The organism is Dictyobacter alpinus, assembly GCF_003967575.1.
Lineage (GTDB): Bacteria > Chloroflexota > Ktedonobacteria > Ktedonobacterales > Ktedonobacteraceae > Dictyobacter > Dictyobacter alpinus.
This window is the reverse complement of record NZ_BIFT01000002.1, coordinates 2,882,973-2,998,315: the sequence shown is the minus strand read 5'-3', so window position 1 is coordinate 2,998,315 and position 115,343 is coordinate 2,882,973. Positions and strand designations below refer to the sequence as shown.

93 protein-coding genes (2 of these 93 cut by a window edge) are annotated in these 115,343 nt (G+C 49.6%); 46 read left to right on the top strand and 47 right to left on the bottom strand.

Translation table 11 applies throughout. The features are described from left to right. Positions 1-532, bottom strand: partial view of a carbohydrate ABC transporter permease gene (locus EL633_RS34515; protein ID WP_126631745.1) — the 5' portion only. It extends 428 nt beyond the left edge of the window; the window shows 532 of its 960 coding nt (coding positions 1-532); the start codon lies at positions 530-532; the stop codon falls past the left edge of the window. Positions 533-709: 177 nt separating this feature from the next. Beyond that, entirely contained in the window at positions 710-1,528 is an 819-nt protein-coding gene (locus tag EL633_RS34510; protein ID WP_126631744.1) for an AraC family transcriptional regulator, read from the bottom strand. Between the two features lie 569 nt (positions 1,529-2,097). Between EL633_RS34510 and EL633_RS34505 the strand changes: the two genes are divergently transcribed. From EL633_RS34505 to EL633_RS34490, 4 genes are read left to right on the top strand one after another with little or no spacing between them, the layout of a single operon-like run. Continuing rightward, entirely contained in the window at positions 2,098-2,898 is an 801-nt protein-coding gene (locus EL633_RS34505; RefSeq protein ID WP_126631743.1) for a sugar phosphate isomerase/epimerase family protein, read from the top strand. A gap of 24 nt (positions 2,899-2,922) precedes the next feature. Beyond that, positions 2,923-4,704: a hypothetical protein gene (locus EL633_RS34500; protein ID WP_126631742.1), complete on the top strand. Its 1,782-nt coding sequence runs from the start codon at positions 2,923-2,925 to the stop codon at positions 4,702-4,704. 37 nt (positions 4,705-4,741) lie between these two features. Then, positions 4,742-5,800: a Gfo/Idh/MocA family protein gene (locus tag EL633_RS34495; RefSeq protein ID WP_126631741.1), complete on the top strand. Its 1,059-nt coding sequence runs from the start codon at positions 4,742-4,744 to the stop codon at positions 5,798-5,800. Beyond that, positions 5,797-6,636: a sugar phosphate isomerase/epimerase family protein gene (locus tag EL633_RS34490; protein ID WP_126631740.1), complete on the top strand. Its 840-nt coding sequence runs from the start codon at positions 5,797-5,799 to the stop codon at positions 6,634-6,636. The genes EL633_RS34495 and EL633_RS34490 overlap by 4 nt, the downstream gene beginning before the upstream one ends. A 66-nt stretch (positions 6,637-6,702) precedes the next feature. On the opposite strand, the gene EL633_RS34485 is transcribed toward EL633_RS34490, so the two are convergent. Further along, the gene (locus EL633_RS34485) at positions 6,703-7,218 is read right to left on the bottom strand and encodes a GNAT family N-acetyltransferase (RefSeq protein ID WP_126631739.1); all 516 of its coding nucleotides are present in this window, start codon (positions 7,216-7,218) and stop codon (positions 6,703-6,705) included. Positions 7,219-7,433: 215 nt separating this feature from the next. On the opposite strand from EL633_RS34485, the gene EL633_RS34480 reads away from it, so the two are divergent. The 3 genes from EL633_RS34480 (at position 7,434) to EL633_RS34470 (ending at position 9,853) form a co-directional block, all read left to right on the top strand. Beyond that, complete coding sequence (locus EL633_RS34480) at positions 7,434-8,348, top strand: helix-turn-helix domain-containing protein (protein WP_126631738.1); 915 nt, start codon at positions 7,434-7,436, stop codon at positions 8,346-8,348. 151 nt (positions 8,349-8,499) lie between these two features. Further along, the gene (locus tag EL633_RS34475; RefSeq protein ID WP_126631737.1) at positions 8,500-9,243 is read left to right on the top strand and encodes an SDR family NAD(P)-dependent oxidoreductase; all 744 of its coding nucleotides are present in this window, start codon (positions 8,500-8,502) and stop codon (positions 9,241-9,243) included. 16 nt (positions 9,244-9,259) lie between these two features. Then, the gene (locus EL633_RS34470; RefSeq protein ID WP_126631736.1) at positions 9,260-9,853 is read left to right on the top strand and encodes a YdeI/OmpD-associated family protein; all 594 of its coding nucleotides are present in this window, start codon (positions 9,260-9,262) and stop codon (positions 9,851-9,853) included. Between the two features lie 36 nt (positions 9,854-9,889). Here EL633_RS34470 and EL633_RS34465 read toward each other — a convergent pair whose 3' ends face one another. Together EL633_RS34465 and fes are read right to left on the bottom strand one after the other, a co-directional pair. Beyond that, positions 9,890-10,687 (bottom strand): class I SAM-dependent methyltransferase, encoded by a 798-nt coding sequence (locus tag EL633_RS34465; protein ID WP_126631735.1) that lies wholly within the window; start codon positions 10,685-10,687, stop codon positions 9,890-9,892. 211 nt (positions 10,688-10,898) lie between these two features. Continuing rightward, positions 10,899-12,137 carry an enterochelin esterase gene (fes, locus tag EL633_RS34460; protein ID WP_126631734.1) on the bottom strand — a complete coding sequence of 413 codons (1,239 nt, stop codon included), beginning with the start codon at positions 12,135-12,137 and terminating at the stop codon, positions 10,899-10,901. Positions 12,138-13,114: 977 nt separating this feature from the next. Here fes and EL633_RS34455 point away from each other — a divergent pair. Together EL633_RS34455 and EL633_RS34450 are read left to right on the top strand one after the other, a co-directional pair. Further along, the gene (locus EL633_RS34455; RefSeq protein ID WP_126631733.1) at positions 13,115-14,311 is read left to right on the top strand and encodes an MFS transporter; all 1,197 of its coding nucleotides are present in this window, start codon (positions 13,115-13,117) and stop codon (positions 14,309-14,311) included. A 198-nt stretch (positions 14,312-14,509) separates the two neighbouring features. Next, positions 14,510-14,935, top strand: a complete 426-nt coding sequence (locus tag EL633_RS34450; RefSeq protein ID WP_126631732.1) for a hypothetical protein — start codon at positions 14,510-14,512, stop codon at positions 14,933-14,935. 76 nt (positions 14,936-15,011) lie between these two features. On the opposite strand, the gene EL633_RS34445 is transcribed toward EL633_RS34450, so the two are convergent. The 5 genes from EL633_RS34445 to EL633_RS34420 all read right to left on the bottom strand — a co-directional run bounded on the left by EL633_RS34445 (position 15,012) and on the right by EL633_RS34420 (position 20,622). Continuing rightward, positions 15,012-16,634: a solute symporter family protein gene (locus tag EL633_RS34445; protein WP_126631731.1), complete on the bottom strand. Its 1,623-nt coding sequence runs from the start codon at positions 16,632-16,634 to the stop codon at positions 15,012-15,014. Next, positions 16,631-17,023: a DUF485 domain-containing protein gene (locus EL633_RS34440; RefSeq protein ID WP_126631730.1), complete on the bottom strand. Its 393-nt coding sequence runs from the start codon at positions 17,021-17,023 to the stop codon at positions 16,631-16,633. Before EL633_RS34440 ends, EL633_RS34445 begins: the two co-directional genes overlap by 4 nt. 235 nt (positions 17,024-17,258) lie before the next feature. Then, positions 17,259-18,224 carry a hypothetical protein gene (locus EL633_RS37165; RefSeq protein ID WP_161982690.1) on the bottom strand — a complete coding sequence of 322 codons (966 nt, stop codon included), beginning with the start codon at positions 18,222-18,224 and terminating at the stop codon, positions 17,259-17,261. Between the two features lie 96 nt (positions 18,225-18,320). Beyond that, positions 18,321-19,283 (bottom strand): hypothetical protein, encoded by a 963-nt coding sequence (locus EL633_RS34425; RefSeq protein ID WP_126631727.1) that lies wholly within the window; start codon positions 19,281-19,283, stop codon positions 18,321-18,323. A 448-nt stretch (positions 19,284-19,731) separates the two neighbouring features. Then, positions 19,732-20,622, bottom strand: a complete 891-nt coding sequence (locus tag EL633_RS34420) for an LOG family protein (protein WP_126631726.1) — start codon at positions 20,620-20,622, stop codon at positions 19,732-19,734. Between the two features lie 461 nt (positions 20,623-21,083). On the opposite strand from EL633_RS34420, the gene EL633_RS34415 reads away from it, so the two are divergent. After that, positions 21,084-21,566, top strand: coding sequence for a heme-degrading domain-containing protein (locus EL633_RS34415; RefSeq protein WP_126631725.1), 483 nt, complete (start codon positions 21,084-21,086; stop codon positions 21,564-21,566). A 119-nt stretch (positions 21,567-21,685) separates the two neighbouring features. On the opposite strand, the gene EL633_RS34410 is transcribed toward EL633_RS34415, so the two are convergent. Next, a complete protein-coding gene (locus EL633_RS34410; RefSeq protein WP_126631724.1) occupies positions 21,686-22,009 on the bottom strand; it encodes a hypothetical protein in 324 nt (107 codons plus the stop codon). Between the two features lie 504 nt (positions 22,010-22,513). Between EL633_RS34410 and EL633_RS34405 the strand changes: the two genes are divergently transcribed. Both EL633_RS34405 and EL633_RS34400 read left to right on the top strand, forming a co-directional pair. After that, a complete protein-coding gene (locus EL633_RS34405) occupies positions 22,514-22,702 on the top strand; it encodes a hypothetical protein (protein WP_126631723.1) in 189 nt (62 codons plus the stop codon). Positions 22,703-22,912: 210 nt separating this feature from the next. Beyond that, the gene (locus EL633_RS34400) at positions 22,913-23,890 is read left to right on the top strand and encodes a threonine ammonia-lyase (protein WP_126631722.1); all 978 of its coding nucleotides are present in this window, start codon (positions 22,913-22,915) and stop codon (positions 23,888-23,890) included. A 45-nt stretch (positions 23,891-23,935) separates the two neighbouring features. Here the strand turns inward: EL633_RS34400 and EL633_RS34395 are convergent, their stop codons facing one another. Together EL633_RS34395 and EL633_RS34390 are read right to left on the bottom strand one after the other, a co-directional pair. Next, a complete protein-coding gene (locus EL633_RS34395) occupies positions 23,936-25,168 on the bottom strand; it encodes an ATP-grasp domain-containing protein (protein WP_246039320.1) in 1,233 nt (410 codons plus the stop codon). 230 nt (positions 25,169-25,398) lie between these two features. Continuing rightward, positions 25,399-25,839: a hypothetical protein gene (locus tag EL633_RS34390; RefSeq protein WP_126631720.1), complete on the bottom strand. Its 441-nt coding sequence runs from the start codon at positions 25,837-25,839 to the stop codon at positions 25,399-25,401. A gap of 298 nt (positions 25,840-26,137) precedes the next feature. Here EL633_RS34390 and EL633_RS34385 point away from each other — a divergent pair, with 298 nt between their 5' ends. The 5 genes from EL633_RS34385 (at position 26,138) to EL633_RS34365 (ending at position 36,358) form a co-directional block, all read left to right on the top strand. Beyond that, a complete protein-coding gene (locus EL633_RS34385; RefSeq protein WP_126631719.1) occupies positions 26,138-28,609 on the top strand; it encodes a serine/threonine-protein kinase in 2,472 nt (823 codons plus the stop codon). Between the two features lie 944 nt (positions 28,610-29,553). After that, entirely contained in the window at positions 29,554-32,133 is a 2,580-nt protein-coding gene (locus EL633_RS34380; protein WP_126631718.1) for a hypothetical protein, read from the top strand. Positions 32,134-32,142: 9 nt separating this feature from the next. After that, entirely contained in the window at positions 32,143-34,563 is a 2,421-nt protein-coding gene (locus EL633_RS34375; protein ID WP_126631717.1) for a serine/threonine protein kinase, read from the top strand. A gap of 157 nt (positions 34,564-34,720) precedes the next feature. Further along, positions 34,721-35,125 (top strand): hypothetical protein, encoded by a 405-nt coding sequence (locus EL633_RS34370; protein ID WP_126631716.1) that lies wholly within the window; start codon positions 34,721-34,723, stop codon positions 35,123-35,125. A 699-nt stretch (positions 35,126-35,824) separates the two neighbouring features. Next, positions 35,825-36,358 carry a DsbA family protein gene (locus EL633_RS34365; RefSeq protein WP_126631715.1) on the top strand — a complete coding sequence of 178 codons (534 nt, stop codon included), beginning with the start codon at positions 35,825-35,827 and terminating at the stop codon, positions 36,356-36,358. Between the two features lie 121 nt (positions 36,359-36,479). On the opposite strand, the gene EL633_RS34360 is transcribed toward EL633_RS34365, so the two are convergent. Beyond that, the gene (locus EL633_RS34360; protein WP_126631714.1) at positions 36,480-37,679 is read right to left on the bottom strand and encodes a hypothetical protein; all 1,200 of its coding nucleotides are present in this window, start codon (positions 37,677-37,679) and stop codon (positions 36,480-36,482) included. A gap of 389 nt (positions 37,680-38,068) precedes the next feature. Here EL633_RS34360 and EL633_RS34355 point away from each other — a divergent pair, with 389 nt between their 5' ends. Next, positions 38,069-38,350, top strand: a complete 282-nt coding sequence (locus tag EL633_RS34355; protein WP_126631713.1) for a hypothetical protein — start codon at positions 38,069-38,071, stop codon at positions 38,348-38,350. Between the two features lie 106 nt (positions 38,351-38,456). On the opposite strand, the gene EL633_RS34350 is transcribed toward EL633_RS34355, so the two are convergent. Beyond that, a complete protein-coding gene (locus EL633_RS34350; protein ID WP_126631712.1) occupies positions 38,457-39,203 on the bottom strand; it encodes a DUF2182 domain-containing protein in 747 nt (248 codons plus the stop codon). A 413-nt stretch (positions 39,204-39,616) separates the two neighbouring features. Here EL633_RS34350 and EL633_RS34345 point away from each other — a divergent pair, with 413 nt between their 5' ends. Continuing rightward, on the top strand, positions 39,617-40,786 hold the full coding sequence (locus EL633_RS34345; protein WP_126631711.1) for an AI-2E family transporter: 1,170 nt from the start codon (positions 39,617-39,619) through the stop codon (positions 40,784-40,786). A gap of 205 nt (positions 40,787-40,991) precedes the next feature. Here EL633_RS34345 and EL633_RS34340 read toward each other — a convergent pair whose 3' ends face one another. After that, a complete protein-coding gene (locus tag EL633_RS34340) occupies positions 40,992-42,374 on the bottom strand; it encodes a helix-turn-helix domain-containing protein (RefSeq protein WP_126631710.1) in 1,383 nt (460 codons plus the stop codon). A 348-nt stretch (positions 42,375-42,722) separates the two neighbouring features. On the opposite strand from EL633_RS34340, the gene EL633_RS34335 reads away from it, so the two are divergent. Then, complete coding sequence (locus EL633_RS34335) at positions 42,723-44,528, top strand: cellulase family glycosylhydrolase (protein WP_174845193.1); 1,806 nt, start codon at positions 42,723-42,725, stop codon at positions 44,526-44,528. Between the two features lie 92 nt (positions 44,529-44,620). On the opposite strand, the gene EL633_RS34330 is transcribed toward EL633_RS34335, so the two are convergent. Then, positions 44,621-45,466, bottom strand: a complete 846-nt coding sequence (locus tag EL633_RS34330) for an LLM class flavin-dependent oxidoreductase (RefSeq protein WP_126631709.1) — start codon at positions 45,464-45,466, stop codon at positions 44,621-44,623. 244 nt (positions 45,467-45,710) lie between these two features. On the opposite strand from EL633_RS34330, the gene EL633_RS34325 reads away from it, so the two are divergent. The 5 genes from EL633_RS34325 to EL633_RS34300 all read left to right on the top strand — a co-directional run bounded on the left by EL633_RS34325 (position 45,711) and on the right by EL633_RS34300 (position 50,780). Next, complete coding sequence (locus EL633_RS34325; RefSeq protein ID WP_161982689.1) at positions 45,711-46,130, top strand: protease inhibitor I42 family protein; 420 nt, start codon at positions 45,711-45,713, stop codon at positions 46,128-46,130. Between the two features lie 73 nt (positions 46,131-46,203). Then, complete coding sequence (locus EL633_RS34320; protein ID WP_126631707.1) at positions 46,204-46,749, top strand: hypothetical protein; 546 nt, start codon at positions 46,204-46,206, stop codon at positions 46,747-46,749. 316 nt (positions 46,750-47,065) lie between these two features. Then, positions 47,066-48,355, top strand: a complete 1,290-nt coding sequence (locus tag EL633_RS34315; protein WP_161982688.1) for a cation:proton antiporter domain-containing protein — start codon at positions 47,066-47,068, stop codon at positions 48,353-48,355. Between the two features lie 418 nt (positions 48,356-48,773). Continuing rightward, on the top strand, positions 48,774-49,949 hold the full coding sequence (locus EL633_RS37160) for a CHRD domain-containing protein (RefSeq protein WP_161982687.1): 1,176 nt from the start codon (positions 48,774-48,776) through the stop codon (positions 49,947-49,949). A gap of 297 nt (positions 49,950-50,246) precedes the next feature. Further along, complete coding sequence (locus EL633_RS34300; RefSeq protein WP_126631703.1) at positions 50,247-50,780, top strand: hypothetical protein; 534 nt, start codon at positions 50,247-50,249, stop codon at positions 50,778-50,780. 86 nt (positions 50,781-50,866) lie between these two features. On the opposite strand, the gene murB is transcribed toward EL633_RS34300, so the two are convergent. Beyond that, on the bottom strand, positions 50,867-51,904 hold the full coding sequence (gene murB, locus EL633_RS34295; RefSeq protein ID WP_126631702.1) for a UDP-N-acetylmuramate dehydrogenase: 1,038 nt from the start codon (positions 51,902-51,904) through the stop codon (positions 50,867-50,869). Between the two features lie 266 nt (positions 51,905-52,170). Here murB and EL633_RS34290 point away from each other — a divergent pair, with 266 nt between their 5' ends. Further along, complete coding sequence (locus EL633_RS34290; RefSeq protein WP_126631701.1) at positions 52,171-54,528, top strand: phosphoketolase family protein; 2,358 nt, start codon at positions 52,171-52,173, stop codon at positions 54,526-54,528. Positions 54,529-54,582: 54 nt separating this feature from the next. On the opposite strand, the gene EL633_RS34285 is transcribed toward EL633_RS34290, so the two are convergent. Both EL633_RS34285 and EL633_RS34280 read right to left on the bottom strand, forming a co-directional pair. Then, positions 54,583-55,323, bottom strand: a complete 741-nt coding sequence (locus tag EL633_RS34285) for a MerR family transcriptional regulator (protein ID WP_126631700.1) — start codon at positions 55,321-55,323, stop codon at positions 54,583-54,585. A 47-nt stretch (positions 55,324-55,370) separates the two neighbouring features. Next, positions 55,371-56,354, bottom strand: coding sequence for a homoserine kinase (locus EL633_RS34280; protein ID WP_126631699.1), 984 nt, complete (start codon positions 56,352-56,354; stop codon positions 55,371-55,373). A gap of 469 nt (positions 56,355-56,823) precedes the next feature. Here EL633_RS34280 and EL633_RS34275 point away from each other — a divergent pair, with 469 nt between their 5' ends. Then, complete coding sequence (locus EL633_RS34275) at positions 56,824-58,347, top strand: ATP-binding response regulator (RefSeq protein WP_126631698.1); 1,524 nt, start codon at positions 56,824-56,826, stop codon at positions 58,345-58,347. 50 nt (positions 58,348-58,397) lie between these two features. Here the strand turns inward: EL633_RS34275 and EL633_RS34270 are convergent, their stop codons facing one another. Beyond that, positions 58,398-59,606: a cytochrome P450 gene (locus EL633_RS34270; protein ID WP_126631697.1), complete on the bottom strand. Its 1,209-nt coding sequence runs from the start codon at positions 59,604-59,606 to the stop codon at positions 58,398-58,400. Positions 59,607-59,856: 250 nt separating this feature from the next. Beyond that, entirely contained in the window at positions 59,857-60,513 is a 657-nt protein-coding gene (locus EL633_RS34265; protein ID WP_126631696.1) for a TetR/AcrR family transcriptional regulator, read from the bottom strand. Between the two features lie 196 nt (positions 60,514-60,709). Here EL633_RS34265 and EL633_RS34260 point away from each other — a divergent pair, with 196 nt between their 5' ends. Further along, a complete protein-coding gene (locus tag EL633_RS34260; protein WP_161982686.1) occupies positions 60,710-62,224 on the top strand; it encodes an acyl-CoA synthetase in 1,515 nt (504 codons plus the stop codon). Between the two features lie 13 nt (positions 62,225-62,237). On the opposite strand, the gene EL633_RS34255 is transcribed toward EL633_RS34260, so the two are convergent. The 5 genes from EL633_RS34255 to EL633_RS34235 are packed head-to-tail and all read right to left on the bottom strand — an operon-like array spanning position 62,238 to position 66,594. After that, the gene (locus tag EL633_RS34255; RefSeq protein ID WP_126631694.1) at positions 62,238-63,008 is read right to left on the bottom strand and encodes a 3-hydroxybutyrate dehydrogenase; all 771 of its coding nucleotides are present in this window, start codon (positions 63,006-63,008) and stop codon (positions 62,238-62,240) included. Positions 63,009-63,039: 31 nt separating this feature from the next. Beyond that, complete coding sequence (locus EL633_RS34250) at positions 63,040-63,747, bottom strand: ABC transporter ATP-binding protein (protein ID WP_126631693.1); 708 nt, start codon at positions 63,745-63,747, stop codon at positions 63,040-63,042. Next, positions 63,734-64,561 carry an ABC transporter ATP-binding protein gene (locus EL633_RS34245; protein WP_126631692.1) on the bottom strand — a complete coding sequence of 276 codons (828 nt, stop codon included), beginning with the start codon at positions 64,559-64,561 and terminating at the stop codon, positions 63,734-63,736. The genes EL633_RS34250 and EL633_RS34245 overlap by 14 nt, the downstream gene beginning before the upstream one ends. Next, positions 64,554-65,660 carry a branched-chain amino acid ABC transporter permease gene (locus EL633_RS34240; RefSeq protein WP_126631691.1) on the bottom strand — a complete coding sequence of 369 codons (1,107 nt, stop codon included), beginning with the start codon at positions 65,658-65,660 and terminating at the stop codon, positions 64,554-64,556. Before EL633_RS34240 ends, EL633_RS34245 begins: the two co-directional genes overlap by 8 nt. A gap of 16 nt (positions 65,661-65,676) precedes the next feature. Next, positions 65,677-66,594, bottom strand: coding sequence for a branched-chain amino acid ABC transporter permease (locus tag EL633_RS34235; RefSeq protein ID WP_126631690.1), 918 nt, complete (start codon positions 66,592-66,594; stop codon positions 65,677-65,679). 219 nt (positions 66,595-66,813) lie between these two features. Between EL633_RS34235 and EL633_RS34230 the strand changes: the two genes are divergently transcribed. Next, positions 66,814-68,049 (top strand): ABC transporter substrate-binding protein, encoded by a 1,236-nt coding sequence (locus tag EL633_RS34230; protein WP_161982685.1) that lies wholly within the window; start codon positions 66,814-66,816, stop codon positions 68,047-68,049. A gap of 58 nt (positions 68,050-68,107) precedes the next feature. Continuing rightward, positions 68,108-68,971 carry an alpha/beta fold hydrolase gene (locus EL633_RS34225; protein WP_126631688.1) on the top strand — a complete coding sequence of 288 codons (864 nt, stop codon included), beginning with the start codon at positions 68,108-68,110 and terminating at the stop codon, positions 68,969-68,971. An 88-nt stretch (positions 68,972-69,059) separates the two neighbouring features. On the opposite strand, the gene EL633_RS34220 is transcribed toward EL633_RS34225, so the two are convergent. From EL633_RS34220 to EL633_RS34210, 3 genes are all read right to left on the bottom strand, one after another. Beyond that, on the bottom strand, positions 69,060-70,721 hold the full coding sequence (locus EL633_RS34220; protein WP_126631687.1) for an extracellular catalytic domain type 1 short-chain-length polyhydroxyalkanoate depolymerase: 1,662 nt from the start codon (positions 70,719-70,721) through the stop codon (positions 69,060-69,062). Between the two features lie 234 nt (positions 70,722-70,955). Beyond that, the gene (locus EL633_RS34215; protein WP_126631686.1) at positions 70,956-71,648 is read right to left on the bottom strand and encodes a response regulator transcription factor; all 693 of its coding nucleotides are present in this window, start codon (positions 71,646-71,648) and stop codon (positions 70,956-70,958) included. 24 nt (positions 71,649-71,672) lie between these two features. Further along, positions 71,673-73,940, bottom strand: coding sequence for a sensor histidine kinase (locus EL633_RS34210; protein WP_126631685.1), 2,268 nt, complete (start codon positions 73,938-73,940; stop codon positions 71,673-71,675). A gap of 273 nt (positions 73,941-74,213) precedes the next feature. On the opposite strand from EL633_RS34210, the gene EL633_RS34205 reads away from it, so the two are divergent. Both EL633_RS34205 and EL633_RS34200 read left to right on the top strand, forming a co-directional pair. Beyond that, positions 74,214-75,554, top strand: a complete 1,341-nt coding sequence (locus EL633_RS34205) for an MFS transporter (RefSeq protein WP_170216747.1) — start codon at positions 74,214-74,216, stop codon at positions 75,552-75,554. A 126-nt stretch (positions 75,555-75,680) separates the two neighbouring features. After that, complete coding sequence (locus EL633_RS34200) at positions 75,681-77,087, top strand: MFS transporter (RefSeq protein ID WP_126631683.1); 1,407 nt, start codon at positions 75,681-75,683, stop codon at positions 77,085-77,087. Positions 77,088-77,170: 83 nt separating this feature from the next. Here the strand turns inward: EL633_RS34200 and EL633_RS34195 are convergent, their stop codons facing one another. Beyond that, entirely contained in the window at positions 77,171-77,758 is a 588-nt protein-coding gene (locus tag EL633_RS34195) for a CGNR zinc finger domain-containing protein (protein ID WP_161982684.1), read from the bottom strand. Positions 77,759-77,938: 180 nt separating this feature from the next. Here EL633_RS34195 and EL633_RS34190 point away from each other — a divergent pair, with 180 nt between their 5' ends. The 3 genes from EL633_RS34190 to EL633_RS34180 all read left to right on the top strand — a co-directional run bounded on the left by EL633_RS34190 (position 77,939) and on the right by EL633_RS34180 (position 80,909). Further along, a complete protein-coding gene (locus tag EL633_RS34190) occupies positions 77,939-79,210 on the top strand; it encodes an MFS transporter (protein ID WP_126631681.1) in 1,272 nt (423 codons plus the stop codon). 57 nt (positions 79,211-79,267) lie between these two features. Further along, positions 79,268-79,897: a LysE family translocator gene (locus tag EL633_RS34185; RefSeq protein ID WP_126631680.1), complete on the top strand. Its 630-nt coding sequence runs from the start codon at positions 79,268-79,270 to the stop codon at positions 79,895-79,897. A gap of 151 nt (positions 79,898-80,048) precedes the next feature. After that, complete coding sequence (locus tag EL633_RS34180; RefSeq protein WP_126631679.1) at positions 80,049-80,909, top strand: sugar phosphate isomerase/epimerase family protein; 861 nt, start codon at positions 80,049-80,051, stop codon at positions 80,907-80,909. Between the two features lie 238 nt (positions 80,910-81,147). Here EL633_RS34180 and EL633_RS34175 read toward each other — a convergent pair whose 3' ends face one another. Both EL633_RS34175 and EL633_RS34170 read right to left on the bottom strand, forming a co-directional pair. After that, positions 81,148-81,975 (bottom strand): class I SAM-dependent methyltransferase, encoded by an 828-nt coding sequence (locus tag EL633_RS34175; RefSeq protein WP_126631678.1) that lies wholly within the window; start codon positions 81,973-81,975, stop codon positions 81,148-81,150. A gap of 126 nt (positions 81,976-82,101) precedes the next feature. Further along, positions 82,102-82,863 (bottom strand): bacteriorhodopsin, encoded by a 762-nt coding sequence (locus EL633_RS34170; RefSeq protein ID WP_126631677.1) that lies wholly within the window; start codon positions 82,861-82,863, stop codon positions 82,102-82,104. Between the two features lie 445 nt (positions 82,864-83,308). On the opposite strand from EL633_RS34170, the gene EL633_RS34165 reads away from it, so the two are divergent. Together EL633_RS34165 and EL633_RS34160 are read left to right on the top strand one after the other, a co-directional pair. Beyond that, positions 83,309-84,355, top strand: coding sequence for a LacI family DNA-binding transcriptional regulator (locus EL633_RS34165; RefSeq protein ID WP_126631676.1), 1,047 nt, complete (start codon positions 83,309-83,311; stop codon positions 84,353-84,355). A gap of 403 nt (positions 84,356-84,758) precedes the next feature. Next, entirely contained in the window at positions 84,759-86,048 is a 1,290-nt protein-coding gene (locus EL633_RS34160; RefSeq protein ID WP_126631675.1) for a glycoside hydrolase family 16 protein, read from the top strand. 100 nt (positions 86,049-86,148) lie between these two features. On the opposite strand, the gene EL633_RS34155 is transcribed toward EL633_RS34160, so the two are convergent. The 5 genes from EL633_RS34155 to EL633_RS34135 form a co-directional block, all read right to left on the bottom strand. Next, a complete protein-coding gene (locus EL633_RS34155; RefSeq protein WP_161982683.1) occupies positions 86,149-87,159 on the bottom strand; it encodes a WxL protein peptidoglycan domain-containing protein in 1,011 nt (336 codons plus the stop codon). A gap of 188 nt (positions 87,160-87,347) precedes the next feature. Next, positions 87,348-87,992 (bottom strand): hypothetical protein, encoded by a 645-nt coding sequence (locus tag EL633_RS34150; RefSeq protein WP_126631673.1) that lies wholly within the window; start codon positions 87,990-87,992, stop codon positions 87,348-87,350. Positions 87,993-88,232: 240 nt separating this feature from the next. Then, positions 88,233-90,518: an FG-GAP-like repeat-containing protein gene (locus tag EL633_RS34145; RefSeq protein WP_161982682.1), complete on the bottom strand. Its 2,286-nt coding sequence runs from the start codon at positions 90,516-90,518 to the stop codon at positions 88,233-88,235. Positions 90,519-90,890: 372 nt separating this feature from the next. Continuing rightward, a complete protein-coding gene (locus EL633_RS34140) occupies positions 90,891-91,916 on the bottom strand; it encodes a zinc-dependent alcohol dehydrogenase family protein (protein WP_126631671.1) in 1,026 nt (341 codons plus the stop codon). 325 nt (positions 91,917-92,241) lie between these two features. After that, entirely contained in the window at positions 92,242-93,276 is a 1,035-nt protein-coding gene (locus EL633_RS34135; RefSeq protein WP_161982681.1) for a LacI family DNA-binding transcriptional regulator, read from the bottom strand. Between the two features lie 893 nt (positions 93,277-94,169). Between EL633_RS34135 and EL633_RS34130 the strand changes: the two genes are divergently transcribed. The 3 genes from EL633_RS34130 to EL633_RS34120 all read left to right on the top strand — a co-directional run bounded on the left by EL633_RS34130 (position 94,170) and on the right by EL633_RS34120 (position 97,272). Beyond that, complete coding sequence (locus EL633_RS34130; protein ID WP_126631669.1) at positions 94,170-95,396, top strand: ABC transporter substrate-binding protein; 1,227 nt, start codon at positions 94,170-94,172, stop codon at positions 95,394-95,396. Next, entirely contained in the window at positions 95,396-96,364 is a 969-nt protein-coding gene (locus tag EL633_RS34125) for a carbohydrate ABC transporter permease (RefSeq protein ID WP_126631668.1), read from the top strand. Before EL633_RS34130 ends, EL633_RS34125 begins: the two co-directional genes overlap by 1 nt. Before the next feature lie 98 nt (positions 96,365-96,462). Next, positions 96,463-97,272, top strand: coding sequence for a carbohydrate ABC transporter permease (locus EL633_RS34120; protein WP_371865605.1), 810 nt, complete (start codon positions 96,463-96,465; stop codon positions 97,270-97,272). Positions 97,273-97,351: 79 nt separating this feature from the next. Here the strand turns inward: EL633_RS34120 and EL633_RS34115 are convergent, their stop codons facing one another. Next, on the bottom strand, positions 97,352-98,383 hold the full coding sequence (locus EL633_RS34115) for a LacI family DNA-binding transcriptional regulator (protein WP_161982680.1): 1,032 nt from the start codon (positions 98,381-98,383) through the stop codon (positions 97,352-97,354). Positions 98,384-98,772: 389 nt separating this feature from the next. On the opposite strand from EL633_RS34115, the gene EL633_RS34110 reads away from it, so the two are divergent. Next, positions 98,773-99,873, top strand: coding sequence for a cellulase family glycosylhydrolase (locus EL633_RS34110; RefSeq protein ID WP_218027639.1), 1,101 nt, complete (start codon positions 98,773-98,775; stop codon positions 99,871-99,873). Between the two features lie 117 nt (positions 99,874-99,990). Here the strand turns inward: EL633_RS34110 and EL633_RS34105 are convergent, their stop codons facing one another. The 3 genes from EL633_RS34105 to EL633_RS34095 form a co-directional block, all read right to left on the bottom strand. Further along, the gene (locus EL633_RS34105) at positions 99,991-101,496 is read right to left on the bottom strand and encodes an alpha-amylase family glycosyl hydrolase (protein WP_126631665.1); all 1,506 of its coding nucleotides are present in this window, start codon (positions 101,494-101,496) and stop codon (positions 99,991-99,993) included. A gap of 223 nt (positions 101,497-101,719) precedes the next feature. Beyond that, positions 101,720-104,329 carry a type I pullulanase gene (gene pulA / locus EL633_RS34100; protein ID WP_126631664.1) on the bottom strand — a complete coding sequence of 870 codons (2,610 nt, stop codon included), beginning with the start codon at positions 104,327-104,329 and terminating at the stop codon, positions 101,720-101,722. Positions 104,330-104,762: 433 nt separating this feature from the next. After that, positions 104,763-105,953, bottom strand: a complete 1,191-nt coding sequence (locus EL633_RS34095; protein WP_126631663.1) for a S53 family peptidase — start codon at positions 105,951-105,953, stop codon at positions 104,763-104,765. Positions 105,954-106,463: 510 nt separating this feature from the next. Here EL633_RS34095 and EL633_RS34090 point away from each other — a divergent pair. Further along, positions 106,464-107,891: a hypothetical protein gene (locus EL633_RS34090; protein WP_126625606.1), complete on the top strand. Its 1,428-nt coding sequence runs from the start codon at positions 106,464-106,466 to the stop codon at positions 107,889-107,891. Between the two features lie 201 nt (positions 107,892-108,092). Here the strand turns inward: EL633_RS34090 and EL633_RS34085 are convergent, their stop codons facing one another. The 4 genes from EL633_RS34085 to EL633_RS34070 all read right to left on the bottom strand — a co-directional run bounded on the left by EL633_RS34085 (position 108,093) and on the right by EL633_RS34070 (position 111,757). Next, positions 108,093-109,673: a Na+/H+ antiporter gene (locus tag EL633_RS34085; RefSeq protein WP_218027638.1), complete on the bottom strand. Its 1,581-nt coding sequence runs from the start codon at positions 109,671-109,673 to the stop codon at positions 108,093-108,095. Positions 109,674-109,901: 228 nt separating this feature from the next. Beyond that, positions 109,902-110,273: a PH domain-containing protein gene (locus tag EL633_RS34080; RefSeq protein WP_126631661.1), complete on the bottom strand. Its 372-nt coding sequence runs from the start codon at positions 110,271-110,273 to the stop codon at positions 109,902-109,904. An 87-nt stretch (positions 110,274-110,360) separates the two neighbouring features. Then, positions 110,361-111,191 (bottom strand): QcrA and Rieske domain-containing protein, encoded by an 831-nt coding sequence (locus EL633_RS34075; RefSeq protein WP_126631660.1) that lies wholly within the window; start codon positions 111,189-111,191, stop codon positions 110,361-110,363. 26 nt (positions 111,192-111,217) lie between these two features. Beyond that, on the bottom strand, positions 111,218-111,757 hold the full coding sequence (locus EL633_RS34070; RefSeq protein WP_126631659.1) for an RNA polymerase sigma factor: 540 nt from the start codon (positions 111,755-111,757) through the stop codon (positions 111,218-111,220). Between the two features lie 165 nt (positions 111,758-111,922). Here EL633_RS34070 and EL633_RS37380 point away from each other — a divergent pair, with 165 nt between their 5' ends. The 4 genes from EL633_RS37380 (at position 111,923) to EL633_RS34050 (ending at position 115,092) form a co-directional block, all read left to right on the top strand. Continuing rightward, positions 111,923-112,468 carry a COG4315 family predicted lipoprotein gene (locus EL633_RS37380; protein WP_218027637.1) on the top strand — a complete coding sequence of 182 codons (546 nt, stop codon included), beginning with the start codon at positions 111,923-111,925 and terminating at the stop codon, positions 112,466-112,468. A 157-nt stretch (positions 112,469-112,625) separates the two neighbouring features. Next, a complete protein-coding gene (locus EL633_RS34060) occupies positions 112,626-112,913 on the top strand; it encodes a hypothetical protein (protein ID WP_126631658.1) in 288 nt (95 codons plus the stop codon). A 129-nt stretch (positions 112,914-113,042) separates the two neighbouring features. Next, the gene (locus EL633_RS34055) at positions 113,043-113,969 is read left to right on the top strand and encodes a bifunctional helix-turn-helix transcriptional regulator/GNAT family N-acetyltransferase (RefSeq protein WP_126631657.1); all 927 of its coding nucleotides are present in this window, start codon (positions 113,043-113,045) and stop codon (positions 113,967-113,969) included. Between the two features lie 163 nt (positions 113,970-114,132). After that, positions 114,133-115,092 carry a glycerophosphodiester phosphodiesterase family protein gene (locus EL633_RS34050; protein ID WP_218027636.1) on the top strand — a complete coding sequence of 320 codons (960 nt, stop codon included), beginning with the start codon at positions 114,133-114,135 and terminating at the stop codon, positions 115,090-115,092. A gap of 65 nt (positions 115,093-115,157) precedes the next feature. Here EL633_RS34050 and EL633_RS34045 read toward each other — a convergent pair whose 3' ends face one another. Continuing rightward, a protein-coding gene (locus tag EL633_RS34045; protein WP_161982679.1) for a family 43 glycosylhydrolase crosses the window boundary here: on the bottom strand, positions 115,158-115,343 show its 3' end. 1,269 nt of this gene lie beyond the right edge of the window; 186 of the gene's 1,455 nt are visible here — the last part of the coding sequence; the start codon falls outside the window, past its right edge; it ends in the stop codon at positions 115,158-115,160.

The following is a 115,343-nucleotide window of genomic DNA, read 5'->3' as shown; positions in this document are numbered from 1 at the left end:
GAGTCCAATGTGGATCTCCCAGCCAATCGATGGCAGGCAGGTGTACCAGCCGCAACAAATTATCGAACAGGCCATGGTATTTATCGAACATCCAGTACCAGATCGCTGTTGTGGCGACCAGAGGCGTGATAAATGGTGTAAAAATCACCAGTCGCCAGAAAGCTTTAGCGCGAATACCAGACATCAAACACAGCGCCAGAAAAAGGGCCAGAAATAATTGCAAAGGCACTGAGATCACCACATATAATACGGTGGTCTGCAACGCATGCCAGAAAGTCGAGCTATGCAAAAGATAGTCGTAGTTGGCAAGCCCGATAAATGGTTGCACACCCTGGTTTAAAAAGCTCCACTTAAAGAGACTCATGTAAAAAACAAAGGCGGCAGGACCATAAGAAAATAACGCCAGCACAATAAAAGCTGGTAAGAGATATACATAGGCCTGCCCTGTTGAGGCCCAATGACGTAGGTGCCAGAACCACGAATGCTTGTTTTTCTGCGTTTTGAACTCCGGCACACTTACATTTTGCTTCAAAACTATTGCTCCATCCTATAAATGGTACGTCCCCAGTGTAGTCAGCTCAGGTTAAGGCGGTATGATTATACTGCAAATTTATTGTTAAATATAGATCATATCATTGCACACAAATTATGCAAGTCGAGCTGAATATACACACATATGGTTACATAAATGAATGTATGAGCTGCTGGATCATACTTCAATCTGCCAGGAGCGGTGACGTACTTCCAATGGAGTATAGCCGATCGTCTGGCGGATACGCCGCGAAAAGTGGAAGCGGGATTGAAAACCACAGCGTTCAGCGATCATACCAACCGAGAGCCCAGTCTGCTCCAGCAATTTGATTCCCATAGCGATACGCTGTTCCCAGACATAGGCCATCGGGGTGGTCTGTAATTGTAGCTGGAACAAACGGATCAAGTGGGCAGGACTGATAGAAACCGCCTCGGCGATCTGCGTCAGTGTCAGTGGCTCACTGATATGCTCGTAGATATACTGCAATGCCTGCTCAACCGCACTATGCGCAAGCCCGATATCCTGCGTGGCCAGTTGCTCGCCCTCACCAATATATCGCCAGCAGATCTGCATTCCCAGTCCCTTCAGGATCTCATTGGTGGTCGGAAACGTACTTTTCTTGAGCGCCAGCGCGTCATGCATATGTTGCTGCATGGCTGGCGATAATGGAAGCGGCCAGGCTACCTGCCGCAAACGTGCGATCAACTCAGGATCCAACTCGGTAAAATCCAGATGCACCCAGCTATGCACTGTCTCGCAATCCTCGGCAAAGACAAAATACTCATGATGGCCAGGATACAGCACAAAGGCACTATTCGCTGGAATTACATGCACCTGCTGATCAATCCGCAGCGTAATCTGGCCAGCATACACAAACACAAACTGCAGCCATGGCTGAATACGCGGACCCAATGTGCTACCAGGCGGATACACCACATCACCTACCGTCACCTCAAGCGGCCAGTATGACATTCCTTGTTCTCGTTGTTGCGCCATTACACACCTTCCTTCCAGACATATAATAGCAAAAGAGCTGAAAATGACCACCACTTCACAATCGCTTCAACCAACAATACAATACAAACTCTATCTACCATATCCTTCTGCCAGACCATGCAATATAGGCATAGACACCGAGAAGAGCGAAAGATAGCAGTCACCAGGCACCCCCATCCTGGCAAAAAAGTAAACGATTACTTCCACAGAAAATATAGATTAATTGTACATATGTGTATGGTTAAAAATCACAATCCTGCAATTTTCACACGACCCTACTTCTCCTCCTAAGGTATTCCTAGATCAGCCACGCAGGCCAGTTAACACTCATATTCTGTCTAGTTTACTACAAAGGATGCCTGGATATAGTAGAGCTGCCGATTATTGAATATAAGGCATCGCTCGGCTGCTCATTCTTTGCTTTGCCCGCTAGCAAACAATCATGTGTGATATGCTATTTTTATGGCGCAAAGTGAATGAACACTCTGCTTACTTGCTTTCTATATGACAGGAGCGAACGTCCGGGTGTTTGGTAATGCGTTCGTTGTTAGTAGAAGAAGAGGATTACGATGAAGTTTGGTATCTGCACATCTTTTAAGAACATTCCATTGCTCCGCGATAACGCCTATGACTATCTAGAAGAAAGCGTCCAGCGCTTTCTGCTGCCTGAGCATTCTCAGGAGGAGTTTGAGGAGCGGTTACATTCAGCACACCAGTTTTCTTTCCCCATCGAGGCAGCGAATTCGTTGCTACCATCTAATATGACACTCGTGGAATCGCCGAGCCAGAAAGTCGATCGAGCCCGCCTGGAAAAATATATGCGCACGGCTTTGCAGCGCGCGGAACAGGCTGGTATCCGTATCTTTGTCTTTGGCAGTGGGCCTGCACGGGCCTGTCCTGCTGATATAGATAAGGCTGCGGCGAGCCTCCAACTGGCAGATCATCTGGCGACCTGGAGTAGCTGGGCACGTCAACATGGTGTTCAGATTGTGCTTGAGCCACTACGCTATGAGGAGACAAACATCTTTAATACGGTGGCGGATGGCGGGGCAATGGTTTCAGGCATCGAGCAATCAGGCGCACGCCTGCTGTCCGACCTCTATCATATGGCTTGCAATGGCGAGGATGCGGATTCGCTCTTGCCCTATGCCTCACTGCTAACACATGTGCATGTAGCGGAAAAGCAGGAGCGGGCGGCGCCGGGCCGCTTTGGCGAGGATTTCCGACCTTACCTGGCGGCGCTCCATCAAATCAGTTATGACCAGCGTATCTCGATCGAGTGCAACTGGACTGATCTGGCAACTGAGGCGGGTCCTGCCCTGGCTACGTTGCGTACCCAGTGGACTGAGAGTAGTAAACAGGCTGTATAAAAAGATGAGAAGGGATTTTTGATCATGACAGATGGGCAGACCACGATGCAGCGTGCGGCTGCGCTTGAGCGTCTGGCTGCAGAGGATGCGGTTGGCTTTTTACGTCGACGCACAGGCAGGATGGCGGAACTGGGGAGCGAGAATGACTCATTAAAATTGGATTGGGTGGAGGGGGTCGCGCGTTTACTGGCGGATCCCACTGGCCTGGAGGCTGTGGAGGCCGAGGCACGAGCGCTCTGGGATCAAGGGATTCGCCATATCATCTGGGCCGGCATGGGGGGCTCGATTATTACGGTGCGTGTCCTCAAGGAATTTGGCTTCTGTAGCGCGAATCCGGCCACCGGCATCAGCATTTATCCACTGGATAGCACTGATCCGGCCGCTTTAAACACGATTGTGCGGCAGATTGCCGAGGCTAAAGGACTGACGCTGACCAATGGAACGGCGCTCTCTTCCTCACAGATCAAGACACTATTTCAGGATACGATGATGATTGGTGTGGCAATGGGCATGACCTCAGAAGAACCAATCACCCATCTGGCCTGGTTTACGCAATTATTGGAACAGGCAGGCCTCTCTCCGGCCGAACACCTGCTGGTAATGACGCTCCCCGATTCTTATCTGGATCGTTTTGCACGTGAGCAACATGCTCCAAGCCGACCGCTGCAGCTGGATGGTGGCAATGGTACGGGTGGACGCATGAGTGCGCCCGCGACGCGCGTCTTTCTGCTACCGGCGGCCCTTTACCTGATCCGCCACACAGATAGTCCTGGCCAGCTGCGCCATGTCCTGAGCCAGGCCTGGCAGTCTTACGACCTGGCTCAGGCTGAGAGCCAGCCAGCACAACATCCTTTTGTCCAGTTAGCGGCAGCTCTCTCAGCGGCCAGCAGCGGCGGAGCCTGTCGCCTGCTCTTTGACGCACCGGACCAGTGGGATACGCTGGTGATCTGGATTGAGCAGTTGATGGAGGAGAGTCTGGGCAAGGGCAATAAGGGCGTAGTTATTTTCCGTAATCAGGATCTGAATTCACAGGCACCTAATTTCAGTACCGAGGGCCTGCTGCGCGTTCACCTTGCCACAGATATGACGAATGAAGCTGCCCAGGGTCTGCCAACCTTCACGCTGTATCAACCCTATCTGGCGGCCAGTGCTCCAGTTGAGCGTCTGACGGCCATCGCCACCTCATTCCTGGGCTGGCAATTGACGATGGCGCTCTATGGCTATCTCCATGACATTACCTTCTCGGGCCAGCCAGCGGTTGAGAATTATAAAACTGGTGCCCGCAAGTTGCGCGAACTATCAGATCCTTTACAGGCACTCCAGGATTGGCCGGCGGTCTTTAAAGATGAGGGGTTGACGCTCTATGCGCCGGCAGAAGTTTCACCGCAGGAGAATATTGTGTCGGCGTTGACGAGTACGCTACGCCTGCGCCATCCAGCATATCTGGATTTCACGATCAATGGGGAGGCTCCGCAAGAACTCAAGGCGGCGGTGGCGCAACGCCTCTATCCACTGGCCAACGATCGCCTGGGTATCCCACTCAAGTTGCGCTCCGCTCCAGCTGATTATCATTCAACCGAGCAGAGCGAGATGGATGGTCCACCCGCTCTGGTCAGTCTGCGTATCCTGCTACGTGAGCACGAGCCGATCCTGGCTGGCACGTACACCGATACATTCCTGCGCGCCCAGGCGGTCAGTACCTGGCAAGCACTAATCGGGCAGGGCCGGGCTTGCTTCCTGCTCATCATCGATGGGACGCCCGCTCAGGCCAGCGAACGTCTGACTCGTTATCTGGATTCTTTATAAAAAAGCGAAAAAAACATACATCAAGGAGGTATATATAATGGAAAAACTACGCTTTGGCATCGTGGGTTGCGGCGTAATCGGACCTACCCATGCAGAGGCCATCAGGAGTCTGGATTCAGCTGAACTGGTGGCGGTAGCCGATATCGTACCAGAGAAGGCCCAGAAACTGGCCGACAAATTCCATGTCAAATCCTATAATAGTCTACAAGAGATGCTGGCAGCCGAGCAGCTGGATGTGGTTGATGTCTGCACTCCCAGTGGAATGCACGGTGAACATGCCTGCCAGATTATGCGCGCCGGCAGCAACGTGATTATTGAGAAGCCGATGGAGATCCGTCATGATCGCATCGAGGAGATCCTGCGTGTCCAGAAGGAGACAGGCAAGAAGCTAGCGGTCATCAGCCAGCATCGCTTCGATGAGGCCTCACTGCAGGTACATAAGCTCATCGAAGAGAAGCAGTTGGGACGCCTGGTGCTGGGTAACGCGGTCGTGCCCTGGTGGCGCTCACAGAAATACTATGATAGCGGTGCCTGGCGTGGTACCTGGGAACTGGATGGTGGTGGTATCCTGATGAATCAGTCGATCCACTCGATCGATATTCTGCAATGGCTCATGGGACCAGTTAAGAGCATCCATGCCTATACCGATACCCTGGTCCATACAATGGAGACCGAGGATGTGGCGGTAGCAGTCCTGCGCTTCGCCAATGGTGCCCTGGGCACGATCGCAGCAACCACAGGAGCTTATCCCGGCGTGACCACACGCATTGAGGTCTGCGGCGACAAAGGCTCGGCCGTCATCGAAGATGATCGCCTGGGCTATTTGCATCTGGCCAGCCAGGACGGCGAGGAGGTCGGACCTTATGGTGGTGGTGCCAAAAAATCAGAGGTCGTCAAACCTGAAAAGGCCGCCACGGCCAGTGATCCCGCCGCGCTACAGGCCAGCACCCACGCCGCCCAGATCGAGAATATGATCCAGGCGATTCAGCAAAACGGCACGCCACTGGTAGATGGCAACGCCGCCCGCCATCCCGTCGAAATTATCCTTGGCATCTATGAATCTGCCCGCACCGGGAAGGAGATAACACTTTTATGATTCGTCTTTCAGCATTCGCCGACGAAATCTCACCAGATCTGAATGAGCAGATTGCGGTCCTCAAAAGCGAGAATATCCACGCCATCGATCTGCGTGCAGTTGACCATATCAACGTGCTTGATCTCTCTGACCAGCAGGTTCAGAACATCAAGCGGACCCTTACGGAGGCTGGCATCGCCGTGGCCGCCATCGGATCTCCTATCGGGAAAGTGCCAATAGATAGCTCCTTCGAGGATCATCTGGTACGCTTCGACCGCTCGGTGGCTGTAGCCAAAGCCCTGGATACACGCTACATCCGCATCTTTTCGTTCTATCCACCTGCCCAGGCCGGGACCGGGGATAGCGATCCAGCCACGTATCGCGACCAGGTCATCAGCAATCTGCAAGAGATGACCCGTCGCGCCCGGGCCGCCGGTGTTCGGCTCATCCATGAAAACGAGAAAGCCATCTATGGCGACACCATCGCACGCAACGTAGACCTGCTCAAAACCATCAACGACGAGTACTTCCGCTCCGTCTTTGATCCCGCCAACTACCTGCAATGCGACCAGACACCCTATCCCGACGCCTACGAGGCCACCCTGCCCTGGCTTGAATACGTCCACGTCAAAGACGTACGTGCCGACGGTTCTATGGCCGTCGCCGGCGAAGGTGAATCCGACTGGCCCGCCATCTTGCAGCGCCTGCGCAGCGATGGCTACAACGGCTACATCGCCCTTGAACCCCATCTCGCTAACTCCGGCCAATATCAAGGCTTCAGCGGACCAGAGCTATTCCGCCGCGCCTCCCAGGCCCTCCAGACCATCCTCCGTAACATGGACTGGTCCTACGCCTGAATCCCCTGGGGGCAACGGCTCTGAGTCGCTGCCCCATCCTCTCTATCTTCCACGAACCCAAACCATTTAGCTTAATTGAATCCAATAGCGACACACCGGGGCAGGCCAGCGCTCGATCTGAATGATATTCTCCAGCACGCCTCCATTCGCTTCAATAATAGCCCTGGAACTAGCATTATCCTCATCGCAAGTCAAAAGCACACGCTCCAGGCCGCGAGCTTTCGCCTTCGCCAACCCATAGCTAAGGATCAGCTTTCCATAGCCTTGCTGCCTGGATGATGGGCGAATAACATAGCCAATATGCCCACCTTTTTGCAAAAGGTCCTCGTCTAAGGTATGGCGCAAAACAAGCATGCCAAGATAGGCATTTCCATCTATCAACCAGAACTCTGAAAAAGGGATGTGTCCGGGCTCAATCCTGGCAATATCTGCCTGATCACGTAGCCGCTGCACAAAACTGGCGAAATGGATAGCTAGCTCTTCCCGGGAAAGATGCTGCTGCCGACCCTCCGCTTGCAACTCTCCCAGAGCTTCAAGATAGCTATCTTTGTACTCTTCTAAAGGTAAGGTTAACGAAGCCATTCATGCATTACCTTTCCTGATAGATATTATGTAATCAGATAATTCGAGTGCTTTAGGTTTGCGAGGATTAAGTGTAACATAGATGCGACATGTATATTCATGGCGTCCTTATTTCACTAAAAAGCATCTTAATAGAGACATTGTCAAAGAAGAGAGCTCTCGCGTACCGTCATATAATCATAGAAACATGCAAAGGTTAAGGGAACATACCAGCGATGCAGCGCCGAAAACACATTCTCCATTTTGATGATATTAATCACAGTCATGAGGTCATGGGCTTTACTGGACGCACTGATCTGCCTGATTTTCATGTCTATACGCTTGAGGAGACCTATCCTTCGACACGGAAGGTGATGCCACCCTACACGTTCCGTTTTTACTGTCTGATGCTCCTTGAGGAGAACTCACATGATGCGGTAATCGATCTGAATACCAATCATCTAAACGGACCAGCTAACGCCATGTTTTTTCAGCCACCCGGACATGTGTCCGCCTGGATACGCGGCGAGGAGCAGCGAGGCTTTCTGCTCTATTTCCAACCTGAATTCCTGAGTCATCATCACATCCCACTGATGGAAGAGTTCCCGTTCTTTCGTCCAACTGAGATCAATATGCTGCCACTTACCAACGAGGAAAAAGTGGCACTCCGCGATCATTTTGTACGCCTGGAGCGTACCTTCAAGAACCAGCACCACCCCTATCGTGTAGCGATGTTACAAGCACTGCTCCTGGCGCTCCTGTTCGATTGTAAAGGTCTATACGAAGGCTATCAGGAACGTCAAAAATATTTATCTATTCCTGCTTCACTTGCAACACAATTTCTACAAGCGCTTGAGCAACACTATCTCACGCTACGTACGGTTCAGGCCTATGCGGATCTTTTACATGTGACACCAAACCATCTCAGTCAGGCAGTCTCCAAAGAAATTGGGCGCAAGGCATATGCTTTGATTACGGATCGTGTCCTACTAGAAGCAAAGAAACTGCTGTACTATACTGATCTCAATGTTGGCGAGGTGGCGAATTACCTTGGTTTTGAAGAGCCAACGCACTTCACTCGGCTCTTCAAGCGCCAGTTTGCACTCACTCCACTGGAGTATCGTCAGCAAGCCTTCAAAAAACAGGTGTAGTCTCTATCATCGTAGAAATTGGTCATTTTTACCTGCCTGTAGGTTTTCTTTTCAGCGCTCAAACAATATATACTTTCCTGAGTGTAGGCAGAACACATTCAGAAATATACTTATCAATAACCTGCATGAGTAAGAAGAGAAGGAGAGATTGATGGACGCTAAGAAACGCACGAATTCACGGGTTGTACTGGTAACTGGTTCCAGCCATGGTATTGGCTTCGAGGTATGTCGCCAACTGGCAAAAGCTGGCATGACGGTGATTCTGACCGCACGTGACCAGGAGAAAGCTACCAGTGCCGCTCGGCAGCTGATCGTGGAGGGACTAGATGTCCACGCCCATGCGCTTGATGTGACCCAGGACGAGAGTATCCACGCGCTCGCGACTGTACTGGAACAGGAGTTTGGAGGGCTAGATGTACTCATTAATAATGCCGCTGCCTATGTCGATTGGTCGGAGAAGGCTACCACGGCTGATCTACAGGCCGCGCATACGATTCTTGAAACAAATCTCTTCGGAGCCTGGCGTACCACACAAATCTTGTTACCGCTTCTCCACCAGAGCCAGCATGCCCGCATCGTCAATGTATCCAGCGGAGCAGGCTCTCATGGCGACCAACAATTTGGCTTGACCACCAATCGAGGATCGGTTGCAAGCTATGGTATATCTAAGGCTGCACTCAACGCGCTCACCTCGAAGTTTGCCGCGGAACTTGAAGGCACAGGTATCCTCGTCAATGCCGTCTGCCCCGGCCTGACCGCAACGGCGCCCGGTATGGAAGCAATGGGTGCTGGTCCAGTTGAGAAAGGTGCCTCTAGCGTCCTATGGGCCGCAACCCTGCCCGACAATGGACCAACTGGTGGCTTTTTTCGCTATGGAGAACCTTTGTCCTGGTAACAATGGAGTATGAATTATGACTGACTCTACTGCGGGCCAACGCGAGCAATATTATGCTCAGGACCGCCATCAATGGCGCCGCTGGCTCGAAGAACATCATGCTACATCACCTGGCATATGGCTCATCGCTTACAAACAACAAACGGCCCGGCCTTCTGTCTCCTACTCCGATGCGGTTGAGGAGGCGCTCTGCTTTGGCTGGGTTGATAGCCGCCCAAATGTTCTGGATGAGGAGCGCTACATACGGCTCTTCTCACCCAGAAATCCCAAAAGTTCGTGGTCCCGCCTGAATAAACAACGCGTTGAAAAGCTCATCGCACAAGGCTTAATGGCTGCAGCCGGCTTTAAAGCTATCGAGGAAGCAAAACGCAATGGCGCATGGAACAGCTATGACGCCATTGAAGATCTGACACTTCCAGCCGATCTGGATAACGCCTTGCGTGCCAATCCAACGGCGCATCAGTACTTTCACGCCTTCAGTCCTTCAGTCAAAAAAAGCATTTTATGGTGGATTGAAAGCGCGAAACGCACCGAGACAAGGAAGAAGCGTATCGAAGAAACGACACGCCTGGCAGCAATGAATATAAAAGCTAATCAGTATCGCCAATAACACTAAAAATGGACTTTTCTAAGAATAACAATCGTTCTATTTCACAAAGCCTGGACCCGGTTGACCCCAGACCATGCTACTGACAATCGAGAGCGTCAGGAATCCATCCTGTGTATAAGGGCCAATGATCTCCCTGACGCCCTCATCAAAGCGGTCTGCGGCCACGTCACCCATGCGCTCACGCGATAAGCCGTTGCGAGAATGATAGGATTTGAGATAAGCCTCAATATCTTGAATATAAGAAACTGGCGCAGAGACAAAACTTCCCTGGGCTTCAAAGAGCTCTCGCCGCTCCAGTTCGTCAATCAAATTGTAGCGCTTGAATTCTTTGTTGGTCGAGAACTCGTTGATAAGGGCAAATAATTCTGTGTCCCATGGATTTTTCTCAAAACCGCGACCGGCAATGACCAGATAACCATTCGGCGTGAGCAGGCGTTCAAATAGCGGGCAGACGATATCCCATTCCATCCAATGCAGGCTCTCGCCAGCTGTAATTAAGGCATATGCTGGCTGTAATGCTATCTCTTCGACGCGTCCATACAGCCAGCGCAGACCAGGATGATCGCCATTTGGTAGCGACCGGCCCTTCTCAAGCATGGCCGGCGAAAAATCTACCGCATCCACGCGCTCAACTCCGTGCACCAGACGCCGTGCCAGATCACCCGTTCCACAACCAACGTCAAGGACAACACGTGGCTCATCAATGACAAGATTGATCAGTGTCTCAATCAACGTATCCGCATAGGGAGCGCGATGGTGATATACATCCACAATACTGCGATCCTGAAACTGCTCCGCATATTTCAATCCAAGGTGACTCGGTTTCGGCTCCATAGCAAGCTTACTCCTTTTCCTTAACAACAATCTTATTTCTCATAATCTACGCACATTACTCACAATAAGTTTCTTTATATCTCAAACAGAACCAGGATAGTATATTGGAAGGATCAGCACTAGATGTGGTAGACACGCAATCTATGCTGATCCTTCAGGGCAATTGCAGCTGCCCCTCAATTCTCCTCACTTCTCGACAAGCAAACAGGTATCAGTCACCCAGAAGTGCTAACAGTCCGTCGGCCAGGGTTCCACGATTAGAAACAGGATGGTGATAGCCGTTAAACTCATAATAGTGAACTTGATAGCCTTTCAGCCTGAGCACATCCCGAAAATGTCGATTGCAACCAACCATGTAGATCCAGCCAGAATCTTCCTTCAAGCCTACCTCTAGATAGAAATGCAAGGACAGAGTCGGACTGGCGATAAATTGCTGGATCAGCCACTCTTGCTGAATATCTTCATCTGGCTCTTTGTCCCACCAGAACGAGCCGGACTGTGAGAGCACATTGCCAAAAAATTCAGGCGCATGCAAGCCGACAAAAGCAGCAGCCAGGCCACCATAACTATTTCCACCGACAATCGTGCGGGCAGGATCATTGGTGACGTGATAGTGCTCATGCAGCCAGGGCATGAGTTCCTGGCGCAAAAAATCTATCAGTGGTGGATGGCAGGTAAGCTCACGATTGCGGGTCGCTTGATCGGGACTATCGATCAGGACAGCGACCATTGGTGGAATCTTGCCAGCATAGGTCAGATTATCCAATATCGTTGGAGTAGGAATCAGGTCGATGTAGCTCCATCCATCAAACAAAACCAATAGCCGATATGGCTCGCCACTCTCAACATAACCATCGGGAGTATAGACCCAGACGCGCCGCTGATTGTTGAGGATGCGGCTACTCAGACGATGCAAATTAAGCTGGCCCGTAGGTACCTCGGGCCGAGGCACAATCCAGGACTGAACCGGGGCGGCCGGAAGTTCCAGAATGGAAAAGATAACCTCTTTATCATTCGGTATTTCTTCATCCTTGTGGGCCACAAACTGGCGCGGATTCAAGGGATCTGGAATGAAACGCGTACCAATTTCATGGTTATCAATCTCTGCATCTACAGAATCGTTAGTTGAAAGGGTATAGACGCCCCGTAAATCAGCTTGGACGCGGTATGTTCTATACCAGAGATCTGTCTCTAATAAACGTGCCATGCGGTTATCCGCGGGATATTCCAGCCCTGCTGGTCCTCCCCAGATCACCACGTTATGTGTCTCTTGCCTGGCATGCCAGAGAAAGGTTACCAGATAATATCCCTCTTCGAGCTCTTCCATCAAGGGCGCACCATGTGCCTCGATCTCTTGCCAGAATGTGTCCAGCGCAGTGTTATCGCCTGCAATCAATGCCTCTTCCAATGCCACAATACGGGGACTGCGTAACGCCTTTTGACTACTCATACCAAAGACCTTTCCTGGAGAAGCATGCTTCAGGAACAAAGACAAACCAACGGGTAGCATTCATCGCTGCTACTCCTGGCTTCTAGCTTCTCCGTGATTAGCAATTATCTTTGCTCAATACATCAATCAATATCTCGGAAAGTGGTGAAAACGCCAGAAATATACAGCAAGCGAGCAGCGTATACGTTCTAGTGCAGTATGGCAGACAACTTCGAGGGCACAGGTCGAGGAAGAAAACGAGCGTAGAAGAAACAACTGACCCATAGACTGAAGCCGCTAACACTCTACCATCGTGTGCTGGACAAAGCAAAGAGACCATCACCACAATGGTAACGGCATATGCCTGCTCGTCAGTCACATTTCCTGGCGCGTGTTAGCGATAATCGGGCATATATCTCTCCATAACTAAAATTTATCTTTGCAATCTCTTGTCATCATACCTTAAAAATACAAATCAGTCAATTGCTTCTAAAAGCACTTCACCTATATTATCGCATAACAAGATGACAAAAATGGCGCACAAGCTTCATGTTGTAGTCATACAACCTGACTACGCAGCTCGCTCCTTGAGCAGAATATACTTGACAAAATACCCACCACTTGATAAAGTCTTTTTCTAGAAAGATCAGTCACTGCCATCTAAAGAAAGTATATATATTGCAAATTGTTGGAGCTATACTGAACGCAACCACATTTCCCGTATAAGCGATCACGCCATGCTTATGCGGGAGATGTCAGGCTATCAATCCACAACTCACCTATCATAGTATTAAGATAGGTTATATTTCATTGCCTCCTTCCTCTCTCTTCATCTCCACGGCGTGTATCGCCGGGCATCTCACGTTCAAGAGATAGTCGTGCGATGGAGATTGTACTGTACGTTTCCTCCACTTTTTCACTACCTCATTCAATTCATACAAGGATGCCCGCCCCTTTCTCTATAACTACAATCTCTCTTTGAAAGTGAAGGTTTCAAAATGACATTACATTCTCAATCAGAAGCAGAGAAATGGCGCTTACATCTGGCCCGCATGGCGGTGAATATATACTTTTTTGTCAATGGCGTGTTGACTGCAACCTTTTCAACGCGCTTACCCACATTACAAATGAAGTTAGCTTTACCCCCAGGTCAACTAGGACTCGCATTATTAGGATGTACCATTGGTGGATTGTTGGCAATAAGTATAGCGGGGCATGTGTCTTCACGTTTTGGTAGCAAGGTGATTACAATTATTGCTGCACTTGCAATGTGTGTCTCGCTTTCACTGATCACACTCGCTCCAACACTACCACTCTTTCTCCTGGCACTGATCTTCTTTGGAGTCGCTAGTGGTGCCATGGATGTGACCATGAATTTCCAGGGAACTGATGTTGAGCAAGCATATGGCCGCAGCATCATGAATTCGTTCCACGCTTACTTCAGCGTAGGAAGTTTAACCGGCGCGTCGCTTGGCAGTCTTCTAGCCGCTTTTGATGTACAACCAGAGACGCATTTTTTCGCTATCGCTATCGCAGGTGGGGCTGCTCTTGTATGGAGCACACGCTTCCTTCTCGCTTCACAACAGAAACAAGTTGCGGACAAGCAACCTGTCCTGAAAGCGCTCTCTGCTCAAATTTCTCCCACATTAATATTATTGGGGATCATTGCCTTCTGCTCTTTACTTAGCGTAGGAGCTTTATTTGATTGGAGTGCAGTGTATATTTCGAGCAATTTACATACAGGGACTGGGCTAGCAGCAGCAGGCTTTACGACGTTTTTAGCCTGTATGGCTCTTGGTCGCAGCGTTGGTGATAGGATGGCAGAGCGCTTTGGCGCCCCCAGACTTGTGCGTATTGCCTGCGCCCTGGCAGCAAGTGGGCTTACGCTAGCCCTGGCTTTTCCCTGGGCGCCGGCTGTGTTTTTTGGACTGGGTCTGGTAGGTATTGGCCTCTCTATTCCATTTCCTCTCGTTTTAAGTGCGGCTGCGCATCATGCCGGACCTGATAAAGACGTCGCGCTGGCGACGGTTACCACATGGGGATATGCGGGCATGATTGTTGGTCCACCGATGATTGGTTTTCTCGCCGAGCAAGCGGGAATGCGTCTCGCGTTGGTACCAGTTGTGCTCCTCTGCCTTATTGCCGCACTTTGTGCTCCTGCAACGCATAAAACTGCGCTACAAACAAAATATTAAGGGTAATTCGTGCCATATTGTTCAGACTATGGGGTATAATCTGAGGAGATGGCAATCTCCCATTTGGAGGGATCGCCATGAGAGTGATCCCTCTATACCACTTTTCTCGCAGCACAAACAGTACACCTTAGAAGCGATTATATCTGTATGCTTCGGCGATTCTCCAGGGTGTCGCCTCTCTTGAAGGAGAGCATTTCTATGTCACAGATGCAAGAGCCAGAACGACAATCTTATAAAGAATGGTCCTCGGAATCAGTCGGATACGGTGCCTATCAAGGTAAAGAACAGGCCGAGTGGCCACAATCTCAATATGACAGCCAGCAAAAACTACGACCCGATAACGATGCGACGCTCAGTACAACTAACTATGTTATGGCTATTCTGAGTGTAGTAGCCTCTTCGCTGATCATGGCACTCTCAATTGCTCTTGTCGCATTAACCGCGAATGTATTCGGGAGAACAGTCGGATCTGGCATGACCGCCGGGTTACCCGAGGGCGTCTTTGGCTTGATTATCGCCAGTTTCGTCGTCGCGCTGGTATTGCTCGTCTTCTCAATTGCTGGTTACGTTTTCTCTGTCGTTCAGATCTCAATTATACAAAAAAAGCTAAGGAAAAAAAACTAAAGAGGAAATCCGCCGTTCTATGAAAGCAAGCAAGTGTGATGCCCAATGTATCGAACATCACACTCACAATATAGCTTTAGACTTCGGCGTCGATACCGAGGTTGGCACGGACATTAGTTTCACTAAAGGCTTCAATGGCAGCTTCGTCACGTGTGACCAGGGAGACGATGATGGCGACGGCGAAACTGAGGGGAATGGCTACCAGCCCGGGATTTTCCAGCGGGAAGAGGGCTTTAGCCTGGATCAGGTGCGCAGCCGTGGCGGCGGTTCCCGGCGGGTCAACTGCCATGATGGCCGGACTGACGATGATCAAAATCACGGATGCGATGAGTCCCGTCAGCATACTTGCAATCATACCAGCGGTATTGAAGCGCCGCCAGAAGATCGAGAGCACGATCGATGGAACGTTAGCACTGGCTGCTACGGCAAAGGCAAGTCCGACCAGAAAGGCTACATTGCTATAACGCAGGGCAATCGCCAGGATGATTGCGATCACACCAATAACGCCTGCGGTAATCTTGGCGACCAGCACCTGCTCACGCTCATCCTCACGTCCACGTTTGACGACATTGAGCCAGATGTCATGGGCAAAGGCCGATGAGCCAGCAATAGTCAGTCCGGCCACAACCGCCAGAATCGTTGCAAAGGCGACGGCAGCAATAAAGGCCAGGAAGATGGTTCCGCCGACAGCCTCGGCCAGCAGTGGTGCAGCCAGATTCTGATTGGCGATATGTGCTTTACCAACCAGGGTAGCAGCCCCAAAGCCCAGGAAGGTGGTCAGGATATAGAAGACACCAATGATCGCGGTAGCCCAGACCACTGAGGAGCGGGCCGCGCGGGCCGTTGGCACCGTGTAGAAGCGCATCAGAATATGCGGCAGTCCGGCAGTCCCCAGTACCAGCGCCAGCCCAAGCGAGATCAGGTCTAACTGTCCATAGGTGCCATGATAGCGCAGGCCCGGTGTCAGATAGCTCTGAGAAACCAGGGTACCAGTGCTACACGCGCCATCTTTAAGCGTCCCGCCTCCGGTACAGTATTTGCCGACCACGCCATGAATGGCGTCAAAGAAGTTTCCTAGCGAGAACCCATAATGGCTCATCACCAGGATCGAGAGGATCAGGGTACCACCCATCAGCAGGACCGCTTTGATGATCTGCACCCAGGTGGTCGCGAGCATGCCACCAAAAATGACATAAAAGATCATCAGCAAGCCAACAATGATAATAGCCAGATTATAGTCCAGACTTGGCACCAGTAAGCTCACCAGTGAACCGGCCCCGACCATCTGTGCAATCATATAGATCAGCGTGACAATCAAGGTAGAGATCGCAGCCACGGTCCGCACTGAGCGCTGACGCAACCTGAAAGAAAGCACATCAGCCATGGTAAAACGACCGATATTGCGCAATGGTTCGGCTACTAGAAAGAGCACAGTCAGGTAGGCGACAAGAAAGCCGACCGAGTACATAAAGCCATCATAACCAAAGAAGGCAATCAGTCCAGCAATACCCAGGAATGAGGCGGCCGACATATAATCGCCTGCCACGGCCAGACCATTCTGGGCAGCGCTAATCTTACGGCCAGCGGCGTAGAAGTCCTTGGTAGTACGTGTACGACGTGAGGCCCAGAGGGTGATTCCCAGCGTAATCAAGACGATCACGCCAAACATCAGTAGCGTTTGCAGCTCTTTTGTACTCATCCTTTATTCTCCCCCCGTACACGCGCAACGATGCGCTCTACCAGCCGATCAAACGCACCGGCACGCCAGACATAAATCCCCATTAAGATCCAGGTCATGAAAAATTGCGAGAGCGCAAACAGATAAGCCACATTGATATTGCCAAACACGCTGGCATTGGCGATATCCGGAAAATATCCAACGATAATCAGGAAAACAAAATAGTAGAGCAGGAAAAAAATGGTCGCAGGGATAATCAGATTGCGCTTGGCACGCACGAGTTCGCGGAACTCACCATCGCGCTCGATGGCCTGCCAGTCACGGAGAGTAGTTTGCTGATCTTCAACAACTCCAGCGTTGCGAACCGGACCAGACTTCCCCTCATCTTGAGGAGAGATGGCATCAGCCATAGCAGTTGACCTCCAGTGAGTAGAAACAGACGCACTAAAAAAGAAAAGAACCAGAGGCGCGAGGAAAAAGCGTATCTACATACAAATTGCTACAACGCAGCAAAAATAATGTGACACAATAAATAAGTTACCATATCCCCTTACAGAAAACAAGGCCTGTTATAGCTTTCAAGCCAGATAACGCCCACCTGGAAACCTAGAAGCAGATTTAAACAGGCCGCAACATTCTAAAGACTCAAGATGTTCTAGTAGCTTCCCGCCTGGCCTTTTTATTTGTAACTATGTTGCTACATACAATCACAGCCACCAGCACAATAAATGGAATCACATTGAACTTATCCGCAATATCTTTCGCCAGCATGTAACGGGTCACAAGAAGATAATGGGTCACATAATAGCATAAACAGAGGAGGCTGGCGATAAAATAGGCGCTCGATACATGCAGATACCAGGGACGCCAGGATCTTCGCTGCTCGTGTGCTTGATCCTGACTATTCATAATCGCCGCCACACTCCAGCACAACCAGCCAAAGCTAAAGCCTAACATCAAAAAGTCATAGGGTACAGACCTCGTCAAGGTATCTACCACTAAGATAGTCACGCATGCCAACCACACCAACAACCCGCTCACGGCCACAGCCACGCGCAGCCAGTTGCGCCCCTTCTCCTTATGTGGCTCGGGCAGATCTTCCCCCTCAGCCCGCAAACGTTCCCGCTGCGCTTTCCTCTCCTCTTCCTCTCTCTGCACCTCTTTCAGTGCATCGACACCAGCCTTATTCATAGCCTGAGTATAGTGATAGCCAGCCGGTGCAATGCCAAGCACAAACACCACGAAGATAATAATAATAAGCGTTAGTTCAACCGTATCTGAAACCTTATGAGGATTAAGCACAGCATACAGCAATAAGAAAGGTACCACCACACATGCGATTCCTGCGACAATGCCAGCCTGCTTATAAAATATCGGCTTCCGCCCTTCTCGGCGCGCCTGCCGCAAATCAGCAATGCCCCCATAAAGCAAGACCAATCCAAATGCCACAAAAAACGTGCTGCTAATAATATTAATAACATAATCCGGTAAAGCAAGAGGAATATTAAAAAATCCAGCAAATAAATATAAGAAAATCCCTATAAAGATCACAACAATTATCAAGCGTAAAGGTGCAGGTAATTTATTCACAGTTTCCCAAAAATAATTCATCAACAAGGTCCTCCATGCCATATGTATTGTGTTATTGCCATAATACGCCTGACCCGCATCAGGACTATATTTCAAAGTGCACACCACAGCATAAATTTACGCTGTGGTACCTGCTACTTTTTCTTTTCGCTTCGTTAATACACTGTTACTCACAAAGATAGCGACAAAAAGTACAAATGGAATGATATTGAGTTTATCTGCTGTATCTTTCGCCAGCATATATTGAGCAACGAGGAGATAGTGCGCCGCGAAATAAGCCAGAAAGAGCACGCCAGTGAGCATATAGATTACCGATGCGTGCACATACCAGGGTCCCCAGGACCGTTGCTCTTTACGCGCCTTCTCCCGGCTAATCATAATTAAAAACAGGCTCCAGCCAAACCAGGCTCCGCTCATAGCAAGCATAAAAATTTCATAGGGTAAAGTCTTTGTAATCATATTAACAATCATACCTATCATCCCACCAAAAAACAGCACCACTATCAACAGGAGCAATGCTAATAGCACGCGACCACGCGCCTTATTCACCTCGGGCTCGGGAACAGCTTTCCCCTCGGCTTGTAAACTTTCGCGCTCAAGCTTCTGTTGCTCCTGTTCCTGCTGCACTTTTTCCAGAGCCTCTTTGCCCGCTCGATTCGTATCCTGAACTTGATGATAAAAAGCTGGCGCAAGGCCAACAATGATAACAGCGGCACAGGCGATAGTCACAATCCAACCAACTGTTTCTGGAATACCAGATGGAGCCCAAAAATCATATACCAGCAAGCAGGCCGCCACGATACATGCAATTCCCGCGTACAAGGCCGCACGCTTATAAAATGCCGGCTTGCGCTTTTCCTCACGCGCCTGCCTCATCTCAACAACCCCACCATAGATAAAAGCAATGCCCATACTAAGCATCACACCAGCAATAGCAATCATCATTACATACATCTGACCTGGAAAAGAGACATTAAACCAGCTCAGCAAAATACAGGCAGTAAAGACAAGATAAAATGTGGTGTATAAGACCCAAACAGGCCTGGGAAGCAGCTTCAATGCTTCCCCAAGATAATCCATAAAAAGACCTCCATGCCATAGCGTAATATATTCAATACTATATTCATTTATTAGTACGCACCATAAGCTCTACATGACTCATATCAACTATTATTATCTATTTAAATCCATATACGGTTTTATCGCTGACACATCTTACATGATTCACCCCTAAATGTTTTTATTCCCAAAAAATACATTTATAAATTAGAGTCATTTTCACACCTTTAATACCCCAATATTTTTAACCCCAACATTTTTTATATGTGGTATGAAATCGTGTGCATTGCACACGATTTCATACCACATATAAAAAATGTTGGGCGCTTTAGCGCCCGCTTGTGGCTAGTCAAATGTTCATTCAATAATACTATTCAGGAATACTCACATCGGGCACTAGCCCAAAAAAACAGGCCGCCTACTCTATGAGTAGACGGCCTGGTAAACATCCGTTGGAATTCTGCAGCTTTTAGCGAATCGAGGTTTCGCGGTGGCGATTGATTCTTTCGAGTCGGATATTATTCTGGTAAGTATCACAGACCAGATCACAAATCTCCTGAGGATCATCGGAGACGCGCAGCAGGTCCAGATCTTTCGCGGAGATATTTCCTTCGTCTAGCATGGTACTGCGGATCCAGTCCAGCAGCCCCCCCCAATAGGCAGATCCATAGAGGATAATGGGGAAGTTGCTCACTTTTTGGGTCTGGATGAGCGTCAGGGCTTCAAACAGTTCATCCATAGTACCAAAACCACCAGGAAAGATAATGAAGGCATTCGAATATTTGACGAACAGCGTTTTGCGCACAAAGAAGTAGCGGAAGTCCAGCGAGACATCCAGGTAAGGATTCGATTCCTGCTCAAAGGGAAGCTCAATATTACATCCAATTGAGAGATTGCCTCCCTCCTGGGCACCCTTGTTCGCGGCTTCCATGATCCCTGGTCCACCGCCGGTAATGATGCCAAAACCTGCCTGTGCCAGTAAACGCGCAGTCTCGGTGGCCGCGGCATAACTCGGATCGTCGAGTTTCGTGCGCGCAGAACCAAAAATGGCGATCGATGGAGGAATATGCGCCAGCACATCAAATCCATTGACGAACTCGCTCATAATACGGAACACCCGCCAGGGATCAGTCATGGTGTAATCAAAGTTCAGCGCACGCTCAAAGGCATGATCTTCTTCCTGCCTGAGTTCATCGGGTATAGGCTCATTGGGACTGACCAGGGGCTGCGTCGGACGACTTAAGAGCCGCTCATCATCAGTCACCGCTCCCTTGTTGCGCAAGGCATTATAACGATCAGTCGCTGTCTTATCTCGATGATTACTAGATCCATTCAAATTATTAGTGTTCCTACGTCTCATAATAAGCACTTTCTTATCTACTTATAGAAAGTGAGTATTCCTCACTATAACAAATCCAGTATAGCACGTAATAATGCCTACAACCATCTAGTTTGTTAAAAGATGGTAAATGTTTTGTAAACAATGGCGTCCGATAGATCAATGCATGGTGAAGTCAAAGGAGAAAAAAGCCGGCCTGTCCGTGACCATTGGGGGTTCTCTTCTTCATGCTAATCCAGATACTCCAGGCTCAAAAAAGCTTTTTATACACTGCATCTATACTACGCTTCATCCAGAACGAGTGTTGCACATCCATTTCTTTATTCGTCTAAATCTACTTCTAGCAGCAGAGCCACCAACCCGACCAATACTGGATCCGGCCAGTACTCCCCACTCGATATATACAATCTTATTTGTTTGTATGCTATACTCGAGTTGAAAGTAAAACATGACGTATTTCTTTACAAAATGAAAGTATATATATGAGCACCCATAAAGCTTTATTACAGGATCTTCTGCAACAAGAAGAAGAAATCCAGTTCTCGCATTTTTCTAATGAGCTGGCACTGGAAGTAGGATTAGCCCTATTAAAAGATGCGAAAACGCTCAGCAAACCAGTGGCCATCGATATTACACGTAACGGTCTACAACTCTTCCATTTTGCGATGGAAGGAACGGCAATCGATAATGGCGAGTGGATTCGCCGTAAGAATAATGTCGTTAATCGCTTTAGCCATAGCTCATTTTATATTGGTACTTCACTCAAAAATGCCGAAAAAACGCTTGAGGAGAAGTATCTCATCTCTTCACAGGAATATGCTGCCCACGGTGGGGCATTTCCGCTAATCATTCGTGGCATCGGGCCCGTGGGGACCGTGACCGTCTCAGGCCTTCCTCAACAGGAAGATCATGAACTGGTAGTTCGTGTCCTGCGCCAGTTTGTGGAGCGTGAGAAACAAGCATAGTTCCTGCTCAAATCCTATCAATACCGGCACCAGAAAAAGTGACGAACTGGCTCTGGTGTCGCTTTTTCTATATCGGCAGCATTAACAACAAACAGTAAAAGGGGAAGAAAACCACATCCCTACAACATAAACTCAACGGTGATACGTGGTAGACGGAGCTGTGCCTGAGTATGCGCCCACAAACGAATGGCCTGGGCCACAATCTCATTGTCACGAGGAGACTGTAATCCTTCACGCTGCGAAATTCGCCGCGTAATCAGTTGGATGCGCCAGACCCCATTCATACGTTTCAAAGTCGTAGGGGTCGCGACCCGCAATAAAGCAGATAAACGGGGCGATTGGCGATTAATAATCAACAAGATATCTGGCCAATGTTCAGTTACAATGGAAACGAATTGCTCAGAGAACTCGTCGTAATGTACACGTTCTTGTTTTTGCTCCACAGAGGCCTCCTCGTTTCTCATAAAAAACCTGACGTTTACACAGTATAACACATCAAAAAGTAGAAAGTAAGTAGGTCTATATGCGTACATTTCTCAACAATATAGCGCCCAAAATATAGTCCTCGTCAACAAATTTTTTTTCTACATACTGTGCAATGTCAGCAATCCACTTATCCTTCAAATCTTAGTAAGATTCTATCTCTACTATCTCCCAATACAACCGCATATAGGGCTATTTAATTAACGCCATCTGCAAATTTTATCCCTCACACCTCGCGCTTACAGCGCTCGCTTCTTGTTGAGGAGGAACATGGTGAGGAGTCCGCGGACGCCTCACCATGTTCCTCCTCAACAAGGGTGGATATGTGGAAACTTGCAGATGGCGTTAATTAGCCTCTTTCTTTGGCCCCTGCGGCGCCAGATTGAAATGAGTGGGGTGTTGCCAGTCGTACGGCCATGGCCGTACGACTGGCAACACCCCACTCATCAATAGGGGGAGGTTAAGTGTTTGATGATCATGGTCTACCCGAAAATGAATTAGCCAGGAACCGTATAAAGAATGTCATGCATTTTTTGCAGCAATATGCGCACCATGTGAAAGCCAGGCAACGTAGTTACGACCCTCAGCGGTCGTTTGCCACCCGCCGCAGCGTGGTGGCCCGGTATCCAGCCTGTTCGGCTCCCCCACCGTGATCACCTCGACCAGAGAGGGAGCCCCTGCGATATTGCCAGGTGGTTCCACACGGTACGCTCAGGGGAAGGCTCCTTTTTGGCAAAAAATACATGGCACGCCAGGTTCTCGGTTTACATTTATAATGAGCTCGGGTACTATAGTAGAATATTTTGATCGGGCTGTTGACGCTAAAAAAGTTAGCGCAATTTTTATGATGGGGGTATCTCACAATGCTTGCTTCTTATACTTCGGCTCCTGAACTGACGGCGGCTTACGTGGAACAGGTGTGGCAGACATTGCCAGCTTCTATACGACCAACATTATTATTGCCGGTTCCTCGCCTTTCGGAGGCACTGGACTGTGAGCTGACCATCGCCAGCGAGACGCTACAATATACGGGGAGCTTTAAGTTTAGGGCGGCCTATAATCTCCTGGCAAGCATTCCTCAGACACAGATTGTGACGGCGTCCTCGGGCAATTTTGGACAGGCCGTAGCGTATGCGAGCCGGCTACTGGGCAAGTCGTGCACGGTAGTGATGCCATCCACATCAGCACAGGTAAAAATTGCAGCAGTAAAGTCCTTCGGAGGAACGGTAGATCTGATCGATGTCCGAGAGGTGAGCCGAGCGGCACGCGTGGCGCAGCTGCTAGAGGAGTCAAAAGATGCGTTCTGGGCGCAGGCTTATGATGATTATCGTGTGGTGGCGGGCAACTCCACGCTGGGCCATGAGATTCTCACGGCGGACAACTTCGATTCGCTGGTGGTGCCTATCGGTGGGGGTGGCTTGAGTTCAGGGGTGGTACTCGCCAGAGACTATATGAATTCAAATACGGAGATCATTGGAGCTGAACCGTTGCCGGGCAATGATGCTGCTCGCTCGTTGCGCAGTGGTGCACTAGTGAAGAATGATCAGGAGCCCGCGACGGTGGCCGATGGCGCGCGCACCATCAGTCTGGGCCAGGTGAACTGGGAGATCTTACATGCAGGGCTGGCAGATATTATTGAGGTGCCAGACGAGCAGACGTTGGAGGCGCTACGCCAGTTTTTCCTGTATTGCAACTTAAAGGTCGAGCCAACCGGTGCGCTGGCGCTGGGAGCTATCCTGACTCAGCCAGAGCGCTTTAAGGGCAAGCGCGTCTGCTGTATTGTTAGCGGCGGCAATGTTGATCCAGTTGTCTACGCCCAGGCTCTCACGGCCACCCATTAAACGCATCTGGCAGGGACGCCTGGCTGCAAACGTCCCTGCCATAGTCTAGCTAGCTCCTTTAAGGTTGAGAATGGGGATCTCGCGTCGGATCTCGAAGCGCAGGCATTGGTGGGCCTGACGAATGGCGGCTTCGACCTCAGCCGGGGTACCTCCACGGGCAAAGATAAAGCCAAGGTAGCTGGCCCCTTCTGGCAATGGTACAAGCTGGTTGTTAAGTTTGGCTGTGATCTCGACCCCGGTAATCAAAGGAACGGCCTCCGCAGCCTCGATACCATGGACGCCTTTGAGGATGCCAGCGCCAGGAATGGGAATCATCATGACGCCTGCGGCCTGCTGCTCTCGTTCCAGCATCTCGACTTTTTCTCCGACCGCGTGCCGTAGGATCAGTTCTTCAAGACACATGCCAGAACCGAATTCCAGAATGGTTGAACATAAGCCACCGATTGAGCGGCCTGCGATCTCCAGCATCCAGGGACCCTGCTCGTTGACGCGCAGCTCGGCGTGCACAGGGCCGGTACGCAATCCCAGCGCGGCCGAGGCAGTGGCGACACATTCCGCAATCGCTTGCTGAGTCTGCTCTGGCAGGCGTGAGGGCGTGACGTAAATAGTTTCTTCAAAGAATGGACCATCCAGTGGATCTGGCTTATCAAATAAGGTGAGAACCTTGAGCTTGCCGGCCGTCAATAGCCCTTCTAACGCCACCTCAACACCTGGAATAAAGTCCTCAACCAATATAGTCGTATCGTGCTCGGAGGCGCCTTCGCTGATCAGCAAACGCTTCAAGCGCTCAAAAGCGACGCGAAACTCCGCTGGATTATCCGCTCGGATCACCCCACGACTACCAGAAAGACGACGTGGCTTGACGACACAGGGATAGCTGATCTGGGTGGCGATCCAGTCTGGCTCATCGTGAAGCCAGAAGCTACGGAAAATGGGACATGGGGCACCACCGGCGGACATCAGCTGGCGCATCATCAATTTGTCCCGCGCCGCTTCACTGGCCTGTGGCGAATTATTGACCAGTCCCAGTGCCAGGTTAGCATAGGCAGCCAGCTCAGTCGCGCTATCATCCACCGACAAAATCGCCACAAACGGCTGCTCACGCGCATACGCGACAATCGCCTCAACCGAAGCCGCCACCTGCGCAAAATCCAATCCCAGCGGTACATGCCAGTAGTCGGCCAGTTGCTCCGGCAAATCTAATCCTACCACCGCCTCCAAACCTAAAGAGCGGGCCGCCTGCACAAAAGCGCTCGCCCGATACGTAGCTGGAGACATTAATAAAAGAATTCTTTTTCCAGTATCACTATATTTTTCATCCATAGTTATAAAACCAGATTCTTTCCTGCTCCCCATATGTCATCATCAATTATCTATAGAATAACACCAATGGATATTCGATCTCTAGCGCCAGTTCATTTCCAACCCAAATAACCCACCTCAACCCGGCGAGCATGGGACTTCAACCCTTGAGATCATTGCATAAGCAAAAGAAAGGCGCAATAAGCTTAAAAGCCAAATCCGCGATCCCTATTTGATGATTCGTGACCTGAAAGCTTCAAGATACGCGACACGACCGCCCGAGCCCGATAGCGTGTGGTGCGCCGATCCTCCGGAAAACAAACGAAATCCGGCAATTCTGGCGGCAAAGGCTCCCATCCCGGATAGCGAGGATCATCTGTCTCATCATCCACCGTTAACAACCCGTAACGATCTGCCCGCTCAATAAAAGACGCGCACCGACCCGGCCCAGGCTCATCGGAAGTGATATCAACCTCAAATTCTCTCTCATTATCCCCACGCCGCATCCGGAGCTGTCTTCCTATACGATGCAGATCAATTGGAAGAAAAGCTGAATATCCGCCCGTCAACTGCAACATATACCCCCGAAACCCCCGCTCACCTCCCAGCTCGCCTTCATCCTGGAACTCATCTTCAAAATAAGACATGTCCACACACTGCCTTTCAAAAAAATACTTCCTATATATATAGTAATACCCCCCCACGTCAACCTTTCAACTATCATAACAATTCATACCCACCCCATCATCCCAAACCCACCCCATTTTCACCATCAGAAGGCTAACATAACCATCGTTGATTCTGGGGACGTTGTTCGCATGGATGGGTGCGGACATGCTTGCTTTTCTCCTATGAGGATGAAATAATTGCTTATATCGTATATAGTTATGCCATACCTGTTGTTACCGCCTGTGTTTCTCTTGATAATTTTGATTGGGGTGTTCTATGAAGCTGTGGCGCTATGGGGTTCCGCTGGAGCAGTTGGGGGGGCGCTATCGCCTGGAGGGGATGCTGGGGAGCGGAGGTATGGCGGATGTGTGTCTGGCCTGGGATGAACGCGATGCATGTGAGGTGGCGGTTAAGGTGATTAAGGATAATGAGCTGGATCAGCGTACCGTGGATCGCTTCTTGAAGGAGGCGTCTCAGGTGGCTCGCTGGCGGCATCCACATATTTTGCGCATCTTTGGCGCTACACGCTTTGAGTTGGTGGATCGCTCACTTGGATCGATGATTCCATATATTGTGATGGAGTTTGCTCAGAATGGGGATCTGCATAAGCGTTTGCAGCCCGGCACTCCGTTTGCGTTTGCTCAGACGCTGGTGGTCTTTGAGCAATTGTGCGCTGCGGTCTCCTATGCGCACTCTCAGGGCATGATCCATCGGGATTTGAAGCCGCTGAACATTCTTTTTCGGGCGCTGGCGGATGGCTCGGAACAGATGGTGTTGAGCGATTTTGGACTGGCGGTCGAAAAGGATGCGACCCATTTTACCTTTGCGTCCGGCGGGACGCTGCCCTATATGGCTCCAGAGCAGTTACGGGGACGGGTAGAGCAGGCCAGCGATATCTTTGCGCTGGGAGTAATCCTCTATCAACTCTGTACGGGCCGCCTGCCCTTCCGGCGTTCGCTGGCGAGTATCAGCCGCCGCGATCCTTTGCCACCTCCGCGCTTACCCAGTCAGGTCTTTCGCTTGTTACCTCCAGATCTGGATGGGGTTATTCTACGGGCACTGGCCGAGGATCCGCGCCAGCGCTATACAGATGCCCTGGATTTCTGGGATGCGGTACAGGAGGTGGTGTCGGCCAGTACAATCCATGCGATTACCCGCCATCAGTCACAGTACTCATCGTCGTCGGGGGCCAGATCTATCCAGGATCCGTTCATCAGCGACTCTGCTGCTGATGATGACATTGCTCATCTACCGTTCCGCCAGCCATCCTATGGCCCTACCGCCAGACAGGCGCCCGATGCGCTGGCTTCCCGGCCCTCTCTACCAGCATCCGATGACTTCGAGGAGCTGGAGAGCGAGCCCAATACTGCGCGCATCCGCTCTAACAACACTGAATCACAATCACGGTCCGTGCGCCGCTCGACAGATCTACAGACCCGCATCCCGCCGCGCACCTCACGTGGACCTATTTCATCACCCGATCCTATCTCTACCACCGGACCAACCGCGATCCCCACACGACCAGCGCCACAGCCACGCCGCCAGCGTCCCTGGCGCATCGGGATCGCCCTGATCGCACTACTCCTGCTAGGATTGATCTCTTTCCTGCTCGCACCGATGATCATGAATGGTGTCCACACAATTACAGGTGCCCAGACCGGCCCCACCATTACCCTTGTCCCTAACACATCCATTATCACCGAAAATTACACTATCCAGGGCGTCGCCAGTAATCCCGATCCCCAAAAATTCCAAATCACCACCCACACAGTCACCGCTAGCAAATCCCAAACTCAACCAGCCATCGCCACAGGCCACACCCAAACACAAGGCGTCGTAGCCAAAGGCACACTGACATTTTTCAATGGATCTTTTGCTCCATTCACTGTTAATGCTAATATTACTATCCCAGGACCCAATGGAACTGAATTCTTAACAGATCACACATTTACAATACCAGCAGCAAGTTCTGTTACAGGAAAACAAGGTGCTCAGGATGTGCCTGCTCATGCCACAAAACAAGGAGCAATTGGCAACATTACAACGTTAGGTATTAATCAGGCTTGTTGTACAGATCAAAACTTTGTGACGGTAAGAAATAAGGCTCCATTCACAGGCGGGCAGGATACTCAAGATTATAAGTTTTTGCAGCAGGCTGATGTAGATGGGGTTGTCAATCAGGTGAAACCGGAGCTTACGACGCAGGCGCAGGCGGCCTTGAAAGCGAATGTGCCTGCAGGCGAGCAACTTGATGTAAATAGTGTGCAATGTAGCCCGCAGGCAAAGCCAGATCAGGCAGTGGGGGATCAGGGCAAGAATATAACCAGTGCCCAGGTATCTGTGACGCTCAGTTGTAGTGGTACGTCCTATCATAAGGATGAGTTACAGCAGCTGGTGATGCAGCAGATGCTGGCCAAGGCCCACCAGAATCCTGGGGATGATTATCAACTTCAAGGGGAGGTTACCACTACACTCATGCCCAATCCAGCTAATTCTATCACGGCTGGCTTATTACTGGTCCAGGGTCATGGCACATGGGTCTATCAGGTGAAGGCAGAACAAAAACAGCAGTTGCTACGTCAGGTGGCTGGAAAATCTATCGACGCAGCAAAAAATATCATAAAGCAGCAAAAAGGCATCGTCAACGTGTTTATTAAGTCAGGGGATAATGCGGCCGCTACACTACCTACCGATCCAACCGCAATCACCATTCAGGTACAAAGCAGCCCCGGAACAAGCCAGGGCTAATCCGTTGATCCTGTATGCTTGACTAATCAACCCTATTCTTGAGATAACTAAGCTAATAGTCTGACTCACTTCATGTGATAGCGATCGAACCGTGCGTCAAGGAGACGGCAACCCGCAAGGAGATTGCCCTACATCTGTCGTTTTTCTTGTTCTTTTATTTGAAAAGGGAATAAAATACTTTTGCTATAAATCTACGATAAAGTGACCTGGAAATGAGTAGCCTCTGCCAGGGTTCCTGATCGTGAGCATGTTGGGCCTGAAAGGTCGCTATGTGAGATGTATTGAGCAGTGGTTCAACCCACTTCACTTGCTAACAAAGCGGGCATACCAGAAGTGGCTCGACCCACTTCACTTACTAGCAAAGCGGGCATACAAGGGCGGCCAGTCCCTTAAATGGTGGTAAAAGCGGGGATGCAAGGGGCGGCCAGCCCCTTGCATGATGGTAAAAGCGGGGATGCAAGGGGCGGCCAATCCCTTGCATGATGGTAAAAGCGGGGATGCAAGGGGCGGCCAATCCCTTGCATGATGGTAAAAGCGGGGATGCAAGGGGCGGCCAGCCCCTTGACTGGGGGCTCGGGGGCTGTGCCCCCGTTTCCCCCTCCCCCCTCCCGCCCGCGTAGCGGGCGAAGAGCCCATCATAGGAGCAGACAGTAGACCAGAAGCCAGAATTATCCGATACACGTTAGCTAAACGTATACCAAACAAATATATATGAATACACGGCGAGGACCAACAAAATTTCTTTTGAAAAAACCCCCTCGTAACGTGGCCAGCCACCACCAGTGGCAAAAAAAATATCACGCAGCTCTAACCTTTATTATTTGTGAGAATACTGTAATTTTGCAGAAGCAAACATATTCTTCTCTTTCCGATTTGATCAGTATAGTGTAAAATGAACGCCATAGGCGAGAAACGCAAATTTTATGGCATAGAGGGATTGAATTATGAGACAGGGTAATGGCACGGACTTGCTGGGAACGAATGACCCTCGGAGTGCAACTATTGGTGTCATCTATGTTTCTCCCAACGACGATCGCAAGAGTGTACTCACCGCAATCTTGACCCAGGAAAAAATGAATCGCCAACAAATTGTCATTGTTTTGCCTAATCCAAATAAAGCATTTCAACGTCCGCTGGATTTTGATGATCTGAAAAGTTTACGTCAAACGGTGCAGGGCGAGATGATATTTATAGCTCCTGATGGTCCTGGTCCAGCTGAGTTTGCGCGCCAGCGTCGCTTTTCTGTGTATCCGACATTGGAGGCCTATACACAGGCTTTCCGAGCCAGTGAGGCTCCTTCCCCCACGGCGGCTCCTGTAGTGGAACCTCCAGCGGAGAAGCGGAGCCGTTTCTTTGGACGACGTGGTAAATCAGCTGCCGCTGGTGCCGCGGCAGGCGCGGCTGCTGGTACGGCCGCTGGAAATTTGCCACTTGATAATGAGCCGGACTCAACGACGAAGTTTGTGGATGAGGATGCTCAGTCAGTTCCACCCGCACCAATTGCTAAAACGCCGGTTACGAATGTACCAAAGGCGCCATCAACTCCGCGCGTGCCTGCGACACCACGGCGCAGTACGCTGGATGACGATGATGATCTGGGACCTACGGGAGGCTCAAATATTGCTGGTGCAGCCGCAGCCGGAGCCGCTGGCGGTATCGCCGCCGATCGCTTGCGCCGCGCCAGCCGGCCCGCACCTCCAGCAGGTAATCTCGATGATGAAGACATGACGGCGCTGGCTCCCCAGGATCCCGCGACCCGCAACCCTGCTCCTTCTGTGCCTCTGGATCCTAATGCGACCCAGCAAGGACCGGGTGGACCAGGCATTATCGATCTACAGCCGGTGAATCCACGTGCACCCGGGCAGGCCCCCAGTGCGCCACTGAATAATCGTCCGGTGCAACAGAATACAGGCAAACAGAATGTTCCCCCACCGGTGGTGACTCCCAATGAGCTTGAGGATCCCGATCTACCACCACCAACCCATGGCGCCAAGCGTCGTCGCACTGGCAGTATGGCGACAGGCGCGGCAGGCGCGGGCGCTGCTCTGGCCGCAGCTGGAGCAGGCCGCACAGCAGGACCTAATGCGTCCGCTGGCAGCGCCAATGCAGCCTCTGCCACACCCATCCAACGTCCGCCCGCAGGAGGAACTCCTCCGCGCCCTGTAAACCCACGCGATCGTGAACGCAGGCCAGGGCGCCTCGTTGCTATGCTCTTAGTGCTGCTGCTGGCACTCCTTGTACTTGCTACCTGCATCTTTGCCTCAGTATCACCCGACAGCTTCCAGAGGACGGTCGGCGCACCACTTTCGGGCATAATTCCCAAGGGAGCACCAACGACCACCGCTACCGTCACCGTGACACCTGACAGCAAGGTTATTACCGACAATTACGTTATGCAGGCAGTGGACGCCAATCCCAATCCCAACCAACTCCAGATCAAGCTGCATAACCTCAAAGCTAATCCAGCAGCCCAGAACCGTCAGGTCAACGGCACCGGTCATACTGCCACTGATCCCGCCACGGCAACTGGTACGTTAACATTCGTTAATGGTTCTTCACAGGCTGTAACGATTAATGCTACAGCTATCAACGGACCAAATGGCGTATCCTATATCCCTGATCGCCAGGTAACTATTCCTGCAAGTAATCTTCCTGCTATAGTTGGTCAGCGCACAGTTACAGCGCATGCGACAACAGCAGGCAGTAAGGGAAATCTAGGAGCAGGCGCATTTAAAAAACCATGTTGTCTGGCTGGTGATTTTATCACTGTGTCCAATGGCACTTTCAGCGGGGGTGTTGATCCGCAGAATTATACTTTTGTGCAGCAGGGAGATGTAGATGCAGTAGTAAATCCACTGTTGACGACTCTTTCACAACAGGCGCAGACGGATTTTAATAAGCAGTTGGCAGCCAATGAGCGTCTGGTAGGGAACCCGACCTGTACCAAGAATGTGGATGTCAATCAAAACAATATTGGCGATCAAGGCCACAATATCGCTTCTGTGCCGGTAACGGTCACTGCGACCTGTACGGGCATCGCGTATGATCAGACGGGGGCGCTGAAGGTGGCACAGGATCGTTTGCAGAAGAAGGCGACGACCGATCCAGGGGCTGGTTATGCACTGGTTGGGAATATCAGCTCACAGGTGGTCAACGTCAATAAGCAGGGTCAGAACATTACCTTGCTGGTAAACGCTAAGGGCACCTGGGCCTTCCAGGTTGGAGATACACAGAAATCGGAGCTGGCCCGTAATCTGGCGGGTAAGAAATTGGCGGATGCACAGGCATTTCTGAAGGCACAAAAAGGCTTCAAGGATGCCACAATCAAGCTAAGCGATAATAGCAAGACCATGCCAACCGATCCAAATCAGATCAAGATTGACGTATTGTCGGTTCCTGGCTCACCCAGTACTCCAACGACGAATCCAGGGGGCACAACTCCCCCTGTGACCGGGCCGGACACGACACCAGTAGCACCTGAAGGGCGGGGGTCCATCAGCTCTACTGGACCATTGAAAGGATAAACGCGCGTAATGCTGTCGCTAGAGGGCAAACAGCTCGGTAACTACGATATCATCCGGCGCATTCGCATCGGTGGCATGGGAGCCGTCTATGAGGGGCGTCAGCGCACGGCTTTTGATCGCCGTGTCGCTATTAAGGTGATCCTGGGCGATTATGCCGCCGATCCAGATATGCGGCGGCGTTTCGCGCGCGAGGCGAAGACGGTTGCTCGCCTGCAACATCCACATATTTTGCCACTGATCGAGTTTGGTGATGAGCAGGGCATCCTCTATCTGGTGATGCCCTTTATCGAAGGAGGTACGCTCACCAGCTATCTGCGCCATAATCTGCCAGGACTTGGCGAGGTCTCGGCGATGTATCAGCAGATGCTGGATGCGGTGGAGTATGCCCATGACCATGGCTTGATCCATCGCGATATTAAATCCTCCAATGTACTGTTGGAGCTACGACGTAATATGCCTCCCTATGCCTATCTGGCTGATTTTGGCCTGGTGCGCGCGGTCCGTGCCAGCGATGCCAGTCAGGTCGGCAAGCCAATTCCATTGGAGCAGGTTCCGGGTACTCCTCACTATATGGCCCCTGAACAGACATTGGGCATTGTGACACCTTTAACCGATATTTATGCCCTCGGTGTCTTGCTCTATCAAATGCTGACCGGAAACCTGCCCTATAATGATCCCGATGAGGTGCGTGTCATCGAGATGCATCTGCACGATCCGATTCCGTCGCCCTGTGAGGATGATGCATCGGTCCCTCTTGAGCTAGGAGAGGTCGTCAGGACGGCCATGGCGAAGGATCCCGCAGATCGCTATCCGAATGTGGCTGCGCTGCGTGTGGCCTTCCTGCATGCCCTCCAGGGCTCATCCTCCGATTTGCCAGTAACCGAGGATGTCAAGCCAACGCGTGCCACACTCCAACTGAGTCCGGAGGAGCGTTCAGCAATAGATGCGCCGCCAGAAAGTCCGCGTCATAAAAACGCGCTTAACTTGCGGCGTCCACCGGTGGATCCACCGCGCCCAATCATTATGCATCAACGTCCACGCACCAGCGAGTTGCCCCCACAGGTAGCGGTACGCGATAAACGTGAACGTAGCGAGCAGCCAGAATATATAGAGCGCACCGAACGTACTGAACGGCCAGAGAAACCTGAGCGCCTCTATGCCGCTGAGAACGTCCGTCAACGCCCACGTATCACCGAGGAACCAGTTATATCCACCAGCCGGCCACACACGATCCCACATCAACGGAAGCGTTTCATCTGGGTCCTGGCCCTGGTCGCCCTGGTGCTACTCGCGATGCTGCTCGTCCCACGCGTATTGGGGGCCAGCCTCTTTCCACCCACAGTGCCCCTGTTAGGAGGTACACAGACCGCTACGATCCGCATCACCCCTAAATCCAGTACACTCGAAAATTCCTTTTTGCTTACCGCCTCGCCACAGGTTAAAACGACCGACCTGAATGCCCGCACCATACCTGATCGCCTGCTCAGCTCATCACAGGAGATCAAAACCGTCATTACCACTACCGGCATCAACAAAACCAACGGCCAGCGGGCCAGCGGACTGATCCGCTTTGTCAATACCACCAAAAATCCGATCCCGGTCTCCAAAAATCTCATCCTGACCAGCGGGAACGGCGTCCAGGTGCAACTCGTCCAGGACAGCACGGTGCCACCCAAACAGGATAATACTCCCGGTCGTATTGACCTGCCAGCGGTTGCCTTGCAGACTGGTCAGGCCGGCAATATCGCCGCCAACGCCATCAGCGGCACCTGCTGCAAACCGACGCTCTTCACCAGCAATCCGGCCCCCTTCGTCGGTGGGACAGATGATGCCACCACGCACTTCTTCTCCCAATCCGACCTGGATGCCACGAAGGCCGAACTGTTTGGCAAACTCAAGCAGCAACTCCAGGGTCAGCTACTGCAGCAGGTCAAAAACAACGAAATCATGGCTGGTGTTCCAGACTATAAGATAGTCAACACCGATACCGATAATCAAGTCAACGCGACCGTGGACAAAGTACAGCTCACCATCAAAGTGATGGGACAGGTCGCGGTCTATCAGAAAAGTGTGGCCCAGGCGGCTGCCCTCTCCTTGCTCAATACCTATGCCAGGAAAAAAATTGGTACTGGTTATCAACTCCAGGGACAGGCTACGGTCAGCGATCCCATCGATGCCACCGCCGGGAAAGATGGCCTCGCCTACCTCACCCTCAAAGCCCAGGGCATCTGGTCCTATAACTTTAGTGACGACCAGATCAAAAAGCTACGGGCACCCATCAAAGGCGCCAGCGCCGATGTCGCCAGAACCTACCTGATTACCCAACCCGGCGTAGAGAGCGTGGATATTCGCCTGCCATTCGGCACCGATCATATCCCAACCACCCTCGACGACATCACCATCATCCTCAGCCCTCGCAACGGACAATAAATGCACAGGATTCTGTCGAAGCGACCGAACAACATACCGCTGTGAGGGCGATCATGATCGTCAACAGAGACATTAACGTGTGCCGAGGAGACGACCCACGGTCGCAAGGGGCAGTGAAAACAATTATCATATTTTAAAACTACAAGGAAGAGATAATATGAAACATTTTTTCACGACTACTATATGGGCGAGATTATCTAAAAAGAGATTTTTCATCATACTTTTTACCGTGTTCTTATTAACGTTACTCCTTTTTGCTATTTCAGTTCATCTAAGTCAGCGTGCCTTACACGTCCCTTATTTTATCGAAGTATTTTTTTCTTTTACGGTAGCTCTCTTATTTTTTTCTGCCAAACATCAATCAAAAGGAAAAAACTTTCTTAAAAGTGATATTTCAGCGGGAATAGCCACCTTATCAATGGGTTCTATTATCTTAATTGACATATTAGAAGCTTTTTCTACATCTTCTTATTATTACTCTATTACAGATTTATTAATAATATTATTTGTCTTAGCACTCGCATGCTTAACTCTATTTAGATCACGTCAAATTAGTGGGTGACTATTCAAGTAGCTTGGAAAGTAGGTGATGGTCATGGATACGCTCACGCCTCTTGAGCACGTCTCCCAGCGTAACGGCACGCCCTTGCGGCTGCCCCAGTTCACGTATGAAAAGTGCCTCAAACACGTGGTCATGATGCCGAGCGCCTGAGGAAACGGAGCCAACCTCGTACGTGTACCTGCTCGTACGTGAATTGGGGCAGGGACAAGCCCTGCCGTTACGTTGAGAGACATGCTCACTATTCGCCAGCCTCTCAATCAGGAGGCGCCAAGTTGAATCTATTAGCCATTGCAACCCATTTCGCCCTGAAGGACGGTAAGCCAATTGATTTACGGTTTCCTACGATAAAGTGACATGGAAATGGCTATTGTAGGGCAATGTCCCTTGCGGCCGTGAGCCGTCTCCTCGGCTCATGTTATGGTCCCTGATCATGGTCATATTGGGCATGAAATATCGCAACACAGGATGTCTTGGGCACGGGGTGTCGCACATGATGTTAAACAACCATTTGCAAATTCACTCATATTTCTGCATATACTATAGGGGAGAAACATTGCCTCCTGGTTGCGATGATAAGGCGTGGAGTTGATGTTATGATCTTGCTTTTATGCTACGTAAGGTCTCATAAAAGCTTCTTACTCATGTAAAGTGTTGAGTTATCAAAAGTGTCCAATAGCTTTTTATGAAAGAAATAAGACGATGACAAAACATGTCCACCTGACAGTACCCGTTAGCGAGCAGGATCACAGCCAGGGACCTGTAACGGCCCCGGTGACACTTGTTCAGTATGGCGATTACGAGTGCCCTTATACACGGCAGTCAAACACGATCGTGCGGGAGATTCAACAACAACTCGGAGATCGCTTGCGGTTCGTTTTTCGGAACTTTCCTCTCCTCCAGATTCATCCTCATGCCCTTCAGGCTGCGGAAGCGGCGGAAGCGGCGGCGGCACAGGACAAGTTCTGGGAAATGCATGATTACATTTTTCATCATCAGCATACGCTAGAGGATGCTGATCTGGCCCGCTTTGCTGATGCTGTTGGCCTGTCGCAGGAGCAATATCAACAGGATATGCACGAACATCGCTATCGGGACCGCATTCGGGATGATGAAGAGAATGGCATACGCAGTGGAGTAGAGGGAACACCAACCTTCTTTATCAACGGAGTACGCTATGATGGCTCCTGGGAGCAAGAAGCACTTCTGGCTGCACTCACGCAGGTATCCGCGTAACTTCGTGGCTTATCCACACTTTCTTCCTTCACAATACATCTCTATTTGAGGAAAGCATTGCATCTACTCATCGCATTGAATCGACCCTCTGGATAATCCAGAGGGTCGCCGCTGCAAGCAGCTATGAGCAACTTGTGCTGATGACCAGGGTGCTGGCTGTATCTTTGGTATAGGATGTACCAGAACCGATGAGTCGGGCGGTACCGGGTATACGGATAATGGTATTCAGGCTACTACCATCAGCCTGACTATTTGGACTTGCCACAATACTCCATTGCTTACCATCCCAGTGCTCAAGGAGAGGCACTTCCTTGGATTGATCATTGATCTGAGAACCAGCACCCCAAACGTTGGTTGGAGAGAGGGCGATGACGCTTTGTAATCCGCCATCACTAACCAGGCCAACGTCTGGCAGCATACTCCATTGCTTACCATCCCAGTGTTCGAGCAACGGCCGGCTATCTCCACTTTTAGGATCAATGCTCGTTCCAACGGCCCAGATGTCATTAGGGGCGCTGGCAGAGATGCCGGTCAACGCATTTACGTGTCCTGCTACGTTAGGACTATCTATCAGGCGCCATTGCTTACCATCCCAGTGCTCAATCAGGGGGGTGGCACTCTGGTTGTTGATATTGACGCTACCAACCGCCCAGGCATCATTGGGAGACAGACTGGTGACATTTTGGAGATGGTTAGCACCCTGGACAACGTTGGGACTGGCCACAAGGCTCCACTGCTTACCATCCCAGTGTTCGAGCAAGGCACTACTTTTACTTTGTTTAGCATTAGCTTCGCCGACCGCCCAGACATCATTGGCGCGACTGGCGGCAACCCCATAAAGGAAATTGTTAGCATTAGCTCCAGACACATTAGGACTGGCCACGCTACGCCACTGCTTACCATCCCAGTGTTCTGTCAGGGTACTGGTCGGCGCATTTTTGTCTGCATTAATACCAACCGCCCAGGCATCCTGCGGTGAGTTAGTAGTGACCGCAAACAGCACTGAAATCGCTTTGGTGGCTGGGACACTCATGCCGCTCCATTTACTACCATCCCAATGCTCAAGCAAAGGCGCGACATGCGGATCTTTCGTAGTGCCGTTCTGTTGACCAACCATCCATACATCATTGCCTGCGCTGGCTGCGAGCCCCAGGCTACTATTGACCATCCCAGGATTTGGGCTGGACATAAGTTGCCAGCTCTGACAACTGCTATTTTTGATTGTGTCCGCATGTATCTGCGTCGCAGGCGCGGCAAAACTTCCTGCACAGGCAAGGCATAATGCACTAACTGCGATACGTGTTCCAATCGAAAATGACATGGTTCTCTCCCATACAAACGACAAAGGTTACATAGGGGGATCGCTTGTTGCCCATAGCGAGCAAGCTACGTATTCATCTCTGCCGTAACGAAGCTTGCAGCCTTCTACGGTTATCTGTGATGCTTGCGAAAATCATTTCTCACCATAAACAAGCCATAAAAGACATGCAAGCACAATGCTATATTATACTCTTATTACGCATAATATATTCTTTAGAATAATATAAAATGCTCGAAGTGTCAAAACATACATATATATACACAAATACAAACAGCATTGTATTTGTGTGTTAAACTTCAAAAAATATATTTATATCAGGCTTCAAGTATAATGTAAGTAGAAAAAAGCATCTTGCTCATTCTACTCAACACAGAAGGGAAGGCCTACACATGAAACGCCTGAAAAAAGTTCAGTCATCACCGATGGAACAAGTGGCAAAGTTCAGCGAGCTTTCAGATGAGCAGCTAATGCGGGTCAGCGGTGGCCTGAACCCACAGCCCCTGCCACCTGGTTTGCGCACGATCAACAGGTACCAGAGCCAAAATCAAACAAACACGAACAATATTAGCCGCCTCGGCGATGGCATCACCAACGAACGCCGCATCATCATTGTCAATGGTGTTGGTAACAATCGAGACCGCGATCAAGATCAAGATCAAGATCAAGATTAAATCTACCTGCGACCGATCTATTCGGTGGCTACAGACGTGGGCCGACACGGCGGCCCACGTGGTGCCTCCTATCATCAAGCACAAACGATCTGGTAAATCGCCAACACTACAAGACCAGCCAGAGGATGGCAGCGATAAAGCAACTAACTCCGATCAGACGTGGGAGGAGCTTGCTGGCACAGTTTGCATGCTCAATCCACATCAAGGCGGATAAACTGGCCAGCGCTAAAAAGCTGCGCATGCCGATACCAAACATAACTAACATCAAGGCTCCGTTGCCAGCCATATCCCACAGTCCATAACGCCAACCATGCTCCAACGGGGATCCACCATCATCAACCGCCACGATATGGAAACGCTCCAGACAGCGCAGTTTCCAGGAACTCCACTGAAAAACGCCAGCCACCACCAGGAGTGTTGCACCGATCCATACACTGTGCAGGTAGAGCCATTGCCAGTGGCGCACCACATTATGCAACAAACCATCACCACTGAAGGCGCCAAGCGCAAAAAGGGTCCAGGCGGCCGAAAAGCCAAGGATGAACTGTAGTTGGACTGGCCAGCTCTGTCCTCTGACTGGAACCAACCACCACAGTTGCACGCAAAGTCCGGGCAACATCATTGCCAGTACCATCACCTGCCAGCTCAATATAAACAATAACAGTGCCAGTTGCCAGGACAAGTGTCTGGATGCCAGCAAATAATCATGGTCCAACCAGGCGTCCTGACGTGTAAAGAAAGCCACCGCCAGCACCGACCAGCTCAAAAAAAGTAAACACCAGGGAAGGATAAAAGCAGACCAGCGGGCCTCGCGTATGCCACCTTGAATAGACACATACTGCGGATAATTCATACCATACCCCCTCTCTTCATCTCGTCTCTCTACAGCGCCAACGCTACAATGACAAGTACAAAGCACGATAACATGGAGGGGTTGATGCTATTGACACAGCATACAAGATAAATATAGAAGCATATGAAAAGTATAAACTGATTTAACATGCGAAGTCTATAGCAAATTATCAAGAATATACAGGTGATCCCATAAGCACTCCATGCCGATACACTTCATCCTGTATCCTCGATGGCTAAGGTGGTTATCACAAGAAAGGATTGGCACATTGGTAGCAGGGCACAACTATTTTCGTATGCCTTCCGTAAAAAGAGGAGACAACTATTTTATTATGCAACTTATCTGCAAAAAAAGCATGGGATTATTAACGTAATAACTGTTCATGTACTACTACAAAAGAAGGATACTTCTACATGTCGCTAGATACACAACAACCAGCTGTGACAGCGCCTCAGCGTACGAAACGGGAGCTCTGGTTGGATCGACTACTCATTTCTCTGACAATTCTAGCCTGGATCGCACTGACTGGTGTCTTCTTCTGGCTGGTGAGTCAGATTTCTCAGGCGGTTATTCTCCTGGCAATTGCGGCCCTGATCGCCTATGCCATTTATCCATTGGTAGAGGTTCTCCGTCGCTATATTCCTAAGCCGATCGCGATTACACTGGTCTATCTGGTCGTCTTTGGTGCCCTGGTGACCTTGCTCTATTTTGTGGGGTTAACGCTGGTACATCAGCTGACCTCACTGATTCACTATATCCAGCAGCAGGTTAATCAAGATGGCAATGATCAATTAAAGCCTGTTGTCGATGCGCTGGGACAATTTGGGATTACCCGTGACCAGATCAACTCGGGGGCGCGTGGCCTGGCCACACAGCTTCAGGGCCTTCTGACCAATATTGTGCCAGTGATCAGTAATCTGTTTAGTGTGTTGCTCAACACGGTCCTGATTACACTTCTCAGTGTCTACTTCCTGTTGAGTGGCCCACGGGCCACCAAATGGTTGCGTACCCAGTTGCCTCGCCGTTATAGCCAGACCGTCAACACGGTCCTGGATATCACCGGCAACGTCGTTGGTGGCTACATTCGCGGTACTTTCCTGCTTGCTACTGTCATCAGTACCCTGACCGGCATTGGACTCTTCTTTATCGGAGTCCCATATGCTTTGCTGCTGGCAATTCTAGCCTTTGTGATGGAGTTTATTCCGGTGATCGGTATCTATATCACTGGCGTGGCCATCTTTGTGCTGGCCATCACCAAAAGCGTGCCCATCGCCATCATTGCGGTAGCCTTTATGCTCGTAATGCAATTACTAGAAAACAACGTCTTCGCACCCCGTATCCTTGGTGGCTCCGTTGGACTGAATCCCATTCTGACAATATTCGCCGTGTTTGCTGGCTCAGAACGCTTCGGCATCGCAGGTGCCTTCTTTGCCGCACCAGTAGTCGGACTTATTCAGGCACTACTCCAAGCCTACTGGAAATACTGGCGCACCCGCCATCCGGAAGAATTTACTGAAGAGGATAGCGACAAAACCAACAAAATATCACTCCCAGAAAAAGCTTCTACCATCCAGAAAGGGTAGCCATAGTATCACCCAAGGGTGTTCGCACCTACAGATGCAAACACACTCTCTCATCAATCACAAATGCAAACACCCTTTTTTACTATAGATGGGAATTGGTGTGTTTAAACACACCAATTCCCATCTATAGTAAAAAAGCAAGGGTACTTCAGTACCCGAGTGAGCGGGAGCACAACTCCCCTCACCAGAGCAAAGTAAACAATGCTTAAAGAGCCATCGGATGTTGCCGCGCTCGAGTAAGCAACGCTTTAGCGCGTGGTTCATGGGGAAACGTTTTAATTAAAGTATGTTGATATTCCTGGAAACGCTGATTAAGCATACTGGAATCAACTTCTTCAAGGAGCGTCATAATCCTTTCGGCGGTATTCAAGCTGGCTTCAAGTTCGCGTTTACGCGCATAGGCCTCGGCGAGTGGAACCAGCGTGAGGGCACGCCGAATAATCCATTGAGGAGCTTGCTGTTCCAGAGATTGCTCTAAATGATTAATGGCGCGTGAATAGTGCTTGAGAGTAAGCATACAACTACCAGCCATCTGGTGCCACTTGGCCTGATCAAATTCTTCGTGTGGTCCCAGCTTCTCCAGAAAACGAGCGGAAGCGTCCAACTTTTCTTCAGCACGATGGGCGTCCTGCAAGAGTGCGGCATTATAGGCCCAGTCAGCCAGTAAATGGGCGCGTAAACGCACAAATTCCTCTCCAAACTCATTGACGACCAGGCGCAGCGCGGCCTCAATATGGGCGATAGCACTATCGTAGTTTCCACGTACATTGGCGATAATAGCCTGCCAGTTCAGGTTCTGCGCCATATTCCAGATATCCGCTCCCTCCAGAGCGGCAATATGCGCTTTGGTATACGCTTGCTGGGCGGCCGTATAGGATCCTTGTAAATAAGCAGCTGCCCCGATCAGATTATAAATAGCGGCATACAAACCGTAACGGACCTCAGGAAAAATAAGCTCGTGGGTCTGCTGTACTAAATAGAGTTGGGCCTGGGCTGAAACAAATACTTCGGTTGGACGCATAGTATGAAAGCGTTGCCAGCCTTCGGCGACGCTCTGTTGGAGCGTCTGACACAACAGGGTACGCTCATCCATCGAAACATGGTCGCTGGCATTAGGAATAATATCGTCGATCCTCATGATCTTTTGCCGTACGGTTGATGGGAGTCCCTGGGTGCCACGCAATACTACGCGTAACGAATTGAGGACCTCTTCAATGCTCCATCCAGTCTCGAAGAGGGTTGAGAGCTCGGTCGCATGCAAGGCCAACCAGACACCAGCATGCTGTTCTGGTCCCTGTTCGCGCTGCTGCGACTTCTCCTGGGGTGATGAGAGATTTTGCGCCACCCGCTCAAACGGTACCAACACTTCGGTTGGTTCAGGCTCCACCGGCATTTCATCCCGAATCAAGCCAAGCTCCTGGGCGTTCTTGCCAAAATAGAGACAGAGACGACGACGTGACTCGGCATTAATCGGATAGCTATGCTCGGCCCTCCATATGGTGGATGAGCCAACTCTGGCTTCTTCAGCCAGCTGCTTGATTGTTAGGTTGCGCAGACAACGCGCGATGCGTAAGAGATGTGTCCCCATGCATTCCTCCCACAATGGATCGTGAACCATCAACAAAGACGATCGATTAGCTGTGTAATTTCAAGCTACTATGCCTGAAAAAGAGTACATAGTGGGTGCGATTTCAGGAAAAAAATATACCATGAATAGTATACACTTTCATGTGCAGACTATCATATCACCTCTAGCAATACATGGCTATTATATATCTTAACACGCTACTGGATGAATAAAAAATGACAAAGTAGTCTTCAGTTTTTATTCAGTCCTACAGGACGCATTGACCGCTACACTCCCCATCCTGTATTTATACAGTAGTACTCTATCATTCTACCGATGGTGGTACGGGAAATCCTGGAAGGAGTTACTATGCACGCAACAGCAATTAAACGCTGGAAAATCTGGCATCATGGTCGTGCTTTTGTAATGATTGGAGCATTGGCGTTGTTGATCAGTGGAAGTTTGTTCCAATTGCAGGCCCAACAGGCAAAGGCTGCGGGCGCCGGCTACTGGCATACCAGTGGCGCACAGATTCTAGATGCAAACAACCAGCCGGTGAAGATTGCCGGTATCAACTGGTTTGGTTTTGAGACCTCCAACTATGTTGCCCACGGTCTCTGGTCACGTGGTTACAAAGATATGTTGGATCAGATCAGTAGCCTTGGCTACAACACGATTCGCTTACCGTACTCTAATCAGCTATTTGATGCTGGCAGTACACCCAACGGAATCGACTATAGCAAGAATGCCGATTTACAGGGACTGAGCGGTATCCAGATCATGGACAAGATCATTAATTATGCTGGTCAGAAGGGCCTGCGCATCATCCTGGATCGCCATCGTCCCGATTCCGGTGCGCAATCAGCACTCTGGTATACCTCAGCCTATCCTGAATCGCGCTGGATCTCGGATTGGAAGATGCTGGCGCAGCGCTATAAGGGCAATCCAACCGTAATTGGCGCGGATCTGCATAATGAACCACATGCGCCTGCTTGCTGGGGCTGTGGAGACCCGAACACGGACTGGCAACAGGCGGCACAGCGTGCCGGTAATGCGATTCTGGGTGTAAATCCAGATTGGCTGATCTTTGTAGAAGGCGTAGACTGCTATGGCACCAATGGCGCGGCCAACGGCGATTGCTACTGGTGGGGCGGTAACCTGGAGGGGGTAGCACAGAAGCCGGTTCAGCTGAATGTAGCCAACCGTCTGGTCTATTCCGCCCACGATTATCCAGCCAGCGTCTTTAACCAGACCTGGTTTAGCGATCCTAATTATCCCAATAACCTGGCCGGCATCTGGGACAAGCACTGGGGCTATATCGCCAAACAAAATATCGCACCAGTCTGGCTCGGTGAGTTTGGTACCAAACTGGCAACCACCTCGGACCAGCAATGGCTCTCAACGCTCACGAACTATCTCGGCAAAGGTGTTAACGGCTTCAACTGGACCTTCTGGTGCTGGAATCCCGATTCTGGCGATACTGGTGGGATCTTGAATGATGATTGGAACACGGTCAATCAGACTAAACAGGCCTATCTGACCCCCATCGAGTTCGCGCTCAATGGCACCAATCCACCACCACCGACTCCGACTCCGACCCAGCCGGGTACGACACCCACACCAACACCGACAAATCCAACACCCACACCAACTCCAACTGGCCCAACGCCTACGCCTACGCCAGTTAACCCGACACCAACTCCAACGCCTGTACCGGGTGTCTCGTTAAAAGTGAATTATCAGGTTGGTGATCCAGGTGGCGCTACCAATAGTGAGATCCGACCACAAATACAGGTCATTAACACAGGTCAGCAAGCCGTCAATCTGAGCGATGTCACGATCCGCTACTGGTATACCATCGATGGCAACCAGAGCCAGACCTACACCAGTGATTATGCCCAGATCGGCAGTAGTAATGTCAAAGGCAAGTTTGTTCCTGTCAGTGGTCGCACCAACGCCGACTACTACCTGGAAGTCAGCTTCACATCCGGAGCCGGCAGCCTGGCAGCAGGAGCCAACAGCGGAGACATTCAGAACCGTTTCAACAAAAACGACTGGTCCAACTACAACGAGAATAATGACTATTCGTATAACGGCAGTCAGACCAGCTTCTCGCCATCCACTAAAATTACCGCCTATTATCGCGGCCAACTCGTCTGGGGTACCGAACCCTAGACTCAACACACGCAATCGTCACCGGAACAGCATTGTTCCGGTGACACACCATACGCGTCCGCAGAAACCCTATTTGCATTTCCGTTCTGATTTTAAATGGCTGCAGGTGGTCCTTGCTTAATACGTGCAAGCACCTCTTGAGGACTGTTGGAAGTCCAGCGAGACTCCATCCACCAGGTGATACCTGCATCTTGCCAGGGTTGTACCATCGCCGCCGCACGCTCAGGATCATCCCCAGGCGTTTCACCTTCCCAGATAATGTCAAACGGGGTAGAATGCTGGCGGTTTGCCTCAACATAACTTTTGATGGCCCGAATATCATCCGGGGTCATCGGATTGTCACCACCACCCATTTTCTGGGGGATAATGCCATCCCAGTTCAGTACGCGTTGCATAGATTTCTGACGCGGCCACGCTCCAACAACCCAGACAGGGATACGGGGTCGTTGTATAGTTGCAGGGAGAAGTTTCATGGACTGTACATGATACTGCTCTCCATCGTGCGCGAACAGTTCGCTGCTCCAGGCTCCGTTCAGGATATCCAGGCACTCATCCATAAGCTGCGCGCGACCTCGGGCACTCATCTCCTCTCCTACTTTGTAGAAACCTGCATCATCGGTAGCCGCTCCCAGGCCAACCGGCAACACAAAGCGACCATGCGAAAGATGGTCCAGGGTCATCGTTTCGCGCGCCAGTTTCCAGGGACGTCGCCGTGAGATCGCGGCCAGCATCGGACCCAGTGTCACGCGCTCAGTACGCATTGCCATCAAGGCCAATACAATCCAGGTATCATAGTTGGGTCCGGCTGGATAGCCAGCAGTATCAATTGAGATACTATCAGGAATAAACACGCCGTCCCAGCCCGCTGCCTCCGCCTCTACCGCCATCTCAGGTGCAGTCCAGATATCAGTACCAGGAAGAATGAAACCATAACGCATAGCTAAATTTCTCCTTGTCTCTATTTCATCATTCCTCTACATAGTATGTTAGTCCTCATGACATCCTCCGTCATATTACAGTCCTGAACACGCTTAATAACCATACCATCGCATCGATTATTTTTTACTCCCAATATACTGATTGTAGACGCCAGTGAGTTGACTACTTAATAGAAAGGTTGCGCAAAACAATAGTATGCAAAGCATAAAAGAGTTCCAATGGAACAAACAACGATGGCCCCTCATGCGAAAATTACTCATCTCGATCTTTCTGGGCTGCTTATTTGTCTTTCTTTGTGCGTTTCGTACGTCGAATCCCACGCTACTTCTAACGGAAGCAGATAATGGGAAGACCAAAATAGTCTATCAAAATACGCTGGTCATCCTTCACCTCCCCGCGAATGCCAGTACAGGTTATTCCTGGACTGTTACCACGCCCGCAAATTTTGTTCTCCCTCTACAAAGCAAACATTACATTGCTCCAACTCCCCAACCAAATCACCCACCTATGGTTGGTGTTCCTGGCATCATGGAGTTTACCTTTCAAGCTATGGTCCCTGGCAAGGTTCAATTAAAACTGATCTATCGACGCCCCTGGGAAAAAGTAAAACCAGCCGTCGCAGCTCAGTTTATGGTCACGATTCGTGTGAAAGGCAGGCCATAGTCATAGTGCTCACCTTCCGCGCAAACAAAACATGCATTCCAACCTGAAACTATAGCGAAATGGGGAGCACTTCATGCCATCTGAAGAAAGCAGGCCAGCTATTGCCAGCAATGATATCTATCGAGATATCGGGCGGGAGATCGCTACCAGGCTGCAATTACGAACTCAGATACTCTTTGGTTTCGTGACTGTATCCAGTACCTTGATTGCGACATCTCTGGCACAACCCGCCTTTAATTACCTTGATATTAGTGTGGGTTTCCTTGCTTTCTTTACGGGTGCTTTGAGTGCTCACCATGAGATCATCATGGCTAATTTAAAGCTCTACCAGAAAATGTTGATAGAGGATGCAAATCCCAGATTAGCTTCCTCCTGGATGCATTTTCAAACAGAAAAATTAGTGCAAGGACAGCGCCTCAGTGATTGGACACAACTTTTCCTCTATCTCGTACTCGGCATAGCCGCTTTGAGCGCAACAAGTTTTCCATTAGCTGGTCTTAAACAGATCTTCTTCTGGATGAGTGCGACCTGCTTTGGCCTATCGCTGGTTTGTATCATCTATGGCTGGAAGAAACGCAAAAAAATAGACCTGCAACAGCCACAGCCAATCAGTATCTGACATCTTTCTAACTAACACCATGTGCACGTTTTCCACATGCCCACTCTTTTGAGGAGGAAAATGGCGAGGCGGTCGCGACCGCCTCGCCATTTTCCTCCTCAAAACAAGCGAGAGCCGTAGGCGCGAGGTGTAAGGGATAAAACTTGGACATGGCGTTAACTACCTTACGGCAAATAATTCATAGATAGAAATAAGCTAATCCAGAGTTTAGTATATAAGATCAGCTTCACCTTTTATGCCAACCATTCCACATCTCTTTGGAACGATAAACAGTAACCATCACAACTGATACCGGGACAATAATATGGAGGCGCTAATGCTCACTGGTCAGATCTTGCTCTTGCTTATTGTGATTTTGATCGTGGTTCAATTATTTGGATATATGAGTAGATTTATTGGTCAGCAATGGGTGATAGGCGAAATACTTGCCGGACTCGCCCTTGGACCTTCATTATTAGGAGCATTGTTTCCAGATGTACAAGCGTTGTTGTTTCCTGCCAGTGTGATGCCAACTTTGCAGACATTGGGGGATATCGGTCTGGTGCTCTATATGTTCTCTCTGGGCGCACGACTGGACACACAGCTAATGCTGAGTCAGGGCCGTAAGGCAATTATTACTTCTCTCAATGGTATTCTTCTTCCTCTGCTAATGGGTGCGATATTGGCTTTTTTCCTTTATCCAACCGGCCTGGCCGGCGCGAGCGCTAATCTCATTTCATTTATGTTGATGGTCGGCACTGCTATGGCGATTACGGCTTTTCCTGTCCTTGCACGTCTGCTAGCCGAAAGACATATGCTTACCACAAAGGTTGGCATACTTGCTCTGACTTGCGCTGCGGTAGGGGATGTGGCGGCCTGGTGCTTGCTTGCACTGATGATCGCTATTATTCAAGCCACAGGCCTGGCTGCGGTGGCAGTAACGGTGGGTCTTTCTATCATCTTTATCATGATCATGCTCGTAGTTGTGCGCCCGTTATTACGCTATGCTGCACAACACATCAGGTCAGAACAGGTGTTAATCGCAGGCAGTTTCATTCTCCTGATCGCGTCGGCCTATACCACAAATACAATTGGTATTCATCCAGTCTTTGGCGGTTTTCTGATGGGTATCATTCTTCCACGTCGAACGATCTTTACAGAACAGGTAACAAGTCTTGATCGCGTCAACACTGTTCTTTTCTTACCACTTTTCTTTGTTTCCAGTGGCCTGCGCACCCAGATAAGCTTGATTAGTGGACCTGGCCCCTGGCTCATCTGTCTCTTGATCTTTCTGGTTGCCTGCGCAGGAAAATTCCTTGGTGGCTCCCTTTCTGTCCGTAGCATGGGCGATAGCTGGAAAGATTCCGCGATCCTTGGTATCTTGATGAATACGCGTGGGCTCGTCGAATTGATTGTACTCAATATTGGCCTCGACCTCAAGGTACTGTCGCCCACGCTGTTTGCCATGCTTGTCTTAATGGCTATTGTAACCACGATGATGGCCTCTCCCTTATTATCACTCTTTGGCTATCGTCAGAACAGCCAGCAGGACAACAGCCCATCTCAGCCTGAACAACCTCTGCAAGCTGAAGGACAATCCAGCTTTTCAAAACAAAACATTCAATAGAAAATTCTGCGGGGTCGAGGATTCTGGACAGAGTAGATGGGCGTAAATGCCGTTGAGAAGCGCGCTTACGCCCATCTACTCTGTCCTTTTAAATGCAGAGACTTGCAAAAACCTGATGGTAAGAGGCGGAAAAACATCCTTATGATGCGATGGCTCTTATCCTCTATTCTTGTGGAAAAGTGGTGTAGACAGAACGAGATCGTCTGATCGGTGTGTCCATTATCTCGAAATGCCTGATGCTTGCCGAGCATATTGCTGATATTGCAGTTTTATAAACAATGCTGGCATAATATAACATGATCGTCATTTAGAAGGTGAGCAGTAATTCTGATGCTTATTCATCCCCTGCTCTTCCATAATCGTAATATAGGGCCTGCACAAGCATGGCGAACACCTTTATCACCAGAGGAGGAATAATGTGTTGAAACAAGCCCGGTTAAAGAGCACACTCATTCGCAGTATGTTCATCATTCTGACTTTTTGTATGCTCATCCTTACGACAGCATTTGTGTCATTTGGTGTCTATGCCAGAGGAGCCACCGCTGCACGGCTTCCAGATCCGCCGACGACACCTGTAGCTACAGAGACTACATCTGCGACTGGGACCGCGACGGGTACTGGTACTGCGACGACAACAGTTACGGCACAAGCAGTTATGCAGCATACGCCAAACGGGGTTATTCGCATGACATACAATGCGAATGACAAGACCCTGACCTTGAATCCCAGTATGAGCGGTTTCAAACCAAACAGTACGCATCCTGTAAAAATTGAGCAGGCAAGCTGCCGCACCGCAGGGGTTGGCGGGGGCACGGCCACGGCCACAGGGGCGACACCAACTGAAAAGGCTACCGTATCGGGGACCACGGCACACGTATCGTCAACAAGTACGTCAACGCCGAATCAGTATTCAACGACCTTGACTGTTGACTCCACGGGACATCTCAAGAATAGCGCCACCATCTATAACGTAAGCGCTGCGCCATCTGCCCCCAACATGCGCGTCACTGTCTACAATGGTCCAGGACTCCAGACGGCTGAGGAAAAAGTAGCGATTGCTTGTGGCGCTATCAAACCATACACTCCTGCTGCTGCTACCGCCACGGCGACCAACACCGGTACCGCCACAGTGACCAACACTGGTACCGCTACAGCAGTCAGCACGGCCACCGAAACAGCGACCGCCACATCTACGGCTACTGCCGGTAGCGGCACCATGTTTTCAGCCGATATGGGTCCAACCGACAATCCCAACGAGCGTGCCAGCGGCACAGCCCAGCTAAGCCTGAGTGACGGCACACTAACAGTGGAGATGAATGTGCGTGGATTGGCTCCAAATTCCACCCATGATGCTCATCTGCATTCAGGTACCTGTAAGAATATTGGTAATGTTGTCTACGACCTTGGTACCCTGACCGCGACCTCCCAGGGCACGGCCAGCCTGACCAAAACGTTTAAAAATGTCACCTCAATCCCAGAAAATGATCTGGCGGCACAGGTACATTACGGCACAAATCTGAACGATCAAGCTCAGTACAATCCCATCATGTGTGGTAATGTACGCATAAACCAGAACCAATCAACCACCCCGTAACATCAGCCACCCGATTCAATCAAGTCGCTAGCGAGAAGTTACTTTCTCGCTAGCGACTACTAATTTCTCCCACTTCCCCTCAATGCATTCCCACCCATACCACAAAGGTCAAGCAATCTCTATGCAACACTCCAATAGCATTACACGTATATATTTAAAGATCATTCATCGCCGGCTACTAAATCACTAAAATAAGATATCAAATATATAGATATGAATATATCTTGATTAGTACTATAGGAATGAAGCTATTAGAAAAAAGTAGCACTACTTTTTCAGCAAAGGAGTATAAGACAGATGACATCCTCTCTCAGTTACCTGGTTGGACAACCATTGGTCTGGATGCCCACCGCGACATTCAAGTCTCGTTACTCTCTCGTAGCGCCGGACAATACCACCCTGGCAACATTAGACATGAGTGGCTGGAAATCAAAGGCACACATTGTTGTACCAGAAGGAACTCTTTTTATAGAGAGAGAAGGCTGGTCTGGCAGAAAAATAAATGTTCAAGCCAGTGAGCAGGGTCCTCTCCTTGCTACCTACCAACGCAAATGGACAGGCACCAGCGGCACGCTCACATTTCCGGATGGCTATGCATTCACATGGAAAGGTATCAATTTCTGGGGCAACGAGAAAGCCTGGACAGACTCCACTGGTACCAATCCCTATATCCACTTCTCCACCGGCAGCTTCTCACGTAAAACGACAGTTACCATCCATCCACAAGCCGCTGACCTACCCAACCTCTCTTTACTCGTGGCTCTCGGTCTCTACAACATCATCGTCGAAAGAAACGATGCGGCAGCAGCCAGCTCTGCAGCAACCGTCTAAATAAACTACCTGAGGAGGCGGTATAAAGCATAGCATCTATCTCTATGCCTCCTCCTCTTGCTTACCTCGACTGTACATGTGCTGTATTATGCATGTGGATAGGACCACTCACCAAGGAGTTCTATATTTAATGCGAGCGCCACTCCAGATTGTTCCAGAACGCGCTGGTACGCATCGATAATAAGGTCAGCAATATCCTGCGCACTAGCGCCCCCTAGATTCAGAATATAGTTCGCGTTCTGCGCTGAAATCTGCGCTTTGCCTTTTGTTTTTCCACCCAGGCCAGCTTTAGCGATCAGGGCCCGCGCCGTTGTGTTAGCGGGATCTTTAAAGATTGAACCAAGCTGCTGGTGAGATGGTTCGATCTGTCTGCGCTTTTGCAGATTGGTGTCAATCAGCGCGGTTAGGGCGGTAGGATGTTGTGGATGCAGATGGAGGGCCAGCGTCACGATCAGCTCGGCCGGAGTAATGAGTTGGCTAGGAGCGAGAACCAGGCGACCACTTTGATCGATCTGCGTCATCGGCTTTTCACGGAAACGGCTATGACGGTAACCAAGTTCCAGCTCATCATGTTCATAGCGCCGAAATAATGGTTGGGCATACTCACCCTCTTCAGCGATATTACAACCACGAGCATCCAGCACATCAATCCATAACAGAGCCTGTCCCAGGTCCTGATTGTGTGCGCCCGCATTACTGATGACGCCAGCGCCAAGCGTACCAGGAATACCAGCCCCAAATTCCATACCCCCCCAACCAAGTGGCACAAGTTTCTGCAGCAGGTCATTCCAGCGTACGCCTGCTTCCGCGGTAACAATGGCGGATCCATCGGCCTGCGCCTCAATCTGATAATCCTGGAGACGTACCTGAGCAACAATACCCCGGACACCGGCATCTGCATATAAGATATTTGTGCCAGCACCAACGGCCAGCAAGGGCCAGCGTTCCTGCGAACACAAACTGATCAGGTTCACCAGTTCTTTCTGGTTCTCAACGGTAATCCAAAGATCGGCCTCACCCCCAACCCCAAAGGAGCTATGCAGCGTAAGCGGCTCCCGCCGCTGAACGCGCGCCTGAAAATGGGGAGCAAGTAATTCATAGGCACGACCAGCATCGAATACCATAACGATGATTCCTTTCTACACCTCAGGAAACCTGAATATGTTCAGCATGATTATTTCTCTATAGTTTAAAGGAACAACATCACAAAATATACACAAATGAACCGCAACCATCACAGAACAATCACGAACCCGAGCGTACTGCTCTTCTTGCTATCTCTGCTGTGACCGCTTTGTGATAACAAACACAACAAGCGTAAGTAGATTGTGAGCGCCTCCCCATATACTCAGGACAGGTACATGAAGCGACAGCATATATGGAGGTATACATGGTTTACGCTGATCAGGGACGTCTCGCATTAATGCATAAGTATTGGAACGCGGCGAACTATTTGACGGTCGGTCAGATCTATCTACAGCATAACCCTCTTCTCAAAGAACCATTACAACCAGAACATATCAAGCCTCGGCTCCTCGGACATTGGGGAACATCGCCGGGACTTAGTCTTATATATGTTCATTTAAATCGTCTTATCCAAGAGTATGATGCCAATATCATTTATCTCGCAGGACCTGGACATGGCGGTCCGGCTCTGCTAGCGAATGTGTATCTGGAAGGTACCTACTCGGAGATTTATCCAAAAATAACGCCGGATGCCGTGGGGATACAGCGGCTATTCCGTCAGTTCTCTACACCTGGTGGTGTCCCCAGTCATGTCAGCGTCCCTACCCCTGGCTCTATCCATGAAGGTGGCGAGTTAGGCTATGTGCTCTCACATGCCTTTGGGGCGGCCTTTGATAATCCAGATCTGATTGTCGCCGCAGTCGTTGGCGATGGCGAAGCAGAGACTGCACCACTGGAAGGTGCCTGGAAAAGTACGCAATTCCTGAATCCACAACGTGATGGCGCGGTCCTGCCTATTCTGCACTTGAATGGCTATAAGATTTCAGGACCAACCGTACTCGGACGTTCTAGCGATGAGAGCATCGAAAAGTTGCTCTCAGGACATGGTTATGATGTCCACTTCGTCGAGGGCGATGATCCTATGCAGGTGCACCAGGATCTGGCGACAACACTGGATCTGTGTTACGCTAAAATCCGTTCCTATCAGGAAGAGGCCCGTACCCATGGTTTCACCCGCCAACCCGAGTGGCCCGCCATTGTCCTGCGTACACCAAAGGGCTGGACAGGTCCTAAAGAGGTTGATGGCATACCAATTGAGGGAACGTTCCGTTCTCACCAGGTTCCGGTCGCCAGTGTAAGAAGCAATCCTGAACATATGCGCATCTTTGAAAACTGGCTGCGCAGCTATCATCCGGAAGAACTATTTGACGCCGAGGGTAGTCTGGTTCCTGAACTTGCCGCGCTGGCCCCTAAGGGTGATCGGCGCATGGGCGCTAATCCACATGCCAATGGTGGCACAATATTGACCGAGTTGGATCTTCCAGCCTTTACAGATTACGCCATTGATGTCCAAAAACCTGCGACGGAATTGCATGAGTCCACACGCCAATTAGGAAAAATGCTGCGTGACATTTTCACGCGCAATGCCGCAGAACACAATTTCCGCCTCTTCTGTCCAGATGAGACCAATTCCAATCGCCTTGGTAATGTCTTTGAAGTTGAAAATCGCTGTTCGGTAGAACCTGTCATTTCAATCGATGATCATGTCTCTCCTGACGGCCGTGTGATGGAAGTACTGAGCGAACATCTTTGCCAGGGATGGCTTGAGGGCTATCTTCTCACCGGTCGCCATGGCCTGTTCGCTTCCTACGAAGCATTCGCCATGGTCTCTGCATCCATGAGTATCCAACATGCCAAGTGGTTGGAAGAGAGCATCAAACTTCCCTGGCGTAAACCGGTTGCCTCGCTCAATATTCTGCTCACCTCTACCTGCTGGCGCAATGATCATAATGGCTTCAGTCATCAAGGACCAGGCTTGATTGATACAATGCTCTCGAAAAAAGGCACCGTCTCACGCATCTATCTGCCGCCAGATGCCAACTGCCTGCTATCGGTCGCCGACCATTGTCTGCGTAGCCACGACTATGTGAATCTGATCGTGATTGATAAGCAGCCTCAGTTGCAATGGCTCAATAAAGAGGATGCCATCGATCATTGTACGCGTGGCCTCTCTACCTGGCAATGGGCCAGCAATGATGAATTCGTCGAGCCAGATGTGGTCATGGCCTGTGCCGGAGATATTCCAACGCTGGAAACAATCGCGGCGGCCTGGTGGCTACGCAAACATATTCCGGAACTGAAGGTACGTGTGGTAAATGTGGTGGACCTGATGACGCTCTATCCATCCCTGTTACATCCCCATGGACTGGATGAAGCAACGTTCATTAACCACTTCACACACGATAAGCCGGTAGTCTTTGCGTTCCATGGCTATCCAAGGGCCATCCACGAAGTAGTGCATGGACGTCCTAATGCGGAGCGTTTCCATGTGCGTGGCTTTAACGAAGAAGGGACAACCACCACTCCATTTGATATGGTTGTCCTCAACGGCATGAGCCGCTATCAACTCTGTATCGAAGCTATGCGCCGCGCGACCCGCGTACGAGGTTTGACCGCCCCACTGATCGCGGAATGCAATGATATCCTGACCCGCCACAAAAGCTATATCCAGGCCAATCTCGAAGACCTACCAGAAGTCCGCGATTGGACATGGACCAACTAAAAAGACGTATGGGAGCTACTTTCGTGACAAGGTAGCTCCCATTTTCAATAGTGCTCAGAGCAGTTGCGGATAAAAATCGCGCACATACTGCTGAAACAAGGCAATTGCTTCAAGACACGCCCAGCTGGTTCGCGCCAGTTCTTCACGCCGCTTCTCAACTGCCGCGATGGCTTTTTCAGGCCGTCCTGCCGCCAATTCTTCTAACACAGGCACAATAATATCAAAGTTATAACCTGCTTCTCTGAGTAGAACAACCAGACGCAACCGTCGCATCTGCTGCTCATCATAGAGACGATAGTGGCTGCTCTTATCGCGCAGTGGATGCAATAAGCCCTGCTGCTCCCAGAAATGTAAGGCCGAGACGCGCACACCCACTTCCCTGGCGGCATCTCCCACGCGCAATAGTTGTGTATGACGTACGTGCGTATGGCCTGCATCGCCTGATGAAGAGGATTGTGCCGCCAACATGCTCAGAGCGGTCAAAGTTTGCTCAACCTGCGAACGTTTATGAGCAAGTTCAGCATGGCGCTCATCAATCAGGGCCAGCGCCGCCGCAAGCTTATTCTGATGCAGTGCCTGCATAATTGCGCGTGTCCCTGGCCAACCATAGCCACCAATCAGTTTTCTGGCGGTCTTGAGCGCCAGCAGATGCCGCTGCGTATACAGACGATATCCCCCTGAACTACGCTCTGCCGGTGGTATAAAGCCAGCAGCTTCATAGTTGCGAACCTGCTGAACACTTATTTGTCCGGCTCGGGCCAGATCGATTGTACGCAAATAGTCATGGTTTGCCATATAACATCCTCTGCTATGAGTAGAGGCTTCCCGCAATTACTACTTTTTTAGCTACTATGACCAAAAATTTCTGTGTAAAAGGCATCTCGACCCGCAAGATTCAGTGCTGCGATTTTGCGTTTCTCGTAAAAATCTTTGACATCTCCACGCTCAAAATACCAGATACAATCGAATAGGATACTTAATTTATAGACATCGAACAAATATTTCTTTTCATTCTCATCCAATGGTCGATAGCGGTTATACTCTACGACTGTTTTTCGTGCCGCACTAAAATCAAGGATATGAGCATCCGGCTTAAAATTGAACCAGCTATGCCACTCGAAGGTCGTGATAAAAGGGTTCATCAGGTTTACAAGATCGTAGGCCAGAAACGTGTAATTTGCATCATCAAAATCGATCAATGCGTTGAATTTGCCGTCTTTAAACAGAATATTCGAGAAATGAAAATCGCCATGACAGATGCCCTTTGGCAAAGAGGCTGGCAGTTGAAGCTGTGCTAGTTCATATTCAAACCAGGCTAGCTTTGCCTGCGCATTTAGGGTGCCGATCCTGGTAGCTGTAACTTGCGCTAATGCTCGGCAATGGTCAACATCGTAGTTTAATCTATCATCTGTATGGCGTGGCTTATAATCCCTGGTAATAATTTGTAGGTGCGCGACTTCTCGTATCAGTTGCTTTTGCTGAAACTCATCAGGATTTTCCAGATGCTGGCCTTCAGCAAATTCAAAGATACTATAGGGCTTCTCGTTATATATACCTACCGCTTCACCTGACTTATTTTTCAAGAGGGCGGGACAGGGATATTTTTTGTCTTGCAAATAACACATAAGCTCGCTCTCAAAGAGAACCGAGCCCATGGAACGATTTTCATAATACCTGAACACAAACGTTCCATGTGTCGTCTGTAGCAAGAAATTTGTCTGTACCGTCCCAGACGAAATCGGCTTAAAATCTTCAAGCGCTCCTAATTGATAGTTCGCAAGAATTTCTATCAATTCGTGCGGCGAGAACTCTGTTTTTACTGTCATAGCAGCCATTCTACCAGATCTAAAGCAGGGCTTCAAACATTTCCTGCCTGCTTCCCTTCCAGAGCTTTTTCATATTCGCCCGGAGATCACTCGCAAGCGATCAGATGTACATTATTTCAGGTGTGGAGTGTGGTGCGCGGCTGCGGCCGCGCACCACACTCCACACCCCCAACCCGGCGTCGCAGGCGCCAAAAAGGAACATTTTCCCTTCCGTCATCTGTATACATTTTGTTAGCTGAACCGTTGACTAAAAGGATGATACTTTATCCGTAGCAGGTCAGCCAAACGTCAAATAAAGAACTATAATCGTGCGATAGCTACATAGAGACACACACTCTTAACTCGAAAAAACTATAGTTCTATCCATTAGCTACTCTATTCAAAAATATGACTATACTACAGAAGAGAATAAAAAGAGACCAGTTTTGTTTCCACCTATCGCACCTGTGTATTCCTCTGGAGGAGTTCTATGTCCGAGCAAGTATGGCGTGTGCTGATTGTTGATGATACCTCATCAGATCGCCAGCTCTTTCGTCATTATCTTATTCGTGATCCTGATGCCCGCTATCAGATTTATGAAGCTGCGAATGGTGAACAAGGTTTATCAATTTGCCAGGAACAACAACTGGATTGCATTCTACTCGATCATCGCCTTCCCGATATGGATGGCGTGATGTTTTTGCAGGCTTTACATGCTCGACCGCTTTCTCATATGCCAGCCGTCATTTTTTTGACCGGGAGCAGCAATGAAGAAATTGCGGTCCAGGCGATGAAGACAGGCGCGCAAGATTACCTGGTGAAGGGCAAGACATCGCCCGAACATTTACGTTCGGCTGTGGCAAATGCGATTCGTACGGCTATACTGCAAAAAAATGTGGAAGAGCAGCGGCTTGAGGTCGCACGACAACATCAGGCGTTTCGTATGGTGGCGGAAAACGCGCCCGATATTATTGCGCGTTTTGATCCTGATTTACGCCATATCTATGTCAATCCCGCTATGCTCCAGGCTACCAACCTCTCTTTTGAAGAGGTGATTGGTAAAACGAATCGTGATTTACACATGCCCGAAGAGAATGTTGCGTTCTGGGACCAGATTCTGGCCGAAACCTTTACATCCAAAAGTGAGAGAGTCATTGAATATACGTTTCAGTCGACCTCTGGGCTACGCTATTACGAGTCACACCTGGTCCCTGAGTTGAATTCCCATGGTGATATCGTCTCTGTTCTGGGTGTGACCCGCGATATTACTGACAAGAAGGAACTTGAGCAGCGTAAAGATACCTTTATCAGTATGATCAGTCACGAGTTGCGCACGCCGTTAACCGCGGCCAAAGCCAATCTCCAACTCATACAACGCCGATTGCAAAAATTGCAGCATAACGAAAAGGCATTTTCCGCCGAAACGGTCCAATCGTTGGCAGAAACGGCTGGACTGCTCCAGCGCGCGACTCGCCAGCTTGATATTCAGAATCGTCTGGTACAGGATCTTCTGGATGTCTCTCGTATTCAAAACCAGAAAATCGAACTCGATTGCCAGTTGTATGATATCATCAGATTAATACGAGAAACCTCTGAGGATCAGCGGGCCCTTGTTCCACAGCGTACCATCCAGCTACATCTACCCATCAACTCCAGCATTCCAGTCATGATCGACCATATTCGTATCGGTCAGGTACTACAAAACTATATGACCAATGCCTTGAAATACTCAGATCCAACTGAGCCAATCATCGTGGGTCTCACCCGGGAAGCTGACCGTGTGTGTATCTGGGTCAAGGATCATGGTCAAGGACTACAAAGAGAAGATCTTGCACACATCTGGGAGCGCTTCTATCAGGTGACACAAGTTGGCTCCAATGCAGGACTGGGCCTGGGGCTCTATATTTGCCAGACATTAATTAGTCTGCATCACGGCACTGTCGGCGCAAGCAGCCAACCTGGCGAAGGTTCTACCTTCTGGTTCACCTTACCTCTTCCCACAGCTCAGCATTAATCTCGCTGTACGAACAGGTTCTTCTGCAAAAAATGAGTCTACATTACTATTTATGCTTCAAACATAATCGGTAATGAGAGGATCTGGTGCAGAGGACCGGCGGTTATATCAGGCGATCTATCCGGGATGCGCCGGAAGTTCTTGAGTTGTTTGCATAACATTGGGAGAATAATATTCGCTTCCATACGGGCAAGAGGCGCACCGAGGCAAAAGTGGATGCCATGACCAAAACTCAGATGGCGTTTAGCATCACGTCGAATATCAAAGTGCTCTGGATCAGCAAAGTATTGCCCATCATGATTGGCCGACGCATTCCATGCATTAATAATCATGTTAGCAGGTATAGATTTGCCACCTACAACGGCATCCACAGTAGTGCGACGAACAGTCACCCAGAACGGTGGCAGGTAACGTAGAATTTCTTCAATTGCTTCTGGCATGTGCTCTGGCTGTTGGAGCAAATGATCGCGCGACTGCGGATATTTTGTAAAACAGTAGATGGCATTGGTGATCAGATTTTGCACCGTCTCCTGTCCGGCAACGAGCAGGAGGACGCAAAATTTTAGCAACTCGTCATCACTTAATCCTGCATTATTGCTCATAGCGGTACTCAGAGCAGAAATAAAACCTTCACACGGTTCACGACGGCGCTTTTCCAGAATATGCGCGATATAATCATACAGTTCCTGCCCCATACGATTATGGGACTTGATAACATCTTCTCTTGAAAGCAAGGGAGTATTACTATCCACACCTTTAACCCAGCGATAAACGAGCCGTCGGTCTTGTATGGGTATCTCGAGCATAGCAGCAATCAAGTTACAGGTCAAAGGAAATGCCAGGTCTGAGACAATATCCATTGTTCCCAGCGGTATCAGTTGATCCAATAGCTCCTGCGTGAGCTGACGGATACTTTCAGTCATAGATATAATAGCACGCCTGGTAAATGCCTGATTGGTCAGCTGGCGCAACCTGCGATGATCTGGTGGATCTTGAGCGACGATGGTATCTTTCAAAAAGTTGTTCTGTGAGAAATTGGGAACATCTGCTGACGAAAAAGTATGATGGTCAGTAATCACCTGATAGACATCGTCATAGCGAAAAACATGCCAGATGTTGAGCTGTTGATCATAAACAACCGGTGAATTTGCTCGCATATAGGTAAACCACTCAAACCCTCGTAGTGTCTCTTCAATTGGGGGCGTATTTATAGGGGTATTACTGCTAGAATTATACTTTTTTTGTTGCTGCTGTTGCATTAGCTAGCCTTTCTCATCCTTTTCCTCTTTTTCATAAAATGCGTAAAGAGAAAAAAGGCATAAAAATTCCCTGTGAGTTATTTCACATTTAACTTCTTCAGGTAAGCCTTCTGTACAACAGTATACTAAGGTATAGATATTTTACAAATTAGCTGGTACCATATATCTTCTTTGTTTTATTTAAAGCTCAAAATATAATATTTCTATATTATATTTTTTGTCGTTTTACTTGAATAATAACTGCTAGTTTTCAAGGAGCTTTGTGCTCAGGAGCACTAAGAGACAGGCCATGCGTAATAAATTCCATAATCGAGTTAAACACGTTCTCTGGCAACTCGTCAATTTCCTTTTTTTGTCCACTTTCTGGAGGCCAGATTAGCCAGCGTAAGGCAATAAAATGTCCGATGCCCATCAACGTATAGGCAATAGCTTCAGGATCCAGCTGGCGAATGCTCCCTTCATCCATCGCCTCTTGTAGACCACGGATATATCCCTGACTGATCTTATGATAGTAGGAATAAAATGCGTCTGGCGCCACCCGTTCGGCTTCCTGCACAATACTATAGATACGTCGATGGCTGGATACAAACTGAAAGAAGGCCTGAAAACCACGCCGCTCAATCTCGATACGATTATCCGCGCCAGCAATTGCAGCCCGCATATCGGCCCGTAAGCGCTCGCCGATATCTCTCACCAGTTCTTCAAATATGGTGCGCTTACTATGAAAATAGATATAATACGTTCCCTGGGCTACGCCTGCACGTCTGGTGATTTCTGAGATGCTGGCTTCATAATAGCCCAGTTCACCAAAGACTTCTTCGGCCGCATCGAGTATCTTACGGCGAGTGGCTTCTCCCCGTGCGGTAACGGGCATCAGGGGATTTTCAGCTTCATGACCTTTACTCATTTTTTATCCTCTAACGATTACTACCATTACAAATATGATACATGAACCATGTATCATATTATACAATACCACGCTAAAAAAAGACGCGCCTCTGTTAGATATACGCATACCACTAGGGAAAACAGTAGAAGATTCAGCCTATTTCCGATACAATAGAAGAAGAAAAGAACAATGTAGTTCGACATGGAGGTGGCCCATGACGTTCATTCCTCCCGGCGAGTGGCTGACTCGACATGAACTTCTCTGTCCTGAGAAAATAGCGCTGATCGATGATAAGACTGGAACGAGCGTTACATATCGCTCGCTCAATCTGCGTGCCCGCACGCTGGCTGCCTATCTACAACAGAATTTTCATCTTCAGCAGGGAGAGCGCGTGGCGGTCCTGGCCTTTAATGCCCCCGAATATCTGGACGCTCTTTTCGCCTGCATCTTGTTGGGAGCTATACTAGTACCACTCAACTGGCGTCTAACGGTACATGAACTGAATATGATCCTCAATGACTGCCAGCCGGTCCTACTCTTGCACGATGCTACCCACGAAACACTGGTGGATCACCTGCAAAATACCTGTCCAACACGCTCTCTACTTGCCTTCCAGCACTTTCCCGGCGAGCAGGCACAACTGGCACAGCAGCTTCGTCCTTTCAGCACAAAGGATGGTGAGGAGCCAGCTTTGATTCTCTATACATCAGGTACCACTGGCATACCGAAAGGCGTTGTGCTCTCCCAACGCATGCTCACCTGGAATGCGCTCAATACGCAGATCAGTTGGGGACTACAAGAAAATGATATCGCGCCAACTTTCGCGCCTTTTTTTCATGCTGGTGGACTCAATGTGCTGACAACTCCGCTTTTTCAGCTTGGGGGGACGATCATTCTGCTACCTGACTCGGCTCCACAGACGATCTTGTCTGCCATCGAGAGACTACGCTGTACGGTTGTTTTCGCGGTCCCTACGATTTTTCAGCGTATGTTGGAACATGCCAGTTTTGGTCGCACTGATTTCTCGTCGGTGCGCTTCTTTATTGCGGGTGGCTCTCCCTGTCCTTTGCCGCTGATTGCTGGCTATGCTGAACGTGGACTGGGATTTCGGCAGGGGTATGGTCTGACAGAGGTGGGAGTGAATTGCTTTAGTCTGGCACCAGAGTATGCGTTCAGTAAAGCTGGCTCGGTTGGCCATCCCATCATCCATTCACATGCTCGTATCGTTGATGAGTTTGATCAAGATGTAGCAGCGGGCGAGATCGGTGAACTGGTGCTGGCAGGCCCGCATGTTTGTTCCGGCTACTGGCAACAGCCTGAGGCCACGACTGAAGCCTATCGCGCTGGCTGGTGGCATACAGGAGACCAGGCACGCTGCGATGCTGAGGGCTTTTATTATATCGTTGGGCGCAAAAAAGATATGTTTATCTCTGGTGGCGAGAACATTTATCCAGCCGAAGTTGAGGGCGTGATTATTACCCATCCCAAGGTACTGGAGGTCGCGGTCATTCCCCAGCCCGACGCTCGTTGGGGTGAGGTCGGACTGGCGGTAGTAGTTCCACGTATTCCAGGTAGCTTAAGTTCTGAAGAAATTCTGGATTTTTGCGCGGACAAACTTGCTCGCTATAAGCTTCCCCGTGCGGTGCACTTCACAGAAGTCTTGCCGCGCAATATGATGGGAAAGATCCTGAAAGCCGAACTGGCCAGAGAATTTCAACATATGTCCTGATACAACACGACCTTTAATGGGCGGTCCAGCCGCAGTCGATTGTTTGGGCACTGCCGGTAATGCCACTGGCGGCATCACTACACAGATAGGTTGCCAACTGTGCTACCTCGACAGGCTCGAGCAAACGCTTGATGGCACCTTCAGTGACCATGATTTTCTCGACGACTTCACTTTCGGGAATTCCATGGATTTTGGCCTGGGAGGCGATCTGCTTTTCGACCAGCGGGGTCCGTACATAGGATGGGCAGATGGCATTGCAGGTTACGCCATGCTCCGCTACTTCCAAAGCTGTGGTACGCGTCAGACCAAGGATACCATGCTTGGCTGTAACGTAGGCTGATTTAAAAGGTGAGGCGAGCAGGGCGTGGACTGAAGCTATGTTGATGATACGACCCCAGTTGCGCTTATACATGTCGGGTAATACAGCTTGCGTCAATAGAAAAGGCGCGGTTAACATAATCTCAATAATCTGCCGCCATTTCTCTTCAGGAAATTCAACAATTGGGGCGACATACTGAATACCTGCATTATTGATCAGAATATCAACCTGTCCTTCCACTTCAATGGTGCTGGATACCAGTGTACGCACCTCATCTGGCTTTGTCATGTCTGCCGCCTGGAAACGTGCATCGGACAGTTCGGCGGCGGCGGCCCGTCCATGTTCAACGTCTACATCTGAGATGGTAACACGTACGCCTTGAGCGGCCAGATCCCGGGCCACGGCCAGACCAATACCAGAGGCGGCACCAGTGACAATCGCGACTTTTCCATGCAAACTACTCATAACACAACTCCTTTGCGTTAGTATGAAATCGTTATCCACCCATGTATAGTTCCTGGACGGCTGAATTGGCGGTCAATACCGTCGCCTCTCCATTGAGGACAATGCTGCCACTCTGTAAAATATAGGCGGTATGCGCCACGTCCAGGGCCTGATGGGCGTTCTGCTCAACCAGTACGATGGTCAGGCCTTCTTCACGGTTCAATTGCTCGATGACTTCAAAAACGGTTTCTACGATGATCGGGGCTAGGCCGTGTGATGGTTCGTCAAGCAAGAGCAGGCGCGGATGCGACATCAGGGCACGCCCGATCGCGAGCATCTGGCCTTCGCCACCACTTAAGCTAGCCGCGTGCGCCTGTAGACGCGTTTTCAGGCGTGGAAATCGCGTTAGAATACGCTCAATGTCCTGTTCGATCTCGATACGTGAATGGCGCGTATAAGCTCCCATCAACAGATTTTCACGTACCGTGAGCGAGCCAAATAGCTCACGTCCCTCAGGTACCAGGGCCAATCCTTCCCGTAGGCGCCTTTCGGCCGCCAGCCGTCTGAGTGGTTTACTCATCAGTTCAATATTACCAGCTTTGATGGGGATCAGTCCGCTCAAGGCGCGCATCAGCGTGGTTTTACCAGCACCATTGGAGCCTAAGATAGCGACGATGGCTCCCTGTGGCACCTCAAAAGAGATACCATGCAGGACTTCGAGTGAGCCATAGCCAACATGTAGCTGTTCAACTTTCAGCATGCGTGATCCCCTCCTGTTGCACTTTCTTCGTAGCGCCCCGTCCCAGATAGGCTTCCAGGACAGCGGGATTGCTCAGGACGATTCCAGGCGCACCTTCGGCCAGTTTACGGCCATAATCCAGTACACAGATACGATCAGCCACGGCCTGTACCAGGCGCATATTATGCTCGATCAGGAGCAGGGTCGTACCCAGTTCGTTTTGCCAGGACCGTAAGCGGGCTGCCAGTTCCTGTACCTCCTGGGGCGGCACGCCTGCGGCTGGCTCGTCAAGGAGCAACAGGCGCGGGTGCAGCACCAAGGCACGGGCCACGCCGATCAGTTTCTGAACCCCAAATGGAAGCGAACCAGTATTACGCCGGGCATAACTCTCTAATCCAAGCAGGACCAGTGTGTCCATGGCCTGCTGCCGGGTACTGGCATCTTCGCGTTTACTGCGTCCAAAAGGTAGGATGCCCGAGAGGATACCTGCGTGCAATTGGGTATGGCGAGCAGTCAGCAAATTATCCAGGACGGTCATACTATTGAATAGCTGCAATTGCTGAAACGTGCGCCCGATACCAAGCGAGGCACGCTGATGAGCCTGTAAGGACAACAGTTCGTTTCCAGCAAAGCGAATGCTGCCGGCGGCAGGCTTGATCAGCCCGCTGATACAGTTGAGCACGGTTGTTTTCCCCGCGCCATTAGGACCGACCAGCGCGAAAATTTCTCCTTCCGCAATCTGCAGGTCCAGTTCATTGATTGCGGTGAGGCCACCAAAGCGCACGCTCAGGTGCTGGATTTCCAACAATGGACCTGCTTGCATCACCTCAGCCATGCTGCTCCTCCCCGCTACAGTTACGTTGTAGCCAGTTGCCGGCCCGTGCTCCCAGACTACTCAATCCACTGGGAAAGAAGATCAGGACAAGCAGGAGCAGTAAGCCATAGATGCCTGTAATCAGGGTTGAGATCTGCAATTGGAATGTGCCAATCAGCATAGGACTGGGTAATTGGCCCAGCAGCACCGGGAGAAAACCCACAAAAATAGCTCCCAGGACTGATCCTGTCAATGAGCCTAATCCACCTACGACGATCATGGCCAGAAAGGCGATGGTCTGGTCCGCACTCGACATACTTGATGAGGCCGTGGTGGCCCAGGTGGCATAGAGGGCACCAGCCAGCCCGGTCATGGCGGCGCTAATCACAAATGCCTGTAACTTATATTTGGTCAGATTGATGCCAAAGGCTTCGGCCGCCGTTTCGTTGTCTCGAATAGCGATCCAGGCCCGTCCGACCCGCGAATGGAGAAGATGATAGCTTAAGAAGAGCAAACAAACAACGATAGCAAAGATAAAATAATAGAGCGTGTGATCATCATTTAAAAAATCTGGCAGGTTGCTCAGATCATAATTCTGCCGCCCTGCCGTGGTATCCCAGTAATTCAGCAATGTTCCGACCGTGGTTACCAGTCCCAGAGTAGCTACGGCAAGATGGGCACCGGAGATACGCAGGGCCGGACTACCAACGAGCACACCAAGCAGGGCCGAGACCAGAACCGCGACCAGAATGCCAATCCAGTAGGGCTGACCCAGGTCGCTGCTCAACCAGGTCAGAATATATGCGCTGACCCCAAAGAAGGCGGCATTGCCCAAGGAAGGTTGGGCCGCATAGCCGGTGAGGATATTCTGGGCCAGGGCCGCCAGGATGAAAATACCGATCAGTGAGATCCGGTGCAATTGGAAGGCTGAACTTGAACCGAAGAACTGGTCATACACCTGTGGCAGAACGATCAATGCCAGGATGCCACAGATACTTCCCAACCAGTTCCGTTGATTTTTGAGTTGTAAGATAAGACCCGGTTTTCTGCGCGACTCTACCTCTGGCTGCGCCGCTACATCTGGACCGGACACTTGATCCATTGTCGGCTTTTGTGTCATTACCACACCTCCTTTGCTATACACGCCGTAGCAGCGCACGACCACGCAACCCCTGGGGCCTGATCAGCAATACAATCACAAAACCAGCAAAAATTACGCTATCACGGATCGCCGGATTGCCGATATCGAGTGATCCAATAGTATGACCGGCCAGCAGGTAGGCTAAGAGATTGCTGACCAGCCCAACCAGGATACCTCCAATCAAAGATCCAGGCAGGCTATCCAATCCACCAAGTACGGCCCCAATAAATGCAGGTAGGAGGATCGGGTCCATAAATTGGACATTGATGAGATTGCTCTGGCCCGCCAGTAAAATACCGCAAATGGCTGCCAGAAATGAACTCATGGCCCAGACCAGCATAAAGATCCGTCCCACCGAGGCTCCCATCAGGCGTGTCGCTGGAATACTATCGGCCATGGCGCGCATGGCGATACCCAACCGGGTGCGCAGCAGAAAGAGGTTTAACCCCAGCATCAAAGCCGCGGTCACCACCAGAATCACTATATCGATGGCTGAAATATACAGCCCTCCCAGACGGATCGCCTGGCCCTCAAATGGTGTGGAGAAGTGCTGCACCTCAGCCAGTTGCGGCCAGATCGCCTGGATGATTGTTTCCAGTACCAGCGCCAGCGCCAGGGTGGCAATCGCTTTGGTAAAGATAGGAGCATGCAGCACGGGCCGCGCAAAACCTCGCTCCAGTACAATCCCCAGCAGCGGCGCGAAGATTAGTGTGAGCAGCAAGGCCAGCCAGAAATTAAGTCGTGCCACGGTCAACAAAATATACATAAAACAGGCGCACAGGGCGGCGATGGCCCCATAAGCAAAATTAAGTACTCCAGTGGTACGGTAGATCAAAACGATCCCTAACGTTAATAGCCCATACAGACTGCCTGTTACCAGTCCCGCTATGACGACTTGCAAAAATGCGATCATTGCATCTGCCTCCGTCGGCTATAATTTCCATTCACTAGCGCCAACATGACAGGTGAGTCATGTCTTATGTATCATGCCATGAAGATGCTGTTGCTGTCAAGAGATGTTTTTTTGCACCCTTGACATTTGATACTCATATCGGTTATATGTGAAACATGACTCATGTATCATATTCCTGACCACGCATACGTGGTGTTAAACCAAAGGGAGCAAAAAGGCATGGATCTTTTTACACGGCTTCGGGGCGGAAAACGCTATGCGGTGTTGCTGGTTGCCGCGGCCGCCATGTTTACGCTGGCAGCCTGCAATGGTGGCAACCCTAATAGCGGTCCCTCACCAGCGGCGAATGTACCTGGTGTGAGTAACGACACAATCACAATTGGGGCGGTATTGGATACCACCGGTCCTTTGAAAGTTATCTGCGCACCAATCCTGGCTGGTGATCAACTTTATTTTGACAAGATTAATGCGGCGGGAGGCATCAATGGCCGTAAGGTGAAGCTGGTCCAGGTCAGTGATGATGGCAACTCCACCAAAACGAAGGGTGCGGTACGTCAACTCTTTGAGCAAAATAATGCGTTCGCCCTGTTCCAGGTTTGCGGCTCGGGGAATGCCAATGTAGCCAGTAGTTACACGAATGCCAAACAAATTCCTTTTGTTGATCCCATTGGAGGTGGCTCCAAATTCAATGATGCCCAGGGCAAAGCCTTACCATGGGTCTGGATGACGCAGCCTAATTATGGCGATGAAGGCCATGTTATCGGCTACTATTTGACGAATAAGCAGCATGCGAAAACGGTTGGCCTGCTCTATGAGAATGATGTCCTGGGCTTGCAGCAAAAAACGACTCTGGGTGAGTCTCTCCAAAAAAATGGGGCCCAATTGTCTACATCGGTCGGGTATAATGCTACCCAGACCGACTTTACGGCGGCGGTCCAGACAATGAAGGCGGCCCATCCAGATATCATTGTGCTGAATGGTCTCCCTGGTCCTACTGCTAAGTTTATCGCGGCAGCGACCAGTCAGGGCTATCATCCACCCATGGGTTACCTGGCCAACTATCCTATGGCCGATAATTCCTGGGCGAAAGTTCTGGGACCCGCAGGCGAGGATACCTATGTCAGTGGCTATACCAGTACCGCCGCGCCAATTGGTCAGGAGTATCTAAAAGCCACCTCTGCTGATACAAGCTTTAGTGCGTACAAGTTTTATGGCTATATCAATGCCAAGATATTCTCAGATGCCTTAATGAAAGCGGGCAAAGACCTGACCCGTGATAGTCTGCGCAACGCCCTGGATCATGATTTCAGTAATTATGATACCGGCTTTGGCCCCAGCCTGACCTGGACACCTGATAAACATGGTGGTGTCAGCGATTTTATGTTCCTTCAGATCAAAAAAGCTCAACTTACGCAAGTCAGTGATTTTATCAAAGCCGCGCAAGTCTGGCCATAATACAGTCAGTCCTGGAGGTATTGCTTACCTCCAGGCGGTGTATAAAGGATGAAAAGCTATGTTACTACAACCTGTCAGCGATACATTTGTGACGACAGATCGACTTACCCATCACTATGTTCAATGGGGAACTCATGGGCCAGCGGTTATCTGTGCCCATGGCTTGACGGCCAATGCTTTTTGCTTCCAGGCCTATGCAGAAGAGTTGGCACGTGATCATCGTGTCTTTGCATATGATCTGCGGGGACGTGGTCAGAGCGACCGACCAGAACATGGCTATAGCGTCCCCATTCATGCGGCTGACCTGTCCGCATTGATCACGACATTAGAACTGGAGCAGCCAATCGTACTGGGACATTCGCTGGGCGCTTTAATCTCACTCTATTTTGCTGCCCACTACCCTAACCAATTAAGCAAGCTCATCCTGGCGGATGGCGGTGCTCCCCTCCCCTGGCAAACATATGAGGATCAGCCTGCCTGGTTAGTTGCGGCCATCAGCCGTCTGGGTGTGGCGGTCCCTTCATATGCAGAATACATTCAGCGCCTCAAAACAGCTCCATTCCTGGGTCCCTACTGGAACGAGTATATGGATATCTATTTTGAGCATGATGTCTCCATACAAAGCGATGGCTCAGTTGTCTCTCGTAGCTACCGTGAAGGCATCCTGGAAGAAGGACTCCATGCCAATGAAGCCAGGCCTGAAGAGCAGTGGGCCAACGTGCATGTGCCCACCTTGATCCTCCGCGCCGGTCAGGGACTACTCCAACAAGGTGATCAAATACTATTAGAAAAAGCAGCTACAGATATGCAGCACGCCATAGCACACAACCAGTTTATGAATTTTCCGACGCTCAATCACTATACCCTGCTCTTCAATGTAGAACCAGAACCAGCCAGAGTCATACGTGCTTTCGTCTCATAGTTTTAATCCATAGAACTTGATGTAGATACATAATCCAGGACAGCAGGCGTGTGCTTGCTGTCCTGGTCTTTTCAAGCCAACAATAGCTCTATCGATACTGGACTTTCAACACGGGCACATAGGCTCCACTGGAATCTCCACTATAGAAATCCATAACATCCATTTGATAGGTGTTCTTTGTTGGCGTCTGGAAATGGATGCGGAACTGGGTGTGGCCACTAACATTGATGTATGGGAAGGCACTAGAGGCAATGGTATCACTGGTAGCCTGTTGTGCCTGCGTGGGCACAATATTGAAGGTACCAACATTGTTCTGACCAGAACCAGCGTTATAGTCAGCCTGTTCCAGAGCATTATTGCCATTGAAACCGCCAATGGGCGAGATGTCCGCACTGATGGCGCCTAGATCCCCTTGATAGAAATAGGGATCATAACGATAAAGTGTCAGGATTGCGCTGACAATGCTTGACCCGGCCGGAATCTGGCTGGTATCAAACGAGACAATGCTTATCTCAGCCTGGTTGAGCGAGGTTGAGCCAGCCTGTAGATAGGCCAGCGCTCCCATCGGGATACCATCATTAGGATAGATATAGCCATCTTCGCCAGCCAGCGAGGACAGGGTAATGGTATGTGTAGAAGGTGGCGTCGCGGTGGCACTCGGGGTCGGTGTCACAATTGGGGTCGGCGTTGGCGTGGTCACTGGAGTTGGTGTTGGCGTCGGATTCTGGTTATTCATGGGATGGTTCATGAAAAAGGTATACATGGCATTGGTGGCACTGGGACCATTGGGGTCTGTATACGAGCCACTACTACTACCACCTGACCAGGCATGCCCCATGCCAGCAATTTTCCAGTATTCCTCGATTTCGTTGCCACTGGTATTATTCCAGGTTAAGACGGTATAAGCACGTCCGTTAGAGCCTGGTGCCTGACCATTGGTCGTGGTCGAAGGGCTGCTAAAACTGGCCGCATAGGTTCCGTTTGAGGCCAGATGATCGGTCTGCATCCATTGCTGGATTACCTGATCGCCATTGACCGGATAGACAGTATAATCGCTCTGCCCCTGGAAATCGATGGTCGGAACGACACGGGCGGCACTGCCCATGGCATTATAGGCTGCCTGTCCCTGCTGGGTTGGACTGGGGCCACCCTGCGACTGCGCCATCGTGGCTGCTGTCAGTGAAGTGGCCGCCTGATATTCCAGACCAGAATGCACACCAATGGCTGCAAAGATATCGGGATAGGTTGCCCCCATGATCGCGGTCATCGCCGCACCCGCCGACATACCCGCGACATACACACGATTACTATCAATCGTCCATTTGGAAGTCGCCTGCTTGACGGTCTGCGCAATACCAGCAATGATTGCTGGCTCACCACTTCCACGTGCCTGATCGGCAGGCTGAAACCAGTTCCAACATGAGGAAGAGTTATCGCTACTCGTCTGCTGCGGATAGACCACAATAAATTGCTTCTGATCTGCCAGCGCGTTCATCTGCGTACCATTGGCAAAATCTGTCGGGTTTTGTGTACATCCATGCAACATGACGACCATTGGTACAACGGTACCAACCTGATAATTAGCGGGAGTGTAAACATAATAAGGACGACTGCCGGCTGATCCACTATACGTGTACTGCGTAAAAGTACCGCTACTGGCATACACACGATGGATAAATGGCGCGCTAAACATTAACAGGCTCACCAGGATCAGTGTCAGGACAGCAAGGTAGCGTAACAGCTTTGACATGGAAGCCTCCTCTCACAACTGTGTCATGAGATAACGATGCGCAAAAATACGCGCAGCGCTGCAAAACAGTACTCAACAATGAGTACCTCAAGAGCCAGGCTACAAAGTTGGATTTCTCAATACTATCTATCAGGTAACGATACACAATTAGAGCAGTACAGAAATATGACACATGATTCATATATCAGATAATGACACAAATTGTCAAGTGACTCTGCACCATCAGGAAAATATTTAGCCGACCATATAATAACCGATTCCGGGTTCGGTCAAGATGTGTGTGGGCTGAGAGGGATTATGTTCAAGTTTGCGACGCAGGCGACCGATGTAGACGCGTAGATATTCAGCTTCACTACGATATTCGCTGCCCCAGACGCGCCTGAGCAGGGCTTCGTGGGTGAAGATCTTATCTGGATGGAGCGCGAGTTCTTGCAATAACTCGAACTCGGTCGGCGATAATTTGACCAGGATGCTGTCTTTCCAGACACGACGCTGCTCAAAGTCGATTTCCAGATTACCAAAACGCCGTATGCCAGCAGAGATCGGGTGGTCTGCCCAGTGGTTACGGCGCAGTACGGCCTTGATACGAGCCAGCAATTCACCGATGCTAAATGGCTTGGTCAGATAATCATCGGCGCCTTGCTCCAGGGCCGCGATTTTATCGCCATCTTCCCCAAGGGCGGTCAGGATAATAATGGGGACGGTACTGCTTTTGCGGATACGCCGACACACTTCCAGGCCATCCATTCGTGGCATCATGATATCCAGGATTACCAGCGCAAAATTGCTCTTCTCAAACAGGTCCAGGGCCTCCAGCCCATTGCTGGCCAGCGAGACCTTGAAGGTCCGTAGTTCCAGGTTACGCTGCACAAAATCCTGGATACCTGGCTCGTCTTCTACGACAAGGATATGTTTTTCCAGTGGCATACATTGACACTCTTTCTTGCTAGACTAGAATGCTTCTTCTAGTTTAAAGGGACTTGCCGGTGAGTTGGGAACATGCAGGAGACGCGCGGGCAACCAGATATGGAAGATCGCACCAGTTGCGCCATTGCTACGGTTCTCGGCCCAGATACGGCCACCATGGGCCTCGACAAAGCCACGGCAAATGGCCAGTCCCAGGCCAACTCCACTACTACTACGTGCACGGCCTCCATCAACTTGATAAAAACTATCAAAGATACGCTCGGTCAGGTTAACAGGCAGACCGGGACCATTATCCTCTAGACTCAAACGGATGCCGTTCTCTTCTGGCTCGTGAGTGTAACATACCTTGATCGTGACCTCAGACTCCCCGCCGGCATAACGCTGGGCGTTCTCTAACAGGTTCCGCAAGACCATTTCAATACGACGTTGATCAAGATAAATCACAGGCACCTCGGCCGGTACAGCAAGGCGGATCTGCAAATGTCCATTCTCAACATTCTCGATGACCCTGGTCAGCAAAATATCCAGCCGACATAGACTGGGAGATAGTTTAAGGGTACCGGCTTCCAGTTGCGACATCTCTAACAGGCTGGTGACCAGCTCGGCCATACGATCGCCTTCTCCCACGATACGCTGGAGAAACTCTCGCTGCATGGCTTCATCGAGCTCAATATCGGTCTCCAACAGGCTGGTGGCATATCCTTTGATGGTTGTCAGTGGTGTACGGAGCTCGTGTGAAACGATGGCCAGCAGGTTCTTTTTGACCTGTTCAGCCTCATTTTGCCGCGTAACATCATTCATGATCTTCCCGCGTCCAATGACCCGATCTGACATATCGCGCACTTGAAACAGGCGCATGCGTATATGCCGCCGTACCGGTACAAGCTGGCCAAGTTGGTTATAGTAGCCGTGTACCTGGAATTCAATTACCTGTGGTCCAGATCCGCTCTCAGCCTGGTGTAGCGCCTCTAAATAAGCCTCTGGCTTTTCTACCAGCGCGTCCATACGCTCGGTCAAATGTTTGCTCTGGAAAGTATCTTGTGAGATGGTCGGAGCTGACATGCCGACGAAACGGGTAAAATGATGATTAGCATAGACCACTTCGCCCGCTGGATCTTCCAGTAATACCCCTTCATCCATGCTGCACAGCAGGGCATCCAGGGTTTGGAGGCGCGTATAGCTCTGCTCATCGCTCTTACGGAACAGGGTATGAATCTCGTCTTCCATCTCTGAGAAGGCATTTACCAGTCGCCCAATCTCGTCCTGCCGACTCTTTTCACGCACCAGCAGGCGGTGATTGGTGACTTTTCTGGCCTGATCGGGCTTAATCATCGTGGCGGCCTGCGCCAACCTTGACAGGGGCGCAACCACCCAGCCATGCATGACAAACCAGAAGACGCTGGCCCCCACCAGCAACATGATCAGGGCGATAATCAAGCTATGTTGAAAACTGATCACGGTAGCGAATGTATCATCCAACGGTCGGCCAACCGCGACCACCCAGTTGGTTTCAGGCATGGGTACATAGCTATACAGCCATTCACGTTGCTCATCTCTAGCCACCACATTCCCCACATTACCATGCAGGGCATTACTTAAACCTGGAATACGTTGAATCAGGGATATGTTAGAGGCTGTACTTTGCGTATTGACGATAGCTGTACCCTGACTATCCATAATCCAGATGCGCATCTCACCATTTTTTTTAAACTGCTGCTGCACGGCCAGCAGATGTGGCTTCAATTGCTGTTGCAGTAGCGTAAGGACAATCATTCCAGCCAATTGATGCTGACCACGCCTGATCGGAGCGGCAATCGCCACCGTATAGCTCTTGCTTGCTTGATCACTCTGTCCCATCAGGAGAAAGGCTTCGCTGGAATTCTGTAATCTCTGCAAACCAGCCAGTGCATTGAAGTTTTGTGTCTTATTCAAGGATGGCTGAGGATAGGTGAGAAGCAACCTGCCTGTAGCAGCATATATGCGATACTGGCCAATCTCGGGATGGATGCATTTAGAGATACTGAATTGTGCGCTCAGCTGGGTAGGCATCAGCTGAGTCGCGGCCGGACTTTGCGCCAGTTCCTGGGCCTCTTTAACGCTTCCTTGTACATAGGTCTGTACGTCCTGGGCCAACGCCTGCGCCAGACTTACATCCGCCTGTTGTGCGTTCTGCTGTAATGCATCGTATTGAAAAAAATAGAGTTCAGCCCCACCGAGCACCAGCGGAATAACAAATAAGCCATAAAAGACCAGTAGTTGCAAGGTTATTTTGCGTTCCAGTATTTTCAGCATCGTTTAACCTCGTTTAAGAAACTGTGCTCGCGTGGTTATAGTATGCGCTAATATGACGAGCAATTCAACTCTTTATACCCTCCCCTGTAAAATGTTTATATTTTTGTTTACATCAAAATATGTTCCGTTTATGGCTTTGTTACTCCTGATGCGTATACTTACTTTTAACCCTGGTCGACACCGAGAGAAACACAGATCTCACGCTTTTCAGGCACTGGCGATAGCTGTTATCCTGACTGATATATGCAGAGCCGCAAGAGGTTAGGAGGTTTCATGACAACTTTGCGCTTCGATACCACAGAGGATACGGCTACCCATGAGTCGATGTTTCCCATTATTGTTGCCAGCACGATCGGCTCGGCGATTGAGTGGTTGGATTTTTTTTATTATGGCTTTCTGGCTGTCACTGTATTTCCTGCGGTCTTTTTTCCCGGACTTAATCCTTATGCCGGTGTGATTGCTGCGTTTACGACAAATTTCGTCGGCTTTGTAGCTCGCCCGCTGGGCAGTATCTTCTTTGGCCGCTTCGGCGATCGCGTCGGACGTAAGCCAACGCTGGCGACGACCTTGCTGTTAATTGGTATCTCCACGATGTTGATCGGCGTACTGCCGGGCTATGCCACACTTGGAATCGCGGCTCCGCTCCTCCTGGCACTGCTGCGCTTTTTGCAGGGGGTTGGTGTCGGTGGAGAATGGGGCGGTTCGGTCCTGCTGACGATGGAGTTTGGCAATCCTGGGCGGCGTGGTTTTTTGACCAGCTGGCCTCAAACAGGCGCACTCGTAGGTCTGGGTCTGTCTGTGGCTTCGCTGCTCCTCTTTAAAAATCTTTATCCAGGCGATGCCTTCCAGAGTATCGGCTGGCGCATGCCTTTTCTCCTGAGTACGATGCTCTTGCTGGTTGGCCTGTATATTCGTCTGCGCATCCCGGAAACACCGGCCTTTCTCAGTATCCAGCAGCGACAACAGACCCAGAGTATTGTCCGTCAGACCTGGCGACGCTACTGGCGTGAGATTCTGCTCTCAGCGCTGGTGCGCTCGGGAGAGCAGGCACCCTTTTATATCTTTACGACCTTTATGCTCTCGTATGGCATTGAGGTCCTGCACTGGGATGCATCGTTGCTCTATCGTGGACTGATCCTGGCTGCGCTGATCGCCTGCATCACCATTCCCATTTATGGAACACTATCAGATCGCATTGGGCGGCGCCGCCTGACCATCTATGGAGCGCTCCTGATGGGTTCCTGGGCCTTGCCATATTTCCTCTTTTTTAATAGCGGCAATCCAATCTTGATCATCCTGGCGATTGCGCTCTCTTTAGGTGGCTGCCATGCCTGCCTCTATGGACCGCAGGCAGCCTTGATCGCCGAACGCTTTCCTACACAATTTCGCTATACTGGCGCGACTCTTGGCTATCAACTGGCCTCGATTATCGCTGGCGGGCCCGCTCCAATCATCGCAACGTATCTATTGAGCCGTGCCCAACCCCACAGCTCAACCTATCCAGTCTGGGTATTAATCGCCATGTACCTAATGGCCATGGCCCTGATATCCCTGCTGGCCGCTCTCTTTCTGAAGGATTATACCGGACAGGATGCGGTTGAAGCGCGGGTATAAGTTTAGAGTACATGGAAAGGGGGTTCGTAACAGGCAATAGAGCCAACCTGCGTATCGACGCTGATACATACATGCAGTTCAGGCACATCTTTTTTTCAACCTGCTATATTCCAAAGGAGGATCGTAATGGCCACAAATATTTCATCCGTAGATGATCCAACTCCTCAACAAATGCGTACAGTCATTATCTCGAGTACGATCGGTACCGCCATTGAGTGGTATGATTTTTTCCTGTATGGTACCATGGCAACCCTGGTCTTTCCCAAACTCTTTTTCCCAACCTCTGATCATACTGTAGGTACGTTACTGTCATTGTTAACCTTCCTGGTTGGTTTTCTTGCGCGCCCGTTTGGTGGCGCGATTTTTGGACATATGGGGGATAAGATCGGGCGTAAATCTACGCTGGTCGCGACACTGATGTTGATGGGTATCTCCACCTTTATCATCGGTATTCTACCGGGTTATGCCACCCTGGGTATAACTGCCGCGATCCTGGTGACGATAATGCGCCTGTGTCAGGGACTGGGAGTGGGCGGCGAATGGGGCGGTTCGGTCCTGCTAGCTATGGAATATGGTCATAAAAGCAATCGTGGTTTCTGGGCAAGCTGGCCACAGCTCGGTGCGCCACTGGGTCTGGCACTCTCCACCATCGCGGTTGATATCGTCCAGGCATCCATGAGTGCCGATAGCTTCTTATCCTGGGGATGGCGCATTCCCTTCTTTGTAAGTGCCTTGCTGATCATCATCGGACTCTATATCCGCTTGCGGATCATGGAAACTCCGCTCTTCGCTAAAGTCAAAGAGCAGAACCGTGAGGCCTCATCGCCTTTGCTGCATGCTTTTCGCCATAGCACCCCTGAGATTTTACTGAGTGCAGGCTCACGCTTTGTTGAACAGGCACCATTCTATCTCTTCGCGACCTTTGTGGTCACCTATGGCGTCGATAAACTGCTCCTCAGCAAAACCATGATCTTGAACAGCATCGTGGCGGCCGCCATCCTGGAGATGTGCACCATTCCGGTATTCGGTGCGCTTTCCGATCGTGTTGGTCGCCGTCTCTGGTACCTGATCGGTTGTGGACTGATGATCGCCTTCGCCTTCCCATACTATCTATTAATGAATAGTGGCTCGCCCGTGCTCTTTGCCCTGGCCGTTATTCTCTCGCTGGCAATCTTCCATTCCTGGGTCTATGGACCGCAGGCAGCTATGATCGCCGAACGCTTCAGTACCCGCTCACGCTACAGTGGTGCCTCACTCGGCTATCAATTGGCGGCCCCCCTGGCTGGAGGACTGGCTCCGATTATCGCCTTACTCTTACTGAATGGCAAAACCACGCTGTCCGCCCTTGGACGTAGTGACGTCGTCGTCAACATTGGTGCTGGCTCCTGGCAAGCCGTTTCGATCTATGTCATTGTCCTATCAAGCATCTCATTTGTGTCCGTCCTCGGACTTAAAGAAATGACACACGCCGATATCTCTGGTACCGAAGAAGATAAAGTCAGCCCTGTCCTGATCCTGGCTGGCGAAGACTAAATCTCTTGCTTTCTCAATTGTATGTGTTTGGATCTATGATCCAGGCACATACAATGTGTTTAGCGTCCATACAAGCCAGGTACTTATGAGCGTTGCGGCTTCCCCGAGCGCTTACGGGCATATTGCCGACGCATCTTGGCGCGGCTACCACAGCCTTCCATGCTACACCATTGCCGACTACCATTCTTACTTGTATCCAGAAAGAGCCAACCACAATCGTTAATACCAGGACACTCTTTAACGCGCTTGATCTCCTCAGGCGTTGTTAACAACTCAATGGCTGAGCGCACTACCGGCCATAACATCTGCTCAAGTTCGTTCTTTCTCGCTGTCCAGTCCCATTGTAGACCATGGGTTGTAGGAATAAGTTGTGCAGGCGTCATGGCCTCAACAAAGGCAGTCTTCAGCAGATCCAGGTCAGCAGGCTCAGGGACCAGATTGTGTGCGAGCGCAGCAAATGTTCTATACAGCACCTCACGCAAGACAATGGCTCGTTCAAAGACGCTGGCGGCCTCTTCAGGCTGCTGCTCCGCACATTGGAGCAGTCTTTCCGCTTCACTTTCATCAAGCACCCCTACATATAAACTCCAGCGTGCCAGGTCAGCATAGTTCGTCAGGAATTCACGGGGGGAATTACCAATGCGTGGATCTACGGTATTCGTGAAATCCAAACAAAGTCTTCCCCCTAATAGGCTCAGGTTCTCAAACATAGTTGTACTTGCCTGCATGGCACATACCTCAATGATATTCTTACCAGCAAAATTTACTTGACAGGTAATACATCTTCCTGTTATCATCTTACCAACAAATATAATTTAGCAGGTAAGATAGTAGCCGTCAAGGATGAATTCATGTCGCATGTCAAATTAGATAGTCGCGCTCCTTTTGGGGCTCTCTGGCGCCATGCTGATTTTTTGAAGGTGTGGGCTGGAGAAACAGTTTCCATGGTTGGATCACAGGTGACCACCATTGCGTTGCCACTAACTGCTGTGTTGTTGTTTAAGGCAACATCAATAGAGTTAGGATTCCTCTATGCAGCCGGCTTTGCCCCGTTCTTGTTTCTCACGCTATTAGCGGGAGTCTGGATAGACCACCAGCGCCGCCGTCCGATTCTCCTGGTGACCAATATTGGGCAAGCAATCCTGTTGAGTTTGATCCCGCTACTGGCCTTGATAGGCTGGTTACGCATGGAGTATTTATATCTTATTGCGGTACTGGTTGGATGCCTGGCAGTGTTTACCTCTCTGGCCTTCCAGGCATTTCTGCCAGCACTCATACCGAGAGACGATCTACTGGAAGGGAACAGTAAACTCAGCGTAAGCCAGTCTATCGCGGAGATCAGTAGTCCTGGCCTGGCTGGCTGGCTGGTGCAGTACATTTCAGCACCACTCACCATTGCCGTAGATGCGTTCTCTTTCCTCGTAGCGGCTATCAGTCTGGCACTCATTCGTACTCCTGAGCCAAAACCAACATCAGCGACCAACCTGCATAGCATTCCACATGAGATCAGTGAGGGCTTCCATACCACTTTTACCAACCGTTACCTGCGCGCATTTGCAGGTGAAGCTGCCACCTATAATCTGTTCTGGCAAGTCATCCTGACCATATTTTTCCTGTACGCGATACGCGAATTACATTACAATTCAGGCAGCATTGGCCTGCTCTTCGCAGTTGGCAGCGTGGGTGCTCTATGCGGAGCCTTGCTTACAGGTCGCATCGCTCGCCGTATCGGTGTAGGACTGACTATTGTTGCAACGGCAGCCCTTAGCGATGCGCCTATGCTTGTGCTCCCATTTATGACAGGTTCAACTAGCAACTCATTGATCATACTGGTATGCGCTTTTTTTCTCCAGGGTATAGGAATTACCGGATGCAATGTCCATGTAAATAGCATTCGTCAGGTCATCATACCAGATCACTTGCGGGGACGTGCTAATGCCAGTTATCGCTTGCTCGTCTCGGGTGCTCTTCCTTTAGGATCTCTCCTGGGAGGCTTTCTCGGAGCCTGGATCGGATTACAATTTACACTTCTGGTGGGCGCAATGGGCCTGCTCTCAACCTGGCTCTGGATCTTATTTTCTCCCATACCTCGGCTCCATAAGCTTGATACATTAATGACATAGTGCTCTTTTTAGACTATAAGAATAGATTTGGTGTCTGGTAAAGAAGGGAATATCTACATGCCAACGCTAACGAATATCTTTTTGCTTTTCATTGCCACTATTCTGATATGTATTGTACCTGGACCCGATATGCTTTATATCCTGGCACGCAGTACCAGCCAGGGTCGGTCCGCTGGCGTCGTTTCGTGTGTGGGTATCGCCAGTGGTGGTGTCATCCAGACAACGGCGGTGGCGCTCGGGCTCTCGGGACTCTTTCTTGTTGTGCCTTTTGCGTATGATGTCATCAAGTATGCGGGCGCCGTTTATCTTGTTTACCTGGGCATTCGTACTATTCTCAGCCGTAAGGAGCTGCTGGCTGCCTCAACTGGCCAGAAAAAAGGTTTTGCCCCGGTATTTTTTCAAGGTATGGCCACAACATTGCTAAATCCCAAAATCGCCTTTTTCTATCTGGCCTTCCTGCCACAATTTGTGAATCAGTCGCAAGGTCATGTTCCTGTCCAATTACTCATCCTCGGACTCATCTTTAACATTACCTCACTTGCTATAGATACAAGCATTGCTGTACTGGCAAGTTTTCTTGGCTTGTGGCTCAAAGGACATGCTGGAGCGCAAAAGCTCATAAGCTGGCTTACCGGTGGCGTTTTTGTGGGACTCGGAATTCGCCTCGCCTTTTCGCAACGCCAATAGATAGAAGGTGTGGAAATATGACTGGCCTAGAAGGAAATGTCGTAATTTCCGATTGACGCCATATGGCTTATCGGGCATACTTTTCAAATGCACACATCCACGAAATAAGCTATCTGAAATATGTATCTCTGAAGTTTTGAAAGGATACTTTATGAAGCTTAGTTATTTAACGTCAACGATGACAGAGCTTGAAAAGGCTGCCAGACTTGGTTTCGATGGCATTGAACTCAATGCGGCCGCGTTCGGTGCTGCGGCTCAAGGCGCGTTGGATCGTGAGGCGATCACACGAGCCAAACAATTGGCGGAGAAACATCAGGTCAGCATTACATCGCTCGCCTACTATAATCTCGCGGGAGATACATCCTCTTCACCGGAGGCGATTACAAAGGCTTATGGACATGTGTTTGATGCGGCTGAAATACTGGGCGTCAATGTGATTGCCAGTATGGGTGGCTTCGATTCCAACCGCAACTGGGACGGGAATATTCAACTTTTTACGGATCGTTTTGGACCAATCACTGAGCTGGCCGAAAAGCGTGGTATGCTGATTGCGATCGAGAATTGGATGGCGGTTCATGGTCGCCTGCCCTTCAAACCGGTCAATATTGGTGGCTCACCTGATACATGGGATGCCATGTTTAAGGCCGTACCCTCAAAAGCGTTGGGACTCGAATTTGATCCCTCTCACCTATACTGGCAAGGAATCGATCATATTCGAGCACTCCATGAGTTTAAGGATCGCATCTATCATGTGCATGCCAAGGATACCGAGATGCTACCTGAACGGCGTTACCGTGGTGGCGTGAACGGCGATTATTTCCGTTTCCGTATTCCTGGCTATGGCGAGATCAATTGGCCTCAGTTCATCTCTGCACTTGATGAGATCGGCTATACAGGCGATATCGCCATTGAACATGAAGATCCCATTTATAGTGGTGATCGCTTTGACGAAGGACTGGAGCGGGGTTGGCAGGTCCTACACCCTTTAATCCATCCACATACACATAAATAACGCCATGTACAAGTTTTCCACATACCCACTCTTTTGAGGAGGAAGATGGGGAGGCGGTCGCGACCGCCTCCCCATCTTCCTCCTCAAAACAAGCGAGCGCCGTAGGCGCGAGGTGTGAGGAATAACACTTGCACATGGCGTTAAATAGCCAGAAGATAAAATAACTTTATAAGCAAGAGAATGACAAGAGACGCGTCTCTTGTCATTCTCTTGCCACAAAAATCACAGGCACGCCGCTTTATTTTGTAACATGCACAACCTGATAGATCCAGGGTAGGGCAAAGAGTAATTGACGTTGAATATTGTGAAAGCCCGTCTCCTGACACGTGTTCCAGACTGGATTTGTGGCATAGTCCATCCAGTAAACTTCGTGCATCATGTGCATCAATGCCCGATTGACGGCTCGATCGAGGGATGGCCAGGGGACCGCACATTGAATTGGATCAAATATGATCAGATGACCATCATCTCGTAACAGCCGTCTGGCTTCTAACAGCACTTCTCTGGCATTTTCGTAAGGGAGTTCATGCAAGAGTAATGAGACTAACACCAGGTCAATACTATTATCTGCTAAGGGTGTGTGTGCGGCATCAGCATGCAGATACGTAATATGAGCGGCTATCCCCGCCTGCTGGACCTGCCGGCGGGCCGCGACCAGGGCATAAGGGGAGAGATCGACCAGGGACAATTGGGCCTGGGGCAGTGAGCGCACGAGCTCGATACTGGTCAGGGCAGTCCCACAGCCAAGATCCACAATGGTCCTGGGATAGGTATCACGAGCCATCTGGACCACACTGGGACGAACACGGGGAATGCGAAAGAGGTGCTCGACCGCTTCCCAGCCAGCGGCCTGTTGATAGGAGAGGTAACCAGCCTTGACACCATGGTGGGGGACCAGATAGTAGTTGGGATAGCTCAAATGCGGGGTCTGCAACTCTCCTGCCGCTTGCTCCCAATGAATATCCTTGTAAAGGTCAAATGTGCGCGGCAAGAGGATTTTCGCCAGGCACTGCTGCAAAGTCGGGCTATCCCCACTTCTAAATGGAATGGCAAAAGAAGGTAGCATCAAGATCTGTCCTTTACAATGAAGGAAAGGACCATGTCTTGTTCTGCTATAGCAGGCGCCATGGTCCTTCCGTGTTTCTGCTCCGTACTCAACCAGCTAGCCATGCTTGACTGGTTAAGAGGAACATCAATGTGGATTATATTGTCCAATAGGACGTTCAATTGGACTTACATCGCGCTCGGCATCTTCTAGAGCGTCCGGATTAGAGACCAGGACCAATCCAAAGCCAACCTTGGCACAGATATCTAGAATAGCGTAGAGCACTGTTTCTGCAAGTGTGGAGATGACTCCAGCTCCCTCTTTTCCTAATGCCCAGACAATGGGATATAAGATCCAGAGCACGAGGAGGATCGGCATGAGACGGCGGTAATGATTATCGACTAATCTCCCCCGTAAGCTGGCCTGGGGGGCGAGTCTTGACACAAGCAGGTAGATGACGGCCAGGAAACCAGCACAACTGGCGGCAAAAAAGATCCAGCGGACATCTGTGCGGATAATGCTGGCCACAAAGCCGGTCAGGATCATATACACATCAGCGGCTACCAGGGTCCCAATCACCATTCCACGATTGGGGAAGTTACGAGCTAACGCCAATAAAGCCAGGTCTAAGAGCAAGAGTGGCGTGGTAAATGTCCAGTCGATGTAGCGACCAAAGAAGGACAGGTGACCTCCCGGTTGTAGGAGCGTTCCATATCCTGTCGCCATTAAGGTATAAAGGGTGGCAGCAATGAGCGTGATGATCGCACTGATCGCGAAAAATCTACGCCTTTCTACGCGAGCACTCACTGAACCATAAGTGAAGTAGAGGGTACCAAGAATCATGATGAGTGCAGTAATCCACAAAACGAGTCTGACTCCTGGGCCAAGCGGGCCTATACCTGAAATCATAGGAATAATTTCTCCTTCTGTTCAATCAGGTGGAAACGCATCTACAAAAAGTTGCTCACCCAAACAGCACCCTTGCTTCATGGAGAGCCAGACAACACCTGTTCTTTGCTCTACATTCCTGAGCAATATCCTTCGACACAGTGCTACTTTCCCTCTACGCTGGAAGTTCCAAAAAGAGACAGGTGCGACGCCCTTTCAGCTCATCTGCACCTCTTACCTCAATCAGAACCACACGAACCTGAAGCACACCTTTGGCTGTGCATAAATACTGTAGTAAAATACGTGCATTGATAGTATTTACTAAAAGATACCTGTTTAGTATTGACAGTAACCGGTTTCTATGGTATATTCTTCATGTGCCACTCACACCGTATGTACCTTATAAAGTCTTTTCGTAAGATCAAATCTGTCACTACTTCATTGCAAAGATGCAGGGAATACAGGTATGCAGAAAAAACTGACTATTAACGATATTGCGCGCATGGCTCAAGTCTCTAAAGCGACGGTCTCACGCGTCTTGAATCGCCATTCGTCAGTTGATCCTGTGCTCCGCGAACGCGTGATGGATATTGTGCAGCAGTATAATTTTGTCCCCAACACTATCGCGACTGAACTGGCTAATGGCCGTACACATTTAATCGGGGTACTGGCTCCTCCTTTGAATTGGCCTGCGATTCCAGAAATACTGCATGGCGTCTCCGAACATATTGAACATACTCGCTATGAGATTGTGCTCTATAGCATGAATCTTGAGCGCAACCATTCAGATGTGCTTGATCGTATTTTAGCTATGCGTATGGTCTCTGGTCTACTGGCTATTTTACCTGGTGAACTCGCGGATCACCTGGATACGTTTTTCCAGCAAGGACTACCTCTGGTGATGATCGACGACCAGAAAGAACCAACGCATATCCCCTGGGTCGGTATCGATAATTTCGCCAGCGCCTATGAAGCAACCAGCTATTTACTGCAACTTGGACATCGACGGATTGCCCATATTATGGGTCCCCAACATTATTATTGCGTAGTGCAGCGTCTGGAGGGTTATCGTCAGGCATTAACGGATGCAGGTCTGCAGGCCGATCCTGAACTACTTTTTCAGGGTGAGTTTGAACCAGCCAGTGGACGGCGTTGCGCGGAAACCATTTTTGCCCAGGATCAGAGTGCGTGGCCCGACGCCATTTTTGTCGGCAATGATCAAATGGCCTATGGCGTACTGGAAGTTGCGGAAGCACAAAAAATTCAAGTCCCTGAGGCTGTCTCGATTATTGGCTTCGATGATAATCTCCTATCAGCCCATATGCGTCCGCCTTTAACAACTATCCATCAACCCTTTACAGAAATGGGCTATCAGGCGACGCAATTACTTCTTTCTATGATTGATCCTAATTATCAACCTGACAATGAACAACCTACACGTATTCAATTACCAACACATCTCGTGACCCGCGTATCCAGCGCATCAACACATCCCTTTTCATTGAAAACATAAATACACACTCTTCTATGCACAATTTGTGCATTCACACATTAAATGGCGACGCTTTGCGCAACATTTTAAACAGTGTTGTTATGTCATCGTGTTGTCATAAACTCAACCAGCGGTGCTGATAGAGACTAGTATTGTGTCAAACTTTGTTTGATGAGTTGTGCGCCCACTACGCGGGCGGTGGGAGGGGAGATGCCGGGGGCACAGTTCCCGATCCCCCAGTCAAGGGGCTTGCCGCCCCTTGCATCCCCGCTCTTCCATCATTTGAAAGTTGACAAAATACGAGAAAGGAGGTGATCAAACTGACAGGAGCAAGTGATGTACTGAACACATCTGAAATTGTCGCAAGGCAATCAGGCAATATCTTTTCGAAGTTGAACAAAATAGCAATGTAAAGGAACAATCAATGCAGATGTTTCAACATCAGAACCGGACAGGCGGTTCTCAGCAACGGAGTTCACGCGTTCCCTCTCGTATGATAATTCTGTCCCTTCTTGGCTCGCTACTACTGGCAGCCTTGAGTTTCGTTTCATTGAACACTATCTCGCCAGCCCGGGCTGCATCATGGACCCAGGTCTGGAATGATGAGTTTTCTGGCGCGTCGGGTACTGGTGTCAATGGCTCTAACTGGCTCTACGATACAGGCACCAGCTATCCAGGCGGCGCGGGAAACTGGGGGACTGGCGAGATCGAGACGATGACGAATAGTACCTCGAATGTCTATCAGGATGGCTCCGGGCACCTGGCGATTAAGCCAATCCGTGATGGCAATGGCAATTGGACCTCTGGCCGTATTGAGACGCAACGGACAAATTTTGCGGCCCCGGCTGGTGGTATGATGGCGGTTGAAGCGTCGATCCAGATGCCGAATGTGACGGGTGCGGCGGCTCAGGGCTATTGGCCAGCCTTCTGGACGCTTGGAGCAAACTTTCGCGGCAACTATAATAACTGGCCCGGCATCGGTGAGATTGATGCGATGGAAAATGTAAATGGCACCAATATGGAGTATGGTACGCTCCATTGCGGCGTGAGTCCTGGGGGTCCTTGTAATGAGACCAGTGGCCTGGGCGGTCATACCCCATGTACTGGCACTACCTGCCAGGCTGGCTTTCATACATATCGCATCGAAGTGGATAGAAGTGTCTCACCTGAGCAGATCCGCTGGTATCTGGATGGCGCACAATTCTGGCAGGTTTCAGCTAATAGCGTAGATGCGAACACCTGGACCAATGCGGTGGATCATGGTTTCTTCGTCATTCTCAATGTCGCTATGGGCGGCGGCTGGCCGGGCAATCCGAACGGATCGACCGCTTCGGGCGTTCCAATGCTGATCGATTATGTACGCGTCTTTACCGCTGGTGGAGGCTCCAATCCGACTCCAACGCCAAGCCCAACATCTACTCCTACATCGAATTGCCCGTCAGGTAGTTTTATTCAGGGTACTGATAATAGCGGCTCCAGCGCGGCATTGCCCTGGTTTAAAGCCTGTGATTGGACGGCAGGATATGTGATCATACACTATACCTATCCTGGTATTGGCCAGCAAAACGTGTACATGACCTATAACGCCAGCAAGGCTCGCTGGGAGTATCCTGTCAACGGCATCCACTCTGGCCAGGTACTCCAATATTCATTTACCTATCAGAAACAGGGACTGCAGTATGACACAGGTTGGTACTCATGGACCCATCCATAGGTTTCTCACCATCTGGTTATGACTAAAAATGTGGTAGGGCAAGCTCTGCTTGTCCTACCCGCTCGATAAATTCCATAAGAACGTGACAAACGCATCGCGATTACTGACGACGAGGCAGCTGGCGTGCCAGCCTCATACAAGATTTGACCAGCCAATAACCAACACCACCGGCCAGCAGCAACCCAATGGCTCCCCCTAACGCTAACTGCCAGGGCGCGAAGAGAGTTAGCAGATCCTCAGAATCACCAAGCTTGACCAATGACTCAACGGCACCAGTAAATGTTTTTTTAGGCTTGATAGTAAATGCTGTCGTATAATCTAATATCTGCTTATGACCATAGTGTAAATTGAGCAAAGCTTTATAATGACCGATGGGTAAGGCCTTGTGTCGAATATTGAGCCTGGTAAGAATAGCTGTTTGCGGCAAAAAGGTTCCATAGCGCACCTCTTGCTTTTGCACAATTTGCCCCTTATCATCCAGGATACGCAGCGTTCCATTTGCCTTAACCATCTTATTTCCCGTGTTACGCAACCCAATTTGTATGCGTTGATAGGTCGTGCCGCCATCTGGCTGGATGCCTGTTGCCTCTAACTTTTCAATAGCAGGGCCAGGCAGGTTCAACTGTACAGCAACGGCTCGCAGTTCTCTGATATGCACGGGCATATTACTTGGGACTACCGGCCTCAGGGCCAGGTCTTCAGCCACAATGCCGCCAACATGATCACCAGCACGGACATGCGCAGGAATACTAATCTCAAATGGAATATTTGCGCTCTGGCCTGGTCCTAGCGTTATCTTTTCTTGACTCAACTTGATCCAGGTACCTACCTCTTTACGAGCATCTTTACGATCACGATATGCTGTTCCTCCGGTTGGCGCTGTAAATGCATCCACAGGATAGAGCACGACAGTGCCACGAACAGTCCCTGTATTAGTTACCAGAAGACTACTCTGAAGATGGCTGGCAGGATGAGTATCGAGCACAAAATATGCACCGGTAATTGGATTATGAGGATCCCAGACGGTTGGCTTGAGATCAAATCCTGACAAATGCGGGGGTGCGTTTTCAGCACTCACACCAGTTCTGGTTTCCAGCAACATCACCACCATCACCATCATTATCCCTACACACAAACATACTCGATACCCTGGAAAGCCGGAGAACATTTTCATGTTTGATACCCTTTACATTAAAATAGACGAGGAATATATTGGCTTGCATCACTTTCAATGGTCCTGAAAAGGAAAGCAGGTTTATCAGCTTTGCCTTTTCAGAACGACTATAAACGAGACGAGGATTATGGCCCTGAAGAAATTGTCAGTGAGATCACACCACCGCTAGCGGATCCAGCACTGGCATTCGCTGGCAAGTTAAAGTTACCAAGGGTTGAGATGTTGTATGGTCCAAGACCTCCACCAATGGGTGCGGATACTAATGCCACAGGACCAGGGACAAGATCGACTCCACCAGCAGCCAGGGTAAGAGCACCTGGTGAGGAACAGGTTGCACCACCAGAACAGGTAACAATAATTGGAGTGGGTGTATCCAGGAAAAGATCAGAGGTCGCAGTGATAAAGTTTAGAGCGGTCGCACTGGCACTGATGTTCCAACCAACAGCTGTTCCACGCAAATCACTTACGTTGGATCCAAACGAGAAACCGATCGTCTGGTCTACTGGTTGAATGCTTACAGGTGAACCGTTGTTCACGACCATCGGATTAGTGGAACCAGATAGGGAACCGCCACCAACTGGAATGGTTGGAGCAATCACACAGGGGGTACCAACGCCACAGGAGATAGGTGTTGCTAACTCAGCACTCCTTAGCTGAGGTGAGGCGGCTTGTGTTGGTAGTGCCAGCATAGCGGAACTAATGAGCACAATGCCTCCCATTAGTATGCCACTCAAGCAAAACTTGCCCCATTTGCTTTTTCCAATGTTCATGGGCTAAAACCTTTCTTTACTTCTACTACTGAATGACCATTACCTACTCTTGCACTATCTGTGCATGTCAGGTATTTTAAAGTTAGTCATTCCTCTAATAATATAATTGTCAACACAACAGAGGTTTTTCTAATTATCAATATATAGCCGTTTTTGAGGATCAGAATGAGCAGCATCTCTTTCTCAGAGATGCTGCTCATTTTAGCTTGCTTGTACGCCGGATAAAAGATGTTTATCTAATTATGGTAGATAGAACAACTTTTTACGTTCCTCGTTGGTCAAGAGTGATGATGTAGCCGCTACTAATGGATGACCTACTTGCCCCATTGGCGCAGGTAAGACTGAGATGGAATCAGAGGAAAAATTATTGTTAGGATTTAGATCACCGGAGATTCCAACCTGGGAGACAGGCACAAATGCAGGTAAGGCGGCATTCGTTAAGGTTCCAGTAATCTGGATTGTCGGTAGACTTAAACCTGGAGAAATCGAGTGTGTGCCTATAAATTGTCCTGCAATCATCAAGGGGCTAACACTTCCTGAACTGGAAATTTGCCAGTTTGCTCCTGTTACATGCACATTAGTCAGTCCGAGAGGAAGTACTGCTGTCATATGAATGGGAGTTGCTTGCGGATCAATGCCCACCGAACTGCTCGCATTAGAAACTGTGACTAGCATCGTTAGCGTTTGCCCGACATGGAAGTTAGGGCCATTGAGGTGGATCTGAGAGATCGCTACATCTGGCAGAGTGGCAGGTAACGCATCATGCGTAACAGGCTGTTTGAGGCTTTGCGCATGTGTCGAAGAAGGAGCCGCTACAAACGGTCCAGGTGCAATCACAAAAGTATCGGTCGCGAGATTATTATTAGGATTTAGATCACCTGCAATACCAACGGACGCAGTCTGTAACAGGACTGATCCTCCATTCCCGTTTACAATTCCTGTAATCGTGATTGGGGGTAAGGAAGTACCTGGCAGCAACGGAGGCGGGCCCAGATAGGTAGCAGAGATAAGTATCGGACTGGTGGTTCCTGTTGTAGTGATAAGCCAGTTAAGCCCTGAGACTGCAACATTCTGGAAACCAAGCGGAAGTACTCCTACAACTTTAATAGAAGAAGGAGTCAGAATTGGAGCCGAGTGTGTAGAGGCTGATACAGTCAGTGTCTCTGCTACCGACTGGCCCTGGAACACGGTTGTTGATCCCGGATGATTCAACGTAACAGCCACATCTGGCAAGGGGAACGGGGTTGGGCTGGGCGTTGGCGTCGGCGTTTCTGTTGGTGTCGGCGTCGGCGTTTCTGTTGGTGTCGGCGTCGGCGTCGGCGTTTCTGTCGGCGTCGGCGTCGGCGTTTCTGTCGGCGTCGGCGTCGGCGTTTCTGTCGGAGTTGGCGTCGGCGTTTCTGTCGGAGTTGGCGTTGGCGTTGGCGTCAGCGTTTCATTCAAGAGGATGCTTACAGTATCATCACCTAGATTAGTAACCGCAAGTTCATCATGTCCGAAACCTGAAAAATTGCCAGATGCTATGCCTAACGGGTTTAACCCAACGGTGATAGCAGGTTGTGGGGTGAAAGCACCGCTCCCATTATTGAGTAGAATCGACACCGTATTATCCGCCGAATTGGCCACTGCCAGATCTTGATGGCCCAGTCCATCAAAATCACCAACCGTTATGCCAAAAGGGGTGTTGCCAACAGGGATCGTTGCCTGGAGGGTAAAGGTACCACTACCATTGTTGGCCAGCAGACTTACGGTATTATCATTGGCATTGGTTACAGCCAGGTCCTGATGTCCCAGCCCCATGAAATTGCCGACCACGATCTCTCGCGGCCCGTTCCCCACCGCAACAGGGGTCTGGGGAGTAAAAACGCCACTTCCATTATTAGCTAGGATGGTCACGCTGGCACCATTGCCATTGGTTACAGCCAGGTCCTGACGTCCCAGCCCCATGAAATTTCCTACGGTAATTCCTATGGGATGATTCCCCACGACAATAGGAGTCTGGGCGGTAAAGTTTCCACTACCATCATTAAAATACAGGCTGACGCTGTTGCCGGTCTGATTTGTGATCGCGATATCACTGTGTCCAAGACCATGAAAGTCACCGGCCACTATTCCAATGGGATTACGACCAGTGGACAGCGGCGGCTGCAAGGTAAACACTCCAGCTCCATTATTGGCCAGGACGTTGAAGGTATCATTGCCGATGTTTGCAACCGCCAGATCAAGGTGGCCCTGCCCCATGAAGTTTCCTTTGGCGATCCCTATCGGATTAACACCGACTGAGGTTGGCGATTGCAGGGTAAACACTCCAGATCCATTATTGGCTAACAAATCAACGGCGTTACTGAGGTTCGCAGTGAGGGCCACATCCTGCGCACTGGTCCCCGTAAAGGATCCTGTGATTACTCCAAAAGGAGCAGTTCCTACACTATAGTTGACTGGTGGCGCAAATAGAAACGGATGCGCATGCTTTACTGCGTCTGGTCTTGCACTTTGAGTGCACACAAAGAAAGCAATAATCCCACACAAAATGCACAATCCTCCTAACAGATTGCGCACTGCAGATAATATTGGTCGTTTCACCATTCCTCCCACTTTCCACAAAATAACATATAACTATACTATATGTAACATGGATACACAAAATGTTCATATACATAGCTATATACAGCATATACGTCCCTTTTTATCTTGTAAGTTAAATGGTATAAGAAAAAAAGAGATTTAAAGTATAAAGAAGAGAAGTGTTTCTTTATTAGAAACACTTCTCTTCTTTAGTTTATCACGATAGTAGCAGAAATAACTTATTTCTCTATATATGATTTAATATTTTTTGATATCATTTAATGGAAGTATATCCATTAAATTTTCCTTATACTGCCCTGGTAGAGATAGCTCTATCTACTCTTTTCCTGGCAGTAACTGATTTTTTACTCCTTCACCACGCCGCACCATATCAAGGGCTGTGGAAAAATCTGCTAGCGGTAAGGCGGTTGTAAGCATGGCCTGAGTATCGATGACACCTGAACTGATCAGGTCAAGCGCAGCCTGGAATGAGTAGAGAACCGCCATTGAGCCCAACACGGTTATCTCGTCATTATAAATACGAAACGGTGAAAGAGATATATGGGCATTCGCTGGCGAGACACCAAAGATCATAAACTTCCCTCCACGTTTGACTGCCGCAAATGCGTTCTCGACTACCACAGGCACTCCAGTAGCATCAACGACACAATCAAAACCGCGGGGTTCATCCTTCAGGGCTTGCTTGATGTCCGTATAGGTGCGCCTGGCCCCCAGTTTTTCCGCGCGTTGTAAGCGTTGAGTATTCACATCGATCACGGCCACACGCGATGCGCCACCACGTACCACCAGTTGTAACAGGAGCAGACCCATTGTTCCAGCACCTACAATCAGGATGGTATCACCGGACCTGGGTTGAAGGCGGTGCATGCCGTGTACCGCGCAGGAAATGGGTTCGATCAACGCTCCTTCTTGTAATGAGAGGCTTTCTGGCAACAGGTACGTTTTTGTTCTGGGAACCGCCACATACTGGGCCATGGCACCATTAGTTGTGACACCAAGTGCGGCATAATTGAGGCATAAATTCTCATGACCAGTACGACATGGCTCACAACGCCCACAATAAAGGTTGGGCTCGACAGCGACTCTACTCCCTACCACAATCCCATCTTCATTTGTTCCAGCACCTGGCTCACCACCTAGCGCCACGACCTCACCAGCAAATTCATGACCTGGAATAATCGGATAACGCGCAAGCGGAGAATCACCATCAAGTATATGTAAATCAGTTCCACAGATACCACACGCCCCTACCCGCACAAGTACTTCTCCTGGACGAAGAGTGGGATCAGCTACATTTTCTACTTTCACATTACCTGGACCAGAAATGACAACAGCACGCATACCTACTTTATCCTTTCATCATGTCTAAATACATTAAGACTCATTGCATTATAAGATTATCATTAATAGCCAGTGTATTGATATCCATTACAGAATCTTTGCTGAAAGAATAGCTGCGCCTGCTACCTGGAAGATGCCTGACTCCCATCTCCATAGCGCCCATATCACGTGTCTACACTCGTCTCCTTACGGGGATCTCCTTTTTTCCTGGTTGGTACAAATGTACACTTTTTGTACCAACCAGGAAAAAACACATGGATGGGGGCGCCTGCGCTCCCCAGGCAAAATCAAGCAATCAAGTCTCTACATAGCTAGCCCATCCCTTTTATAGACTCTTACAGGGCCCGGTTGATTCGCGTATAATCAGGCGCGTCGATAATTTAATATGTGTCGCATCTAATGGTTGCTGCTGCATCAGGCGATATAATACATCAATTGAGAGGCGACCAATTTCTTTTAATGGATGATGGATCGTGGTTAAAGGAGGTATCAGATACGGTAGTTTCTCAGATGCGTCGTCAAAACCAATCACCGAGATATCCTCAGGAATCTTCAGCCCCTGACGGTGAATATTATGCATGGCACCAATCGCCATAGCATCATTACAAGCAAATATCGCGGTCGGCGGTTCCGGTAATGATAACAAATAATGGCATATTTCTTCCCCACTTTCAGCGGTCCAGCGCCCTTCACAAATCAGGTCGGGATCAATCGGAACGCCTGCGGCGGCCAGAGCTGCATAATAACCGGCCACGCGATTAATAGTCACAGCCCAGTGTGCTGGCCCGGTGATCATGCTGATACGTCGATGCCCCAGAGACAATAAATGCTCCATGCCAAGCATACTGGCCGAGATATTTTCAACCATAATAGTGGGAATTTCGTCCGGCACTAAAATAAAAGGATCCGCCACCACAAATGGTATCCCTTGCTGCTCTTTTAAGCTAAGTAAATCTGCAGCCGGTTGCTGCGGCAAGAGGAAAAGCATACCAGAAATATTTTGTTGCAGTAATTGCTGCATTTGGGAAACTTCTGTCGCATAATCGTTCATTGTACGAACAGGAATAAACTGGGCCCCACGACCCTGCACGGCCTCATAAGCTCCCTCCATAATATCTCCAAAGTAGGTATTAAAAAACGGTACACTTATGCCTATGCGCCTGGTTATTTTATGTGTATTGCGCTGGTGCACATAACCCAATGTATTGACATGCTTCATCACTTTATCGCGAGTTGCAAACGAGACATGTTTATTGCCATGTAAAACTCGCGAGACAGTGGTTACTGAGACACCAGATTTCTGAGCGATATCGCTCATGACACTCCGTGTAAATTCTCCCGAACTTTTATCTTTATCCACGTATCATCTTTCCAACCCGCTAATAATATGCCTTACTTCCCAATGAGGTTAAAAATCAAACACTTGTTTACATAGTGTTTGTTTGCCACCCTCATCGTGGAGCGTGCAGCCAACCGCACTCGGGCCCTGAAGGGCCCATGCTTCTTTTACATGTGGTGTCAAAAAGTGTTCTACGAACACTTTTTGACACCACATGTAAAACTCTTGGAGCCCCAAAGGCGCAAAAACAACGCTCAGCGAGGCATGGATTTCATAACATTTTTTCTATCCCCCTCACACTCCAACAACTCTCCCTCCCCTCACACTCCAAAAATCCTTTTTAATGTGGTGTGATATCGTATGCTTTGCACACGATATCACACCACATTAAAAAGAAGCATAGGCGCGCTTTAGCGCCCGAGTGCGGCTGGTTATACCCTCGCCAATAAAAGCGGAAATCAACCACTATCTCAAGTTAGCAATAGACACAGCAGTAATTAATGACAAGTATAATCAAAAAAACCTTCCCCTGTCAATGATTTTTCGGTAATTTTTCTCAATTACCATTCATTTTAACCGGTTTTTTTACCTGACTACTTCTAAAATATATTCCTAAATACATCACCAAAATGCTTGACAAGCAGCATTTTTATTCTTATTCTTAGTAAGTAGAACAAATTCACCGCCATTTATTCATTATTAACCGGTTTTTTCACCGCGTAAAGAGGGTACGGGCGAGCAATTATGAATTTGTGAGACAAGGTAGGATCAATTTGAGAGAAGTGCATATATCAGTGCACTCTCCAACCCAACTAATTGTATTTTGTGTATGTATCCCGTCATTTATCTGAACAGGAGTATTGGTTGTGAGATATTCATCAAAGGCGATAGCTCTTTGGCTCGCATGCATCTGCATGCTGATACCTCTTCTGAGTAGTTGCGGCCAGACACAGAGTAGTAGTAATGGTAATACTCCCCAAACCTTAAGTATCCTGCATATCACAGGCAAATCTACGCCTGACGGAGCCCAGTTTCAAAAAATTCTGCATGATTTTGAGACTCAGAACCACATTACATTAAATCAGACCATCGCTGCCTCCGATGCACCACAGGTGTACGAAACCTCCCTGCTGGCCGGCAAAGAAGCGGATATAGTGATGGTCAATCTAGCCGACAAGGCCACCAACTGGTCAAAACAGGGTTCAACCATCGATGTCAAAGATCTGGTCAAACAATGGGGCCTGGCCGATCAAATTTTGCCGGCAGCAATCAGTGAATGGACACAGAACGGCAAGTTAGCAGCCTTCCCCTACAACGGCTTCAAGTGGCCGGTCTGGTATAACATGGATCTGCTCAAAAGTGTCGGAGTCACGAAAGCTCCAACGACCATCGACGAGCTCATAACTGATGGCAAAAAATTACACAGCGCAGGCAAGGGTGGCTTCGTCGTCGGTGGTAATGATTGGTCCGGTTATACCCTCTTCACACAATTCATGGAATCGTACATGACCCAGAGTGATATAGCCAGCGCGTTCAGCAAAGGCACTTTCTGTTCCAATGCCGATGCCATGAAGGGTATTAATCTGTTCATCAAAATACGTGATTCAGACGTCTTCGTCAAGGATGTCGCGGGCTTAAAAGCTGACCAGATGAACTCCCAATTCTATACAGCAGGTGCCTCGATGATGTCCGCTGGCTCCTGGGCTTTTGCTGGCGCTTCTCCTGAATTATCGAAGAATGTCTATCTTGGTGGCTTACCAGTGCCCCCGGATTCTCCATACACAAAGCCAACCGCCTATCAGGGGTATTCCAGCATGGGTATCTGGATCAGTCCTAATGGTCAGAAACATCTGGACCAGGTGCGCAAGTTTGTACAGTATATGTTTTCACCAAAGGTAATCTCGGTACAGGTTTCAAAAGGCATGATCCCAACGGTGAAAAATGTACAGGTTGATCAAAAGGCGAATCCACTATTGGAGCAGGCGGCAAACCACCTGGATGAGCGTGTTACCTATCTCCCACCCAACACATACGTCCCCGGTAATGTCCAGCAAAATTTGATCCAGGCAACCGGTCTGGCATATACCAAGGGTCCAGGAAGCACCCAGATTTGCCAGGCATTGGAAGGAGCCTATAAATAATGGGGGCTTCATTGAAAGTAGACACTCACGGCCCACAGGTAGAACAGCGCAAACCTACTCGTAGCACCAAAGTTATTGCGTCTTCATCTTCACGTAGAAGATGGAGGCGCAACGTAACCACCTTGCTGCTCTTTGCGGGCCCGGCGGTCCTCTGGTACATCTTTTTTATGATCGGGCCATTTGTCAGCATGTTCTACTACAGTACCTTGAACTGGGGTGGCTTGCTGGAGGAAAAGTATTTCGATGGCCTGCATAACTATACACATATGTTTGAGGATCCCACATTCTTTATCGCGGCACGAAATACAGCGGTCCATATCCTGGTTGTACTCCCAATCATGATACCGCTCTCGTTCCTCTTAGGCTATTACCTCAGCTTACGTCCACGTGGTTATCAGTTTTTGAATGTGGTCTGTTTTACGCCTGCCCTGATGTCAGCGACGGCGGCAACGATGCTTTTCATCGGTATCTATGCACCGAATGGCATTATCAATGCTCTGCTCAATGCGGTCAATCTAGGTTCCCAGACACATTTGTGGAACGCGGATTCCTCAACGGCCCTGGGTTCAATCATTGCCATTAACCTCTGGGGTGGCATCGGATTTTGCGCGGTCGTCTTCTCCGCACGCCTGGCGAGTATTCCGCCAGAACTATATGAGGCGGCCGTGATTGATGGAGCGTCACATTGGGCGAAGATACGCTTGATTGCCTATCCGATGGTGCGCGACTTTGTGGGCGTCATGACGATGCTACAGTTTCTAGGACTCCTGCTGGGATCAGCTCAGACTGTCTTGCTGCTCACCAATGGTGGTCCTGGTACGGCTTCAACCACGCTCGGTTTTATGCTCTACAAAGAAGCCTTTATCTCTTCACACCTTGGATACAGTCAGGCCATTGGTGTCGTCCTATTCATTGCTGGTTTCCTGGGCATGCTGGTGATTCGGCAACTATTTCGTCCTGCCTATTAGTCCTGCATATGGAAGGAAATATAATCGTGGCAAGCATTTCCGCTCTATCGTCAACGGGCTCACGGCGCAGGCGTTCACGCAAATCCGTTAGCTCACTTATCTCTACCAATATCGTGCGTTTCCTGGTCGCACTCTACGTTGTAATTATACTTTTACCACTGTATTACCTGATTATCTCTGCGTTTAAAACCAACAATGAGATCTTCATTCAACCTTTAAGCTTACCCGCGACACTCTCCTTGCATAATTTCTTTACCGCGGAAGATGATGCAGGTCTGATCCAGGCCATGGGTAACTCGGTCTATATTACAGCGTGCGCAGAGGTGCTCACCCTGGTATTAGCGCTACCAGCGGCATATGCGATTGCACGTATTCCTTTAAAAGGAACCGTGATCATTGAGCGTGCGTTTGCGCTAGGATTTTTAATTCCTGGTTTCGCGGTCCTGGTACCAACATTTCTCCTGTCGGTTCAGCTTGGCCTGTTCCATTCTACACTTTTCCTGATTCTTTTTTATCCAGTGACGGCGCTGCCGTTGACGGTAATCATGATGGCCCAGTTTATGCGCAGCATTCCTTACGAGATAGAAGAAGCGGCCATTATGGATGGGGCCAGTCGCATGACCATTCTGCTCAGGCTGATCATTCCCTTGTCGGTTCCAGGCATTGCCACAATGCTGATTCTAAATTTCTTGAACTTCTGGAATGAATACCTCTTTGCGCTGGTCATTTTAGGTGGTGATACACAGACGGTACAGGTTGCCTTGCCTTCACTGAAGACCCTGAATATTGTCGATTATGGCCTGCTGACGGCGGGCACATTAATCACAGTACTCCCAGTATACTTTATCTATATACTGGTTCAAAGACGCATGCAGGATGCGCTGGTGTCTGGTTACGCCAAGGGCTAAGCCCTCCGGCAAGAAAAAAGCGGCGAAGATATTTCGCCGCCTTTTCTGCATGTCCTTACCAACATGTGGAGTAGGAAGATTACGCTTCTTTGCAGGGTCCCGTCGAATCGCGTACGACCAGGCGAGCGGAGAGTCTGATGTGTGTGGCTTCCAGGGGTTGATGCTGCAATAGACGATAGAGGACATCTACCGCCAGCCGACCAATCTCTTTTAAGGGCTGCCTGACCGTTGTCAGGCCCGGAGTGATATAGGGAAGGTTTAAGGATACATCATCAAAACCCACCACTGAAATATCCTCTGGTACCCGTATACCGCGTTTGGAGAGCGCGTGGACAACACCAATCGCCATATCATCATTAAAGGCGAAAATAGCCGTTGGTGGCTCGGGTAGGGATAACAGCTGGGCACAGATTTCTTCGCCGCTTTCAGCCGTCCAACGGCCTTCACAGATCAAGTTGGGATTAATCGGGACGCCTGCGGCGGCCAGCGCTGCATAATAGCCGGCCACACGATTAATGGTCATACCCCAGTGTGCTGGCCCGGTAACAATGCCGATGCGCCGATGCCCCAGCGATAGCAAATGCTCCATGCCAAGCATACTGGCCGAGATATTTTCGACCATGACAGTGGGAATGGTATCTGGCAAATTTACAAAAGGATCCGTGACGACCAGGGGGATACCACTTTTTTGTAACTGCGCTAGTTCGTCTGACGTATGCTGAGGCAGAATGAAAAGCAAACCACTAATGTCCTGGGTCAGTAATTTCTGGACGTGCGCGGTTTCAAGATCGTATCTGTTTTCAGTACGAATAGTAATACATTGAGCATCCCGGCTCAGCAAAGCATCATACATACCTTCCATGATATCGCCAAAATAATTATTGAAGAGCGGTACACTTAATCCTAACAGGCTGGTCGTAGTACGTGCATTACGCTGCGCGACATACCCTGTTTCATTAATATATTGCATGACTTTGTTGCGGGTGGCAATTGAAACATCCTTGTGTCCATGCAATACGCGCGAGACAGTTGTCGCTGATACACCCGATTTCTCTGCAATGTCACTGATAATTGTTCGCGAAAACCTGCCTGTGCCTTTTTGATCACTCACGTAAACTTTTCCTAGCACAAATAAAACATACATTATTCTTTGACTAATGATTAGTACAAGTATAACGAGTAGTAATTAAAATTGTCAACGTCTTTTCACGACATTTTCGCCAGATTTTCTGCAATTAACCGAATATATTCTGGTTAATAAATCAGTGTGCTGCTATAGCACTTCTAGTTAGAAATGCCTAAAAGACTTGACAGGAAGGCTTTTTCTATTTAATCTTAGAGAGACAGCACCAAATAACGGTTAAAAACCGAATATACCAAGAAAAAAAACCGGTTTTTTTTACAGCGTGGTATTCACAAGAAACCTTGATTATTGTTGTCTGTTGTGCGTAAGGAAACGTCTTTTCATGGTTGAGAATAGCTAGAACAAGGAGTGTTCTTATGAAGCTAAAACCTATCTTTCGCGTTGGTATTGTGTGTGCGGTAATACTGGCAATAGCCTGTGCTGGTTTCTCTCTCTCTACCCACTCCGCTCACGCGGAAGCGCCTCTCTCAAGTGTCTATGGGCTACACGTCTCTGGTAATCAGTTGCTCAATGGCGACAACCAGACTATCCGCTTACTTGGCGTGAACCGCTCTGGCACTGAATACAAATGCGTCAATAATGCTGGTATTTTTGATGGCCCCAGCGATGCAGCTTCCGTAGATGCCATGGTCAGCTGGCATATCAATGCTGTCCGTATTCCTCTGAATGAGGATTGCTGGCTGTGGATCAATGGCGCGCAAAATGCATACAGTGGATCTGCCTATCAGCAGGCGATCGTAGATTACGTTAATTTGCTGGATTCCAAAGGGATCATTCCGATCCTGGATCTGCATTGGACTGCGGCTGGTTCAACGACTCCTTTTAGCCAGCAACCGATGCCTGATGTTGACCATTCCGGTGATTTCTGGTGGTCGGTCGCCAGTACCTTCTCCAACAATTCTTCGGTGATCTTTAATCTGTTTAATGAGCCACATGCCGATAGTGATGGCGGCGCTTGCTGGAGAAATGGTAGCCCATCACCTTCAACCGCTCCCTGCGCCTCTCAAAATTATGCCGTAGCTGGTATGCAGACATTGTTGGATAAGGTACGTGGAGCTGGTGCAGGCAATGTAGTCATGCTGGATGGTTGGGGCTATGCGAATTATATCGGTGGTGTTCTGGACAACCTGCCTAGCGATCCCAACAACAACCTGATGATCTCTGCACACGTCTACGACAACTCCGGTTGTAATTCAACCTCTTGTTATGACCAGCAGTATGCCGCTGTTGCGAATCAGTTACCGGTGGTCTTTGGTGAACTTGGCGAAAGCGATTGTCAGCATGGCTTTGTCGATACCGCGATGAACTGGGCTGATCAACATGGCATCGGATATATGGGCTGGGCCTGGGATACCTACGATTGTGGTAGCTTCCCATCCTTGATCTCTGATTATAATGGCACACCCACTGCCTTCGGTCAGGGTTTTAAAGATCATTTTTCAGCCCTGTATCCCTAAACTAACTGCTTCATTTTTAGCAGAACTGTCTCCAGTGCTGTCAATCACAGGAAAAGATCAAGAGCCGCTGAACAGACGTGTTCAGCGGCTCCTTCCATTTCATGGAACAGGACTGTACTAATAGCGATTGGTTAATTCAACGGCCTGATGGCTATTGAGGGTCAATGTAATACTGTTACCTGACAGTTTGTAGGCGGTTCCCGTTAATTCGTCGTGCAGGGTCTGTCCACTACTGAAATTATCCAGATTAGGAATGGTGACCGTGCGACTTCCCCAGGAATTGTTGATGGCGACGAGGACATCGTTTGTGCCTTTTTCGCGCTCAAAGGCGTAGAAGGTATCGTCAACCCACTTCTCATACTGCGCGCCGTTCTGGACAGCGGGATTGAGGTTGCGGGCCTGATTTAGCCTGGCTATGTAGTTGTAAAGGGTACCTGTGGTACTGAATGAATTGAACATGTCCTCACGGTTTTTAGGATCGGCGCAGCCGCTAAAGCCTTGCTCGGTCCCATAATACATGATTGGAATACCACGACTGGAGAAGGTAAAGGAGAGCGCCATCTCCAATTGCGGCCATTTATCCCATGAGGCGGATGGATTGCCGCTGGCATCGCAGAGGAAGCGATCCACATCGTGGTTGTCGATGAAGACACCATTTGTATTGGGATCACGATACTGGTAGTCGGAACTGTAACGACTACTGATGTTATACATCGACTTGTTCTGGCCAAACACATCATGAATCGTGTAGTACATTGGATAATCTAGCGTGGCATCGAGATAATGAGTATAATCGCCAACGTAGGCTGGATCGCCATTGAAGACTTCACCAATGGTAAAGGTGCCTGCACTCTGTGCATAGGCTTTCCAGAAATCCTTGGGGACATGTTTGACGGTATCTACACGGAGCCCATCAACACCAGTAGTCTTGACCAGCCAATTCACATTATTGAGCAAGGTTGAGCGCGTATAGGAATTACTCTGATCCAGGTCATTGAGTCCTGCGACATCCTGGTTCTCAACATCCCATTGATTGTTGTAGTCAGCGACGTTGCCATTGTGATGGTAGTCAACGGAATCGGGGAAGGTCGGGGTATTATAGTTATAGTAGCCAGTATGATTGGCTACCACATCGAGCATGACCCAGATATTCCGATTATGGGCCTGAGTCACCAGTTCCTGGAGCTTACTCATGGTTCCCAGATGTCCATCAATCGAATAAAAATCATAGCCCCAATAGCCATGATAGGCATGCGCGTCATGCTGCATCACCACAGGCGTAATCCAGATAGCGGTAAAGCCCATGTTCTTGATGTAATCCAGATGCGAAATGATGCCCTGGAAGTCTCCACCATGCCAGGCTGTCGCGTCAGCCCGATTGGTATTGAAACCGCCAGAGTTATCATTTGAGCTATCACCATCACTGAAGCGATCAGTCATCACAAAGTAAATGGAGCGCGTTGTCCAATCCTGTGCGCTATGTGCCTGAGCGTTTCGGGCTGGAGAGAAGGCCAAAACGGCAACCGTGACCAGAATAGCCACCAGCAACAGCGTAATGCCAGCATAAATAGTAGACCAGCGTCTGTGCTGTTGCAGGCTGTGCAGAAGTCCTTTTCCTATCATTGGAAAATGTCCTCCATATGTGTATTTTCTTCTTTGATCAATACAACTACAAAAGGATCAAGAACTACGACGGTGTGAAGTCAAGAGGGACAATCAGCTCCACTTTACGCTATGACTTCCCTCAACATTGGACCAGGCAAGGCTAAAGAAAGCGGTTCGGTGGAGTAGGAAACGGGAAAATTGGCAGATCTTCCCGCTTCCTATCAGCATGTATCGAGGCCATTTAATTCTGATAGAGCACCATCGTACTGATTGGCGCCACAGCCACATTGCCAGTTGCCTGACCGAGTACCTGCTGCCCAATCTTGTTATCAGTTGCAACCATCTTCCAATTTCCATTGGGGAGCGCCACCTCGGCTGAGGTTTTGTTCGGGTTGTACACGACGATGATATTCTTCCAGGCATCATGGTTTGCATGATCTTTGAGCATAAAGGCGATTGTATTAGCTGGACTATTCAGGAAGGCCAGATGCTGCTTGATCTGCTCGGCACTGGTCATTCTGAAGGCAGGATGGCTGGTGCGCAATTTGATCAAGCCGGAATAGTAGCTGAAGACATCTTTATGCTGAGCTTTTAAGGACCAGTCGAACTGGTTGACGGCATCGCCAGCCTGATAGCTGTTGTCATTTCCACCTTTTGAGCGCAACATCTCTTCGCCGCCCTGCATAAATGGAATACCCTGGGAGGTCATGACGACCGCCTGGGCCAGTTCGTCCATCTTAATGCGATCCGTCACACTATCATCAGGATTGCTGGCGGCAATTTTGTCCCATAACGTCATGTTGTCATGGCTGGTGATATAGTTGATCGTCTCACGGGGAGAGGCGGTGAAATCGTTGATGCTACCCTCAACGCCTTTTTTGATCACATCGGTCAGGCCGGTGGCGCCAGTGGCGAAGCCCTGTGCGCTACGATCAAAGACGTTACCATCCAGACCATTGCGCAGGTTGTCATTGAAGACGGCCAGTTTGAGACCTTTCTGCTTGCCTTTGGTCAGTAGTTGGTCCTCTGGCAGGGCCGATGTTCCACCGGTCCAGGGTTCGCCGTGGATCTGGATACCAGGATTGATGGTATGCAGGTCCTGCGCAACCTTCTTCATGGTATCGACCCCGAGCAGGGCCATCAGGTCGAAGCGGAAGCCATCAACATGATATTCATTCACCCAGTATTTAACCGAGTCACGAATGAATTTCTGCACCATTGGTCGTTCTGCGGCAATCTCGTTGCCGGTACCAGAACCATTGGTGTAGGATCCAGAGAAGTCTGTGCGGTAGTAGTAGCCAGGGACGATTTTATCGAAGTCGGAGATTTTGGTGCTGAATGTATGGTTGTAGACCACGTCCATGATCACGCCAATACCCTGTTTGTGCAGGCTCTGCACCATTTGTTTAAACTCGGTGATGCGTGTAGTGCCATGAGGATCGGTCGCATACGCCCCTTCAGGTACATTATAGTTGCGTGGATCGTAGCCCCAGTTGTATTGATCGTTACGGGTTTCATCAATACTGGCAAAACCATAGGCCGGCATGATCTGGACATCTGTGACACCCAGCTCTTTCAGGCTTGAGACTCCGGTTGAGACGCCATCTGGACCTTTGGTGTTCGTCTCGGTAAAGCCAAGGAACTTTCCATTGTTTTTGACACCGGAGTTAGGATTGATGGTGAAGTCGCGGGTGTGGAGTTCATAGATGACTGCATCTTCAGGATGTGCCTGTGTCTGATGACGGTCACTTCTCCAACCGCCTGGATTGGTGGCCTTCAGATCAGCGATCATGGTGCGCGTACCATTAACGGCGATGGCGGTCGCATAAGGATCAACCGCTGTCTGTGTCTCACCCAGCACGGTAACCTGGTACAGATAATACCAGTTCTTCAGATTACCAATCGCCAGACCCTTCCAGGTTCCCTTCTCAGCCTTGCGCAGAGGCACCGTTTTGGTAATAGCTCCAGTTTCACTATTAAAGAGTTGCACCTTTACATCTGAGGCCGTTGGAGCCCAGATACGGAAGGTGGTAAAGAGTGGTGTGTAGTGATTTCCCAGATCATTGCCTGTATAGGTATATAAAGAATCATTGAGCACGTTGCGTGGAGTAATAACGTTGGCTTTGATATCCTTCAAGCCCAACTCCAGCTTATGCGTCACATCAGGAGCAACCCCCAGCGTAATCGTCACCAGATCCGCTGGACTGCTAGCATTGCCAGTCTGGGGCACGATGCCGGTCACGGGAATGGCCTTGCCCATGGTAGTATCTGTGACGGTAACATCCGCGGCCGCATAGGGAAATGAGATAGGGGTACTTAGTTTCGCCACCACAGTCTGGCGCGCTTCTAGATAAGCATTCGAGACCCGAGGCTTTTGCGCATCCTGCGCATCACTCAATGATGTGTATACATTCGGATCTCCAGATACCAACCATATTTCAGTCTGGCCGGCAGCAACATTGATAAAGCGATTCATATCAACATCTTTGGCTTCCCAGTCGCCTTTGCGCACAATAAAACCTACTTGAGCGGTCGGGGCGGTCTGACCTGTGTCAGAGGGAACAGAGAGGTCAGCCACGACGCCATATGCATCTTGCGTGTTAAAATTGTAGCTCGCGCCATTATGACCGGTACCGGCGCTATCCACGGTCCACATCCAGAGGTTCCAGCGATCATAGACACCATCTGGCCGTGAGTAGTGGACTTTTACGGAGACATTGGGGGCGGTTCCAGCGGCTTTCGCAGGCATGGCTCCAATCAGTTGTACTGCATTAACTAAAAGTACCAGCAGAACAATGAGATTGAGCTTCCATACTTTTTTCGCCTTGAGGACTTCAGTACGAGAAGACATACATTTTCCTTCCTTGGAAATCGAAAGTCCAGGTAGTCGTTCATCTACAGAGATGGACAAAAAATAAAGCGTCTACCCTTCATCAATGATTCTTTTCCAGTTATCTCTACCTTAGAAATAATTAGCAATATAGTTGACGAATCGACTGTCGACCATAAAATCATTACTAAGAATAAACATAACATCCAATTATCCGTTCGTCAAGGCTGCCGTACTTCTATACATCCACATCTGCAAATATATGGTATAGCAAACAACACCGTTCCCTAATGGGAACCTGATATTTTATGGTTTATGCGGCAAACATGTTCCGCGATACATGTTTGCCGCATAAACCATAAAACTCAAGACCTTGTGTGAAAGACAATGTTAGTCTTTCACACAAGGTCCTTCAGGTCTGATGCTTCCTTAGATTATGGGAAAGGTCTTAGAGCTAGAAACACCCGGTGCCGTTGGGTGAGCCAAGTCCGGCCTGATATGAATAGGATTTTCCACCGACAGTAAAGAGACAGCCATTGGAGCGTTTACTCCAGGGGATACTTGCGGCTTCTCCCGAGACGCCACCAGCCAGAGCATAAACAGAGGCGATGATCGGGGAGGAAGCACTGGTCCCACCATATTGCTGCCAGCCACTTGCCTGATAGGTATCATAGACATACACACCGGTAGCAGGATCAGCGACGGCCGAGACATCTGAGACCGCACGGCGCGAGCATCCAGTTACGCTGCTACTCTGCCAGGTTGGGCGGGTGATATAAGAGCTACAGCCACCGCCAGCACCTTCTGAAGAACTGGTATGCCAAGCGGTCTCGGTTCCATTGCTATTCAGGGTTGTGCCACCAACTGCAACGACGTGCGGACAATCTGAAGGCGATTCAACATATTGTCCACCATCGCCAGAGCTAGCGGTGATCGCCACGCCTGAATGATTGAAGTATGAATTACAGGTAGATGTATCACTGCTCGACTGGCTGCCGCCATAGCTATTACTGACCTCAGTTGCACCCAGGCGTACGGCTGTATTTACAGCGGCTCCAAGATCACTAAAACTGCTGGATTTTGCCTCTACAAGCAGAATTTTACAACGATTACAGATGGCACTCACCATATCCAGGTCCAATGAAATTTCACCGGCCCAGCCGCTATCGGCTGTTGGATAGTTGGTTCCACCGTTCTGGTCTACCTTTCTAAAACAGCCATTGCTGGAGGTGCAGGCGGGCAGGCCAAAGTTCGAACGATAGTAGTTCATGTCGCTGGCAGCATTGGGATCATCATATGCATCGACGATCGCCACCGTCTGGGATACACTCGCACCGGTTGGCAAATTATAGGCGGCCGCTAAATTCGCCGGCCCATAAGGAGCACTCCCTCCTGGTGACTGAGCGTTAGGAGTCAGACCGTGCGTCTGGGCGCCTGGTGCGGCAACGCCTGTGGTTGACTGTAAGGCAAAACAGGATGCAAATCCAACTTTAGCCTGCGTGCAGGCATGCTTAAAAGTTTTTGCTGAAAGCGGAGATTGCCCCTGGCTGCTTGCCTGGTTAGCAAAACTCGTCGCGCTTGCGGAGAAAAATACCATAGCAGTTAGTACAAGCGCAAGACAGGTTGTCATAAAGACTCGTTTCACAGCTCAGCTCCTTCTGTTAGCTGTAGGGTAAAAAAAGAGACAGAGTCCCCCTGTGAGGGGTCTCGTTTTTTACCAGCAAAAAGATAAAAGGAAAAGCAACGCATTTGTTTATAGGAGTCTCAGACCTTCCCATAAAACATCATTTTATGGGAGAAATGCTATCCAACTGGCACATTTGGATAGTTGTATCTCTAAATAAGAGTATACGCAATAAATACGAAAATTTCAATAGATTAGATTGCAGTTTTATGCATACAGATGATTATAGTATAAAATATCTACTCCATAATAAGTAAAATAAAAGGTATCCAGCGATTAAATAAGAGAGTATTTTCCCCCACTTTTATCGTGGAGTGTGCAGCCAAACCGCACTCGGGCCCTGAAGGGCCCATGCTTCTTATGAGTCATCCCTAATTTTTCAAAAGAAGGACTAGGCAAAATGGATCTCGTCATTTAGACTGTTGAATATGAAAAGCAAACAATCACTAAATGAGGAGATCCATCGTTATTATGTCAGAATTGTCAGAAACCTTCAAACGCTTGGAACAAGATCCGCAGGGGGGATCACAGCATCTGCTTCAGTTGCTTGAACAGTTTTTGCAGCCTTTTTTGCTCAGGCTCGATGATGTCTTAGACAAACGGTTGGTGCGCACCTTACTGCAATGCCTGGTTGCCATCATCCGCCTGCGTCAAAATCCACAAGCTTTGTGGCTGAGTGAGCTTGGTTCCTATCTGCAAGGCTATGATGGGTACTCAACGAGTGCCACCGCAGGCACCAAGCGGGTTGGAAAGCTGTTGCGATCCGTGAAGTGGACCGTGGGGCTCATTGATGACTATCTGCTGGAAAAAGCAGATGAGGAGGTACGCACCCTCAAAGAGCAATGCAAGCGGATCCTCTGCATCTGGGATGGAAGTGTGCTGGAGAAAGCCGAAAGCGAAAAGTTGGAAGGACTCTGCCCGGTTCTCTCGAGTAAAGCCAAGAGGCGGCAGCGGACAAAGCGGGGCTTCGTGTTCAATTGGCCTGCTGCTCGTCCGGTCAGGGTCATGGGAATGCAGTGGAATGCTGCACTCATTGTCGGAATGCAAGGGCTTCCCCATCTGGCAGTCACGAAGTGGTGGTCAACCAAAGGCGTCTTTGCCACCAGGCTCCGAGATGCGGAAGAAGAGGGATTGCGGATCTGTGTCAGAAAATGGGGTTCTTTGCTGGTTCATGTCTTTGATCGCGGCTATGCCTCAGGATATTGGCTGCGCGTGCTCGCCAAGTATCGAGCCCGTTTCATTATCCGCTGGGTCAAACATCACGTGTTTCTGACACTGGCCGGAGAGGAAAAGAAGCTGTGGCAAATTGGCCAGGGGAAGAAGTATCGCGCGCACAAAGAGATCTGGGATGGCAGAACGGGAGAAAAGATGGCCTGTGATTTGTGGTGGACAGCCCTTCGCCATCCTCAGACGCATGAACCATTGTTTCTCGTGAAAGCGCGGGTCAAAAAAGGCATCATGTATTTGATCACCAATGAGCCAGTCCACACCGAAGAGCAAGCATGGGATGTATTCTTCAGTTATCGTCGGAGATGGCAAATTGAGGTGAGTTTTCGCTATGCGAAATGTGAATTGGCCTTGGAATGTCCTCGGTTGTGGTCGTTAGAAGCTCGACTCAAGTTGCTTGGTATGGTCATGCTCGTCTATGCCTTCCTGCTTTCCTTGCTTGATCCGAGGCATCACGAACTCGTGCAAGCGCTCTTGCGCTTCCGATGTCACCGAACCGGAAAGCGGTGCCTGCACGTGCAGGCACCACTCTATCGGATCCGATGGGCACTCAGTCGCTTGTGGGACGATTACCGTCCCCGCTTCGGTTGTTTCCTCCCACCTTCTGATGATCCCCTCACGGTTTGCTCACTCATCCGAGACCTTGAGCGATTTCAGAAAAATTGGGGATGACTCATGAGACCGTTGGAGCGCCAACGGCGCGAAACAAACGATCAGCGGAGCACAGGTTTCATCTAACTAAGGTTGCGTACAATTTTGCTTATGCACACCTCGCGCCTACAGCGCTCGCTTGTTTTTGAGGAAGAAAATAGCGGGGCGGTTATAGCCGCCCCGCTATTTTCTTCCTCAAAAACGAGTTGGTAGATGCTTTATTTAATTATCTTGCAGGCGCAGCCATTCAAGATCAAGATCATATTGGACACGGCGTAAGATCTCATCATTGATGACCTGATCATTGCGCAATTGCAGAACAGCATCCAGTTCAGCTTTCAGCAACTGCTGCTCAATCTTGCCAAACTGCGCAAAATGATCTTCTCCATCTGCATCCAATTCACCATGATAGAGAGCGGTATAATGCCGAATACGATCCTCATAATGATGCATCAATTTGCCCATATGTGCAGAAGAGAGATCCAACTCTTGCGCAATTATAGTAAGTTGAGCCTGCGCAGCTTGAGCCGCTTTGAGGCGAGCCTTATGTTCCTCGCGTTCACTGGTTCCATCATCGACAACGTTGAGCCGCTTAATAAGAAATGGTAAGGTGAGACCTTGTAAGACCAGTGTGGCCAGAATAACGCAGAAGGTCAGGAAAATGATCAGACTGCGCTGTGGAAAAACCGCTTTATTATCCAGCACAAAAGGTAAGGCGAGGGCTGTGGCTAAAGAGACACCACCACGCATACCAGCCCATGAGACAATCACGACATGCTGCCAGTGCGGAAAAGGATCACGCGCACGCACAGAAGCTGGCAATCGTGGCAGATAGGTGCCTGCAAATACCCAGATAAAGCGTACCACAATCAATGTCAGGCTGATAAGAATAGCATACCAGACTACCTCCATACTGGTACCGTCAGGCAATTGTTTGACGATGTCATTCAATTGTAGACCAACCAGAATAAAGATTAAGCCATTCAGCACAAAAACCACGATATCCCAGATTGCCGTGCCCTGGATGCGTAACGTTGGCGTCATGGTATTGAAGCGCGGCTGACCATAAAAAATACCAATGGTCGCCACGGCCAGCACGCCAGAAAAGTGCAAGGCATCAGCCAGTAGATAAGCACCATAACCAGAAAGAAATGTCAGGGTTAAATAGACTGGAACGTCTTCATTCAGGCGTCTAAAGATAGGTGTGACGATTAAACCAAGTACAATACCAAGGCCAATGCCTCCAATACTTGAGAGCAGAAATTGTCCACCGGCATCGAGCAAGGAAAATGTTCCTGTCACCACGGCCGCTACGGCGACCCGATACGCCACCAGCGCGGTGGCATCGTTGAGCAAACTTTCACCTTCAAGCACCGTCACAATCCGCCTGGGCAATCCAAGTCGTTGGGCGATACTGGTCGCCGCAATCGAGTCCGTTGGTCCAACGATCGCACCCAGAGCAAAGGCCGCACCCCAGGGTAAATCTTTGATGAGAGCATGGGCCACAAGCGCGACCGCCACCATCGTTGCCAGCACTAAACCCACGGCCAGTAAACTAATCGAACGAATATTGGCTCTAAAATCGCGTGCCGATGTATAAAAAGCTGAAAGCTGGATAATCGGCGGTAAAAACAAGATAAAAACCAGTTCAGGTTTAAGGATCACATCAGGGAAGGCTGGCACAAAACTGATTATCAATCCAGCCAGTACGAGCAGGATAGGATAAGGTAATTTCAGTTTATTGGCTAGCGCTACCAGTAATACGACCACAAAAAGAAGTACAAGGATAATTTCAACATCCATTATTTGGAGAACTCCTACTCCCAGCGATTTTTTTCAGGCCCACTCGATGGTATATTGTATTCCAATCTGCCTGTATCTTTCCACTTTCTCCCTCGTCACCACTCAGCGCCTTCTCCTTTATGCCACTCCTTCCTTCTCATAGTGTGTGGTAAATAAACTCCCACCACACACTATAAAAAAAACAAGCGCACGCTATAGACGCGAGGACTCAACAAAAAAAGATATAAACTATAATACGTAGTGGCTGAGGATTCGGTTGAATTGCACGATGTCAAAACTACCGCGGATCTCAAATTTCACCTGCCCGATGGCACTGAAATACAGTTCTATTTCACAATCCCGATCAAAAACACCCGCAGTCTCAATCGAGAAGGCCTGAACCTTACTGTAAGGCAAGGAGGTATAATCTGTCTTCTTACCTGTCATTCCCTGCACGTTAATGGCGATAATACGCTTATTTGTAAAAACAACGGAATCGCGTACCGTCTTAAAAGCGGCAACAATCTGCTCATCATTGACCAGCATGGGGGCAACCATTGGTACAACACGATCCGGGGCAATCGGTGAAAGTTTGATCAGGCCTTGCTGAAAATCAATCATAGATAATTCTCTCCAAAAAATGTAATAGTGGTATTGTGTTTGCAGCTTCTATCTTATCATAACAATTTATCGCGTTCTATGCGTTCGCTAGAGGGGAATCTCTACATATACTTTATCATCTTCGATTTTTGTATTCAAACTGGGTAGAGGGAGTAGTGTGTAGGCATAGTTGGTAAGCTTTTGTGTCCCCTGAACATCAAATATGGCTCCATGGCAGGGACAGACAAAGTGGCGCTCACTGGTCTTCCATTGAACCAGGCAGCCTTTATGGGTGCAGGCTGCCGATAAGGCGATCACGCTGTTGGCACTGGTGGTATTTTTTGCACGCACAACGTAGCCAACGATGGCATCAGAGGTGAAGCGTATGGCTTTATCGCCCAGATCTGCAAGCGTGGTCACAAATTGCCATCTGGTGGGGATGCCTTCGGTCATTTGCAGGCGTTGACCTGCGGCGCCTGCATCATTAGGAGGTGGTGTCACAACCTGTGGTTGTGTCTGGTGGTTAATGCTTGTACCGATTCCTGCTCCGACCACCATTGAGGCGGCGGCGATAGCACCTCCAGCCAGAAGATGGCGACGAGAAACAAAACGTACTGGTTGGGCTGTGCCTTTTGTCTTTGTGACTGGCTCACTAATTTCATGTGGCAAAGGCTTAGGGCTGGTGGCTGACTCAATTTGGGATATCTGTGGCTGTTCGCCCGCTTCAAGCAGTTGTGCCTTCAAATTTTCCACAAAATCGGGACGTGGTTCCGCGTCTTCATTAGTTGCGGAATGAAAGAGGACCGCCATCTGATAGATACGCGCCTGTTCTAGCGTCAGGTTTGTGGGAGGATGAGCGACTTTACCCACCTGGAGCGCTTCAATGTAGCTCTCCAATTCCAGATAATCCTCAAACCTCTCCTGATCTTCATCTGCCATGTTTGTACTCCCCCATGCTAGAACTTTTATGCTCGTTTATTGATAATCGTTTCCAGTTCCGCCGCACGCTTGAGGGCGCGAAATTGCGTCACCTTGACATTAGCTTCCGTAATACTCATACGCACAGCCGTCTCTTTAATCGAGAGATGCAGTAAGAAACGACACTTTAAGACCTCCCGCTGCTGCTCTGGCAGGAGTAGCAGGAGCGCCTGAACTTTCTCACCGGATGCCAGACCTTCAGGATGTAACTCTTCTTCGACAGGACCTTCCCAGCCACTTTCCAGCAGTTCTTCAAGTGATTGTACTTCCGCACGATAATATTGACGCCAGTAGTCAGCAATCGTTGTCCGGGCTACTTGAAAGAGCCAGGTCTGGATGCTTGCTTGTCCACGCGCAATATCTACATTTTTGATCGCCTTCATAAATATCTGCGTCGTGAGATCCTCAGCTTCCTGGCGATTCCCTACCTTACTGTAGACATAGCGATAAATCATCCCTAGATGTTCTTGATAGAACGTCTGAAACTCCTGCGGCTCCTGTTCGGATGGATTGCCTGTTGTCTTCAAAGCTCTCCTCGATATTCCATGGGCAACATTTAATGGTCCTACAGAGGAGTACGTATACAGGTTACACCGATCTTAAAAAACTGCAAGTAGCATCTGTAACCTGCTCACGTATAGATAGATACTTGATTGAAAAACCTTTGCGAAACGCTAAGGAGGGCTCAGACTTTGCGATCATTACGCATTTCGGTTCTTTTCTGCATCCTGGCTCTAACCATATTCTTGTTTGCCGCCTGTGGTACAGAGAGCACGAATACAGATACAGGTACCACCAATACCAGTTCGACGAACAACAGCGACAAAAATTCCTATGGGAACAGTAATGCCACACCAACGACGAGTGCCAGTACTTCATCATCAGATAGCGCTATCATCAAGACGGCATCGGCAACCCTTAAAGGAAAAAAAGAGACCATTCTGACAGATAGCCATGGTCTTACGCTTTATTACTTTACGCCAGATACCAAAACTACGTCTGCCTGCGGGAGCGGGTGTACCGGATCCTGGCCACCTTTGCTGGCAACAGGCTCAACTCAACCTACCAGTCCAACAAATCTCCCTGGTAAATTGACAGTTGTAAAGACCGACACTGGTCAACAAATACAATATAATGGTCACTTCCTTTATACCTACGCTGGCGACTCAGCACCTGGACAAACCAGTGGCGATGGACTCGGCGGCAAATGGTTTGTGGCAACCGGAAACCTCTCCTAAAAACCGATCATACAGTGCCACCTGTCAGTATGTTGATGGGTGGCCTGTCTCTCCTCAGGCATAGCAAAAGCTGGCTTCTCAAGCGACTCCACCAGACTGATGGCATAAAACTACATATGTTATACCGTGGGCAAAAACGCACAGGAGAACTCAAACTATGCCTAACATTACAAGCAAGCAAGATCTCATCGTCTATTTTGAAGAGAAAAGCCAGCGCAGTACCAGTGAAGGTGATATCTACGTGCAGACCGTCAACGAAATTCTGATGCTCCTCAGGGAAAATGATGCTATCACGGGATTGAAATCACAGGTGCGCCGCCTGCACCGCGAGAAACTCATGGAGATACAACGTACCGAGAGCCCCGAAATACGCGCCGAACAACGCAAACAACTCGCAGTCTACGACGATTTCCTGACCCAGGCTCGCTCGATCCCCGTGCAATAAGCACAAGGTATAACCTGAAATTAGATAAATAAGGTTGCTTGCGCCCTTATTTACTTGACAAAAGCAACTATTTGTTAGATAGTAGCACTACTATAGTTGCTTTTGTCAAGTAATGAAAAGGATATAAAGATGGAACCATCTTCCGAAGCAAGGATCAGCGCCATACGCCACTTCAATCGTTTCTTCACGCGCCATATCGGAGTTCTACAAGAAGGCCTGCTACATAGTCCTTTCCCGCTCACAGAGGCGCGTGTTCTCTTTGAGATAGGACATGGTGAGCAGGTGACTGCCTCCCAGTTAGTCCGTGAACTTGGTCTAGATGCGGGCTATTTGAGTCGCATCCTGACGCATTTCGAGCAGCAGGAACTGATCAAGAAGACTCGGTCGGAGAAAGATGGACGCCAATTCTTGCTTAGTCTCACTCCTCAAGGGAAAGAGGCCTTCCTCCTCAATGATCAGCGTTCTCGCGAAGAAGTCGCAGAGATGTTGGATGATCTCAGCGAAGAGGACCAGCAACGTCTGTTAAATTCTATGCGGACCATTGAAAGCTTGCTCACAAGGGGACTCAAATTTTCTGAGCCTTTTGTGCTTCGCGCTCATGAACCTGGCGATATGGGCTGGATCACGCACCGCCATGCCGTACTCTATGCGCAAGAATATGGTTGGGACGAACAATTCGAGGCACTGGTTGCCCGGATTACTGCGGATTTCATTACCAACTACCGTCCTGGACGTGAGCGCTGTTGGATCGCAGAGATCAATGGTGAAATCGTCGGCTCGGTCTTTATTGTGGAGAGCAGCGAGGCGGTCGCCAAACTGCGCCTTCTACTGGTCGAGCCAAAAGCACGTGGACTCGGATTAGGCACACGCCTGGTTGAAGAGTGTATTCGCTTTGCTCGCCGTCACGGCTACCAGAAGATAATACTCTGGACAAATAGCATCCTGGTAGAGGCCCGCCATATCTATCAAAAAACGGGCTTTAAGCTTGTTGCTGAAGAAGCCCATCATAGCTTCGGCCGGGATCTGGTCGGAGAAACCTGGGAACTAATCCTGTAGTGATCTGAACGATAGATCCACCCAGGCGCAGGACACCGTCTTTAACAATACAAATGCTATAGTTATAGACCAGTAATTATTGGATGAAAGAAGGGCATATAGCTCAATGAAGACGACCTCCACAATCAAAAAGCCGCACTCAAGGAAGAGAAAGATCCTGCACATGATTTTGGGCTGCATTGCCCTGTTAGCCATTTTTATGTTTTTAAATAATGGGCCTCTCTTTGTCACGCCACGTACTGGCAAAGCATTTTTTCTGGCCAATGGCGCCCTCTCTCAACCGTATTCAAGGCAAGGTTTGACCAATCAGACCTGTGTGGCGTCACGGATGCTCCCATCCAAACATTCCTATCTGGATAACACAATTTCTTCAATCAGGGCAGCCTTCGCGGTAGGAGCCGATATCGTGGAATTCGATGTACAGTCGACGAAGGATCAACAATTTGTGGTCTTCCACGATTGGAACCTTGAGTGCCGCACAAATGGGAAAGGGGTCACGACGAATTACACGCTGGCGCAATTGAAAAAGTTAGATATTGGCTATGGCTATACCGCTGATGGTGGCAAAACATACCCTTTCCGTGGCAAGGGCATTGGTCTGATGCCTTCGCTGAATGAGGTGCTGCAGGCCTTTCCAGATCAACCACTACGTGTCGATATCAAAAGTGATAATTTTGACGAAGGCGTACAGCTAGCGCGCGTGCTTTCAACGCTCCCCCAACATTTTCAGGATCGGTTGACGGTTGAAGGGGGCGACAAACCAATTGATGCGCTTCATCAGCGCCTCCCTCACATGCGCGTGATGTCGAAAGCTATCATCCAGAATTGCGTGCTTCAGTATGAGGCTATCGGCTGGACTGGCTATGTGCCTGCGACCTGTCGGCATATCGATCTACAACTGCCCGATAAAGTCGCACCATGGCTCTGGGGCTGGCCTGATCGTTTCCTTGAGCGTATGGATGCCAGTGATACACGTGTCATCCTGGTGCAGGGTAATGGGAGCCAGGATTTCTCAAATGGTTTTGATACTCCCGATGATCTAAAACAACTGCCCACCGGATATACCGCTGGCATCTGGACCAACCATGTTGATCAGGTCGCACCAGTCTATCATCATAAATAAATGACTGACAGGAAGAAGAAACTCCAGTCCTTCCTCCTGTCATTATTGTAACTATAACTTCAATACTATGGAGCCCATGGAGCGGCTATGTTCCAGGATGCATCCTGCATAAAGGAAGTGGAGGTATCGAAAGCCTCTGGACCTCCATTGGTGGCAATCCAGACTTCGGCATTATAGTGCCGAATATAGTGATCAGGATAGTTATACGACTTGAAGGAAACCCCTGTTCCGGACAATCCCGCCTGTGCGCA

Excerpts from the sequence above, each read along its gene's own strand:
- EL633_RS37165 (WP_161982690.1), bottom strand. The coding sequence starts at position 18,224 with ATGAATTATTTTTGGGAAACTGTGAATAAATTACCTGCACCTTTACGC.
- EL633_RS34055 (WP_126631657.1), top strand. The coding sequence starts at position 113,043 with ATGGAACCATCTTCCGAAGCAAGGATCAGCGCCATACGCCACTTCAAT.
- EL633_RS34420 (WP_126631726.1), bottom strand. The coding sequence starts at position 20,622 with ATGAGACGTAGGAACACTAATAATTTGAATGGATCTAGTAATCATCGA.
- fes (WP_126631734.1), bottom strand. The coding sequence starts at position 12,137 with ATGAGTAGTCAAAAGGCGTTACGCAGTCCCCGTATTGTGGCATTGGAA.
- EL633_RS34495 (WP_126631741.1), top strand. The coding sequence starts at position 4,742 with ATGGAAAAACTACGCTTTGGCATCGTGGGTTGCGGCGTAATCGGACCT.
- EL633_RS34380 (WP_126631718.1), top strand. The coding sequence starts at position 29,554 with ATGAGACAGGGTAATGGCACGGACTTGCTGGGAACGAATGACCCTCGG.
- EL633_RS34325 (WP_161982689.1), top strand. The coding sequence starts at position 45,711 with ATGCGAAAATTACTCATCTCGATCTTTCTGGGCTGCTTATTTGTCTTT.
- EL633_RS34370 (WP_126631716.1), top strand. The coding sequence starts at position 34,721 with ATGAAACATTTTTTCACGACTACTATATGGGCGAGATTATCTAAAAAG.
- EL633_RS34125 (WP_126631668.1), top strand. The coding sequence starts at position 95,396 with ATGGGGGCTTCATTGAAAGTAGACACTCACGGCCCACAGGTAGAACAG.
- EL633_RS34475 (WP_126631737.1), top strand. The coding sequence starts at position 8,500 with ATGGACGCTAAGAAACGCACGAATTCACGGGTTGTACTGGTAACTGGT.
- EL633_RS34185 (WP_126631680.1), top strand. The coding sequence starts at position 79,268 with ATGCCAACGCTAACGAATATCTTTTTGCTTTTCATTGCCACTATTCTG.
- EL633_RS34245 (WP_126631692.1), bottom strand. The coding sequence starts at position 64,561 with ATGGCTGAGGTGATGCAAGCAGGTCCATTGTTGGAAATCCAGCACCTG.
- EL633_RS34450 (WP_126631732.1), top strand. The coding sequence starts at position 14,510 with ATGTCACAGATGCAAGAGCCAGAACGACAATCTTATAAAGAATGGTCC.
- EL633_RS34210 (WP_126631685.1), bottom strand. The coding sequence starts at position 73,940 with ATGCTGAAAATACTGGAACGCAAAATAACCTTGCAACTACTGGTCTTT.
- EL633_RS34130 (WP_126631669.1), top strand. The coding sequence starts at position 94,170 with ATGCTGATACCTCTTCTGAGTAGTTGCGGCCAGACACAGAGTAGTAGT.
- EL633_RS34465 (WP_126631735.1), bottom strand. The coding sequence starts at position 10,687 with ATGGAGCCGAAACCGAGTCACCTTGGATTGAAATATGCGGAGCAGTTT.
- EL633_RS34225 (WP_126631688.1), top strand. The coding sequence starts at position 68,108 with ATGTTACTACAACCTGTCAGCGATACATTTGTGACGACAGATCGACTT.
- EL633_RS34505 (WP_126631743.1), top strand. The coding sequence starts at position 2,098 with ATGAAGTTTGGTATCTGCACATCTTTTAAGAACATTCCATTGCTCCGC.
- EL633_RS34090 (WP_126625606.1), top strand. The coding sequence starts at position 106,464 with ATGTCAGAATTGTCAGAAACCTTCAAACGCTTGGAACAAGATCCGCAG.
- EL633_RS34335 (WP_174845193.1), top strand. The coding sequence starts at position 42,723 with ATGCACGCAACAGCAATTAAACGCTGGAAAATCTGGCATCATGGTCGT.
- EL633_RS34190 (WP_126631681.1), top strand. The coding sequence starts at position 77,939 with ATGTCGCATGTCAAATTAGATAGTCGCGCTCCTTTTGGGGCTCTCTGG.
- EL633_RS34500 (WP_126631742.1), top strand. The coding sequence starts at position 2,923 with ATGACAGATGGGCAGACCACGATGCAGCGTGCGGCTGCGCTTGAGCGT.
- EL633_RS34050 (WP_218027636.1), top strand. The coding sequence starts at position 114,133 with ATGATTTTGGGCTGCATTGCCCTGTTAGCCATTTTTATGTTTTTAAAT.
- EL633_RS34275 (WP_126631698.1), top strand. The coding sequence starts at position 56,824 with ATGTCCGAGCAAGTATGGCGTGTGCTGATTGTTGATGATACCTCATCA.
- EL633_RS34260 (WP_161982686.1), top strand. The coding sequence starts at position 60,710 with ATGACGTTCATTCCTCCCGGCGAGTGGCTGACTCGACATGAACTTCTC.
- EL633_RS34455 (WP_126631733.1), top strand. The coding sequence starts at position 13,115 with ATGACATTACATTCTCAATCAGAAGCAGAGAAATGGCGCTTACATCTG.
- EL633_RS34445 (WP_126631731.1), bottom strand. The coding sequence starts at position 16,634 with ATGAGTACAAAAGAGCTGCAAACGCTACTGATGTTTGGCGTGATCGTC.
- EL633_RS34440 (WP_126631730.1), bottom strand. The coding sequence starts at position 17,023 with ATGGCTGATGCCATCTCTCCTCAAGATGAGGGGAAGTCTGGTCCGGTT.
- EL633_RS34240 (WP_126631691.1), bottom strand. The coding sequence starts at position 65,660 with ATGACACAAAAGCCGACAATGGATCAAGTGTCCGGTCCAGATGTAGCG.
- EL633_RS34280 (WP_126631699.1), bottom strand. The coding sequence starts at position 56,354 with ATGACAGTAAAAACAGAGTTCTCGCCGCACGAATTGATAGAAATTCTT.
- EL633_RS34390 (WP_126631720.1), bottom strand. The coding sequence starts at position 25,839 with ATGTCTTATTTTGAAGATGAGTTCCAGGATGAAGGCGAGCTGGGAGGT.
- EL633_RS34385 (WP_126631719.1), top strand. The coding sequence starts at position 26,138 with ATGAAGCTGTGGCGCTATGGGGTTCCGCTGGAGCAGTTGGGGGGGCGC.
- EL633_RS34255 (WP_126631694.1), bottom strand. The coding sequence starts at position 63,008 with ATGAGTAGTTTGCATGGAAAAGTCGCGATTGTCACTGGTGCCGCCTCT.
- EL633_RS34155 (WP_161982683.1), bottom strand. The coding sequence starts at position 87,159 with ATGGTGGTGATGTTGCTGGAAACCAGAACTGGTGTGAGTGCTGAAAAC.
- EL633_RS34230 (WP_161982685.1), top strand. The coding sequence starts at position 66,814 with ATGGATCTTTTTACACGGCTTCGGGGCGGAAAACGCTATGCGGTGTTG.
- EL633_RS34300 (WP_126631703.1), top strand. The coding sequence starts at position 50,247 with ATGACATCCTCTCTCAGTTACCTGGTTGGACAACCATTGGTCTGGATG.
- EL633_RS34400 (WP_126631722.1), top strand. The coding sequence starts at position 22,913 with ATGCTTGCTTCTTATACTTCGGCTCCTGAACTGACGGCGGCTTACGTG.
- EL633_RS34105 (WP_126631665.1), bottom strand. The coding sequence starts at position 101,496 with ATGATAGGAAAAGGACTTCTGCACAGCCTGCAACAGCACAGACGCTGG.
- EL633_RS34290 (WP_126631701.1), top strand. The coding sequence starts at position 52,171 with ATGGTTTACGCTGATCAGGGACGTCTCGCATTAATGCATAAGTATTGG.
- EL633_RS34485 (WP_126631739.1), bottom strand. The coding sequence starts at position 7,218 with ATGGCTTCGTTAACCTTACCTTTAGAAGAGTACAAAGATAGCTATCTT.
- EL633_RS34265 (WP_126631696.1), bottom strand. The coding sequence starts at position 60,513 with ATGAGTAAAGGTCATGAAGCTGAAAATCCCCTGATGCCCGTTACCGCA.
- EL633_RS34315 (WP_161982688.1), top strand. The coding sequence starts at position 47,066 with ATGCTCACTGGTCAGATCTTGCTCTTGCTTATTGTGATTTTGATCGTG.
- EL633_RS34170 (WP_126631677.1), bottom strand. The coding sequence starts at position 82,863 with ATGATTTCAGGTATAGGCCCGCTTGGCCCAGGAGTCAGACTCGTTTTG.
- EL633_RS34360 (WP_126631714.1), bottom strand. The coding sequence starts at position 37,679 with ATGTCATTTTCGATTGGAACACGTATCGCAGTTAGTGCATTATGCCTT.
- EL633_RS34365 (WP_126631715.1), top strand. The coding sequence starts at position 35,825 with ATGACAAAACATGTCCACCTGACAGTACCCGTTAGCGAGCAGGATCAC.
- EL633_RS34165 (WP_126631676.1), top strand. The coding sequence starts at position 83,309 with ATGCAGAAAAAACTGACTATTAACGATATTGCGCGCATGGCTCAAGTC.
- EL633_RS34320 (WP_126631707.1), top strand. The coding sequence starts at position 46,204 with ATGCCATCTGAAGAAAGCAGGCCAGCTATTGCCAGCAATGATATCTAT.
- EL633_RS34415 (WP_126631725.1), top strand. The coding sequence starts at position 21,084 with ATGAGCACCCATAAAGCTTTATTACAGGATCTTCTGCAACAAGAAGAA.
- EL633_RS34350 (WP_126631712.1), bottom strand. The coding sequence starts at position 39,203 with ATGAATTATCCGCAGTATGTGTCTATTCAAGGTGGCATACGCGAGGCC.
- EL633_RS34425 (WP_126631727.1), bottom strand. The coding sequence starts at position 19,283 with ATGGATTATCTTGGGGAAGCATTGAAGCTGCTTCCCAGGCCTGTTTGG.
- EL633_RS34160 (WP_126631675.1), top strand. The coding sequence starts at position 84,759 with ATGCAGATGTTTCAACATCAGAACCGGACAGGCGGTTCTCAGCAACGG.
- EL633_RS34180 (WP_126631679.1), top strand. The coding sequence starts at position 80,049 with ATGAAGCTTAGTTATTTAACGTCAACGATGACAGAGCTTGAAAAGGCT.
- EL633_RS34330 (WP_126631709.1), bottom strand. The coding sequence starts at position 45,466 with ATGCGTTATGGTTTCATTCTTCCTGGTACTGATATCTGGACTGCACCT.
- EL633_RS34270 (WP_126631697.1), bottom strand. The coding sequence starts at position 59,606 with ATGCAACAGCAGCAACAAAAAAAGTATAATTCTAGCAGTAATACCCCT.
- EL633_RS34235 (WP_126631690.1), bottom strand. The coding sequence starts at position 66,594 with ATGATCGCATTTTTGCAAGTCGTCATAGCGGGACTGGTAACAGGCAGT.
- EL633_RS34215 (WP_126631686.1), bottom strand. The coding sequence starts at position 71,648 with ATGCCACTGGAAAAACATATCCTTGTCGTAGAAGACGAGCCAGGTATC.
- EL633_RS34205 (WP_170216747.1), top strand. The coding sequence starts at position 74,214 with ATGACAACTTTGCGCTTCGATACCACAGAGGATACGGCTACCCATGAG.
- EL633_RS34085 (WP_218027638.1), bottom strand. The coding sequence starts at position 109,673 with ATGGATGTTGAAATTATCCTTGTACTTCTTTTTGTGGTCGTATTACTG.
- EL633_RS34075 (WP_126631660.1), bottom strand. The coding sequence starts at position 111,191 with ATGGCAGATGAAGATCAGGAGAGGTTTGAGGATTATCTGGAATTGGAG.
- pulA (WP_126631664.1), bottom strand. The coding sequence starts at position 104,329 with ATGTCTTCTCGTACTGAAGTCCTCAAGGCGAAAAAAGTATGGAAGCTC.
- EL633_RS34250 (WP_126631693.1), bottom strand. The coding sequence starts at position 63,747 with ATGCTGAAAGTTGAACAGCTACATGTTGGCTATGGCTCACTCGAAGTC.
- EL633_RS34355 (WP_126631713.1), top strand. The coding sequence starts at position 38,069 with ATGAAACGCCTGAAAAAAGTTCAGTCATCACCGATGGAACAAGTGGCA.
- EL633_RS34340 (WP_126631710.1), bottom strand. The coding sequence starts at position 42,374 with ATGGGGACACATCTCTTACGCATCGCGCGTTGTCTGCGCAACCTAACA.
- EL633_RS34175 (WP_126631678.1), bottom strand. The coding sequence starts at position 81,975 with ATGCTACCTTCTTTTGCCATTCCATTTAGAAGTGGGGATAGCCCGACT.
- EL633_RS34345 (WP_126631711.1), top strand. The coding sequence starts at position 39,617 with ATGTCGCTAGATACACAACAACCAGCTGTGACAGCGCCTCAGCGTACG.
- EL633_RS34395 (WP_246039320.1), bottom strand. The coding sequence starts at position 25,168 with ATGTCTCCAGCTACGTATCGGGCGAGCGCTTTTGTGCAGGCGGCCCGC.
- EL633_RS34060 (WP_126631658.1), top strand. The coding sequence starts at position 112,626 with ATGCCTAACATTACAAGCAAGCAAGATCTCATCGTCTATTTTGAAGAG.
- EL633_RS34080 (WP_126631661.1), bottom strand. The coding sequence starts at position 110,273 with ATGATTGATTTTCAGCAAGGCCTGATCAAACTTTCACCGATTGCCCCG.
- EL633_RS34480 (WP_126631738.1), top strand. The coding sequence starts at position 7,434 with ATGCAGCGCCGAAAACACATTCTCCATTTTGATGATATTAATCACAGT.
- EL633_RS34220 (WP_126631687.1), bottom strand. The coding sequence starts at position 70,721 with ATGTCAAAGCTGTTACGCTACCTTGCTGTCCTGACACTGATCCTGGTG.
- EL633_RS34510 (WP_126631744.1), bottom strand. The coding sequence starts at position 1,528 with ATGGCGCAACAACGAGAACAAGGAATGTCATACTGGCCGCTTGAGGTG.
- EL633_RS34470 (WP_126631736.1), top strand. The coding sequence starts at position 9,260 with ATGACTGACTCTACTGCGGGCCAACGCGAGCAATATTATGCTCAGGAC.
- EL633_RS34200 (WP_126631683.1), top strand. The coding sequence starts at position 75,681 with ATGGCCACAAATATTTCATCCGTAGATGATCCAACTCCTCAACAAATG.
- EL633_RS34375 (WP_126631717.1), top strand. The coding sequence starts at position 32,143 with ATGCTGTCGCTAGAGGGCAAACAGCTCGGTAACTACGATATCATCCGG.
- murB (WP_126631702.1), bottom strand. The coding sequence starts at position 51,904 with ATGGTATTCGATGCTGGTCGTGCCTATGAATTACTTGCTCCCCATTTT.
- EL633_RS34285 (WP_126631700.1), bottom strand. The coding sequence starts at position 55,323 with ATGGCAAACCATGACTATTTGCGTACAATCGATCTGGCCCGAGCCGGA.
- EL633_RS34150 (WP_126631673.1), bottom strand. The coding sequence starts at position 87,992 with ATGAACATTGGAAAAAGCAAATGGGGCAAGTTTTGCTTGAGTGGCATA.
- EL633_RS34140 (WP_126631671.1), bottom strand. The coding sequence starts at position 91,916 with ATGCGTGCTGTTGTCATTTCTGGTCCAGGTAATGTGAAAGTAGAAAAT.
- EL633_RS34490 (WP_126631740.1), top strand. The coding sequence starts at position 5,797 with ATGATTCGTCTTTCAGCATTCGCCGACGAAATCTCACCAGATCTGAAT.
- EL633_RS34110 (WP_218027639.1), top strand. The coding sequence starts at position 98,773 with ATGAAGCTAAAACCTATCTTTCGCGTTGGTATTGTGTGTGCGGTAATA.